The following is a 114,096-nucleotide window of genomic DNA, read 5'->3' as shown; positions in this document are numbered from 1 at the left end:
GTCGCGTGCCGTGAGCCCGGCCGGTCCGTCCGTCTGCTCGTCTGGGCCGTCCACGCCCGAGACGTTACTCCGCACCACTGACGGAGAACATGGCATGGGTGTCCCGTCCCCGTTCGAAGGAGCCGTTCCGCATGAGTGCCGCCCCCGCCTCCCCCTCGTCCCCCACTCCGTCCTCCCCCTCGGCCTCCTCGGCCTCCTCACCCGCGTCCCCCGCGTCCGCCACCGCCCCGGCCTCCCCTTCGCGCACCGCCGCCGAGATCGCCTCGCAGCCGGCGCTGTGGCTGCGCGCGGAGCGGCTGGCACCGGGGCTGGCCGGGCTGCCGGCGCCCGGCGAGCGGGTCGCGGTCACCGGCTGCGGCACGTCGTGGTTCATGGCCCAGGCGTACGCGGCGCTGCGGGAGGGGGCCGGGCTCGGCGAGACGGACGCGCACGCGGCGTCGCAGTTCCCGCGCGGGCGTTCGTACGACCGGGTGATCGCGCTCACCCGGTCCGGTACGACCACCGAGGTGCTGGAGCTGCTGGGCGCGCTGCGCGGCTCGGTGCCGACGACCGCGCTGACCGCCGACCCGTCGACACCGGTGATGACGGCGGCCGACGAGGTCGTGGTGCTGGACTTCGCCGACGAGGAGTCGGTGGTGCAGACCCGGTTCGCCACCACCGCGCTGGTGCTGCTGCGGGCGGCGCTGGCCGCGCGGGGGCCGCTGCCGGGGGTGGGCAGCGTGGCGGACGCGGTGCGCGACTGCGCGGCGGCGCTGGCCCGGCCGCTGCCGCGCGCGGCACTCGACGCCGACCAGTTGACGTTCCTGGGCGGCGGGTGGGCGTACGGGCTGGCGCAGGAGGCGGCGCTGAAGATGCGTGAGGCGGCCTGCTCGTGGACCGAGTCCTATCCCGCGATGGAGTACCGGCACGGGCCGATCGCGATCACCGCGCCGGGTCGGGTGGCCTGGATGTTCGGGCCCGCGCCGGCCGGACTGGCCGAGGACGTCGCCCGGGTCGGCGGCACGTTCCTGGACTCGCAGCTGGACCCGCTGGCCGAACTGGTGCGCGCCCAGCGGGTCGCGGTGGCCCGCGCGGAGGCGGCCGGCTTCGACCCCGACACCCCGCGCAACCTCACCCGCAGCGTCGTCCTGGGCTGACCGGCGGCCCCGCGGGGGGTGTTGCCGGGGCGGCCGACGGGTGAAAGCCCTGCGGAAGCTCACCTGTGGACTAGACCTTTCACGGTAGGTGGCCCCAGACTGGACCGCGTGAGACACGTCATCGCGCTGGATGTCGGCGGCACCGGGATGAAAGCCGCCCTGATGGACCGCCACGGGGTGCCGCTGCACCAGGCGCGGCGGCCGACCGGGCGGGACCGGGGCCCGCAGTCCGTCGTGGCGTCGGTACTGGACTTCGCGGCGGAGCTGCGGGCGTACGGCATACGGGAGTTCGGCGAACCGGCCGCCGCGGCCGGCGTCGCGGTACCCGGCGTGGTGGACGACGCGGCCGGGGTCGCGGTGTACTCCGCCAACCTCGGCTGGCGTGACGTGCCGCTGCGCGCCGCGCTGGCCGAACGCCTGTCGGGCGCCCCGGTGGCGCTCGGCCACGACCTGCGCTGCGGCGGCCTGGCGGAGGGGCGGCTGGGCGCCGGGCGCGGCCGGGACCGGTTCCTGTTCGTGGCCCTGGGCACCGGCATCGCCGCCGCGATCGGACTGGGCGGCCGGATCGAGGCCGGCGCGAACGGCGGGGCCGGCGAGATCGGCCACATCGTGGTGCGCCCGGACGGCCTGCCGTGCCCGTGCGGGCAGCGCGGCTGCCTGGAGACGCTGGCGTCGGCCGCCGCGGTGACCCGGCTGTGGGCGGCGGCCTGCGGCGATCCGGCGGCGACCGCGGCCGACTGCGCGCAGGCCGTCGAACGCGGCGACCCGGCGGCGGTCGCGGTGTGGACCGCGGCGGTCGACGCGCTCGCCGACGGCCTGGTGACCGGGCTGACCTTGCTGGACCCGGGCACGGTGATCGTCGGCGGCGGGCTGGCGGAGGCCGGCGAGACGCTGCTGACGCCGCTGCGCGAAGCGGTCGCCGCCCGGCTGACCTTCCAGCGCGAGCCGGAGATCGTCCCGGCGGCGCTGGGCGACGCGGCGGGCTGCCTGGGCGCGGGCCTGCTGGCGTGGGACCGGCTGGACGCAGTGCACGACGACCTGACCGTGGACGATGACGTGGAGGTGTCCGGCTGATGGCCGCTCACAGCAGCACTCGGCGCGAGGTGTTGGGCGGGGCGCGCGTCGTTTCGCCGTCCGGGATCTTCGACGCCGCCCTCGCGGTGGACGGCGGCCGGATCGCCGCGGCGCGCGACGGGGAGGCGGTGACCGCCGACCTGTCCGGGCACTGGATCGTGCCGGGCTTCGTCGACATGCACGTGCACGGCGGCGGCGGCGCGTCGTTCTCGGCGGGCAGCGCCGAGGAGGCGCTGACGGTGATCGGCACCCACCGCGCGCACGGCACCACCACGATGGCCGCGTCCACCGTCACCGGTGACCTGGAGGACCTGGCCCGGCAGGCGGCGGTGCTGTCGGAACTCGTCGAGCAGGGCGACCTGGCCGGCCTGCACTTCGAGGGCCCGTTCATCTCCCCGCACCGCTGCGGCGCCCACCAGCCGTCGCTGCTGCGCGACCCCGACCCCTCCGACGTGCGCAAACTGCTGGAGGCGGCCCGCGGCAGCGCGCGGATGATGACGCTGGCGCCGGAACTGCCGGGCGGCCTGGACTCGGTGCGCCTGCTGGTGGAGTGCGGCGTGCTGGCCGCGGTCGGGCACACCGACGGCGACTACCGCGCCACCCGGGAGGCGCTGGACGCCGGCGCGACGGTCGCGACGCACCTGTTCAACGCCATGCCGGCCATCGGCCACCGCGCACCCGGCCCGGTGGTGGCGCTGCTGGAGGACGAGCGGGTCACCGTCGAGCTGATCAACGACGGCACCCATCTGGACCCCTCGGTGCTGCAACTGGCGTACCGGTCGGCGGGCGCCGGCCGGGTGGCGTTCATCACCGACGCCATGGGCGCGGCCGGGATGAGCGACGGGCGCTATCCGCTCGGCCCGATGGAGGTCGACGTCCTGGACGGCGTGGCCCGGCTGGTGGAGGGCGGTTCGATCGCCGGCTCGACGCTCACCCTCGACGTCGCCTTCCGGCGCGCGGTCACCGTCGACCGCCTGCCGGTCACCGACGTGGTCCGGGCCATCTCCGCCAACCCGGCCCGGCTGCTCGGCGTCGACGACCGCGTCGGCTCCCTGGAGCCCGGCAAGGACGCGGACCTGGTCGTTCTCGACGAGGCGTTCACCGTGACCGGCGTCATGCGGAAGGGTGAATGGATCGTGCGCCCGCCGCTGGGTTAGTCCAGGATGAAGCCCCGGCCCGGACCGCGAAGAACGCGGCGGTCCGGGCCGCGGCGTTGTCGTGGGCCGGACCGCGGTGGCCGGCGCGGCGGCGGGCGGGCCGCGGTGCGGTCACGCCGGGCGGCCCGGACGGTCGGGGACGACGTCCTTACCGGACCGACCAGTTGGGGTACGCATGCCGCTCGTCAGCACCGGCCGCCTGATCACCGACGCGCAGCGGCGCGGGGTGGGCCTCGCCGCGTTCAACGTCATCACCCTGGAGCACGCCGAGGCGATCGCGGCCGGCGCGGAGGCCGCCGGGCGGCCCGCGGTGCTCCAGTTGAGCGAGAACGCGGTCCGCTTCCGCGCGGGCCGGCCCGGCCCGCTGGCGGCGGCCGTCGCACGGATCGCGCAGGAGTCCTCCGCGCCGCTGTCGCTGCATCTGGACCACGTCGTCAGCGTCGAGCTGCTGCACTCGGCACCCGAACTGGGCGCCTCCTCCGTCATGTTCGACGCCTCGAAGCTGGAGTACGAGGACAACGTGAAGGCCACCGCCGAGGCGGTCCGCTTCGGCCATGACGAAGGGCTGTGGGTGGAGGCCGAGTTGGGCGCGGTCGGCGGCAAGGCGGGCGACGCGCACACGCCGGGGGTGCGTACCGATCCGGCGGAGGCGGCCGCCTACACCGCGGCCACCGGGATCGACGCGCTGGCGGTCGCGGTGGGCAGCACGCACGCGATGACCCGGCGCACCGCGGCCCTGGACCACCGGCTCATCGCCAGGCTGCGGGAGGCGGTGCCGGTGCCGCTGGTGCTGCACGGTTCCTCGGGCGTACCGGACGGGGAGATCCGCCGGGCGGTGGACGCCGGCATGGTGAAGATCAACGTGGGCACCGCCTTGAACACCGCGTTCACCGGCGCGGTGCGCGACCGGCTGGCCGCGCACCCCGAGGGCGTCGACCCGCGCGCGTACCTCGCGCCGGCCCGCACCGCGATGACGCAGACGGTCGCGCACTTCCTCGCCGTGATCGACGTCTCGCCGTGATCGACGTCACCCACTGACCGGGGTCCCGGCGTGATCACGGTCCGCCGTGATCACGGCCCGCCCCGCAAGGGGCGTGCCGGGCGACCGCGTCAGTTGGTCTTGAGCCAGAGGCGGTCGAGGTCGAACGCGCACTGGTTGCCCTGCGCGCAGGAGACCTCGATGGTGTTGGCGCCCTGCTTGACGTTGACCACCGACCAGGTCTGCGTCCACGCGTGGGTGGGGTCGCTCTGGTGGGTGAAGTTGTCCAGGTTTATCGGCCGGGACTGCGCGGTGCCGTTGACCGTCAAGGTGGCGGAGGCGGGCTGGCCGGCGTTGCCGTAGCCGACGTAGAGCCGGTAGGTCCCGGCGGTCGGCACGTTGACGTTCCAGGTGGCCGAGTCGCCGACGTTGGGCATCGTGACGTAGGAGCCGTTGGGGCCCTGCGCGCCCTGGTCGGTGCTGGCGACCGCGGCCTTGCCGCCGAGGGTGAGCGAGGCGCCGAACTGCTTGGGGAGGCTGGCGTTCGGGTCGGCGGCCGAGGCGCTGGGCGCCGCCGAGGCGGTGTCCGTCGGCTGGTCGGACTGGCCGGCGGTCGGCTGCTTGTTCTGGTGGTCCCCGGTGGCGACCGCGATGCCGATGCCGGCCGCGACGACCACGACGACCGCGATGGCGCCGATCATCAGACCGCGGCGGTTGGGCGACCCGCCGGCCGCGCGTCCGGCGGCCCGGCCGCCGCGCGGCGGCTCCGGCGCGCCCTGCGGCTGCTGCTGCGGCGCGCGCTGGCCGGGCGGCTGCTGACCGTACGGCTGCTGCTGGCCGTAGGGCTGTTGCTGCTGCCCCTGCTGGGGGTAGCCGTAGCCGCTCTGCGGGGGCGCGCTGCGGCGTTCGCCGACCCGGCTGACCTGGTGGTACGAGGTACGCGGGACGCCGGGACGTTCCGCCGGAGCGGGCTGGTCGCCCTCTCCTCGGTACAGGTACCCGAAGGGATCGTCCTCCCCGTTCTCGGGCGTGCCGTTATTACCGGCGGTCATCCGCTGTTCACTCCCCACTGGGTCCGGCCACACGGTGACCGGACATGACTGGACCCGGGCGAGCCTACCCCGATCCGGTGAACCCGTGCGTATGACCCGTTCGGGGCCGGGCCGTCCCGGTACTGGTTTCAGCCCGCCCTGCGGTGCTGTTTGCTGCGGCGCTTCTCGTCGTACATCCGCTGGTCCGCCGAGTGCAGGATCTCCTCGACCGTCATGCCGCAGCCCGCCCAGCCGATGCCGAAACTGGCGCCGACCCGCACCGCGCGGCCCTCGACCCGGATCGGCGGGATGATCGCGTTGCGCAGCCGGACCGCGAGCTCCTGGGCGCCGTCGCGGTCGAGGCCGTCGGCGAGGACCACGAACTCGTCGCCGCCGAGCCGGGCCACCGTGTCGCCGTCGCGGACCACGCTGGTCAGCCGGCGGGCGACCTCGATCAGCACCGCGTCGCCGGTGTGGTGGCCGAAGCGGTCGTTGATCGACTTGAAGCCGTCCAGGTCGCAGAAGAGCACCGCGAACCCCTTGCCGGCGCCGGCCTGCGACTCGGGTTCGACGGCGTGCACGTGCGGGTCGTAGGCCGGGGCGGGCGCCGGGAAGTCGTAGCCGAACTCGTCGGTGTCGCCCAGCGTGCCGTCCGGCCGCACCAGGACCGCCTCCGGTCCCGGGTCCGCGCCGAGCGGCTGCGAGCACAGCCGCGAGCCGAGCCGGGAGCGCAGTTCGGCGCTGTTGGGCAGGCCGGTGAGCTGGTCGTGGCTGGCGCGGTGCGCGAGGGCCAGCTCGTGGCGCTTGCGGTCCTCTATGTCCTCGACGTGCGTCAGCAGGAACTTCGGCCCGTCGGAGGTGTCGGCGACCACGGAGTTGCGCAGCGAGACCCACAGGTAGCTGCCGTCGCGGCGGGCCAGCCGCAGTTCGGCCCGGCCGCCGGGCGCCGAGCCGCGCACCAGCGCGGCCCGGTCGTCGGGGTGCACCAGGTCGGCGAACGAGTAGCGGCACAGCACCGAGGCCGGCCGGCCCAGCAGGCGGCACAGCGCGTCGTTGGCCCGCACCAGCTTGGCGTCGTCGCCGCCCATCTCGGCGACCGCCATCCCGCTGGGTGCGTAATCGAAAGCCTGGCGGAAGGATTCCTCACTGGCCCGCAGCGCCTGCTGCTCGCGTTCCAGCCGGACCAGGGCGCGCTGCATGTTGCCGCGCAGCCGCGCGTTGCTGATCGCTATGCCGGCCTGGAAGGAGTACATCGACAGCGCCTCGCGGGCCCACGCGCCCGGGCGGCGGCCGTTGCGCGGCCGGTCCACCGATATGACGCCGACCAGCTCCCGGCCGCCGGAGGGCGCCGCGTACATCGGCGCGAGCAGCCGGTCGTCGGGGTGCCACTCGTCCTCGAACTGCGGCAGCGGACCCTCCGAGCGCCACTGCGGCACGTCGTCCTCGTCCAGCATCCAGCCCTGTTCGAACGGGATGAACCGCAGCGAGCCCCAGCGCTGCGCCATCGACAGCCAGCGCTCCCACGTGGTGCGCGAGCCGACCCGGCCGGCCAGCAGCGCCTCGGCGCCCGGGTCCCCGGCGACGGCGGCCACGATCAGGTCACCGTCGGGACGCACCAGGTTGACGGCGGCCAGCTGGTACCCCAGGCCGTCGACGATGCCGTCCACGACCGCCTGGAGCGTGTCGGCGAGACTGCGCGCGGTGTTGAGGTCCGCCATCACCTGATGCAGCGCCCGGAGTGTGGCGAGGCGTACGTACGGCTCCGACTCGGTGTCCATCTCACCCCCCGGCGAACCCTGGCGGATCAACGCTGGCGTTGTGGTAGTCCTATCGTCCGACTTCCACCGCAACTGAATCACAGCGAGCAGCCCAGCCGGTACACAGGGTCAGCTTTTCCCGCGCCTTGTGACCGAGGTCACACCACATTGCGGCAAGTCGGACACGTCCTGTGGTTTCGTACCGAAAGCTTCTGAACGGCCGGATTAGCAGGGACGTTCCGGGAGCGTACGGCATACGACTGTGCGGACGGCAGCCCGGTCCGGACGTCCGGCGTAGGCCGCGCGGCGCACCGCGGACGGCGGTCGTAGGCAGGACGTAGGTCCCGGGGTGGACACCGCGCCGGACGCGGACCCGTCCACCGGCCGATGCGCCGAGGAGCCGGCGTGGTTAGCGTTGCGAAGCGTGGCATACGACGAAGCCCTCGGGGGCGTTCAGCAGACCTCAGGCCCGGACCGCGCGACGGCGACCGAGGAGGAGTTCCGGGCGGCGATGTCGCGGCTGGCCGGCGGGGTGGCGCTGGTCGCCGCGCACGACCCGGACGAGGGCGCGGCCGGCGAGGACGTCGGCATGACCGCCACCGCCTTCCTGTCGGTCTCCCTGACACCGCCGATGGTGCTGATCAGCGTCCGCACCGGCTCACGGATGGGCGACCTGCTGGAGGGGCAGCCGCTGTGGGCGGTGTCCGTGCTGGCCGAGGGGCAACGCCAGACGGCCGACCGCTTCGCGATGCGCAACCGGATCAGCGACCGCCTGCTGTTCGCCGACCTCCCGCACGAACGCGGCCCGCGCAGCGGCGCGCCCCTGGTCACCGGCGCGCTCGCCAACGTCGAGTGCCGCACCGCCAGCCGCGTCGAGGCCGGCGACCACACGCTGGTGATCGGCCACGTCCTCGCCGCCCACCTCCCCTCCCCCGGCGCCCGCCCGCTGATCCACTTCAAGGGGAGGTACGAGACGCTGGGCTGAGGGGGCGGCTTCGCCGGGGGCGGCTTCGCCGGGACGGGGGGCTTCGGCGGGGGCGGCTTCGCCGGGACGGGGGGCTTCGGCGGGGGCGGCTTCGGCGGTGCGGGGGCGGATTCGCCGGGGGCGGATTCGCCGGGGGCGGATTCGCCGGGGGCGGCTTCGGCGGGACGGGGTGCGGTGGGCTTCGGCGGTGCGGGGTGCGGCGGAGCGGCGGCGCGGCGGTGCGGTGGGCTTCGGCGGTGCGGGGGGGCTTCGGCGGTACGGCTTGCGGCGCTGGGGGCTGCCGGAGCGGGGGCGCGACCGGAGCCGGGGGCTGCCGGAGCAGGAGGGCGGCCGGAGCGGGGGCGCGGCCTGACGGCGCGGGGTGCGGCCGGAGCGGGGGGTGGTTCGGGTCAGTCCCAGTTCTTCGGCGTGCGGGAGCGCTTGGTGTCGGAGCGGGCCCGCTTCTCACGCAAGCGGCGTTCGTTGATGCCGCGGGGGATCTTCGTGGGGCGGCGGGGCTTCGGCGGCGGCGCGGTGGCCTCGGCGATGATGGCGACCAGGCGTTCGGCGGCGGCCTCGCGGTTGCGCCACTGGGAGCGGTGCTCGCTGGAGCGCACGACCACGGCGCCGTCGATCAGGCGGCCGGCCAGCCGTTCCAGGGCGCGGTCCTTCCACACCGCGGGCAGCGCCTCGGTGGCGGCCAGGTCGAACCGCAGCTCGACCTGGGTGTCGCTGGTGTTCACGTTCTGGCCGCCGGGACCGGACGATCGCGAGAAGCGCCACATGAGCTCGGACTCCGGCAGGAAGACCGAGCCGCGGACGACCAGGTTGGCGGACATACCCATCATGGTCCCCCCTTTCCCTCGCCCCTGTCACCGTGATTTGGAACCATGGGTCCCGCCGGTCGCGTTGTGTGTGATGAACACCGACATGACCGGAGAGCGTGACACCGCAAGACACCGAAGGTCAGAGGGGATCAATCACATGCCAGTAAGCCTGTCCAAGGGCGGCAACGTGTCGCTCAGCAAGGAAGCCCCGGGCCTCGCCGCCGTCACCGTCGGTCTCGGCTGGGACGTGCGCACCACGACCGGCACCGACTTCGACCTGGACGCCAGCGCCATCGCCGTCAACACCTCCGGCCAGGTGTACTCCGACGCGCACTTCGTCTTCTTCAACAACAAGTCCACCCCGGACGGCACCATCGTGCACACCGGCGACAACGTCACCGGGGCCGGCGAGGGCGACGACGAGCAGATCAAGGTCAACCTGGCCGGGCTGCCCGCCGACGTCGTCAAGATCGTCTTCCCGGTCTCCATCTACGACGCCGAGAACCGCAACCAGAACTTCGGCCAGGTCCGCAACGCGTTCATCCGCATCGTCAACCAGTCGGGCGGCACCGAGGTCGCGCGGTACGACCTGAGCGAGGACGCCGCCACCGAGACCGCCATGGTCTTCGGCGAGCTGTACCGCAACGGCGCCGAGTGGAAGTTCCGGGCCGTCGGCCAGGGCTACGCCTCCGGCCTGGTCGGCATCGCGCAGGACTTCGGCGTCAACGTCTGAGCCGCGGTACCCCACCGTCCGGGCCGCGGCACCGCGATCCTGCGGGGCTTCGGCGTTCCGGCCCGCTGTGCCACACTCCAGCTGATGGAACCGGCCGCGCGTCAACTGTCGTCAATGCGAGCGTCATACCGGCGCCTCGACGTGCGGCCGGTACGGAGTGCCGTTCGGCGCGCGCCCGGAGGGGGAGCCTTGAGCTCGGAAATCTACTTCAACGACAACTACCGGGACCTGAGCCAGCAGTCAGGCATCAGCGCCGGGTTCCAGTTCGAGTTCTCCTGCCAGCGCTGCCACGACACCTGGCGCTCGCCGTTCGAGGGCTACGCCGGCGCCCGGATGGCCGGCTGGCTCAACCGGGGCGCCAGCGCCGCCTCCGGGCTGCTGGGCCGGCTCGGCGGCGACGTCAGCTCCGCCGCCGACGGCCTGGCGGGCGCCGGCTGGGGCCACGCCCGCGACACCTCGCTGCGCCGGGCGGTCGCCACCGCGCAGAGCCACTTCAGCCGCTGCCCGCGCTGCACCTCGCACGTGTGCGCCCGCTGCTGGAACGCTCAGCAGGGCCTGTGCCTGGTCTGCGCCCCCGACACCGCCGCCGAACTCGCCGCCTCCCGGCAGCGCGGCCTCAACGACGAGGTCTCCGAACGCGGTTACGCGGCCGGCCGGCAGCAGGGCGGCGGGGTCGACGTCCAGACCTCCACCCCGCTCGTCTGCCCCCAGTGCCGCGCCGAGACCCACGGCAGCCGTTTCTGCGGCGGCTGCGGCCACGAACTCGCCCGGCAGAACCACTGCACCGGCTGCGGCGGCACACTGCCCGACGCCGCGGCGTTCTGCCCGGATTGCGGTCACCGCCGCTGAGCACCCCCCGGTCCGGCCGCCCGGCGGCCGGACCGCACGGGTCACCGTCGCGCGGCGGGCGTACGCATCGCGGCGGACGTACACGTCAGGGTGGGCGTACGCGTCGGGGCGGCGTACACGTCACGACGGGCGTACACGTCACGACGGATGGCCGCATCGCGGCGGACGTACACGCCACGACGGGCGTCCACGTCACGGCGTGACGTACACGTCACGACGACCCGCTGCCCGGCCGCCCGCACGCCGGAGCCCTCCTCCCCGGTCCGCGCTTTCCCGCCCCGAGCCGCCTCGCCGCCCCCGCCGCCGCACCGGAGCATCCTCCTGCCCGGGGACGTGCCGCCGGCGACCGGCGAAGGCGTGGCCCTGCCGCCCGGCGGAGGTGTGCCCCGGCGACCGGTGGAGGGGGCCGTCCCGTACCGGCCGCGACGGCGGACGGCGGGGTCGCCTACGATTCCCCGGTGATCGACCTCGGCTACGCGCTGTCCCGCCGCTTTCCCGATCCGCCGCAGACGGACTACCGCACGGCGGACGTGCGCACGCTGCGGCACGATCTGTTCTGCGGTGATGTGTATCTGGCCGAGGGCGAACGGGAGTTGGTGACCGCCTGGGGCTGGGTTCCGGTCCTGGACTTCGCGTGGGCGCTGTGCGACATCGCCGAACTGCTCGACCGCGACCCGATGGGCGGCCGGGCGTCGCGTCCGCAGCACGCCGAGCTGGACTTCACCCAGTCCGCGGACCGGATGCGCTTCGTCCGCCGGTTCGGCTGGGTGGACGTCACGGCGGACTGGGCGCGCGACGAGGCCGTCTCCGTCTCGCACGCCGATCTGCGCCGGGAGGCCCGTGACTTCCTCAACGACGTCGTGGCCGACCTGGTAGACATGCACGACGGTCTGGACGACAACCCGGCCGTGTGGAACCTGATGGCCCGGTTTCCCCGTGTGAACTGACAGGGGGACCGCGCGCTTCCGCATCGCACGCCCTCTCTTCCCCACACCACCGCGGGGCCACCTGCCCCGCCCTTGGCGACTCAGGACGTACATGGAGAACAAGACCGGGCACAGAAGCCGATCCCGGCGCCGTGGCTGCGTCGTGGGTTGTCTGGTCGCCGTCGTCGCGCTGGCCGCCGCCGTCGCGGTGGGTCTGCACCTGTGGCTGGCCTGGCTCAACCGCCCGCCGCCGCTGCCGTCCATCCCCGACGAGTACCTGAGCACCGTCCAGGCCGCCGCCCGCACCTGCCCCCAGGTCAACGTGCCGCTGCTGGCGGCGCAGATCGACGCGGAGAGCCACTGGAACCCGGAGGCCAACTCCGGCCAGGCGCAGGGCATCGCGCAGTTCTACCCGTCGACCTGGTCGGAGTGGGGCAAGGACTACTCGGGCGACGGCACCGCCGACGTGTGGAACCCGCAGGACGCCATCCGCTCCCAGGCCGCCTACATGTGCGCGCTGTTCAAGCAGGTCAAGACGGTCCCCGGCGACCCGACGCAGCTGACCCTGGCCGCCTACAACGCGGGACCGACCGCGGTGATCAACGCCGGCGGCATCCCGCGGATAAGCGAGACCGAGAACTACGTCACCCGCATCGAGGACCTGATACCGGACTACACCAAGACCTACGCCCAGCAGGTGGCCGCCCAGCAGTCGGCCTCCGCGTCCCCGTCACCGAGCTGACGCCCTCGTGACGTCTCCGGCGCGTTCCCCGGCGCGCGGTGCGCTGTTTTCGTGACGTATACGGACCACTTCGTCGTTTTCGTGACGTATACGGGTCTTTCGCCGGCCTCGTGACGCGTGCGGGTCCTCCGCCGCTTCGTGACGTGTACGAGGCCCCGCCGCTTTCGTGACGTATGGCGTGCGCCGGTTCGCGTGACGTATCACCGCTGGATTCCGCGACCGCCGGACGTGGGGCGGGGCGCGGGAGCGGTCACGTGCTGGGGCCGCGCATGTGCGCGCTGATCCAGGCGATGGTGCCGTCGGCCATGCCGCGCGTGTAGCTGCGGGCGTTGTGGCCGCCGCCGGCGACGACCTCCAGGCGGGTGTGCACCGGGCCGTGCCCGTACTGCGCGATGAAGCGGCGGACCTCGGCCAGGTCCGCGGTCTCGGTGCTGCCGGCCTGGAAGCCGAGGTAGACGTCGGGCCCGTGCCGGGCAGCGAGGGCCCGGGCGAGATGGCGCGGGTCGTCGGCGCGCATGGCGGCGGCGTCGCCGTGCCACAGCGGGGAGTCGGGGGCGATGTCCGGGCCGGACGGGATGGCGGCCTTGAAGGCCTCGGGGTGTTTCAGCACGCTCTTGAGGGCGCAGAAGCCGCCGGACGACGACCCCATGAACCCCCAGCCGTCCCGGGTGCGCAGGGTGCGGAACGTGCGGCGCACGAGGCCGGGCACGTCCCGGGTCAGCCAGGTGCCCATCCGCTGCGAGCCGGGGATGTCGCTGCAGTCGTGGTAGCGCTGGTCGGGGTTGATGACCGGCATGACCAGGATGAACGGCAGCGACCTGCCCTGCGCCGTCCAGGCGTGGAAGTCCTCCTGGAGGCGCAGGTCCGCGCCGTACCAGTAGTTGTTCGGCCACCCGAACCCGCCGGGCAGCGCGATCAGCACCGGGAATCCCTTGTCCGCGTTCGCCCGGAGGAAGTACTCGGGCGGCGCCCACACCCAGACCCTGCCGGTGAAGCCGGACGCCGGCCCGTGCAGTCGGGTCACCGCGATCCGCGTCCCGCCGGCCGCGCCGACGGTGCGCTGCACCCGCCAGTCGGCCTGCGGCCCGCTCGGCATGACGGCCAGCCGGGCGCCGCCCGCCGCCGAGCCCCCGGTGCGGGCCGTGCCGGCACCGACGGCCGTGCCGTTGCCCGTGCCCGCGCCGGCGAACGACACCGGGTCGCCCTGGTCCCCGCAACCGGCGAGGGACGCCACGAGGAGCAGCGGCGCCAGCAGGAGCGCCGTACGCAGCCGGGACCGCCGGGTGGGGCCCGCGGGCCGCCGGGACGGCCGCAGGCGCTCTGTGGGGCGCGTGGCAGGGGTCATGGCCGCAGCCCGGCGCGGGCGGCCGAGCGGCCACCCGGGTGTCGTGCCGGGGCCGGGCGCGGCGGGTCGGAGGGATGGTCAGGACCGCCCAGGGTCAATATGTATGACATATCGTCCGACAATAGGCCAGGATGGGACGGACCGCCCATGACCGCCAGCCTCGAACAGCTGCGCCGCTGCACCGCCGCCATTGACCTCGGGGCCTCCAGGACCCGGGTCTACCTCAAGAACGTCGGTCTCGTCGTCGACGAACCCAGCGTGGCGGCGGTCGACTGCCACACCGGTTCGCTCGTCGCGGTCGGCGAGACGGCGGAACGCATGACCGGCCGCACCCCCGAGCACATCCGGGTGATCCGGCCGATCTCCGGCGGCGCGGTGGTCGACATCGACATGGCCCAGCGCATGCTGCGTCACCTGCTGGGCGACCGGCTCAGCCGCGCCTGGCGCCGCAAGCCGATGCTGCGCGCGGCGATGTGCGTACCGAGCGGCAGCGAACCGATGACGCAGCGCGCCGCCATCGAGACGCTGACCGGCCTCGGCGCCCGGCGGGTCGAACTCGTCGACACCCTGATCGCCGCGGCGGTCGGCTGCGGCCTGCCGGTGGAGTACCCCGAGGCCACGATGATCGTGGTGTGCGGCGCGACCACCACCCACGTCGCCGTGTTGTCGCTGGGCGCGATCGTGGCGGCGGACACCGTCCAGGTCGGCGGTGAGGTCATCGACCGGGCCATGCTCCAGCACCTGCGCAACCAGCACGCGTTGCTGCTGCCCGGCCAGTCCGTCCGGTCGCTGCACGGCATGCTGGAGACCTCCGGCGGCGGCGGGCCGGCCACCGTCGAGGTACACGGCATGGACGCCTCCAGCGCCACGGCCCGCTCCATCCGGGTGGAGGCCGCCGGTATGCGGCTGGCCATCGAGCCCACGTTCAACAACGTGCTCGACGGCATCCGCGCGGTACTGCGCCGCTGCCCGCCCGACCTGGTCGCCGACCTGGGCGACCGCGGCATCATGCTGGCCGGCGGCAGCGCCCGGCTCCCCGGCCTGGACACCGTGCTGCGCGAGGGCACCGGCATGCCCGTCACCGTCAGCGAACACCCCGGTTCCTGCTCGGTCCGCGGCCTCGGCGCCATGCTGGAGGGCCGCGCGACGCCGATGGCGCTGGAGTCGGTCAGCTTCGCCGGATGAGCGGCGGCACGGCGGACGGCGGCACCCCGGGCCCGGACGTTCCGCACGACGACGCCGATGCCGCCGCCGACCGCCCGCCGCACGACGCGCGGACCGAGGCCATCCGGCTGCGGGAGCGGATCTACGCCGTCATCACCATGCTCGCCGTCGTGGTCACCCTGACCGAGGACGACCACCTGAGCGCCCCGAGCGCGGCGTGGACCATCGGCGGTACCGCGCTCGGAGTGTGGCTGGCCACCGTCGTCGCCGACCAGCAGGCGCACCGGGTCGTACACCAACGCCTGGCCCGCGGCCGGGACCTGCGCGTCATGCTCTACACGAGCTTCCCGCTGCTGCTCAGCGCGGTGGTACCGCTGAGCTTCACCGTGCTGGCCGGCCTCGGCCTGCTGCACCTGGGCGACGCGCTGACGGCGGCGGTGTTCGTCGAACTGGCCGGTCTGTTCGCCTGGGGCGTGCTGGGCGGTCTGCGGCTGGGCGGCGGGGTGCCGGCCGCGATCCTGGCGGGGGTGGCGGACCTGGTGATCGGCGCGCTGATCGTACTGGTCAAGGTGGCGGCCGGACACTGACACCGGCCGGCGGCGACCGCCGGGGGGCGCTTGGGGCGCCGGGGGGCGCTTGGGGCGCCGGAGGTGCCTGCGGTGCCGGAACGTGCCTGCGGCGGCGGAACGTGCCTGCGGGGCCGGGGCCGGGGCCAGCGTCCGCGGGGCCCGGCCGGTCCGCGCGGTCCCCGGCCCGTTTCCGCGGCGCCGGGACGCGGCGGTCGGCGCCGGAGCCATGCCGCCCCTCCCCGGGAAGCCGCGCGGCGTCCTCCCGGGGCCGGGCGGGGTTTTCCCGGGGTCGGGCGGAGTTTTCCACAGGGGTGGCGCGGGGTTTTCCACAGGTTGAGGGCGTCCGGTGACGAACCGGGCGTTACCTGGGAACCTGATCACAGGACGACGAGTGATCAACGGGACCGGGCGACGCGGCGGGTTCGGCCGAGCGGCGCGGCGGGCCCGGCGAGTTGAGCGAAGAAGGGGAATCCCATGGCGCAGCGCGTACGTGGAGTGGTCGCGGCCGGCAAGGGCGAGCCGGTGCGGATCGAGACCATCGTCATCCCGGACCCGGGTCCGGGCGAGGCGGTGGTCAAGATCCAGGCGTGCGGGGTCTGCCACACCGACCTGCACTACCGCGAGGGCGGCATCAACGACGACTTCCCCTTCCTGCTGGGCCACGAGGCGGCCGGGATCGTCGAGTCGGTCGGCGACGGCGTCACCGAGGTGGCGCCCGGCGACTTCGTGATCCTCAACTGGCGCGCGGTGTGCGGCCAGTGCCGGGCCTGCCGGCGCGGCCGCCCCTGGTACTGCTTCGACACGCACAACGCGAAGCAGCGGATGACCCTGGAGGACGGCACCGAACTGTCGCCCGCCCTGGGCATCGGCGCCTTCGCCGACAAGACCCTGGTCGCGGCCGGCCAGTGCACCAAGGTGGACCCGGCCGCCTCCCCGGCCGCCGCCGGACTGCTGGGCTGCGGCGTGATGGCCGGCCTCGGCGCCGCGGTGAACACCGGCAACGTCTCCCGGGGCGACACCGTGGCGGTCATCGGCTGCGGCGGCGTGGGCAACGCGGCGGTCATGGGCTCCCGGCTGGCCGGCGCGTCCCGGATCATCGCCGTCGACATCGACGACGCCAAGCTCGCCACCGCCCAGCGGCTCGGCGCCACCCACACCGTCAACTCCCGTTCCGGGGACCCGGTCGAGGCGATCCGCGAGCTGACCGGGGGCTTCGGCGCCGACGTCGTCATCGAGGCGGTCGGCCACCCCGAGACCTACCGGCAGGCCTTCTACGCCCGCGACCTGGCCGGCACCGTGGTGCTCGTCGGCGTGCCCACACCGCAGATGCAGCTCGAACTGCCGCTGCTCGACGTCTTCGGTCGCGGCGGTTCGCTGAAGTCCTCCTGGTACGGCGACTGCCTTCCGTCCCGCGACTTCCCCGTACTCGTCGACCTCTACCTCCAGGGCCGGCTCGACCTCGACGCCTTCGTGTCGGAGACCATCGCGCTGGACCAGGTGGAGGAGGCGTTCACCAAGATGCAGAAGGGGGAGGTGCTGCGCTCGGTGGTGATGCTGTAGCTCTCAGCGATGCGAAGCGGGGCGATGGGCGATATCTTCCCTTTATGGGAGATTCATCGGAGGCGTACACCCCGATCATGATCCTCATGCGCGACCTGGAAGGCAGGGTCGTCTACGAGGTGTGGCGCAGCGCGCCCGCGGACGGCAAGACCACGGCCGACGCGCATGTCGACGCCCCGATCCGCAGCAGGACCGAGGCCCGCGACATCGCCCGCGCGGCCGGCTTCCACCTGGTCCAGGACGGCGAGATCTGGGACCACCTCCCGGAGGAGTGAAAGCCTCCCGGGAGGTGGGCAGCCCTCCGGGGGTGAGGTCGTCCCCGAGGGGGCAACGCCGTCTCCGGGGGCAACGCCGTCCCGGGAGGCGAGGTCGTCCCGGGCAACGCCGTCCCCGGAGGCCAGGCGGCGCGGCGGGCTCGGCCGACGGTGGGCCGACCGCATGCGGAGGAACGTCGCGAGGCCGCCTCCGGGGCCCGGCCACGCGCGCGGTGGCTTCGGCGACCGGCGGCCTCGGCACCGATCGCCCCGCGCACTCCCCGCGCTCGGCACCGGCGGCCCGCATACTCCCCGCCCCGTAGCGCCCCCACCGCGTTCGGCACGCTGCCACCCCTCCCCCCGTAACGAGACCCGAATGGCCCAGGCCCCGGCGGCCGGACCCGCAGCCGACCGCTCAACCGCCCGCGCAACCAACCCCGCAGCCAACCCCGCAGCCGTACCGGGAGGCGGGTGTCAGCGGTCGGTGCGACGCTGGTGGCACCAGGGATCTGCGAAGGGACATCGCCATGATCACCACTGACTTCATCCACGGTTCGCCGTGCTGGATGGACCTGGGCGCCCCGGACGTCGAGAACGCGGTCGGCTTCTACGGCGCGGTCATGGAGTGGACGTTCGAGCCGTACGAGGGCGCCGCGAACGGGTACGGCGCGTTCAGCAAGGACGGGCGGACCGTCGGCGGGGTCGGCGAGCTCACCGAGGACGGCGCGCGTTCCGCCTGGACGCTCTACTTCAACACCCCCGACGCCGAGGCGACCGCCGCAGCGGCCCGGCAGCTGGGCGGCACGGTCCGCGCGGCGCCGGCCGACGCCGCCGAGATGGGCCGGCTGGCGCAGCTCAGCGATCCGCAGGGCGGCCGGTTCGCCGTCTGGCAGCCCGGCAAGGACCAGGGCTTCGAGCTCGCCGACGTGCCGGGTTCGCTGTGCTGGACCGAGCTGTACACGACGGACGCGGCCGGCGCGAAGGCGTTCTACGGCGAGCTGTTCGGCTGGACCGGCACCGACATACCGATGCCCGGCGACGAACCCGGCACGTACTCGATCCTCACGCCGGCCGGCGGCGACGACAACCGCATGCACGGCGGCCTGATGGAGCTGCCGCCCGAGGTGCTCTCGCTGACCGGCGGCACCGCCTACTGGCACCCGGTCTTCACCGTGGACGACACCGACGAGACCGTCGCCAGGGTCACCGCCAACGGCGGCAGCATCCAGATGGGCCCCGAGAACGGCCCCGGCGTCGGCCGCCTCGCCGTCTGCCTCGACCCCGACGGAGCGGACTTCGTGGTGCTGAAGCCGGAGGCGTGAGAACGCGGGGCGTCCCCCCTGGCGCGGCGGCCGACGCCATCGGCCCCGGCCGGGCGGCGCGGCACCGCCCCGCCCCCTCGTCGCACCGCCCCGCCCCCTCGTCAGCTCGGAGCGGCCTCCGTGAGCTCGGAGGGGCCCCGCGTCAGCGCGGAGCGGCCTCCGTGAGCCGCAGGCGCCAGGTGTGGCAGGCCATGGGCATCCGGACCGTCCCGTCGGCGATGTCCGCCGTCCGGTGGACCTGCGCGTCGATCAGGCCGGCGAGCTCCCGCTTGCGTTCCTCCGGCTGTGCGATGAACCCGCTGTAGGTGGCGAACATGCCGACCAGTGCGTCGACGGTCAGCGGCGCGGTCCAGGTCAGGACGCGCGACTCCGGCTCGGTGAACGGCACGCCGTCCGGGAGCCACCGCTCGGTGCCCATCCGCCGGATCTGCCGCTCGACCTCGTCGCCGGCGCCCACCAGGTCCCGTACGAAGGAGTCCAGGGCGTCGACCCACGGCACCCGGCGGTCCCGGCGGGTCCACAGGATGGCGAGCGTGCCGCCGGGCTGGAGCACCCGGGCGATCTCGGGGAGCGCGCGGACCGGGTCCATCCAGTGCCACGCGGCCGACACGGTGACGGCGCCGACCCGGGCGCCGGGCAGCGGGATGTTCTCGGCGGTGCCCTCCAGCACCGTGGCCCGGGGGCAGCCGGCGGCGAGCACCTCGCGCATGCGGGCGTCGGGCTCGACGGCCAGCACGTCGTCCACCCGTTCGGCGAGCTGACGGGTCAGCAGGCCGGTGCCGGCGCCCAGGTCCAGCACCGCGGCGCAGTCCGGGGGCAGCAGCCAGTCGAGCACCTGCTCCGACGGGCCCATCCGGAAGCGGTCGTACTCCTCGGCCGCGGTCCCGAAGGACACGGCGCGCGCTGATCGGTTGAGCATGACTCTCCTTTGGCAGCGGGCGCGGAGCCCGGATTCGGCCGGCCGGTCGTGTGCACGGTGTTCGCCGGCCGTCTCCGCCGGCCGTGAGGAGACGGGTGGATCGCATCGGTGGTGGACGGTTGGCTTCGGTGGCGGACGGTTCGGCGGCGGACGGATCGCACCGGTGGCGGGCGCGGCCGGTGGCGGGGCCGTGTCGTACGCCCACGGCCGACGCAGGTGTCGTCGGGGCCGGGCGAGCGGGCCGGCGGTGCGCGATCACGCCGCCCGGCCCGGCACATCGCGGCGTTACCGCAACGCCCCGGCCAGCCGCCAGAACGCCTCAGCGCCCAGCACCGCACCGCAGCCCGCGCCCCGCAGCCGCACCGCACCCGCGCCGGCCGGAACCCGCTCCCCAGACCCGAGCGACCGGCACAGCCCCCAACGTCCGCACGACGCCTGGCGACCCGCGCGACCGGCACAGCCCCGCACGCCCGCACAACGCCGCGCAGCCCCGCACGCCCGCCCGCAGAACGCCCACGTCCCGCGGAGCCGACACGCCCCGCGGGACCCGTCCTACAGGCCGCGCAGCCCGACGAGCACCCGCTCCAGGAGCGTGACGTCCGGCCGTCCTCCGCCCTGGCCCGGTTGCTGGACGTTGACCAGACCGCTTTCGGCGAGGTCACCCACTAAGACGCGGGTGACGCCGAGAGGCACGTTCAGCAGGGCGGAGATCTCGGCCACCGACTTCAGCTCCATGCAGAGCCGGCAGATCGCCCGGTGCTCGGGAGAGAGTCTGATGCCGCTGTCCCAAGCACGCATGTTGGTGCTGACGAGCGCCTCAAGCGCGAAGTCGTGCCGTGCCGTCGTACGTCCGCCGGTGACGGCGTAGGGACGTACGAAGGGCGATGATCTGCCCCTCTGGTCTCCGTTCACGAAAGCCCATCCTTCCCCGTGGGGCCCGGTCGGCAGGCCCTACCCAGTTTCAGCGTGCCAGTGCGCTCTGGAGCTCCGCGCGCAGGGCGGGAGTGAGCACGTCGCCGGTACGTTCGACCAGCAAGGTCATCTCGTACCCGACGAGTTTCATGTCGCAGGTCGGCGAGGCGAGCACGGCAAGCACCGAGCCGTCGCTGATCGACGTCACGAACAGGAAGCCGTGCAGCATGTCCACGACGGTCTGGGTGACCGAGCCGGCCTCGAAGAGGTTGGCCGCGCCCTGCGTCAGGCTCGCCAGCCCGGAGGCCACCGCCGCCAGCTGGTCGCCGCGGTCCTTGGGCACGGCCTCGGACGCCAGGAGCTGGACGCCGTCCGAGGAGACGACCACCGCGTGGGCCACGCCCGGTACTTGCTTCACGAAGTTGGCGACGAGCCAGTTCAGGTTCTGCGCTGCCTTGCTCAGCTCGCTCATGACTGCTTCCTGTGCTGTGGACATCCCAGATGTCCCGGGGTGGAGGAGAGACGACGGTCCGCTCATGGCGTTTCCGGCCCACCCGGTAACGGCCTCGGCCCGTCAAGCCCCGAACCGTCCTTCCCCTGCCTGACGCCCTGGTGAAAACGGGACAGCCGTTCCCTCATCAGGTCCGCCGAACGCGGCTCGACCGGCGGCGGGGCCGGCCGCGACGCGCCCGGGCTCGCGGCCTGGCCGGGGCCGGGGTTGCCGCGCGGCACCCGGACGGGCAGTCCCTGCGGGGTCAGGCCGCCGACCGCCGGCCTGACGACCGGGGTGGACCGCCAGCTGTCCTGGGCCGGGGCCCAGGAGGCGGAGGCACCGCTGTCGGCGGCGGACCGGTCGGGCCACCTGCCGTCGGCGGACTGCGGGTGGCCGGGCAGCGGCGCCACGCCCGTGCCCGGTCCGGCGGCGGGCGACAGGCCGCGGCCCTCGGGCCCGAACCACTCGGTGTTCATCGAGTCGAAGATCGGTGACCGCTCCGAGCCGGACGCGCCGTGGGCCGGATCGGCGAAGGCGTGCCAGCCGGAGTCCTGGGACGGCCCGGACTGCGGCCCGCCGCGACCGGGAGCAGCCGGCGGGGCCACCTCGTCCGGCTGCTCGAACCACGAGAAGTCGCCGTCCGGCTGAGCCTGCGGACCGGCCTCGTCCACGAACCACGGGAAGTCGTCCGCGTCGGGCCCGGTACGGCCGCGCACCGGCAGGTCGTCGGTACGGCCGCGCACCGGCAGGTCGTCGGTACGGCCGCGCACCGGCAGGTCGTCGAACCGCGGGTCGCCCGCGGAGCCCTGGGCGATCTGGCTGAAGGAGGTGTCGAAGGACGGGTCGAAGCGCGCAGCGCCGCCCGGTTCCGGCAGGTAGCCGGTGATGTCGGCCGGCTCGGGCCGGAAACCGGCGGGGTCGAACGGTTCGGCGCGGAAGCCGGCGCTGCCAGCCGGCTCCGGGCGGAAGCCGAGGCTCTCGTTCCGCTGCGGCCGCGCGCCGGGTTCGGGGGCGCCGGACGGTTCCTTGGCGTGCGAGGCGGGCCGGACGGCCTGCTCGAACGCGGTGCCGGAGTCCTCGTCGAGCTCGTTCACCGACCGCAGCAGGTCCGGCGGGATGCGCACGAGCGCGTTGAGCCCGCCGGTCTCCGGGCTGGTCAGCCACACCTGGATGCGGTACTTGACCGCCAGCCGGCCGACCACGAACAGCCCCATGCGGCGGGAGATCGCCACGTCCACCACCGGCGGCTCGGCGAGCCGCTCGTTGATCCGCTCCAGCTCCTCCGAGCGGATGCCGATGCCGGAGTCGGCGATGTCGAGGACGACGTCGCCGGCGGCCAGCGTCCTGGCGCTGACCAGGACCTCGCTCTCGGGGGCCGAGAACGAGGTGGCGTTCTCGATGAGTTCGGCCACCAGGTGGACGACGTCGGTCGCGGCGTGGCCGGACAGCGCCACGTCGGGCAGCTCGTAGAGGGCGACGCGCTCGTACTGCTCGACCTCCGCGGTGGCGGCCCGGACCACGTCGAGCAGCGACACCGGCTGGTTCCACCGGCGCCCCTGCTCCTCACCGGCGAGCACCAGCAGGTTCTCGTTGTTGCGGCGCATGCGGGTCGCGAGGTGGTCGAGCTGGAAGAGGCTGGAGAGCTGGGCGGGGTTCTGCTCGCCGTTCTCCAGCTCGTCGATCAGCTGCAACTGCCGCAGCACCAGGCTCTCACTGCGCCGCGAGAGGTTGGTGAAGATCGTGTTGACGTTGCTGCGCATCATCGCCTGCTCGGTGGCGAGGCGGACCGCTTCGTGGTGGACCCGGTCGAACGCCCGCGCCACCTGGCCGACCTCGTCCTGCGTGTGCAGATCGATCGGCTGGACCCGGACGGACTCCTCGGTGGGCTCCGCGTCGTGCAGCCGGCGCACGACCTCCGGCAGGCGGTGGTCGGCGATGTCCAGTGCGGAACGGCGCAGTTGACGCAGCGGCAGCACCACGGACCGGGCGAGGACCACGGCGGCGAGGTAGGACAGCACGATCACCGCGACGAAGAGGCCGACGTTCTCCCACAGTTGGGTCTCGCCCTGCGACACCAGCAGCGAAGCGCGCTGCCCCATGTCGGCGTTGACCTTCTGCTCGACGGTGCGGACCGCCTGGAGCTTGTCCGTCAGCTGCTGGTACGCGGTGGACCGGCTGACCCCGAGGCTGCTGAGCGGGGTGCCCTCCTGGGCCGCGGCGGAGACGTCCTCGACGGTGCCGTCGGCGGCGCCCACCTGGTCGCCGCTGACGGTGGACTGGTACAGGTTGAGGATCGACGCCGGCGCGTCGTTGGCGATCGAGGTGGCGGCGGTGGCGAACTGCGCCTGCGCCTGCTCGATGTCCTCCTTCTGCTCCAGCGTGAAGCTGCCGGCGCTGAGCACGTCGACGAGGTATCCGCGCTCGCTCGACGTCTGCTGCTCGATCTGCTCGACGGAGGCCAGCGTGCCGACCAGGGTGCCGAGCGTGTGGTCGGGGCTGACCGCGGCGAGCTGGGCGCTGAAGTCCAGCAGGTCGTCGATGACCGTCGTGTACGCGGTGAAGCTGGGCGTACCGGCGCCGAGCCGCAGGTTGGAGGCGCGCAGCGGATCGATGTCGGCGAGCCGGGCCTCGGCGCGCGCGCCGAGCTGCTGGGTGGCGGGCGGCAGGGCGGTGACACTGCCGTGGTACTGGCGCAGCGCGTCGTCGAACTGCGTGACGTCCGCCGTGGTGGTCCGCTCGGCCTTCAGCAGCCGGGCGTCCCCGCCGACGCCCGATCCGTTGAGCGCGACCTCGGTGAGGTCCCGCTCGTCGTCGAGCGCGCTGACCAGGCTGGAGATGCGCTGGGCGATCAGCGTCTGGTCACGGGTGTCGGAGTCGGCCTGCACGGTGCCGACCTCGGACACGACACGGACGCCGACCAGCGGGACGATCGCGACCAGCGGGACCAGGACCAGCAGCAGCATGCGGCTGCGCAGCCGCCAGTTGCCCAGGCGCCGCTTGGCGGACAACCGGGCGGGCAGACCGCCGGCTCCCGCGGTCCGTCCCCGTTCGGTGACACCGCCGGCTCCCGGCGTTCCCGTCACAGCGTGGCCACGCCGCGACGTGCCCCGCGGCCTTCGTCCGTCGACGGATACCCGACTCGGCGGGGTCGCTGGTCTTCCATCCACTAACCCTTAACCCTCATAACGTCGTTTCCGGACGCGACGACGCCTGGTCAATCCGGTTCGCCACAACGAACACCTGGATCCGCCAAACACCGGGTCTTTGGCTTTACGTCTTCCGCGTCCTCGTCGTGACCCGCATTCCAGCACACGATGGCTCACCTGAGCAAAGGGCGCCATTACTGACTTAGCGGAGTGGGTCCTTCCGCCGGGCTGCCGGAGCGCGTCCACACACCCGGGACGCAGTCCTTCATACCCGCATCCCGGCACACCCGGGCATCATTCGTAAAGTCGGACGTCCGCATAGTTCGGAGATACCAGATTCCTTACGGCATGGTAAGTACAGAGCAACGCGTATATTTCCTGCTGAACAAGTTCAGGGCTTTTGGAACGCAAGAAGACGCGTTGTCCGTCCAACTGCCCGGTGAACTGGCGCACGCCGGCCCGGCCCGCTCCCGCCCGGGCGTAACGGGCCGCGATCACGTCGGCCGGCACGGCGTCGTCGTCGAGGATCGACGTGACCAGTCTGTCCCGCCGTCCCCCTTCCTCGGCCCGCCTGGCACCGGGTCTGCCCGTACCGTTCCAGGGCACCACGCGCACGACGGTCTCCCGGCGCGGACCGGTTCCCCGGTGGCCGCCGACCGGGGCCGAGAGGTAGGAGCCGTCGGGCAGCCCGCGCGCGGCCGGTAATTGGGCGTGCTCGCCGAGTTGCCACACCTGGTCGGCGCCCGCCTCGGCCAGGGCGTGCCACAGGTTCGAGGGGATCGTTTCTTCATCGCCCACCACCAGGGTCCCGGCGCCGATGAGACCGGGCGGACACCTGACCAGCAGGCTTTCGGCGCCGTGGTCCGCGCCGGAGGCGATCGCGGAGGCCACGACCACCCGGGTGCGGCAGTCGGTGAGCGAGGTCAGCCAGACGTTCAGGTGGCGGCAGTCCCCGTCGGGCGCGCCGAACGCGACGCGGTTGGCGGGGGTGTCGGGGGCCTCCAGCGCGACGCTTTCGAAGGCGAGCACCCGGCCTGCCGCACGGGCCGTCCCGCCGTCCGCCGGGGACGCCTCCGGTTCGGCGGAGGCGGCCAGGTGGCCGCACAGGGCCTTGAGGGGTTCGACGCCCAGTCGCCGGCGGGCCCGGGTGATGGCGGCGGCGCTGGCCAGGTCGCCGGCCTCCTCGAAGAACTCGGGCAGTCCGCCGGTCAGTTTGGCGAGCACCTCCTCGTAGGAAGAGGTCTCGAAAAGCCACATCGCGAGCGTGAAGTACATCATGACGCGCGCCGGAAGAAGCCTGGAACGCCGTTCTTTTCGCTCGGCCTCGTCCACCAGCCGGTCCATCAGCTCGGGCCGAAACGCCTGCACGAGCATGCGCAGAGCGAGCCGGTCGGGCAGGTGTGTTTCGCACCGTATGCCGCGATAAGGGGCTGCCATCGCGAAAAGTTACCGCACGGAATAGCCGCACCCTATCTTCTTCGCATAATCTCCGCAGCCACGTCATTCACACAGAAGTTCTCCAGGAAAAAACCACAACCCGGCGGCGCACACATGCCTCAATCACGCCAAAGCGGGCCGACCGGACCCACCCCGGTCCACATTGCTTGCCCCATACACGGACATCTCTTGATGAACAGACCTCCGGAACACCGCCGAACCGCCTTCGAAACACGCGCGAATCAACGCCCCGACAGAGCAGGAATACCGGTCAGCCAATGCCATACCTGCCCAGAAAGCCCACTAACCGACCGTCAGGCCGGTTCTTAAGTCAGTGACCCCTCCGGCCGACAAGGTTGTTGCACCGAGTGGAGTTCTGACAGCCTCATTGCGTGACAAGCGAATCCCGGCGTGGGCGCGTCGAAGGACCGGCCCCATCACCGCAGCCGGCGACGCAGCCGCCGTCAATCGTGATGCGTGATGTGAGCAAAAGCTTCAGTACACCCCAGGGCGGCAATCACGATGTGCTGCGCGACATCAATTTCTCCGTCGCGCCCGGTGAGTTCACCGCGGTCGTCGGCCCGACCGGCTGCGGCAAGTCCACAACACTGTCGATGATCTGCGGTACGGACCAGCCCGACAGCGGTGAGGTGCTGATCGGCGGCCGTCCGGTGGACGGCATCGGTGACCAGGTGGGCTTCGTCTTCCAGGCCGACGCGGTATTCCCCTGGAAGACGGTCATCGGGAACATCGCCACCGGTCCGCGCTTCCGCGGCATGCCCCGCAAGGAGGCGCTCGCCGAGGCCGCCGACTGGGTGCGCCGGGTGGGGCTCGCCGGGTTCGAGCGGTACCACCCCCACCAGCTCTCGGGCGGGATGCGCAAGCGGGTGGCGCTCGCCCAGACCATGATCAACCGGCCGCGGGTGCTGCTCATGGACGAGCCGTTCGCCGGCCTGGACGTGCAGACCCGGCAGATCATGTCCGACGAACTGCTGTCCCTGTGGGAGCTGACCCGGCCGTCGGTGGTGTTCATCACCCACGACCTGGAGGAGGCGATCTCGCTCGCCGACCGGGTCGTCGTCATGACCGCCGGACCGGCCACCGTCAAGCAGGAGTTCCGCATCGACCTGCCCCGGCCGAGGAACACCCGCGAGATCCGGCACACCCCGGAGTTCGTCAAGCTGCACGAACGGATATGGGAGGCGCTGCGCGACGAAGTGCAGGTCGCCTACCGGCGCAGCGTCACCGCGGCCTGACCCCGCTACGCGCCGGCGGCGTCGGGCCGTGCGAGGGACCCCGGCCGCCGCGAGAGGCACCACCGCCCGTCCGCAAGACCCGACCGACGTCCGGAAGAGGCACCACCGCATGAACGCGCAAGGCCCCCGATCGAGTACCGGTACGGCGCCGGCGGATCCCGGCCCGGCCGACGGCGTGCCGGACCGCCCGGTCCCGCCGCTGAGCGAGGCGGCCGCGACCCGGGCGGCGACCGCCCGCCGGCAGCGCAACCGGCGCCGCGTGGTGGTCCTCACCGGCCGGGTGCTGGTCCTCGTGGTGTTCGTCGGCCTGTGGCAGCTGCTGTCCTCCACCGGCACCATCGACACGTTCTACTTCGGTGAACCCTCCGGTGTCTGGACGCAGTTGTGGGCCTGGACGGCGCACGGCACGTCCCAGGGCCCGCTGTGGGACCAGGTCTGGGTGACCCTCCAGGAGACCCTGCTCGGGTTCGGGATCGGGGTGACCCTCGGCGTCGTGTGCGGCATCGTGCTCGGCCGGCTCAGCCTGCTGTCGGACGTGTTCGCCCCCTACATCAAGACGCTGAACTCCATACCGCGCATCGTGCTCGGGTCGGTGTTCGCCATCTGGTTCGGCCTCGGCATCGACTCCAAGGTCGCGCTGGCGGTCGTCCTGGTCTTCTTCGGCGTGTTCTTCAACGCCTTCCAGGGCGCCCGCGAGGTGGACCGCAACCTCATCGCCAACGCCCGCATCCTCGGCGCCAGCAACGCCAAGGTGACCTTGCACGTGGTCATCCCGTCCGCGCTCAGCTGGATCACCACCAGCCTGCACATCGCGTTCGGCTTCGCCATCACCGGCGCCATCGTCGGCGAACTGCTCGGGGCCCAGCAGGGTCTCGGGCTGCTGATCTCCCAGGCCCAGGCCAACTTCGACCCCGACGGCGTCTACGCGGGCCTGGTCATCACCGCGGCGTTCGCACTGATCGCCGAAGGGCTGATCACGCTCCTCGAACGGCGCCTGCTGCGCTGGCGGCCCCGCCCGCGCAGTTCGGGCGCCGGTTCCTGATCTCCCATGACGGCATTTCCCATGACGGCACCGCACTCACCAACGCATCCCACGCACCGGGACCGAAGACGGCCCGCGAGGCGTCCACTCCGGAGGAGAAGGCACAGCTCATGTGGCACAAGAAGATCGTTTCCATAGCCGCGACAACGGTCCTGGCCGCGGGGCTGACCGCCTGCTCCGGCGGCAAGTCCGGCGACACGGCGGCCGGGAACGGCTCCTCGCCGACGGTGACCATCGCGCTGTCGAACCAGGCGAACCAGAGTTACCTGCCGCTGATCCTGGCGCAGCGCCTGGGCTTCTTCAAGAAGCAGGGCGTCAACGTCAAGATCGACAACCTCCAGGCGACGGCCCAGGTCACCGACGCCCTGCTCACCGGCGACGCCCAGGCGATGATCGGGTTCTACGACCACAACCTCGACCTGCAGGCCAAGGGCAAGCAGACCGAGTCGGTCATCCAGCTGCTCCAGGCGCCGGGCATGGTCGAGATGGGCCGCACGAACGAGTCGATCAACTCCCCCGCGGACCTGCGCGGCAAGACCATCGGCGTGACCTCGCTCGGCTCCTCGACGTCCTACCTCGGCTCCTACCTCGCCGTGCACAACAACATCCCGATCGACCAGACGCACCTGGTCGCCGTGGCCGCCGGCCCCACCTTCGTCGCGGCCTTCCAGCACAACCGGGTCGACGCCGGCGTCACGACCGAGCCGACCATCTCCACGCTGCTCACCAAGCACCTGGCGAAGATCACCGTCGACATGCGCACCGCCGCCGGCACCAAGGCCGCGCTCGGCGGCCCGTACCCGGGTACCTGCCTGCTCGTCCAGACCGCGTGGGCCAACAGCCACAAGCCCACCGTGCAGAAGATGGTCGACGCGCTCTACGACACCCTGCTGTGGATCGAGTCGCACTCGGCCGCCCAGATCACCGCCCAGGTCCCGGCCGACTTCTACCAGGGCAGCGGCAAGGAGCAGTACACCCAGGCGCTGGCCAACGGGATGGGCATGTACAACCCCACCGGCCAGATGCCCACCGACGCCCCGCAGACCGTGCTGCGCGTCCTGACCGCCGTCGACCCGAACGTCAAGGGCCACAAGATCGACCTGGCGAAGACGTACACCGACGAGTTCGTCCAGCAGGCGTCGCAGGCCAAGCCGACCTCCTGACGAACACCGAACGAGGCGGTGCCCGGGAGGATCACGGCTTCCGGGCACCGGTCCGCTGCCGCGGGGCGGCCGGGAAGCCGGCAGCGGCCGGCGGAGACCCGCGGTGGCTGCGGGCGAGCGGCTGCGGGCGGTGCCTTTGACGCGGCGGTCCCGCACCGGCCCCCGCCGGGCGCCCGATCACGCGCCGGTCGCACGAACGGCCCCCGGGCGGGGGCCGTTTCGGCTGTGCGGCTACGTGGTCGGCGGCGATGCCTCACGTAGGGCGGCCAGCCGTTCCTTGTAGAAGGTGCCCGCGAAATACGCGGCCTCCTCCTGCGAGTCCGCAGCCGCCTCGATCAGGTGGTGCGACAGTGCCTTCAGCTCCGCCGACCAGCCCAGCGCGTGCCGCTGGGCGTCCTGGCCGCACGCCTGCGGCTCCCCCGGCAGGCACAGCGGCAACGGCGCCGGGGCCAGCTTGTTCGCCGCGTGCCGGACGAACCGCGCGATGTCCAGCCACTCGTCCGGTGTCCGCTGCCGCTGCACCGCGCCTCCTATGATCCGGTCCGGTCGGTGGCACCGATCGTAGCGACCGGCCCCGCGACGTCCGCCGCCCTCGGGTCGCACGCCTCGACGGACGGAACGCAGGGCCGCGACGGTGCCACTGGACCGGCTGCGGGCGAGCAGCTCTATGCCTGCCCCCGCACGAGGAGGCGATCGGGCGCCGTGAGCACGTACTCGATCGTGCTGTCCGGGACACGCCGGGCAACTCACCCGGCCGGGCAGCGACCATGTCGGCGGCCCCGCACATCCACCCGAAGGTAAAGATAAGGCAAACCGGCCCGGCGTCCCTGCGCCGGCAACTCCCCTTTCACATGGACCCGTTGGCGCCGCGACTGTTCCACACCTCGGGCTGACGTACCTCGACAACCTGCCCATCGCGCCGCATCCTGCCTCCACCAGGCACTCGATATACCACTTCAGGTGCCGCAAATTGGGAGCAATCGATGCGACGTTTATCGACCCACGGTCGGCACGCGGCACCACGACGCAGCAGAGTGACCAGCCCGATCATCACCGAGACGATCACCGAGGCTGCGTACGGCGTCAGCACCGAGGCGGCAACGGGGTTCATCGCGACCCACGGACTGCCCCCCTGCACTGGCCCCTTATTAGCCGGGCTGCTCCTCGGGGCGGCGAGATGCGCCTGGACCATCGTCGTTCACAGGAGCGACAGACCCGCGCACCAAGCCGGCCCGCAGCCGGGTGAGTACGGGCGACCCAACCGCTCACGTTGCCTGAGGCCGGGCACCCGCCTGCACAAGACCGACTGCCGTGGCGATCTCCGGACTCCGGAGGATGCCGGAAGCCGTCGGGTGAGAAGAAACCGGCGTGCTCCTCGTCCGACTGCTCGATGGGGCAGTCGCTGCTGTCATCCGGCCCCAACGCCACGTTCCAACTGCCGTGAGACACGCGGACGATCGTGAGAACCCGCCGTGGACGACGATGGCGCAGGTCGCGGTCCGGCGGCGAGATGGCCCGGTGTCCTCGCGCCCGAACATCTGAGGGCAAGCCCGGCGCGGAGAGAATCTCGCGCCGTCAGGAACGGGCGGCGGGTCCGGCTGCCGGTGAGTTCGGCGGCGGGTGTGAGCAGGAGTCGGCGGTGTCCGTTTCGCGCGGTCTTGTCATCGGATACCCCTACCGGTGTGATGCGGGTCTTGTCGGGGCCCGCGGCGGTCTCGCGCGGCGCCTTTCGGGGTGCGGGACCACCGCACACCCGCCCCCCGGACGCGACTTCCGGGGGAAGCCCCCGCACCGGCCGGCGGCCGCCCGTTCGCGGGGTTCTGCGGGGGCGCATGACGCCTGCTCAAGGCGGGTAACGGCCGTTAGCCTAGGCGGTAGCGGCGCCGATCGGTGCGCCGGTCCGCAGCGGAAACTCCGCATCGGCGTATAGGAGTTGGCGATGAGCCGTGGCTTCCCCCTGTTCCGGACAACGAGTCCCGTGGCTGAAGCGGAGCGGGCCGCGATTCTCGGCGCGCCAGGGTTCGGACGGTTCTTCACCGACCACATGGCGACGGCCACGTGGACGCCGGCCGACGGATGGCACGACCGCAAGGTCGGACCCCTGGAGCCGTTCTCCATGCACCCGAGCGCCGCCGTGCTCCACTACGCGCAGGAGATCTTCGAGGGGCTGAAGGCGTACCGGCACGCGGACGGGACCGTCTGGCTGTTCCGTCCCGAGGTCAACGCCCGCCGCTTCGCCCGCTCCGCGCGGCGGCTCGCGCTGCCCGAGCTGCCGGAGGAGGACTTCCTCACCAGCGTCGAGGAACTGGTCCGCGCGGACGCCCCCTGGGTGCCGGACTCCGCCAACGAGGGCAGCCTCTACGTGCGGCCGTTCATGTTCGCCTCGGAGGTCTTCCTCGGCGTCCGGCCGGCCGAGCGGGTGGTCTACTCGGTGATCGCCAGCCCGGCGGGACCGTACTTCGCCGGCGGCCTCAGCGGCGTCACGCTGTGGATCAGCAGCGAGTACACTCGCTCCGGCCGGGGCGGCACCGGCGCTGCCAAGTGCGGCGGCAACTACGCCGCGAGCCTGGCCGCGCAGATCGAGGCGAAGCAGCACGGCTGCGACCAGGTGATGTTCCTCGACGACACCGGCGGCGACGGCAGCCTGGAGGAGTCCGGCACGATGAACCTGTGCCTGGTCACCTCGGCCGGCGAACTGGTGACCCCGCAGCTGGGCACGATCCTCGAAGGCGTCACCCGCGACACGATCCTGACGCTCGCCACCGACTTCGGCCTCACCCCGGTGGAACGCTCCATCACCCTCGCCGAACTGCGCGCCGGCGCCGCCGACGGCACGATCACCGAGGCGTTCGCCGCCGGTACCGCCGCCGTGGTCACCCCGATCGTGGGCTTCAAGGGCGAGGGCTACGAGTTCACCATCGGCAGCGGAGCACCCGGCGAGCAGACCACGGCGCTTCGCGAGCGCGTGCTGGACATCCAGTACGGGCGCGCGCAGGACAAGCACGGCTGGCTGCGGCAGGTCGTCTGAACCGGCAGCGGAACGGGCGCGGGAGCGGGAACGGAGCGGGAGCAGGAGCAGGAACGGGCGCGGGGCCGGCCCCGATCGGCACCGCACCGCCCCCATCCGCCCCGCCACCCCCCGTCGGCCCCGCTCGTCACCGCGCCGGATTCCCGAGGCCCGCCGGCAGCACGATCTCGCGCTTGAGGATCTTGCCGGTCGGGCCCTTCGGCAGGGCGTCGGTCAGCCAGACCAGGCGGGGGTACTTGAACGGAGCCACCCGCTCCCGGACGAACGCGCGGATCTCCTCCGGGGCGACCCGCGCGCCGTCGCGCAGTACGACCGCGGCCGCCACCTCCTGGCCGTGCGTGGGGTGCGGGACGCCGACGACGGTGGCCTCGGCGACCGCCGGGTGCTCGTACAGGACGTCCTCCACCTCGCGCGGGTAGACGTTGAAGCCGCCGCGGATGATGACGTCCTTGCTGCGGTCCACGATCCGGAAGTCGCCCCGCGCGTCACGGGTGCCGAGGTCACCGGTGTACAGCCAGCCGGACCTGATGGCCCGCGCGGTCGCCTCCGGCCGGCGCCAGTAGCCCTTCATCACGTTGTGGCCCCGGATCACCACCTCGCCGACCGTGCCGTCGGGGACCTCGGTGCCGGACTCGTCGACCACGCGCATCCGCACGCCCTCGATCGGGACGCCGATGCTGCCGGCGACGCGCTCGCGGTCGATCCGGTTGGCGCAGGCCAGCGGGGAGGACTCGGAGAGCCCGTAGCCCTCCAGCACCACGCAGCCGAAGTCGTCCTCGAACCCGCGCAGCACCTCCGGCGGCAGCGGGGAGCCGCCGCACAGGCAGACCCGCAGCGAGCTCACGTCGTGGCCGGCCCGGTCCGGGTGGGTCAGCATCAGGGTGTACATGGCCGGCACCCCGAGGAAGACGCTGACCCGGTCGCGCCGGATCACCGCCATGGCCCCGGCCGGGTCGAAACGGGCCACCAGGGTGAGGCACGCGCCCGTCGCCACCGCGCAGTTGAGGCCCATCACCTGCCCGAAGGAGTGGAACAGCGGCAGGCCGCCGAAGATCACGTCGTCCTCGCCGATCCCCAGCACCTGGATGCCCGCCCGGACGTTGCCCAGGATGTTGCGGTGGGTCAGTTCCGCGCCCTTCGGCACGCCGGTGGTGCCGGAGGTGTAGAGGATCACCGCGGTGTCCTCGCCGCCGCGCCGGTGCGCCGCCGGCGGCGCGGGGTGCACATCCGGCGCGAACGCGTCCGTGGCGAACGCGTCCGGCCCGACCGTGACGCACGGGGTGCCGACCCGTACGGCGCCGGTCACCGCCTCCTCCGTGCCCTCGTGCCAGCAGATCAGCAGCGCGGCCCCGGCGTCGGACAGGCAGTGCTCGACCTCCCGGGACTTCAGCAGCGGGTTCATCGGCACCACCACCGCGCCCGCCCGCAGGATGCCGTAGTACAGCACCGCGAACGTCGGCACGTTGGGTTGCAGTACGGCCACCCGGTCGCCGGGCACGACGCCGAGGGAGGCCAGCCACCGCGCGGCCCGGGCACTGAGTACGTCGAGGTCGGCGAGGGTCAGCACGTCGTCGTCCATCCGCAGGACGGGCCGCTCCGGACTCCGGGCGACGGAGGCCGCCAGCAGGTCGGGGACGCCGCGCGGTGTGCTCCCGGCGATGTCGGCGATGTCGGCGGACTCGGTGGTGTCGGCGGGCATGAGGGGCTCCTCGGTCAGGTACTGATGGAAGGAGAACCGGCCGGGAGCGAACCGGCGCGGGACAGCAGGACGGCGATGAGCCGTTGCCCGCGGGCCGGTGCCCGTCGACAGGTCGCGCGACGGGTCACCGCCCACCACCCCGCCGCGTCCGAGCGCGTCACAACAGCCCGCGTCAACCCGCGTCAACCACGTCGGCGGAACGTCCGGCACCGGAGGAACGCTCAACCTCCGCGTCCCCCTCGACCTCAGCGGAGCGTCCGGCACCGGGGGAACGCTCAACCTCGGCGGTGAGTCGGAAGACCCACCGGGCGATCACCTCCACCAGGCCGCGGTTGTGCCGGATCCAGCGGAAGTGGTCCAGCGGGCGGCCGTCCGCCCGTTCCACCGTGTAGCTCCAGCGTTCCACCCGGGCCCTGGGCATCTTGTCGCACAGGTGGTCCACGGCTCGTGGTGGTGCCAGCGCGTCGTTGGCGACGTCCACCGCGAGGACCGGAAGCTCGACGTCGGCCAGCGCCTGGTCGTAGTCCGTGCACGCGCCCGGCACGCGGTAGCGGCCGGTGCGCATCTGCCGGGCCCAGTCCCGCATCAGCCGGGCGGACTCGCGGCCGCCGAAGCCGAGCCGTTCGCCGGGCCAGTGGCCGAGCAACGCCGAAGCCAAAATGGAGAACTGACTGTGCGTTAGCCGGTACAGGCCGGCCAACGGGCCGAAGGTGCGGAACCACGCCGAGCCGCTGGCCACCAGGACCGCGCCGGCGAGCCGGGGGCGGAAGACCCCGCAGTGCACCATCCCCAGCTGCCCGCCCAGGCTGTGCCCGAGCAGGAGGAGCGGCGCCGCCGGGAAGGCCGCGGCCACCGCGTCGAGCACCGCCTTGATGTCGTGCTCCACGATCTCGCGGTAGCCGAAGCGGACGCCGCGCCGGGGGACGGGCCGGCTCTCACCGTGGCCGCGCAGGTCGCAGGTCGCCACCGTGAGCCCGGCCGCGTGCAGCGAGCGGACCAGCGGGGTGTAGTGCCGGGCGGCCATGCCCATGGCCGGCAGGACCACCACGACCGGCGCGCCGGCGTCCGGCCGGGCCAGCGCCCGGATCGTGATCCTGGCGCCGTCCGGTGCGCGGATCTCGGCCAGCGGCGGGAACCGCGGGGTCCTCACCATGCCGCCCCGCCCGGCTCCGGCGTCGGCTCCGGCGCCGGCGCCGGCCGCCAGCCGATGACCCCGGCACCCCAGGTGATGCCGGCACCAAAGGCGGCCACGCCGAGCAGTCCCGAGTCGCCGAGCCGGCCCTCCTCGCGGGCGTGGGTCAGCGCCAGCGGGATGGAGGCGGCGGAGGTGTTGGCGACCCGCTGCACGTTGAGGTAGAGCCGCTCGGGCGGCACGCCCAGTTCCTTGCCGACCGCGCGCACGATGCGCGCGTTGGCCTGGTGGGCGACGAACAGGTCGAGGTCCTCGCAGGTCAGCTCGGTGCGGGCGAGCACCTCGCGGGTCGCGGCGGCCATCTTCTCCACCGCGTGGGTGAAGATCTCCCGGCCGTCCATCCGCAGTTTGCGCTCGTCCCGGTCGGCGTGGAGCAGCGGGATCTGCCGCCCGTCGCTGCCGAGCGAGAAGACCGGGCGGGGCGTGCCGGGAACGTCGGCCACCACCACCGCGCCGGCGCCGTCGGCCAGCAGCACCGCGGTGCCGCGGTCCTCGTGGTCGGTGATCCGGGTGAGCGCGTCGGCGCCGCAGACCAGAACCGCCTCGGCGCGGCCGGTCTCGATCAGCGCGGCGGCGTGGTCCAGCCCGTAGACGAACCCGGCGCAGGCCGCGTGCAGGTCGAAGGCCGCGGCCTGCGGCATGCCGAGCCGGGCGGCGACCTCGACCGAGACGCCGGGCGTCACCCGGTCCGGGGTGATGGTGGCGACCACGACGTGCCGGATCCGCTCCCCGGCCACTCCGCTGGACCGCAGCGCCTGCTCGGCCGCGGCCACCACCAGGTCGGCGAGCCGGCCGTCGGGCTCCATGAAGCGGCGCTCCTCGATCCCGGTGCGTTTGACGATCCACTCCGAGGAGGCGCCGATCCGGTCGAAGTGGGCGTTGGGCACGACGCGTTCGGGCAGCGCGGCCCCCACGCCGACGATCGCGGCGCTCACCGGGCCGCCCCCTCGGCGAAGGCCGGTCCTTCGGCGGCGACCGGTCCTTCGGCGGTGGCCGACCCCTTGGCGGTGGCCGCTCCCCCGGCGGCGACCGCTCCCTCGGCGAAGGCCGGCCCCGCGCCCATCCGTACGGAGTGCATGCCGCCGTCGGCGTGCACGATCTCCCCGGTGACGGTCGCGGCCAGGTCGGAGAGCAGGAAGAGCACCGGCCCGGTGAGCACCGCGGGATCGGTGCGGTCCCAGCCGAGCGGTGCCTCGGCCTCCCAGCGGTCGGCGATCCGGCCGAAGGTGCTGATCGCCTGCCCGGCCACGGTCTCCACCGGGCCGGCCGCGACCAGGTTGACCCGGATTCCGGACGGGCCCAGGTACATCGCGAGGTAACGGCAGACCGCGCCGAGGGCCGCCTTGCTGACGCCCATCCAGTCGTAGCCGGCCCAGGCGCCGGAGGCGTCGAAGTCCAGCCCGACCACGCTGCCGCGCCGGCCGTCCGCGCTGAGCAGCGGGGCCAGCGCGGTGGCCAGCGAGTGCAGCGAGACCGCCGCGGTGCGCAGCGCGAACGTGGCGCTGTCCGGCGAGGCGGTCAGGAAGTTGCCGCTGAGCGCCTCCTGCGGTGCGGCGGCGACCGCGTGCAGCACACCGTCGACCGCTCCCCAGCGTTCCGTCAGCTCCCCGGCCAGGCCGACGAAGTCCTCCGGCCTGGTCACGTCCAGCGTCAGCACCTCCGGCGGCCGGGGAAGTCCGCTCGCCGCGGCCTCGGTGATCCGCCGGGCACGTCCGAACCCGGTCAGCAGGACCTCCGCCCCGGCCTCCTGGAGCGCCTTGGCGGTGTGCCAGGCGATCGAGTCGTCGTTGAGCACTCCGGTGATCAGATAACGGCGTCCTTCGAAGCCGAGCATTGCTGTTGACCTTTCGTCACACGGAATTCGTCACGCGGGGTTCGTCGGGCACGGGGTTCGTTACGTACGGGGTTCGTTCGTACGGGGCTCTCGCACGGGGTCGGCGCACGGCGTTCGTTGAGCACGGGGTACGTACGGACGGGGCCGGCGCACGCGGTTCGTTGGCCACGGGGTTGGCGCACGGGGCTCGTTGAGGAGGGGTCGTTACGCAGAAGTCGCCACGCACGGTTCGTCACGCGGGAGAAGCGGCCAGGACGAGCGCGGCGTTGTGCCCGCCGAAGCCGAACGAGGTGGAGAGCCCGACCAGGCGCGGGGCCGGCCGGCCGGGGAGCGTCCCGGGGACGGCGAGCGGTGTGGCGTGCCGGATCAGGTTCAGCCGGCCGAGCCGCTCGTCCGGCTCGCGCAGCCCGACGGTGGGCGGTGCGGTGGCGTGCCGCAGTGCCTGGAGCGTGGCGACGGCCTCCACCGCGCCGGCCGCGCCGAAGAGGTGGCCGATCGCGGACTTGGTGGAGGACAGCGGAATCCCTTCGAGTGCCGGGCCGAGCGCCAACCGCAGCGCGTCGCACTCCAGTTGGTCGTTGAGGACGGTGCCGGTGCCGTGCGCGTTGACGTAGCCGATCTCCCGCGGCGCCACCCCGGCCGCGCGCAGCGCCTGGCCGACGGCGCGGGCGGCGGGCACGCCGGTGGGGTCCGGGGCGGTCAGGTGGTGCGCGTCGGCGCTGGCCCCGTAGCCGAGCACCTCGCCGAGCACGGCGGCCCCGCGCGCCGCCGCGCCGGCCGCCGTCTCCAGCAGCAGGATTCCGGCGCCCTCGCCGATCAGGAACCCGTCCCGGCCCCGGTCGAACGGCACCGAATCACCGGTCGGCGACAGGGCGCCGGCGTTGCGGAACGCGGCTTGGACCAGCTCGGAGGTGGACGCCTCGGCGCCGCCGACCAGCACCGCGTCGGCGGCACCGGCGGCCAGCAGCATCAGCCCGGTGCCGATCGCCTGCGTCCCGCTGCTGCACGCCGAGGCGACGCAGAGGGCCTCGCCCTGGAAGCCGAACCGCAGGGACAGCTGCGAGGCCGCGGCGTTGGCCATCATCGACGAGACCATCAGCGGCGAGACGAACTCCGCGCCCTGCTGCCGGAGTACGTCGCGCTGCGCCTCGAAGCTCTCCGTGCCGCCCAGCGCGCAGCCGACCACGCAGGCGATCCGCTCGGCCGGGTAGGGCAGCGCGCCGGACGTCCAGCCGGCCTGGGCCAGCGCCTCGGCGGCGGCCACCAGGGCGAACCGGGCGAACCGGTCGGTGCGGCGGATCTGCTGGCGGGACAGGTGGTCGGCGGCCCGGAAGTCCTCGCACCGCCCCAGGCCGCCGGCCAGCGCGCTGTCCCCGGCCACCGCGCGCCGGTGCAGCACCCCGGCCCCCACGCCCAGCGGGGTCACCGCGCCCAGGCCCGTGACAACGACCCCGGAGGTCACTCCAGTCCGGCCTTGTGACGGCACAGGGCGAGCACCTCGCCGACGGTGTCCACGTCGTCGAAGTCCTTCGGCTTGACCGGGATGCCGAGCTGCTTCTTGATGGACTGGCTCAGCTCGACCATGTCGAGCGAGTCGATCTCCAGCTCGTCCAGGACGGCGTCCTCGGCGATATCGGAACGCTCCACGCCGAGCTCCACCAGGGCGTCGGTGACGAAGTTCTCGATGGTGGTGAGGTCCAGGGTGTCGGGCATGTCTCTCCTTGTCCGCACGGCGGCGGTCACGCGGGTGTGGGGTCGCGGGGGTGCGGGGTCGTCCGGGGGTCGGGTCGCACGGGGCCGGTCGCACGGGGCCGGTCGCACGGGGGCCGGGTCGCACGGATGCGGTGGCGGCGTCGGTCCCGGCGCGGCGCCGGCTTCGGTCCCGGTGCGGTGCCGGCACCGGTGCGGTCAGGACGTGAGGCTGTCGAGCTTGCTGGCGTGGTAGGGCGCCCAGTGCCACTGCCGCCAGTAGCTCTCGGAGATGTCCAGCCACTGCTCCAGCCGCTGGACGTCGTCCAGGAAGCGGGAGCCGTTCACCACCAGCCAGCTGTAGACGGCCTGGCTGTCCCGGCAGCCGCCGCAGTCGCCGGAGGTGCAGCAGAACTGCACCGTCTCGTAGTCGGCGCCCCAGGCGTTGAAGCCGGGGATGACCGGGTTGCCGTTGGCCAGCCGCTCGGCGTGGTCGGGGTGGTCGACGCTGAGGCTGGGGCAGACGTCGTAGCCGAACGTGCCGCCCCAGTGCGACCGTCCGGTGATCAGCGTCTCGATGAAGTACGGGTGGCTGACCACCGCGTGCGGGTACAGCTCCTTGACCCGCAACGCCTCGTCCAGCACCCGCTGTTCGTTGGCGATCCGGATGGGGTTCTCGGTACCGTGCTCGCTGTAGAAGTTGAAGGTGACGATGTTGCCGTTCTCGGCGATCTTCCGCACGGTGGGCTCGATGTGCTCCACGCCGGCCTCGGCGAGCGCGTAGATGAACAGCACCCGCGGGTCGTCGCGGTAGTGGCCCAGCGCGGTGTCGAGCAGGCCGGAGAAGGTCGAGCCGTTGACCCGGATCGCGCGCAGGTCGTCGTCGAGCACCCCGCCGCCGAAGATGGACACCGCGATGGCGATCTTCTCGAAACCCTGCTTGGGCATCGGGCGCAGGCCGTTGGTGGAGATGGTGACGTGCGGCAGCTGCTCGACGAAGGCCTCGACGCGGCGCGGGACGAGGGTGGGTTCGCCGCCGATCAGGGTCGCCTGGTTGACGCCCTCGTCGGCCAGCCGGCGGGCGAAGGCCCGGATCTTGTCCAGGTCGGACAGTTCCTTGACCGCGGTGTCGAAGCCGCCCTCGAAGTACCAGCAGCCCTTGCAGCGGATGTTGCAGGTGTTGGTGAGGTGCACCTCGCAGGAGCGCACACTGCGCCCCAGCCGGCGCACGCGGTGCAGCCGTTCGGCGAGGTCGGGGCGGCCGGCGAGTAACTCGGCGGTGCGTGCCTTGGCCTCGCGGCGGCTCGGCGGACGCTGTTCGATGGAGACGGGTGTCGCCATGGCATGGGCTCCTTGACTGTCGCGTGTGGACCGGCTGCACGGTCGCTGTGGACCGGCTGCACCGTCGCGTGTGGACCGGCTGCCGCTCCCGGACACCTGCCGGGAGGCGACCGCTACTGCGGGATCCGGAGGCCCAGGTTGGTGATGCGCGGCGTGACCTTCTCGCGCCAGACGTCGCAGGCCTGGCCGTTGGTGGTCTGCCGGAGCCCGAACCGCACGGCCAGCTTGGCGCGCTCCGAGCGCGGGCTGCCGAAGATCCGGATGAAGGTGGGCCAGAGCCGGTCCAGCGCCTGCTGGAGCTGCTCGCGGCCGTCGTCGGTCGCGGCGAGGTTGCGGCACACCCGGGCGCCGTGGGCGATGTGCACCTTCTCGTCCTGGATGATCGTGCGCACCGCGTCCGCCCAGGGCTTGTAACTGCTCTGCGCGAACTCGGAGATCATCACCATCGCGGTCTCCTCGCCGACGTAGGAGAAGATGCCGCGCTCGGCCCAGGTCGTGCAGTTGTGGAACTCCTGCGCCCTGAACAGGTTCCGCTCCGCGAGGGTCTGCGACTCCATGTACGAGGTGTCGACGCCGATCTCGCCGAGCACCCGCTTGCCGATCTTGTAGTGGTCGTACTCCTCGACCGCGCGCTCGGCGCAGACCTGGCGCTCCTCGGCGTCGGGCGCGAGCGGCAGGAAGACGCTGATGTAATCGTCGCCACCGGAGAGTTCACCCTCGGTGTTGACCACCATCCCGCGGATCGCGATCTCCCGGTACTCCTCCGGCATGGCCAGGAATTCCTCGGGGGTCCGGACCACGACCGCCTCGTCGGCCAGAAGGGAAAATCCCATGACAGGGCACCTCGTTTCATAAGGCTCGCGTGAGACGTTGCACAGGGATCGAGCGAGACACTTCGGAAGGTTCGCGTCGGACGTTTCACCAGGCTCGCGTCAGACGTTTCGCCGGACTCGCGTCAGACATTTCGCCGGACTCGCGTCAGACGTTTCCTTGAAGCTCGTGTGGGACGTCGAGACCTCGTCGGCGAGGCCCGCGGAAGCGATGAACTCATAACGCACGGCGTCCGGTACGTCTCGGCAGGCCGGCGGAGAACGGCCGCTCCCCCCGGGCGGCCTTGCGGAGCTTCGATGTGATCCGTAGGGCGTCACGGACTGTAGGCGTAAGACTTCAGGCCGAACAAGGCCCGAATCAGTCACCGCGACCGGCATTCAGCCATCCACCACCACCGGACCTTCACGTTCCGTATACCGCCATCACACCTCCCACGTGCCCGGATATGCGATTCGCCCCCGGTGGGACGAGGCGCCGGATCAGGCCGGAAGTTGGCGCGATCCGGATTGTCGCCCGGATCACCGGCGGCGGGTCGTGCACGGCACGAGTCGGCCGCCGCCGGTCATCGATTGCCCGGCCGCGGAATCCTGTGAATCCGCGGAATCCGTGGACACGCGCCGAATTCCCTATACGCTGACCCCGATCCGAGCGGTCCCTCCTGACCACACTGCTGCGAGGCCAGAAGAGATGTCCACTGAGTCCGGTACGGCGGTCGGCACCGTCGACGTCGTGATGGGCCCGGAGCGGCTCAACGAGTTGATCGACGGCCAGTTCCCCGACTACCCGGCCTGCCGCGTGGTCGAGGTGGACCGGCGGACGCTGACGATGGCGGTGGACGGCAACCGCCTGCGCACCCGCCCGGGCGGCACGATCTCCGGCCCCGAACAGGCCGGCCTGGTCGACCTCGCCGCCTTCCTGCTGATCAACGCCCGCCTCGGCCCCACCCTGATGGCGCTGACCAGCTCGCTCCAGATCAACTTCCTCAACCGCCCCAGGCCCGGCGACCTCCAAGTCCGGGCCAGAACAGCCAAGTTCGGCCGCCGCCTCTGCGTGGTCCTGGCGGAACTCCTCGACGCGGACGACGTGCTGGTCGCCAGCGCGACACTCACCTACGCCATCCCACCGATCCCGGAACCGTCACCACCCCGGGAGTGAGAGCGGCTCCGCCGGGGCGGTGACGGCTGCGGGGCTACTTCTCCGGAACGGCGCGAACGGCTGCGGGGCTGCTTCTCCGGAACGGCTGAACGGCTGCGGATGCACTCCTCCGGAACGGCCCGAACGGCTGTGGAACGGTGCGAACGGTTGCGGTTTCCCGTCCGGCTCCGGGGGGATTGCGACGGCGGGGTCGGGGGATTGTTCGTTCGGGGGCGCGGGGTGGGGCGGGGGTATTGCGGGAGGAATATCGGGACGGCGCCAGGGTCGCGGGGTGGCGGTACGGCGGATTGCGGGGAGGGACGCCGACGGGGGCACGGGATCGTGTTGCGCCGGATTGCGTTGCGCCGGATTGCGGGAGCGATGGTTGCCGGTGCGTCGGATTCCGGTACGGCGATTGCGGCGCCGGGTTGCGATGCGCTGATTACGGCGCGCTGATGTGCGGTGCCGGGTTGCCGGTGCGTTGATCCGGCGGGGCGGGGTCTGGCGTTTCGGAGCCGGATGATGTCGGTACGTTCGGGCGGGGCGGCGGCGCGAAGGTTGCGCGGCTGCGGACCGATTGCCGTGCGGGGCCTGCCGAACGTGCGGCCGGTCGGTCATGCCTCGCCCCGAACGACGGTCCCGGGTGGATTCCTCTCTCCCGGACCGATTCCCCCGGCTGATTCCCAGACCGATTCCCCGCCGACTTCCCCGAGCGCTTTCCCCGATGCCCGTCCTTGAGCGCCGCCCCTGCCCTGTTACGCCTTCCGCCCTGGTACGCAGGAGGCGGGCAGGGGACGGTCGCCGGAATGCTCAGTCCCCAGGTGGTGCGAAGCCGGCGGCCTCGCTGGAGCGGAGGGAAATCCGCGGCCTGCCGGCGTCAGGATGTCGGGCCCACACCGTGGAGGGATTCGTCCGCGGCCGTGATGCTCGTCTCGTACAGGCCGAGCTTCGGGTCGAGCACGCGGTCGGCAGCGCCGAGCCGGAAGATCCGGGTGTAGCGGCTGCTCATGTGCGTGCCGTCGGGGAGCACGTTCATCGTGTTGATCATGGGGTCCGCGTGCCGGGTGTCGCCGCTGGGGTCGAGGTCGAGGTCGGCGTACGCGGTTCGGCCGGCGTACACCGGGGTGGCGGGCGGGCCGCCGAGGCCGTCGGGGACCTCCGGCTCGACGAAGGGGTCGCCGGTCGCGGAGTCCCCGTTGTAGAGGGTGACCCGCGGGTAGTAACTGAGGCCGCAGGAGCGCGTACCGAGGTTGCGCACCTCGATGAGCCGCTGTGTGGCGGTCTCCCCGCGGACCAGGCGGACGGAGAGCTGCGCGCTGGTGCAGGGGTGGTAGTAGGCGTAGGTGTCGCTGGTGGCGTCGCCGCCCTGGCCCCCCTTCGCACCGCCGGACGCGCCGGCGCCGGTCCCGCCGGTTCCCCCGGCCGGTGTCGGGGTCGCGACGGGTACGGAGGCGGTCGCGGGGGACGCGGGGCCGGAGGGGACGGCGGACGGAGCGGCGGACCGGGCGGTGGACGGGCTCGGCGGCGCCGGCCGCTCGCTCCGGGCCGGGGCGGAGGAGGCGAAGGAGGGACGCGCGGACGAGGAGCCCGCCGACGGGGGGCTCGTGCCGGGGCCGCACGCGGTGAGCACGACGGCGCCGGCGAGCAGGGCCGTGGCGGAGGACAGAACGGATTTGACGTGCATGGCGAGGCCTTCGTTCACGATGGAGGACCGGGATGACACCGAGGCTGCGCCTCCTCCCGTTCCGAATGCCACAGTCCAGCGACAGTCCGGGACGCTGGAATGGTGCCGGGCCCGGTGACCTGCGATGGTGTTGAAGGCTGGAACGCCGGGCCGGAACGGGGCTGATGGTGGAATGAGCACGCACGTCGACGAGTTCGCGGAGCGGCTGCGTTTCCTCAAGGAACGGTCGGGGCGCAGCTACGGAACGCTCGCGGCCCGTCTGCACGTCAGCACCTCGACGCTGCACCGCTACTGCAACGGCGCCGCGGTCCCCGCGGAGTACGCCCCGGTGGAGCGGTTCGCGCGGCAGTGCGGGGCGGGCGCGGAGGAGCTGGTGGCGCTCCATCAACTCTGGCTCCTCGCGGAAGCCGCCCGGCGCCTCGGCCCCAACCGCGGCGCGGGGCTTGCCGGTTCGCCGGAGGGGGAGCCTGCGGCCGGCTCACCGGAGGGGGCGCCGGTCCCGGGAGCCCCGGCGGCAACGGGGAGCGACTCACCGGAGGGGGCGTCGGGCGCCGGTGCACCGGAGGGGGCGCCCGCATCGGCCGAGGGCAGCCCGACCGCCGCGTCGCCGGTTTCCACCGGCACCACCCGGACCGCGGGGACCGCCGCGGCGGCCGAGGGCGACCCGACTGCCGCTCTGCCGCCTCCCGTTGACGTACCGCCGACTCCCCCGCGTCAAGCACCCCACCGGTTCCGGCACGGTCGGCCAGTTCTCCGGCTCGGGCGCGGTCGGGCACTCCTCCGGTTCCGGCACGGGCGGGCACTCCTCCGGTTCCGGCGCCGCACCGGCCTCGTGGTCCTGGCGGCGGCCGCCGTGCTCGCCGTCGGGCTGCCGCTGGGGCTGGCGGCGTTCCACGGGGGGCAGCGCCCGCGCGCCCTGTCCGTACCACCGCTCCCGGGAGCGGGGTCGACGGCGCGGCCGTCGCCGTCCGGGGGGTCGCCGGACCGTACGGCCGTCGCGGGGGCCTCGGCGTCCGCGAGCACGCCGCCGGACACGGCCGGCACGGTTGGCCGCACTCCGGTGGCCCCGCCGGTCCCGGACAGCGGGAAGCCACCGCTTCAGGTGACGGTCCTGGCCGACAACTGGGACACGCAGTGCGACCAGTGGTACCTGCTCCAGCAGCCGCCCGGGCGGGTTCCGCCGCTGCCGCCGCCGCAGCAGACGGACGCGTGGGCGGCGGCGCTCGGCGGTGTCCCGGCGCAGGACCTGCGGCTGCAGCTGACCGTGCAGAGCCGGCCCGGCGAACCGGTCGTGCTGCACACCCTCTACGTGACGGTGGTCGGCAGCACCACCGCGCCGGCGGGGAACGGCTACACGCTCTCGGCCGGCTGCGGGGGCGGGCTCGCCCCCGCGTCGTTCGCCGTCGACCTCGACGCGACCGCGCCCCGGGCCCGTTCCGTGTCCGGCTTCGACGGCGGCGACCGCGAACCCGCGGTCGACTTCCCGCTCCAGGTCTCGGCGAACGACGCCGAGGTCCTCGACGTCGACGCGCACACCCTGGACCACGACGTCAGCTGGTACCTGGACCTCGTCTGGAGCAGCGGCACCCGGCAGGGCACCCTGCGGATCGACGACCACGGGCACCCGTTCCGCACGGTCGGCCTGAAGGGCGACCCGTTGTACTACTACACCAGCACCGCCTGGATCCCCATCCCCAAAGCCCCCCAAGGCACGGCCCAGCCGTCGGCGGCGGGATCCGACGGCTCGGGGTGAGGGGGCGCCTCACCGAGTCCGGGGAGCGAGAGTCCGACGGGGTGACGGTCAAGGCCGGTCGACCGTTGACGTCATCGCCCTTGAAGGTTCCGGCGCCATCGGATCTCGCCGTCGTGCCACTCGTCGGTGGGTGCGAGCCCGGCGGCGGTGGCGACGGCGGCGGACGCCCGATGTCCGGGGTGGATGTGGGCGATGACGGTGTGCACCGGCTGCCGGCCGAGCCAGTCCACGAGCCCCCGGGCCGCCTCGGTGGCGATGCCCCGGCCCTGCCACGGCGTCCCCACCACCCAGGCGACCTCGGCGACGAGGCCGTGGCCGGCGGGGCCGACCGTCGCCTGGACCGTACCCGTCAGGCAGGACGTGTCACGGAGCCGGATCACCCAGTTCAGCCAGGAAACGTCCGGATCGGGAGAGCCCGCGGTGAGGCGCCGGTAGCGCGAGCGCAGGGTTCGCGGGGTGTCCGGGGCACCGCCGATGTAGGTGTGCAGCCCCGGATCGGCCAGCACCGCAGCCATCTCGTCAGCGTGCCCGACACGCAGCGGCACCAGGTCGAGCCGCCCGGTGCCGATGACCTGGGCCACGAGGACGCTCACGCCGTGCCCTCCTCGGGAAGTTCGACGAGGTGGCCGCGTCGGAAGCGGTAGCCGGAAGGGGTGAAGGTGAGGACGCTCACGCGGTGACCGCCCCGGGGCGTTCGACGAGGTGGCCGCGTTCGAAGTGGACGCCGCCGCGGGTGAGGGCGACGAGCCGGAACGCGTCGGCGACCCGCCACCGCTGCCGGGCGAACGCGATCGGTTCGACGCCCATCGGTTCGACGCCCATCGGTTCGACGCCTCTCGGTTCGACGCCTCTCGGTTCGACGCCCAGGGGGTACTCCGCTCCGCAGGCCGGCCCGAAGTCGCTGATGGCGGCGGCCGCGTGCTCCTGGCCAGCGGAGCCGGGAACCGTCACCTTCATGGCACCCCTCCGATGAACAGCCGCACCACCAGCACCGCATGGGCCGTCGATGCCCGCAGGGAGTATCCCCCGGAGGCGCATCCGGCGCTCACCCGCGTGTCCACCGGCGACGAAACGTTGCCCAGCCCGTACGGGCCCGACGAGGACGTCAACGCCTCAACCGCAGGACCAACCCCACCAGGAGGCCGGCAGCGAAGCCCACGGCGCCCGTCCCGATCCCGTGCGCCCAGGAGCCCCGCCACGACTGGTGCCAGAGCAAGTGATCCACCAGGGCGACCCAGCAGGACGCCGCAACGCTCACTCCGGCCAGCTGTCCGACCGTTCGCCACCCCGCCATGACCACTTCATCCCCCCGCCCAAACCGCCGCTGAGCGCGCCTGGGCCACAGAGCTCTCCCCGTCCGCCAACCACCGCTCCCGCAACGTCGTCAACGTCGCCGCGTAGGCCCCGCCCAGACCGGCATGGCCGGGGCAGCGCACCGGGTCTGCACCGCACCGGGAGCCGGCCGGTCGACCGTCCGCGAACGGATTCGGTCGCCACGCGGGCAGCTGCGCCGGGCGTCGGGGAGGCGGGCTGGTCGGGGACGGCGGATTTGGCGGCCCGGACGAACGAGCGGCAGTCGTGGGTGACGTACTCGCGAACGGCGCGGGCCAGGATTGCGGCGCCGGTGCCCGATGGTGATGGACGGAGGCGTGGCGATGGCCCGTCCGCACAAGAGGGACCCCTCAGCCGTCGCCGTCGATGCCACCGGTGAAAGCCACACACACCGAGAAGCCCCGAACCGTCGTCCGATCCGGGGCTTCTCCGCTGGGTATGCAAAGAGCCCCCTGTCGGGTTCGACGCCCCCCGCTTCACAAGCTCCCCCAAGGGACGCCCGTGCCAGCCCAGGACCACCGAGTAGGACAGAAGCATGCACATTACGGTCCGCCGACGTGTCGCAACGTCCGAAGACGTTGCCGGTCAGGAATCGCCGTCACACGGACGGATGCAGAGCCGACGGTGGCGGTTGGACAGGGCCAGCCCAGTCCCATCGCCGGATACCGGTAGGAGGAGAAGACACCAAGTCTTCCGTCCGCACGACGCGCTTGGGCGTCGTGTCGCCTGTAAACCGCTTTCTGCGCGTGCGAGCCAGCAGGAATACAGGAGACGGCGTCTCCCCCCTCACGCTCTCGCTCGGCCACTATGCTCGCCCGAGTCCAGCACGCAGAGCGTGTTGTGACCATGACGATGGACGAGTGCGAACAGGCAGAGCAAGCATGGGGAATCCGCGGGAGACCCGCGACATGTTCCCTATGTGCGCGATGTCGCCCAATGGCAAAGTGAGTAAAAACCGCGCTCGGACTCCGTGAAGTCGCAGGTCAGCTCCTGTGGTCCCCGCGCATACGGGGGTGGTCCCCAGGTGATGGACGCCGCCCTGGCGGACGGGCCGTGGTCCCCGCGCATACGGGGGTGGTCCCGGGTACATAGCCCAGTGCCTCGTCGGCCCAGGGTGGTCCCCGCGCATACGGGGGTGGTCCCGTGACCGGGTTGCCGAGGCGGCTCTGTGCGCTGTGGTCCCCGCGCATGCGGGGGTGGTCCCATCCGGTCCACCTCCGCGATGCTGGGGGCCAGGTGGTCCCCGCGCATGCGGGGGTGGTCCCCGTGCTTTCCGCGGAAGCCTCACTGGTGCCGTGTGGTCCCCGCGCATGCGGAGGTGGTCCCGACTCCTTGACGCACCGCTGTACGCCCTGGAAGTGGTCCCCGCGCATGCGGGGGTGGTCCCCTTCGCGTCAGCCCCGCCACGCACCATGCCCGGTGGTCCCCGCGCATGCGGGGGTGGTCCCGTCCCCGACGGCTTCCCCGCCCGGCTCTTGGAGTGGAGTTCGACGACGCGCCTCAGCCACTGGCGCCCCTCGATAAGCAGTTGGCCGCTCGGCATGTACGGGTATTCCGAACAGAGGCGATCGGTCGTAATGCGGAGGGCGTCCAGGGTGGCGTTGTTCACGTCGGACCTGTTCAGGCGGCTGACGATTTCGGGCGTCTCCATGCCGCTTGCAGCGAGAATCTCCTTACCGCTCTTCCTGCGTCCAGGCTCCGGAAACAGTGCGTGAGTGACTGTGCCGAAGGTGGCCGCGATGATCGGCTTCTAGAACTCGCCAGGCACAGAGCCGGACTCCCAGCGCTTCCACTGCCGCACCATGCTTTCATCGGACGGCAGCTCCGCCGGCGCGTGGGCCCGTAGAGCCCTCACCGCGTCCAACTGCGACCAGTCGCGCGCCGGACGCGCCGCTGCTCTTCGCGGCCGGCGTCGCGCCCCGGACGGTCATGGAGATCCTGGGCCACTCGCAGATCGCGGTGACCATGAACATCTACACCCACGTCAGCGACGGCAACCGCCGGGAGGCGATGAGCCACATGGACCGGCTCCTCAAGCGGCGCCGGTAAGCGCGGCTGCCGTCAAGTACTGCCGTCAATGCCCCCACGATCCATGATCGTGGGGGCATTGGTGCTGGTCACACACAGAGCCCCCTGTCGGGTTCGAACCGACGACCCCCGCTTTACAAGAGCGGTGCTCTGGCCAGCTGAGCTAAGGAGGCGTGGCCCGGACCGGGGTGGGACGCGGTCGTGGGCCTTCCGAAGGGTACCAAGCGTCGGCGCGCGCCACCGGCGGGTTTCCCGAGTGCCGCCGGGCCGCCGGGCGGGCCAAACCGCCGGACGCCCCACGCACCCCCGCGGAGCGGTCCTCCGGGCGTCTGAGATGCAAATCTGTGCCCTACCGCATGCTGACAAGCGGAGGCGTGGGGGGTAGCGTCACGGAAAGTTCACTTCGGTGGACCGAACCAGAAACCTCACCGGGGTGCGGATCGCGACGCTCAGGCGGCGCGGGGTGTGCCCGGGGTGGGCCTTTACTCGGATCGTCCGGCACGTTCCTGCCGGTGGAGGGACCACGCACCATGGCTACTGTCACGTTCGACCAGGCGACGCGTATCTACCCCGGAGGGGATCGCCCCGCGGTCGACAAGCTGAACATCGACATCGCGGACGGTGAATTCCTCGTCCTCGTCGGCCCGTCGGGCTGCGGCAAGTCGACCAGCCTGCGCATGCTGGCCGGCCTCGAGGACGTCAACGACGGTGCGATCCGCATCGGCGACCGCGACGTCACGCACCTGCCGCCGAAGGACCGGGACATCGCGATGGTGTTCCAGAACTACGCGCTGTACCCGCACATGACCGTCGCCGACAACATGGGCTTCGCCCTGAAGATCGCCGGCGTCAACAAGGCCGAGATCCGCCAGCGGGTCGAAGAGGCCGCGAAGATCCTCGACCTCACCGAGTACCTGAGCCGCAAGCCGAAGGCGCTCTCCGGCGGTCAGCGTCAGCGTGTCGCGATGGGCCGCGCGATCGTGCGTGAGCCGCAGGTCTTCCTCATGGACGAGCCGCTGTCCAACCTGGACGCCAAGCTGCGTGTCCAGACCCGTACCCAGATCGCGAGCCTCCAGCGCCGTCTGGGCACCACCACGGTCTACGTCACCCACGACCAGGTCGAGGCCATGACCATGGGCGACCGGGTCGCGGTGCTCAAGGACGGTCTGCTCCAGCAGGTCGACTCGCCGCGCAACATGTACGACCGCCCGGCCAACCTCTTCGTCGCCGGCTTCATCGGCTCCCCGGCCATGAACCTGGTCGAGGTCCCGATCACCGACGGCGGCGTCACCTTCGGCAACTCGGTCGTGCCGGTCAACCGCGAGGCGCTCAAGGCCGCCTCCGACAGCGGCGACAAGACCGTCACCGTCGGCGTCCGCCCCGAGCACTTCGAGATCGCCGACGGCGAGGCCAAGTCGGTCTCCAAGGACGCGCCGGCCGGCGTGGCCGTCACCGTCAACGTGGTCGAGGAACTGGGCGCGGACGGTTACGTCTACGGCTCCGCGGAGGTCGCGGGCTCGCAGGTCGACATCGTGGTCCGCGTCGGCGGCCGCTCGGTCCCGCTGAAGGGTGACGTCCTGCACGTCGTCCCGCGCGGTGGCGAGACCCACGTCTTCTCCACCTCCACCGGCGAGCGTCTCAGCGACTGAGGCCCACCCGGCCATCGTGACGTATACGTCACGATGCCTCTATCACGTCACGCGCGCGTCAACGACGTACGCGTCACGCCTCACGCGTGACGTACAGCGGCACAACGGCCGCCCGCCCTCCCCGGCGGGCGGCCGTTCGCGTTGCGGTCCCCACACGGCGGGGCGCGGCCGGGCCTTAGGCAACGGACCGCCGCGGTGGACCGGTTGGCCGTCAACCCAGGCCCCTCGAACCGGCGACATGGCTCCCTCGTAAGGGTGACGAAATGTTGTCAAACCATCACTCCTCGCTACCATCACGGACGTGAACCAGGCAGCCCGCCGTTTCGGCAAGACATTCGCAATGGTCCTCCCGGTCGTCCTCGTCCTGTCCGGGACGCTCGCGGTCGCCCGCGTGCCCTGGTCGGCGGCCCCGACCGAGGCCCAGGTGCTCACCGCCTCCTCCAAGCGCGGTACGGAGCCCTCCAGGGCCCCGCAGGACGTACTGCGCCGCCGGCTCCTCGCGGAGCTCCAGGAGCGCAACCCGTCGGTCGCGCTCACCGACCTCCAGTCGCAGACCGCCCAGCAGCCGACGCTGGCGCGTTACTGCGGCGACATCGCCCGTGCGCTCGGGCGGGCGGCGGTCGCCAAGTACGGCCCGCAGCGCGCCCAGTCGTTCGCGCGGCCGGTGTGCGACACGTCGTTCGCCACCGGGGTCGCCTCGACCGCCGGGACGGCCGACGGCGGCGCGGCGGACTCCAGCGGCACCTATTCCGACGACACCGACGGTCCGGAGACCGGGTTCGGCGGCGGCTCGTCGGCCACCAACTGACGCGGGTCGGTCCGCACCACGTCGATACCCCTGCGGGGTCGGATCACCCGGCTGAGGGTGACGACGTATCGTGCGGACCATGACCACAGGTGACCATCACACCGCCCCCATCACGCAGGCCGTGGTTCTGGCAGGTGGCCAGGGCTCACGGCTGCGGCCGTACACCGACGACCGTCCCAAGCCGATGGTCGAGATCCCCGGAACGGGCATCCCGATCATCGGCCACCAACTCGACTGGCTCGCCGAGGAAGGCGTCACCGACGTCGTCATCTCGTGCGGCCATCTCGCGGACGTGCTCCAGGACTGGCTGGAGTCCACCGACCTGCCGCTGCGCGCGACCACCGTCGTGGAGACCGAACCCCTCGGCCGCGGCGGCGGCCTGAAGTACGCCGCCGCCTCGCTGCCCCGGGCCGACGAGCCCTGGTACGCGACCAACGGTGACATCTGGACGCGCTTCTCACTGCGCGCGATGTCCGCCTTCCACGCCGAACGCGGCGCCTCGGCCACCCTCGCGCTGGCCCGCCCCAACATGCCCTGGGGCGCGGTGGAGACCAACGAGTTCGGCCACGTGCTGGACTTCATCGAGGCGCCGCCCTCCCCGTACCTGATCAACGCGGGCGTCTACGTCTTCGGCCCGGAGTTCACCGCCCTGCTGCCGGACCGCGGCGACCACGAACGCACCACGTTCCCCCAACTCGCCCGCACGCGGCGCCTCGCGGGCTTCCGGCTGCCGCAGGGGTCGTACTGGCGGGCCATCGACACCGCCAAGGACCTCACCGAGGCCGCCCGCGAACTCGCCGGCTGACGCCGGGTCCGCCCTCGCGGCCGGTCGCCCGGCCCCATCCGGCGTCCACCCGCTCGCGGCCGACCCGTACGGCCGCGCGCCGGGCCACCGGACACCCACCCGCCCGTCGGCAACGCCCCAGCGCGCCCGCACAGCCGCGCAACGCCCTCGGGGGCTCCCGACGTACGCCCGACCCTCCGCAGCCCGCACAGGCACCGCACAGCAGCCCCACAGGCCCCTCCGTCGGCGAGGCCCCGCAGGCAACACCGGGCACCCCTGACACCGTCGGCACCACCCCGCCGTCGGAGTCACCGCCCGACGCCGACGCCGGAGCACCGCCGGCACCCGCACCGGAGGGGGCTCCGCTGACCGCCCGCGCACCGAAAGCCCCCGCACCGGCGCCGATCGCACCCGGCGCAGACCGCACCGCCGCCCCCGCACCGCCGAGCCCCGCACCCCGAACACCCGCACCGTCGAACTCCCCTCCCGCAGGCCCCCGCACCGGCGCCCCCAAACACGCACCGCCGAACACCCGCACCGCCGTCCCCGCACCCCGCACCGCCGACCACCCCCACCGCTGAAGCCCCCACCCCACCCCCGCAAACCACCCCACACAACGACCGCGCCCCCTGAGCAACCTCAGGGGGCGCGGCTGTCGTTGCCGGTGAAGCGGTCCGCGTCAGGCGGCCCCACCGGGAGCCCGTGAGCCGGCGGGGCGGTGGTCGTCGCCGCGCATGCCGAGCAGGTAGCCGGAGGACGGCTTGATGCCGAGCAGGCCGCCGAGCGAGCCGGTGGAGCCGGTGGAACCGCTGGAGGACGAACCGCCGGTGGACGGTTCGGGGGCGGGCGGCACGGTGTGTACGGGGGGCGCCTGCGGGCGCGGCGCCTGGACCGTCTGCTGCTGGGTCGGCACCGCCCGCGAACCGGGCAGTCCGCCGGTGTGCCGGACGCCGGGCGCCGCGGACGCCGGCGGGGCGGACGGCTTGGCGGACGAACTCGCGCCGGGCGTCGCGGACTTCGCACCGCGCGGCAGACCGCGGGTGAGGGGGTCCTGCGAGGCGGAGGGACCGGTGCCGGGCGCCTGCGGGTACGGCGAGCCGGGGAGGCTGTTGGTGGGCAGGTCGGTCGGGGCCGCCGGGGACTCCACGTGCGAGGAGGAGGCCCGGACCGCGCTGCCGAACAGCGCGCCGATCACCAGCGCGCCGCCCGCGACGAACGTCGCCACCACCACGCCGCGCCGCACCACGTACCGGCGCAGCTGCCACAGCGGGGCGCGCGGGCCGAGCCGCCGCCACGCCTCGCCGGCCAGCTTGGAGTCGATCGAGTAGACCGGGGCGCCGGCGATGACCAGCGGGCTCCAGGCGGCCAGGTAGATGATGTCGGGCGCGTCGTAGACCGGGGCCGTGCGCCAGCTGACCGTGACCAGCAGCGCCACCGACAGCAGCGCGCCCAGGACCGCGGCGATCCGCTGCCACAGGCCCATGACGGTCAGCACGCCGACCACGACCTGGAGGAACGCGACCGTCAGGCCGGCGCCGACCGGGTGGCTCAGCGCGGCCGACCGCAGCGGTTCGGCGACCGACCAGGGGTGCAGTGCCGCCAGCCAGTGCACCATCGAGCCGCGCTGTCCGCCGTCGAAGTACACCGGGTCGCACAGCTTGCCCAGGCCCGCGTATACGCAGATGAAGCCCAGGAAGACGCGCAGCGGCAGCAGTACCACGCCGAGGTTCATCCGGCGGCCGGGGTACCAGGCGTGCCGCACCGGGTCGCTGCGGCGGCGTTCGCGCCGGACCCGGTCGCTGCCCCGCCCGTAGCCGTCGCGGCCGTCGTCGAACCGGCCGTCGCGGCCCGGGCCGATGTCGTAGGTCCCGTCCTGCGTGTCGTCGAACGGGTCGTACGCGGCGGGGGCCGGCACGTCGGCGGGGACGCCGCGGGCCGGGCGGGGCAGGCTGAACGGTTCGGCCGGCGGGGCGCCGCCGAGGACCGGCGACCGGGGCGCGACCACGGCGGGCCGTACCGGGGGCATGCCGTCGTCGATCTCCTCGGCGAGCAGCTTCTCGGTGACGCGGGGCAGCAGTTGCGTCGCGCCGGCACCGCGCACCGCCTGGAGCAGCTGGGTGGCGCCCGGGTCGCCGGGCCGGCTGTGCCCGGACCACACGACCGGCGCGGCACGGCGCCGCCGGGTGCGGGCCTCGGCGCCGGAGCGTACGGAGGTGGGGAGGACCGGCATCACGGTGACGTCGTCCACGCCGAAGCGCGGCGGGGGCGCGCTCCCGCCGAGCCTCACCCGGAAGCTCGCGTGGTTGACGATGACCTGGGCCGGGTCGCTCAGGACTCGCACGGTGTTCAGTACGTCCTCGTCGAACCCGGGCGTCCGTCCCCCCGATGGGGACCGGGGTGTTCTGGTGTCCACACTCATCTAACCGAGTGACACCCGAATAGGACACTGCCTGGCGGTAGGCGAAATGTCCGAGACCCGTCAAGATCCCCGAAAGGGAGTCTTGACGGGCCCCGGGTCCGTGGCTTACGTACACGTGCGGCGAACGGCGGTCACCAGGCGCAGGTGTACGCAAGCGCACGTATACGTCCGGCACGTGCACGGAGGCGGAGGCGTACGTACACGTGCGGCGGCGCGGCGGGCGGTTCGTACGCCGGCCGTCGCCACGGCCGCACCGGTACGTCAGCCGTTCGCGGGACGCGTACGGCGGCGGGACGCCTCATAGAGCACGATTCCGGCGGCGACACCGGCGTTGAGGGACTCGGCGCCACCCGGCATGGGGATGCGGACCCGCACGTCGCAGGTCTCGCCGACCAGGCGGGACAGGCCCTTGCCCTCGCTGCCGACCACGATGACGACCGGGCCCGACAGGGCTTCGAGGTCGTACAGTTCGCCCTCGCCGTCGGCGGCCAGGCCGACGACGGTCAGGCCCTCCTTCTGGTACGCCTCAAGAGTGCGGGTGAGGTTGGTGGCCCGGGCGACGGAGACGCGGGCGGCAGCGCCGGCCGAGGTCTTCCAGGCGCCGGCCGTCATACCGGCCGCGCGGCGCTCGGGGACGACGACGCCGTGGCCGCCGAACGCCGCGACGGACCGCACGACCGCGCCGAGGTTGCGGGGGTCGGTGACGCCGTCGAGGATCACGACCAGCGGGTCCTCGCCGGCGTCGGCCGCGTCGGCGGTCAGGTCCTCGGGATGCGCGTACTCGTACGGCGGGATCTGCAGGGCCAGGCCCTGGTGGTTGATCCCGTTGGTCATCCGGTCCAGCTCGGGGCGCGGGGCCTCCATCAGCGGGATGCCGCGCTCGGTGGCGAGCTTGATGGCCTCGCGGACCCGGTCGTCGCTGTCGATGTACTGCTGGACGTACACCGCGGTGCTGGGGATCTCGGCGCGCAGCGCCTCGAGCACCGAGTTGCGGCCGACGACGAGTTCGGAGGCGGACTTGCCACCGCGGCCGCCGGCGGCGCGGCGCTGCGGGGCGGCGGCGCGCTTGGACTTGGCGTTGGCGGCCCGCTGCTTGGCGTGGCCCTTGCGAGCCTCGGCGGGCGGGGTCGGGCCCTTGCCCTCCAGGCCGCGGCGGCGCTGTCCGCCACTGCCGACCTGGGGCCCCTTCTTGGACGTGGTGCGGCGGTTACGCCGCTGGCTGTTCCCGGCCATGATGGGGCACCTTCACTTCTCGTCAAGCACTTGCGTCAAGCACTTCTCGTATCAACAGATGAACGCATTGAATGCCGCGATCCGCCGGCCCGGTGAGGGGTCGGCGGTACCCGTCGCGGCGGCCGGTCAGCGCGAGCCGAGCGACCAGCGGGGTCCGGCCGGGGTGTCCTCGATCTCCAGCCCGGACTGGTTGAGCTGGTCGCGCAGCGCGTCGGCGGCCGCGTAGTCCTTGCGGGCCCGGGCCGCCTGGCGCTGTTCCAGCACCATCCTGACCAGCGAGTCGACCACGCCGTGCAGATCGTCGCCACGGGACGGACCGGTCCAGCGCGCGTCGAGCGGGTCGAGACCCAGTACCCCGAGCATCGCACGGACCTCGGCGCAACGTGCCACCGCGGTCTCCTTGTCGTCCGCGGTGAGCGCCGAGTTGCCCTGCCGGACGGTGGTGTGCACGACGGCGAGCGCCTGCGGGACGCCGAGGTCGTCGTCCATCACCTCGGCGAACGCGGGCGGCACCTCACCGGCCGGCGCGACGGGTTCGCCGTTCAGCTCGGTGACCCGCTGCACGAAGCCCTCGATCCGGGCGAACGCGGCCTCGGCCTCGCGCAGGGCCTCCTCGCTGTACTCGATGGTCGACCGGTAGTGCGGGCCGCCCAGGTAGTACCGCAGCACGATCGGCCGCCAGCGCTGGACCATCTCGGAGACCAGCACGGAGTTGCCGAGCGACTTGCTCATCTTCTCGCCGCTCATGGTGACCCACGCGTTGTGCACCCAGTAACGGGCGAACTCGTCGCCGACACCGCGGGCCTGGGCGATCTCGTTCTCGTGGTGCGGGAAGATCAGGTCGATGCCGCCGCCGTGGATGTCGAAGGCGGTGCCGAGGTACTTGTGGGCCATCGCCGAGCACTCCAGGTGCCAGCCGGGACGGCCCGCTCCCCACGGGGTCTGCCAGCTCGGCTCGCCGGGCCGGGCGGACTTCCACAGCGCGAAGTCGCGGGCGTTTCTCTTGCCGGCGTCCGCGTCGCCCTCGGGCTGGCGCAGGTTGTCCAGCTCCTGGTGCGACAGCGCGAGGTAGTCGGGGTAGGAGTGCACGTCGAAGTACACGTTGCCCTCGGCGGCATAGGCGTGGCCGCGGTCGATGAGCTCGCGCATCATCTCGATCATCTCCGGCACGTGGCCGGTGGCCCGCGGTTCCACGGTCGGCGGCAGGCAGCCGAGCGCGGTGTAGGCGGCGTCGAACGCCCGCTCGTTCTCGTAACCGATGGCCCACCACGGGCGGTTCTGCTCCGCCGCCTTCGCGATGATCTTGTCGTCGATGTCGGTGACGTTGCGCAGCAGGGTGACGTCGTAGCCGCGGTAGGTGAACCAGCGGCGCAGGATGTCGAAGTTCAGCCCCGAACGGATGTGGCCGATGTGCGGGGCGGCCTGCACGGTGGCACCGCACAGGTAGATCGAGACGCAGCCCGGCACAAGCGGGGAGAAGTCACGTACCTGGCGCGCACCGGTGTCGTACAGGCGAATAGTCACGGGACCAAGGGTAGTGGGCGCCGCCAGGTGCCCCGTGACGTTTTTCGGCCATGGGAGGCGGATTCTTCCCCCTGGCGTGCCCCAGGTGTGCCGCAGCCGTACCCCGGTAATGACCGGCCACCGGGAGGGCGGTCATTACCGGGTGAACGCGGCGCTCAGAGCAGACCGACGACCTTGCGCGCGGAGATCCGCACGACGACCCGGGCGCCGTCCTCGCGGGAGGACGGGTTGAAGTCGGCGTAGTCCTTGCCGGTGTACTTGTGCGACAGCCGGTCGATCAGCTGGTCGGCGCCTTCGGTGACGAGCGTGGCCGTGCCGCGGATCTCGGCGTAGGTGTACGGGTTGTCGGCCGGGTTGACCATGAGGGAGACCCGGGGATCGCGACGCAGGTTGCGCTCCTTGCGGCGGTCGACGGTGGTGGAGAACAGCACGTCGTCACCGTCGCGGTCCACCCAGACGACGGACAGCTGCGGGCTCCCGTCGGGCTGGATGGTCGCGATCGTCGCGAACACCGGGCCGTCGAGGACGCTCTTCAGTTCGTCGGACAGTACTGCCGCCATGGTGGTTCCCTCCACGTGGACGATGCCTACAACCGGTATCCGTACCCGCGTCGCGGCCGGCGATCCTCCGGTGCGGCGCTACTTCACACCCGCGGTCGCCGGCGCGGGTCCCGGACGCCCGCTCCGGCCCGGCCGACCGGCGTCAGCGGGCGCCTTCAGCGGCTGCCGGGGCCGCCGACCAGACCAACGCGGTGGCGATCGCGGCAACGCCTTCGGCCCGGCCGGTCAGGCCCAGGCCGTCGGTGGTGGTGCCGGAGACCGACACCGGGGCGCCGACGGCCCGCGACAGCACCTGCTGCGCCTCGTCGCGCCGCTTGCCGATCTTGGGCCGGACCCCGATGACCTGGACGGCGACGTTGCCGATGCCGAACCCGGCCGCCCGCACGATCCGGGCCGCCTCCGCCAGCAGCGTGACGCCGGACGCGCCGGCCCACTGCGGGCGGTCGGTGCCGAAGTGCTGGCCGAGGTCGCCGACGCCGGCCGCCGAGAACAGCGCGTCGCACGCGGCGTGCGCGGCGACGTCGGCGTCGGAGTGCCCGGCCAGCCCCGCCCCGGCGTCCGGCCAGTGCAGCCCGGCCACCCACAGCTCCCGGCCCGGCTCGAACGCGTGCACGTCGGTACCGACGCCGACCCGCGGAAGGGGGAACGGCGGCGGAACGGCGGCGGCCGGCGCGGCGGAGGCGGAGGTGGCTTCCGCGGAGGTGGCTTCCGCGGGGGCCGGTTCAGGGGCGCCCCCTGCGGAATCCGCCGGCACCGGGGAAGCGGCGGCCCCGGCGGAATGCACCGGTGCCGGGGAAGCGGCGGGCGACGCGGAATCCGCCGGCACCGGGGAGGTCGCTGGCGGTGTGGTCATCGGATCGTCAGAAGACATCGGAGGCCCTTCGGCGTGCGAGAACGGCTTCGGCGAGGACGAGGTCGAGCGGCCGGGTGACCTTGAAGGCCTCCTCGTGGCCGGGGACGACGACCACCGGGACGCCGAGCCGTTCGACCATGCCGGCGTCGTCGGTGGCGCCCTCGCCCTCGGCGGCGATCTTCTCGTGCGCCTCGGTGAGCACGTCACGCCGGAAGCCCTGCGGGGTCTGCACCGCGCGCAGCCGGGCGCGTTCCGGCGTGCCGACCACCGGTTCGGGTGAACCTGGCGGACCGGGGGTGACTTCCTTGACGGTGTCGGCGAGCGGCAACGCCGGCACGACCGCGGGGGCGCCGGCGCGGACCGCCGCGGCCACCGCCTCGACGGTGTCCACCGGCACCAGCGGGCGGGCGGCGTCGTGCACCAGGACCGTGTCGACCTCGGCGGGCAGCGCGGCGAGCCCCAGGCGTACCGACTCCTGACGGGTCTCCCCGCCCGCGACGACCCTTATCTCCTTGGACTCCGGCAGGCCGTGGCTGTCGAGCAGGGAGCGGACTCCGGCGACGTCGTCCGCCGGGGCGACCACGACGACGAGTCCCACCGCGCGGGCCCGCAGCATCGCCCGGACCGCGTGCACGAGGATCGGGACGCCGCCGAGGCCGCGCAACGCCTTCGGCGCGCCGGGGCCGAGCCGCACACCGCGTCCGGCCGCTGGGATGACCGCGGCGACGACATGTCCCGCGGACTGGGGTGTGGTAGTCAGGTTTGTGTCCTTGGCCGAATTGGGTATCGCCTCAACGTGCCGGGCAGGACACCCCTCAGGCCCCTTCCGTGAAGCCTTGGGGGAACTGCTCGGGCCCGGCACACCGGCTGTGCGATGCGGCGGACGAGCCAACCGTGCCACACGAATGTGTGGTGTCCGCAACAACGTTTCATGTGACAGGTGAACGACGGCGGCACCGCTGGTGACAGGCAGACCGACAGCAGGCGTTCCCCCACCGGTCCAGGCGCCCCGGCGGTGCACCCGGTACACACGAACATGCCGAGGTGCGTACACGCGAACATGCCGAGGTGCCCGGTGTGGGCCGGGCACCTCGGCAATATCGCGTCAGGGCATCCCGCGACGCCGTCCGGCTGCGGACGCGTGCGTGCCGTGCGGGGACCGCGAGGTCCCGGGGTCGGACGGCGGATCGGAGCCGTCCTGAATAGTGCGCGATCACGTAATCGACCAACATCATCAGTTGATCAAACGACCGGTTGACCAAACGATCAATGGATCAGTCGATCAACGACGACGTGATGCGACAACGGTGCGAGAGCGGCGCTCCCCGAGCGCCCGGAGGCGTTCGGTGGGAGCGGGGCAGTCGCGCGGTCAGGAGGCGAGAACCTCGTCGAGCAGCGCCTCGGCCTTGTCCTCGTTGGTGTTCTCGGCGAGAGCCAGCTCACTCACGAGGATCTGGCGGGCCTTGGCGAGCATGCGCTTCTCGCCTGCGGACAGTCCGCGCTCCCGCTCACGACGCCACAGGTCACGTACGACCTCGGCGACCTTGATGACGTCTCCGGAGGCAAGCTTCTCCAGATTCGCCTTGTAACGACGCGACCAGTTCGTCGGCTCCTCGGTGTACGGCGCGCGCAGCACCTCGAAGACCCGGTCCAGCCCTTCTTGACCGACCACGTCGCGCACGCCGACGAACTCCGCATTGTCAGCGGGTACGCGCACCGTCAAGTCGCCTTGGGCGACCTTGAGCACCAAGTAGGTCTTGTCCACGCCTTTGATCTGGCGAGTTTCGATAGCCTCGATCAGCGCGGCCCCGTGATGGGGATAGACCACGGTGTCGCCAACCTTGAACGTCATGTGACAGGTACCCCTTCCGTGGCTATCCAGGGTAACACGGGAACGCCCTCATCTGAATGGCGTTTTCGCAGGTCAGGGCATATCTCGGGGCTTGACAAGTGCAGCCGTATCGTGCTGGAGCCCCGCTTGTCCAGGGGGAATTCGCAGGTCGGAGTGCCTGCGCGGGCGCCGCGAAACCGACCCGCGCGCCGGGGAGCCGGCGGGACGGCGCGGCGTTTCCTCCCGGTTTGCCACGCGGAGACTCGGGAGCTTCCGCTACTCCGTTCGGAGATCCGGGCAACGATCACCGGCGGCCTCCGCCCGTTCCGGCCGACCGGGGCGGACCCGGCGCGGAACCCCCCGCATGAAATCACGAATTACCACTCAGACGAGTGATCGATATTCGGACAGTTTCAGATTATCGGCAGAAGTGATCATCAGCAGTCACCGAGAGACGAGAACGATCGGCGAGTTCACCGGAACTCCCCGAATTGATCTTGCCGATCCCGCTGGGGGTCGCCGCAGGTCTTCACGAAACGCGGTGATCGGACGGTGTCTGAACGCGAGGGGGGTGGGAGGTGGGACGCAGGACGGGAGGGGTGGAGGCGGGAGGCGGAAGCTGATCGCGGAGGGCGAAGCGGTCCGGGACGCGCGGGGCGCGGGAGAGGGGGTGCGGGCGGGCCGGGTGCGAGCGGTCCGGGTGCGGGCGGTCCGGATGCGCGCGGTCACGCGAGAGGCGGAAGCGGAGGAGGGGCGGGCCGGGGCGGTACGCGGGCCGGAGTCCGCGCACCCGGAGGCGCACCCGCAGGCGTACGCGGGCCGGAGTCCGCGCACCCGCCGGCTCACCCGGAGGCGTACGCGGGGCGTCCCGCGCCCGACGGACGGATTCCGCGCCGACCGACGCCGAGGAGCCCAGGAGCCCTCCACAAGCCCGCCAGGGGCCCACGCAGCCGCAGGCACCGCCCGGCAGGCGCGGGCGCGGACGGAAGCCGCCGACCGGCGCAGCCACCGGCACCGGCGCAGCCACGGGTAACCGCACGGGCACCGAAGCAGGCACGGGCGCCGCCATCGGCGGAGCCTCTGCGGACACGGGCACCGATGCCGCCCCCGAACCCCCACAGGCCCGGGTACCGACACCGGCACCGCTGCGGGGACCGGCCGCCGACCACCGTCCCGCCGGAATCGCGCCCACGCCCTGTCACACGCGTGGGCCACATCCGTGGCGGTGCGGTCGTCGCCGGTCCGGTGCCGTACCGGAAGTGGTCCGGCGCGGCACCGACACGCCCGTACCCGGCACGGGACGCCGTATGCGTGCCGGGCTGGACCCGTTCGGGGGAAAGTGCGGGGGAAAGGGGCCCGGGTGGTGCGGGCGGACCGTTACCGCGCAGGTGGCGGCGGGGGTGGGCGAAACGGGCCGGACGGCGGACCGGGCGGGGCGCGGAGCCCGCACGGGTGAGGCGGACCGGCGTTCGCGTCCTTAAGGGGTGGCCCGGTGCGGGGCGGGATCAACGGGTCGGTAACCTAAGCGCGCTGGAAGATCCCTTGTCGTCCTAGGAGATGCCGCCGCCGTGAGCAGCAGCCTTCGACGCGGCGTCATCGCCGCTGTTATCACCCTTTCGATCGCTCCGCTCGCAGCCGCATGCGGTGTCGGCCAGGACCCGCAGTCGCTGGAGGTCAAGCCGGACTCCGTCGCGACCACGGTCGGCGACATCGAGATCCAGAACGCCTTCATCATCACCGAGCCGCAGGGCTCGGGAGCGGCCGTCTTCACCGGGCGGGTGTTCAACAACAGCACCTCCGCCCAACAGCTGACGTCGATCACCGTCCAGGGCTCGGCCGCTCAGGCCAAGCTCACCGGTGCGGACGGCAAGGCCGGTCCGATCACCATCCCGGCGAACGGCTCCGTCGCGCTGGGCGGCAAGGGCAACCCCGTCGCCGAGCTGTCCGGCAGCCAGGGCCTCGACGTCGGCGGATTTCAGAAGGCGGTGCTGGACTTCAGCAGCACCGGCCAGGTCACCGTCGACCCCGCCGTCGTACCGGCCGAGCACTACTTCGCGCCCTACGGCCCGAGCGTCGAGGCGACGCCGTCCACCGCCGCGCTGCCGTCGACCCTGCCGTCCGGTTCGGCGAGCGCCCCGGCCGGCGCCGTCTCCGGTGCCCCGTCGGCCAGCACCACCGCCAAGGCGGGCAAGCCCGGCACGGTGACCGCCAAGCCGAGCAAGGCCGGCGCCAAGCCGGGCAAGGGCGCGCAGTCCGAACTCCCGGTCAGCTCGAAATCCCCCAAGGCCTGACCCTGCGGTGACCGGCCGCTCCGGGGCCCTGGCGGGCTCCGGGCTTCCGGCCATCCCCGTGGCCTGATTCCTCCGTCGGCCCGATCCCTCAGGATCATCACCTTCGGAGGTCATTCTTCGAGGGGTCGCCCTTTCGGAGGTCGTCCCTTCGGGGCAACGCAGCGACAGACGGCCGGTGTGCGGAATTCCCGCGCACCGGCCGTCTGCTTGTCCTACGAGATGTCGTACGAGTGTCATAAGACATGTCTTACGGGCGGGGTCGACGCATTCGCACCCGGACGTACGTATACGTACGTCCGCACACCCGTACCCGGACGGTGAACGAACGTCCGCGGTGGCCCCGCCGGGCCGGGCTCAGGGCTCGAACTTGTACCCCAGGCCGCGGACCGTCACCAGGTAGCGCGGGGCGCCCGGGTCCGGCTCGATCTTGGCGCGCAGCCGCTTGACGTGGACATCGAGCGTCTTGGTGTCGCCCACGTAGTCGGCGCCCCAGACCCGGTCGATGAGCTGCATGCGGGTCAGGACGCGGCCCGCGTTGCGCAGCAGCATCTCCAGCAGGTCGAACTCCTTCAGCGGCAGGTCGACCTTGCCGCCGGAGACGGTGACCACGTGCCGGTCGACGTCCATCCGGACCGGGCCGGCCTCCAGGGCGGCGGTCGTGGTCTCCTCCGGCTCGCCCTGGCGGCGGAGGACGGCACGGATACGGGCCACCAGCTCCCGGGACGAGAACGGCTTGGTCACGTAGTCGTCGGCGCCGATCTCCAGGCCGACGACCTTGTCGATCTCGCTGTCCTTCGCGGTGACCATGATCACCGGCACGTTGGAACGGTTGCGCAGCTGGCGGCACACCTCGGTGCCGGGCAGGCCGGGCAGCATCAGGTCGAGCAGCACCAGGTCGGCGCCGTTGCGCTCGAACTCGTCCAGTCCGTCGGGGCCGGTGGTCGCGACGGCGACCTCGAAGCCCTCCTTGCGGAGCATGTACGACAGCGCGTCGCTGAACGATTCCTCGTCCTCGACGACGAGCACTCGGGTCACGGGAGGACCTCCGGGGCAGGGGGTGGCACGGGAACGACGGCGAGGCCGTCGGGGGACTGGTGACCGGCGTGCGGGTTCGCGGAGGGTTCCGCGAGCGACGCGTGCGCCGGGATCGTTGCGGAGGCGGAGGCGGAGGCAGAGGTGGAGGCGGTTACGGGGGCGGGGACGGCGGTGGCCACCGCAGGCGCCGGGGCCGTTGCCCGAGCCGTTGCCGGGGCGGGGGTGGTTACGGGGGCGGCCGAGGCGGCCGAGGCGAAAGGGGCCGTGGTGGACGTCGGGTCGCCCGAAGCCGTGGCGACCGCCGGACCTGAACCCCCCGCGACCGCGGGACCACCGGAGGCGGAAGCGACCGCACCGGAGGCGGAAGCGACAGTGGAACCACCGGTGGCGGAATCCACCGCGGGACCGTCGGAGGCCGGAGCGACCGGCGAACCGCCGGAGGCCGAAACCGCCGACGGACCACCGGAGGCCGGAGCGACCGGCGAACCGGCGGAGGAGGTCCCGGGCGCGGGCTGCTCCGGGGTGCGGCGGGCCGCTTCCGGGAGGCGGAGGGTGAAGGTGGAGCCCTGGCCCTCCGCGCTCCAGACGGTGACCTCTCCGCCGTGGGAGGCGGCCACGTGCTTGACGATGGACAGGCCCAGGCCGGTGCCGCCGGTGGCGCGGGAGCGGGCCGGGTCGACGCGGTAGAAGCGTTCGAAGATCCGTTCCCGGTCGGTCTGGGAGATGCCGGTGCCCTGGTCCGTGACGGAGATCTCGACGAGATCGCCGCCCGCCTCGCGGACCCGGCGGCCGGCCAGCCCGACCCGGGTGTGGGCGGGACTGTAGTTGACGGCGTTCTCCACCAGGTTGCCGAGCGCCGCGGCGAGCTGGCCGCGGTGTCCCCAGACGAACAGTCCGGGGCACTCCGGCACCACGATGCTGATGTGCTTGGAGTTGGCCGGATGGCGGCAGCGGTCGACCGCCTCGGCGATCAGGTCGTCGACGTCGACCGCCTCGGCGTCCACCAGCGGGTCGTCGTTCTGCACCCGGGACAGGTCGATGATCTCCTGGACCAGGCTGGTCAGCCGGGTCGCCTCGTGCTGCATGCGGCCGGCGAACCGGATGACCGCCTCCGGATCGTCGCTGGCGTCCATCACCGCCTCCGACAGCAGCGACAGCGCGCCGACCGGGGTCTTCAGCTCGTGGCTGACGTTGGCGACGAAGTCCCGGCGCACCGCTTCGATGCGGCGGGCCTCGGTGAGGTCCTCCACCAGCAGCAGCACCAGGCGGGAGCCGAGCGGCGCGACCCGGGCGGAGACCGCGAGCGGTTCGCCGCGCCCGCTGCGGGTCGGCAGGTCCAGCTCGCCCTGCCGTATCTCGCCGTCGCGCCGGGTCTCCCGGGCCATCTGGAGCATCTGCTCCACCGCGAGCCGGCCGCCGCGCACCAGCCCGAGCGCGTACGCGGCCGAGCTGGCCTTGACCACGCGGTCGGCCTCGTCCAGCACGACGGCCGACGAGCGCAGCACCGACAGCACGGTGTCCACGCCGGGCGGCAGCGCACTGTCGTGACCTGCGGCGGTGCCGGTCTCCCGGGTCTGCTCCCGTTCGCTCCAGCGGAACGCGAGCATCGCGACGCCACCGGTGCACGCACCGGCTATCGCGCTGACTGCGGCCACAGCGGCGTTCAGGTCCATGCCGACAGGCTAAGCGGGTCGACCGCCGGGCCCACAGTGCTGCCGACGTGCTCCCGGACACTCGTCGCCAAGAGTTCACCACGGTGTCGCGTGCGGTTCACTCCGGATGACCGGCACCGGACCGCTGGGCACCGCAGGGTGGAACGTGGCGGGACACGGCTGCGCACGCACCGCCCCGCAGGCGGGCGACGGAACGGTTTCCGCCGTCGTAACGGCAGGTGAAGGGCGTCTTGCGTCCCGCCGGGACCGTTGCCCGCCGCCGGACCGGCGTCATGCCGCCATGACGCCAACGACGACCACCACCACCGATGACGGATGACGGATGCGGGCCACGGACCACCGGTCACGGACCTCGTTCCGCCGTCCACCAATGGGACGAAAGCCGGGAGAGGGAAGAGGATGCGCGACGCCTACCACGAGGAGCTGGACTCGATCGGGGACGGCCTGGTCGAGATGGCACGGCTGGTCGGTTCGGCGATCGGGCGGGCCACCACCGCCCTGCTGGACGCGGACCTGAAGATCGCCGAGAGCGTCATCGCCGCCGACGAGCGGGTGGACGCGATCCAGCGCGACCTGGAAAACCGTTCCATCGACCTGCTGGCCCGCCAGCAGCCGGTCGCCACCGACCTGCGGATCGTGGTCACCGGCCTGCGGATGAGCGCCGACCTGGAACGCTCCGGCGACCTGGCCCGGCACGTCGCCAAGCTCGCCCGGCTGCGCTTCCCGCAGTCGGCGGTGCCGGCCGACCTGCACAGCACCGTGCTGGAGATGGGCCAGCTCGCGCAGCGCCTGATGTCGAAGGCGGCCGAGGTGATCATCTCCAAGGACGTCGAGGCCGCGCTCCAGCTGGAGGCCGACGACGACCGCATGGACGAACTGCACCGCACGCTCTTCCAGCGCCTGCTGGACGACCGCTGGAAGCACGGCATCGAGACCGCGGTCGACGTCACCCTCTGCGGCCGGTACTACGAACGCTTCGCGGACCACGCGGTCTCCGTCGCCAAGCGCGTCGTCTACCTCGTGACGGGCGAACACGCCGACGAACGCGGCACGGCGTCCCTGCCGGGACCGATCGCCGGGACGATCGGGGGGTCGGGCGGGGAGACGGACGGGGACGCCTGACGTCTTTGACGGGGGGTGTTTGACGGGGGTGCCTGACGGGGTGCCTGACGGCGGGGGGAGCCGGATGGCGGGGGCCGGGGCGCGGCGAGCGCGGTCGCGGTCACGGTCGCAGTCGCGGTCGCGGTCGCGGTCGCGGTCGCGGGTAAACGCATGCCACGGCGAGCCTGCCGCGGGCGAACGCGGGGCACGGATGGGCGTGTCGTGGGGGCGCGTGTCGTGGGCGGGGGCGCGTTTCGGGGGCGGGCGGTGACGGGGGAACGCGCCGGTTCGACGAGGCGGCGCGGGTGATGCGGGAGTGCGCCGATGCGCCCTTGCCGTGCCGCACCGGGCGGCGTTTCACTGGTGAGGCACTGCGTCGATCCATCCGGTACGGCTCCGGTCCAGGAGGACACGATGACGGACTCCCCCATGACGCCGGCCCGCCGCGAGCGGCCGTCCGCCGAGCACGCCCCGCTTTCGCCGCGCGCCCCGCTTCCGCTGCTCGGCGCCTGCGGCTGCGGTGCGGACTGCGGCTGCGGCTGCCAGTCGGGCGGCGCCTGCCAGTGCGGCGGCAGCTGCTGACGGCCGGGCCCTCGTAGGTCCGCAGCAACCACCTGCCCCCGTCCCGCGCGCCACGCATGCGGAACGGGGGCAGGCGTGTGTCGCGCGACGGGTTTTCTTCCTGCCCCGACCACCAGGCCAACCCCCGTCGGACGGCCTGCGTTGCGCCGGCCGAGGAGCCCTCCGGCCTGCTGGCTGACGTCGGTCGGCGGACGGCCTCGGCGGTGCGGTCGAACGCGCGGCGTCTGCGCGGGCGTTGGTGCCGGCGGGCGAGCGAGCGCTTCACCGGGCAGGGATGTGCCGACCGGAGCGCTCACGTAACCGCTGGAACGCCGGGCGGCGGCACGCGTGGGAGCGTGCACTGTGAGCATTCGCGTGATTACAGTGTGTGCATCCCTGTCGGGCAACGTTCGGGAGCCACGTCGTGAAGAGAGTTTCCCTGGTCCTGGCCGCCGCGGCCATGTCGGTCGTCGCCGCCGCGGGCAGTGCCGCAGCTTCACAGCTCGTCGTCTACGAGGGCGAGGGCTTCTCGGGCCGCAGCGCGGTCATCAGCGCCTGCGGGACCTCCAACCTCCCGTACCACGGCTCGTACAAGTGGTACAGCGACGGCCAGTCCGGACGCATGTACAACCAGCGCGACGCCCAGGGCGTCGCCAACTTCACCCTCGCGCCCGACCGGAACGCCGAGCAGCGCACCTCGGTCGGCTGGCAGAGCATCTTCATCGTCTGCTAGCCGGCACGGCCGTCTCGGCGGGGTGGCCCGTCCTCTCCGGCGCACCTCACCGCGCCGGCGGGCGTGACGTCGCGACACCTCAAGGTCCGACGCCCTCAGCACGGCGCCCCGCACAGCAACATGCCCCCTCCCCACGCCATCCGCGCGGGCAGGGGGCATGGTCGCGTGCGGTGGGCTACTTCTTGCCCTGGTTCTTGACCGCCTCGATCGCGGCGTCGGCCGCGGAGGGGTCGAGGTAGGTGCCGCCGGGGTTGAGGGGGCGGAAGTCGGCGTCGAGTTCGTAGGAGAGGGGGATGCCGGTGGGGATGTTGAGGCCGGCGATGTCGGCGTCGGAGACGCCGTCCAGGTGCTTGACGAGGGCGCGCAGCGAGTTTCCGTGCGCGGTGACCATGACGGTGCGGCCGGTCAGCAGGTCGGGGACGATGGCGTCGTACCAGTACGGCAGCATGCGCTCGACGACGTCCTTGAGGCACTCGGTGCGCGGGAGCAGCTCGCTGGGGATGGTGGCGTAGCGGGCGTCGTCGCTCTGCGAGAACTCGGTGCCGTCCTCCAGCGGGGGCGGCGGGGTGTCGAACGAGCGGCGCCACAGCATGAACTGCTCCTCGCCGAACTCGGCCAGCGTCTGCGCCTTGTCCTTGCCCTGGAGCGCGCCGTAGTGGCGCTCGTTCAGCCGCCAGGAGCGGCTCACCGGAATCCAGTGCCGGTCCGCGACGGACAGCGCGATCTGCGCGGTGCGGATGGCGCGCTTGAGGACGGAGGTGTGCAGGACGTCGGGCAGCAGCCCGGCCTCCTTCAACAGCTCACCGCCGCGCGTCGCCTCCTTCTCGCCCTTGCCGTTGAGGTCGACGTCCACCCAGCCGGTGAACAGGTTCTTCGCGTTCCACTCACTCTCGCCGTGGCGGAGCAGGATCAACTTGTACGGAGCAGCAGCCATGGACGTGAGCCTAATCGACGGCCCCGCCGCGCCCGGAGGCCGTCCCGGAAGCCGTCCTCGGCACCGGACCGGCACCGGACCGCCAGCGCGCCACCGGGCCCACCGACCGGCTCAACGGGCCGTCGCGGCGTTCATTCCGGCTTGCTCAGCAGGTGCGCGAACGCGTCGAGGTTGCGGGTGGACTCCCCCCGGGAGGTACGCCAGTCGTACTCGCGGCGGATCGCGGAGGCGAACCCCAGTTCCAGCAACGTGTTGAAGCTTCCGTCGGCGTTCTCCACGACGGCGCCCAGCAGCCGGTCCACCTCGTCCGCGGCGACGGCGGCCAGCGGCAGGCGCCCGGCGAGGTAGACGTCCCCGAGCGAGTCGATCGCGTAACTCACCCCGTACATACGGGTGTTGCGCTCCAGCAGCCAGCGGTAGAACGCCTCGTGGTTCTCGTCCGGGTGCCGTACGACGAACGCGTTGACGGACAACGTGTGCCGGCCGACGGCGAGCGAACACGTCGTCGACAGCTTCCTGGTTCCCGGCAGGCTCACGACGTACGTCTGCGGATGCCCCTCGGGATGCTCCCAGGTCAGCTCCGCCTCCGTCAGCGCCTGCTCCACCGTCCGGCACGCCTCGCGCTCAGCCTCAACCATGCCGCCGATGGTATGCCGCACCGGCGCGGATGATCACGGCCACCGCCCCGGACACGCACACGCCGACCACCCCTCCGTACGCCGACCACGCCTCCGGCAACCCGCCGTACACGTCAGCCACGCCTCCGGACGTCAACCCCACACCCCCGCCGAGCCGCCTCCGGACGCCAGCCACGCCTACGCGAACCGGCCGTGTACGTCAGCCACGCCCCCGTACGCCACCCCCGCCCCCACAAGCCCCGCGCAGCCGCCCCCTTACGCGCTCGCCGCGAACCGGTGCCGGCGGACCGCCGCGTCGTAGACCTCGGCGGTGGCCTGGGCGGACGCCTCCCAGCCGAACGACTGCGCGTGGCGGACCGCGGCGGCGCCCAGCTCGTCGGTGAGACCGGGGCGGTCGACGAAGCGGCGCAGTACGTCGGCGTAGCGGGCCGGGTCGTGTCCGTCGACCAGGAACCCGGTCCCGCCGTCGCGTACCGCCACCGGGAGTCCGCCGACCGCGGCGGCGACCACCGGCGTGCCGCAGGCCTGCGCCTCCATGGCGACCAGACCGAAGGACTCGCTGTACGACGGCATGACGAGCACACTGGCCGCCCGGTACCAGTCGGCCAGCCCTTCCTGGCCGACCGGCGGCTGGAACCGCACCACGTCGGCGACGCCCAGCCGTGCGGCGAGCTTGTGCAGCCGGTCCGGCCTGGCCAGCCCGGTGCCGCTGGGCCCGCCGACCACCGGCACCACGAGCCGGTCGCGCAGGGACGGATCGCGGGTCAGCAGCACGGCGACCGCGCGCAGCAGGATGTCCGGCGCCTTCAGCGGCTGTATGCGCCCGACGAACAGCGGTATGACCGCGTCCCGGGGCAGGCCGAGCCGGGCGCGCGCCGCGTCCCGCCCGTCGGTGGGGCGGAAGCGGTCGAGGTTGACGCCGGGGTGGACGACGGCGACCTTCTCGCGGGCGGCGGCGTAGTGCCGTATCAGCTCCGCGGCCTCTTCCTCGGTGTTGGCGATCAAGCGGTCGGCCGCGCCGACGATCTGGGTCTCGCCGATCACCCGGGCCGCCGGTTCGGGCGTGTCGCCGCGGGCCAGCGCGGCGTTCTTGACCTTGGCCATGGTGTGCATGGCGTGTACCAGCGGAACGTTCCACCGGTCGGCGGCGAGCCAGCCGACGTGGCCGGACAGCCAGTAGTGCGAGTGCACCAGGTCGTAGTGGCCGGGCCGCTGGGACGCCTCGGCGCGCATGACCCCGTGGGTGAACGCGCACAGCTGGGCAGGCAGGTCCTCCTTGGACAGGCCCTCGTACGGCCCGGCGTCCACGTGCCGCACCAGCACGCCGGGGGCGAGTTCGACCTCGCAGGGCAGGTCGCCGGTGGTGGCCCGGGTGAAGACCTCCACCTCGATGCCGGTGCGCGCGAGCCGTTTGGCCAGCTCGACGATGTAGACGTTCATCCCGCCCGCGTCGCCGGTGCCCGGCTGGTGCAACGGGGACGTGTGGACGCTGAGCATCGCCACCCGCCGCACCCCGCCCCGCCGCGAACGCCGCCCGTACCGGATCACCGTCTGTCTCCTCCCGCGTCGGCCGGCGTCTCGTCCGCCGGCCCTGCCCGCTGTTGCATCGGTCCCGTGCCGTCGTGCCGTACGCGTGCCGTCGCTTCCGCCGTAACGTTCCGCCGTCGTGACGTACTCGTGCCGTTCCGCCGAATCGTTCCGCCGTTGCCGCCGTAACGTTCCGCCGTTCTGCCCCGTCCCTGCCCTCGTGCCCGCCGTACGGCGTGGGATGCCGGCCCCTGCCGTCCCGGTCGTCCCGCCGTCCGTCGCTTGCGCGCGTTCTGATGGGGGCAACCGCCTCGCCCCGAAGGATGTTCCCATGGTCCCCCGAACGGGTGAGGGTGGCCGGAACACGCCGCCGGGCCGGGCGGCGCTAGCGTTGCGCCATGCCATCTCGCCCCGTGGGCACCCCGACCCGCGGGACCACCAACCCCAACCGGCTGCGCCGTATGGATCGGTGGATCGCCGCCACGCTGGCCGGCCGACTGCGCGGCGCGGACGACCCGGTGGCCGTCGACCTCGGCTACGGTGCCGCGCCGTGGACCGCGGTGGAACTGCTGGGGCGGCTGCGTACCGTGCGGCCCGACGCCGAGGTGGTCGGGGTCGAGATCGATCCGGCCCGGGTGGCGGCGGCGGTCCCGTACGAGCGGCCGGGGCTGTCGTTCCGGCACGGCGGCTTCGAGGTGCCGCTGCCGGGCGGCCGGCGCCCGTTGCTGATCCGCGCGGCGAACGTCCTCCGGCAGTACGACGAATCCCAGGTCGCGGCGGTGTGGGCCGGGCTGTGCGGGCGGCTGGCGCCGGGCGGGCTGCTGGTCGAGGGCACCTGCGACGAGATCGGCCGGCGGCACGTATGGGTGACGCTGGGCCCGGCCGGGCCGCAGACGGTCACGTTCGCCGCCCGGCTCGGCTCGCTGGACCGCCCCTCCGACCTGGCCGAACGGCTGCCGAAGGCGCTCATCCACCGCAATGTCCCCGGTGAGCGGGTGCACGCCTTCCTCACCGCCTTCGACCGCGCCTGGGCCACCGCCGCGCCCTTCGCCGCACTCGGCGCCCGCCAGCGCTGGACCCGCGCGGCGGCCGCCCTGTCCGACGCCGGCTGGCCGCTCACCGACGGTCCGCGGCGCTGGCGGCACGGCGAGGTCACCGTCCGCTGGGAGGCGCTGGCGCCGGGCGGGTGAACCGCGCCGCGTACCGATTCGTGGGGAGGGCGGTAGGGCTTCCGCACGCACTCATGCCGTTATGCCAGTTTTCAAGCCGTTCATACGCCGTTTCGCACTCCACCGGCGTCCGTGATGTATGTCATGCGCCGAACGCCCCGCCGCGCCCGGAAACCCCGCTATTACCGGCGCATATGCCAGTGGACGTTTCCCGTGCCACCCTCCCCACCGGGATGCGGTGCCGCTATCGTCACCTGGCAGTGCAGGCGGTTCCCCCACTGCGGCCGCCGCACCCCTCGGGGGAGGGAAGGAAGACAGACGCATGTCCGCTACCGGGCGGTCCACCGACCGGCAGTCCGACCCGCACTCCGACGGGACTCCCCCGTCCGCCGTCGCCCTGCCCCATCAGCGCACCGAGACCCCGGCCGACGACCTGCCGCCGGAGGCCGGCGGGGGCACGGCGGACGTCACCGTGCCGGCGGCGTTCACCCTGCTCGTGGTGGGCGACGACCCGACCGGCGCCCTCGGCACGCCCGACCTGCTGGACGCCGCCGGCAACCGGGTCCGCATCCGCCGGGCCCGCAACCTCACCGAGGCGCAGCGGCTGCTGACCGACGACGTCACCTGCGTCCTGCTCGACCTGCACCTGCCGGCGCCGCACGGCTGCGACCCGGCGACCGCGGCTCTCGACACGCTGCGTGACCTGCTGCGCCTCGCACCTGCCACCGCAGTGCTGGCACTGGCGCACGGCGAGGAGGCGGCCGAACTCGCCGCCGAGTCGGTCCGCGTCGGCGCGCAGGACTACCTCTTCCGCGACGCCCTGGACGCCTCGCTGCTCAACCGGGCCATGCGGTACGCGGTGGAACGCAAACGGGCCGACCTCGCCCACCTCCAGCTCACCGAGACCCGGCTGCTGGCCCAGGAGAACGCCCGGCTGGAACGCGGCCTGCTGCCGACCCCCCTGCTCGACGGCGTCGAGAACCTCGACTTCGCCACGCGCTACCGGCCCGGCCGCAGCCGCGCGCTGCTGGGCGGCGACTTCTACGACGTGATCCGCACCCCGGACGGCACCGTGCACGCCATGATCGGCGACGTGTGCGGCCACGGCCCGGACGAGGCCGCGCTCGGCGTGGAACTGCGCATCGCCTGGCGGGCGCTGATCTTCGCCGGCCTCAGCGGCGACCCGCTGCTGCGCACCCTTCAGCAGGTCCTGGAGTGCGAGCGTCCCGACGACGAGATCTTCGCGACGCTCAGCACGGTGGACATCGCGCCGGACGGGCGGCACGCCGTGCTGTGGCTGGCCGGCCACCCCGCGCCGCTGGTGCTGCGCGGTACCGGTACCGGCGACGTCACCGTGGACATGCTGCCGTACGAACAGGGCGGCCCGGCGCTGGGACTGCTGCCGGAGGCGCGCTGGACGCCGGTGCCGGTCCGGCTGGGCGAGCCCGGCGAGGCGTGGAGCCTGCTGCTCTACACCGACGGTCTCATCGAGGGCCGCACCGGTGAGGGCAACGCCCGGCTGGGCACCGAAGGCATGACCGCGATCGTCGAACGGCACCTGCGTGAGGGCCTCGGCGGCGAGGACCTGCTGGACGCCACGCTCGCCGACGCCCGGCGCCTCAACGGCGGCGAACTCACCGACGACGTCGCCGTCATCCTCCTCGAACACCGCGCCACCCCGACCGCGCACTGACCCGGCCGGCCCGCGCCGGCCGCTCGAGCGGTCACCGGCGGCTCAGCACCCGCCGGACCGCCCGGGCCGCCGTCCACCGTGCCAACGGTCCGACGGCTCAGCGGCCGCCGTTGTAGGGCCCGTACGGGCCGTCGCTGCTGCTGCCGGTACCGCGCCGCCGGACCGCGCCGCCGGTGATCTCGCGCAGCGCCGGGCGGACGTCGACCATGTAGACGATGGTGGCGATCACACCGATGATCGGCAGGAAGCTGAGCAGCGGTATGAAGTAGGCCACGACGGCCGCCACGCCCAGGATGATCATCCAGAACGGCTTGGTCTTCTTGTCGGCCGCCCGGTACGCGTCCGGTCGGCGCACCGCGGCGTCCACGAACGCGAAGACGGCGAACGCGGCCAGGGCGAGCTGCACCCAACCGAGGACGCTGTAGAAGTTCTGCACCAGCAACCCGTTCACCCCTCCACCCTCGTCGTGCCGCGTCGTGAGACGCCGGCGGTCATCCCCTACCCGGTCGGGTCCTTCGTACAACCGGCCGGGCATCCGTACAACGGGCCGGGCACCGGGAGAGTGCCCGACCCGCCGTACGACTTCTCCGTTTCGCCCGTTTGGGTCAACCGAACGGCGAACGGGCTGGAGCCTACTTGCCCTGACCGGCCTTGCGGCCCTGGCCCGGCTTGGCGGCGCCGTTGCGCGCGGCCGGCTTGGCGGCGACGGTCGGGGCCGGCTCGACGACGGGCTCCGGCTCGATGGTGACGGCCAGGTCCTGCACGCCGTCGGCGGCGTCGCCGCGCCAGGTGCGGACCGCGCCGCGGCCGCGGTCGACCAGGCCGTTGTAGGTCTCGCCGGCCAGGACGGCGTACTCGGCGGCGCGGCCGACCTGCTGCATCGCGAACTCCTGGGCGTCGTCACGCAACTTGCGCAGGTCCAGCTCGACCCCGCCGAAGACCTCGGTCAGCCGGGCCTGGACGTCCTTGGCCTGCCGGGTGACACGGTCCTGGACGACCTTGGGGTCGGTGGCGCGGACCTTCTCCAGCCGGCCCGGGGCTTCGTCGCGCAGCTTCTCCAGCAGCGGCTGCACCTCGCGCAGCTTCTCGGCCGCGAGATCGACGGTGCCGGCCGCCGCGTAGAACGGCGTGGTGTCCGTCAGAGCCTTGCGGACGTTGTCGGTGATCGCCATGAGGGTCCTCCGATAAGGCGTGCTGGCGTTATGGATCCCGTACGGGGACGAACGGGGTCGAGCGGTGTACGTGATGATGCGGGGCGTGAGGGGCGTCAAGCCGGTCAGGCGCCCACGACATCGTCGCCTTCGCGACGCTTTATGACGCGTTCATCCTGATTGTGCTGCTTTTCTCTCGCCGGGATGGCCTTCAGCGCGCGGGAACGCGCCACGACGGTCTCCGCGACCGCGTCGGCCACCTTCGCGGCCGCCTTCTTGGCCGCCGCCTTCTTCTGCCCGGCCCGCCCGGCCCCGGGGCCCTGCCCGGCCGGACGCGCCGCCGTCCGCCTCGGCGGCGCCGGGGGCCTCGCCGGCACCGGTACGGCGTCGGCCGCGGCGGCGTTCTCGCGGCGGAACGACTCGTAGATCTGCAGCAGCACCTGCTTCTGCTTCTCGTTGATCGCGGCGTCGGTCAGGATCGCGGTCCGTACCTCGATCCCGTCCCGGTCCCGCTCGTCGAGGATTCCCGCCTGCACGTACAGCGTCTCGGCGGAGATGCGCAGCGCCTTCGCCAACTGCTGAAGGATGTCGGCACTCGGCTTGCGCAGCCCCCGCTCGATCTGGCTGAGATACGGGTTCGACACCCCGGCCGCGTCCGCGAGCTGACGCAACGACAACTGCGCGTTGCGCCGCTGCTCCCGCAAGTACTCGCCGAGGTTTCCGACGTTGAGCGTTCCCATGCCTCGACCGTGCCACGCACTGCTAACTTTTGCAAGCACACTGCTTGCAAGTGTGTCACTCGAACGGCGCCGAGACGCATCTGACCAGCGCGATCGGGGATACGCACACCGCACGATCCGCTGCCCCCGCGGCCACACGACGAGATCCGGGTGCCGCCCGGCGGATCCGCGGCCCGGCGTCCGGCGGCGCGCACGGCTCACGTCGGGCCGGGAAAAACGGCGGTACACGTCACGAAGACCGGGGCGCTGACGCGTGCCCGAGGTCACGTCATACGGCGGCTCACGTCCCGTGGACGTCACGTATAGCGGGCGGCGGCACGTCATGAGAGGCGAACGGTCGGAGGCCGTGCGTGACCCGTCGTTCACGTGGCATCTCCGCCGGTGAACGTGCCGGTAGGGTGGTCAACGCACGGGCCTGCGACCGGCCCGCGGAGCCGAGGAGGTGGGACCCATCAGCGCAGGTGCAAGCTGGGTGCTCACGTCCGGCGGCCATGGAGGCGGCCGGGTGTAGGGGTCGTCCCGCCGGTACACGGCGGACGCACGACCGCGGGAGCGCCTCACGTTTTCCGGGAAGGCTCTCATGTCGGCTACGCCGTCCGTTCTTTCGTTCTCCCTCATCGTCGGCAGGCTCCGGGGCGCCGGGTGCGTCTTCGCCGAGGACGAGGCCGAACTGCTGCTGTCCACCGCGCCCGACCAGGCCGCGCTGGCCGCCATGGTCGTACGGCGCGAACAGGGCGAACCCCTCGAACACGTCCTGGGCTGGGCCGAGTTCGACGGAGCGCGCTACGCGGTGGATCCCGGCGTGTTCGTGCCGCGCCGCCGCACCGAGTTCCTCGTCGGCCGTGCCGCCGCACTGGCCCGGGACATCACGCGGCCCGTCGTGGTCGACCTGTGCTGCGGCTCCGGCGCGATCGGCGCCGCCCTGGCGGCCCGGCTGGACGGCGCCACCCTGCACGCCTGCGACATCGACCCGGCCGCGGTGCGCTGCGCGCGTCGCAACGTGGCCGGCGTCGGCGGCGTCGTCCACCAGGGTGACCTGTACGACGCGTTGCCGCAGTCGCTGCGCGGGCGGATCGACGTCCTGCTGGCCAACGTGCCGTACGTGCCGACCGGGGCGATCGCCCTGCTCCCGCCGGAGGCCCGCGACCACGAACCCCTCGTGGCGCTGGACGGCGGCGCCGACGGGCTCGCCGTCATGCGCCGGGTGACCGCCGCCGCGCGGGACTGGCTGGCCCCCGGCGGACACCTGTTCGTCGAGACGAGCGAACGCCAGGCCCCGCACGCCGTCGACGCCTTCACCCACGACGGCCTCAGCGCCCGCCTCACCGCCTGCGACGAACTGGGCGCCACCGTGGTCCACGGCACCCGTCCGACCGCCTGAGCGACGCTCCTGACCGTCGGGGGCGCCATGGTTCGGGGCCCCCGACGGCAGCCGCGACCAGCCGCGTTCCGCCCGGCCGCGGGCCTGTGCGGGCGGAGACCTGAGCGGGCGCGGGCCTGTGCGGGCGGAGAAGTCCGGGGCTGGTGGGAGGGGCGGGCGGCGCGGGCGCGTTACGTACCGCTTGTCGACGGGCGAGGCCGAGCCGGTGCCGTCCGCAGAGCGTCCCGCCCCCGGCCGCGTACGACGGGATCAGGGCACGGCGTCGCGGCGTACGTCACGTCGCAGCCGTTTTCGCAACCGTCGCCGGTCCCCGTTGACTCTCACCCGGGGTGAAGCACGAGCATCCGTGGGCGGGGGCGGCCGGGAGGTGGCGTGGGAAGAGTGACGATCGGGGAGTTCGCACGGGCGAGCGGGCTGTCGCCGAAGGCGTTGCGCCTGTACGACGATCTCGGACTGCTGCGGCCGGCGTACGTGGATCCCGCCAACGGGTACCGGTTCTACGAGGACGGGCAGCTGGAGCAGGCGCGGCTGGTGGCGTGGTTGCGGCGGCTGGGGATGCCGTTGGCGCGTATTCGTGACGTATGCGCGCTGGAAGGCAACGAAGGGGCCCGCGCGGTGAAGGAGTTCTGGGCACGGGCGGAGAGCGATCACGCGGCGCGGCGCGGGATGGCGGCGTTCCTGACCGACCACCTCCAGGCGGAGCCCGAACGTTCCCGGCCGCCGATGGGACTGCGGTACGCGGGACTGAGCGACCGGGGAAGGTCGCGCGAGACCCACCAGGACGCGGTATACGCGGGCCGCGCGGTACTGGCGGTGGCGGACGGGTTCGGGCCGTACGGAGAGGCGGCCGGAAAGGCCGCCGTGGAGGTGATGGGCCGGGTCGACCTGGCCGGGCTGGCACCGCAGGCCGTTCCGGGCGCGCTGCGTGACGCCGTCGAGGGGGCACGGGCCGCCGTGGTCACGGCCGTCAGGGCGGCCGGCCGCGCGGCGGGCGGGGAGGAGGGTTCCGGGGGCGAACGGGCCGGGTCCGCGGGCGAACGGGCCGGAGAGGGACGGTTCGCAGGCGCCGGGGAGGAACGGGCCGGAGGCGAGGGGGCGGAGGAGGAACGGGCCGGAGAGGACCCGGCCGGAAGTGAACATGCCGGAGGCGAACGGGCCGGGGAGTCGGGAAGCACCCTGACCGCGCTGTGCTGGACTGGGTCGCGGCTGGCGCTGCTGCACGTCGGCGACGGCCGGGCGTACCTCCTGCGCGGCGGACGGCTTTCGCGCCTCACCGAGGACCACACGCTGGTGGGGTTCATGGTCGAGGACGGCCGCCTCACCCCGGAGGAGGCCGCCGCGCATCCGCAACGGGCTTTGCTGCTGAGGGCGTTGGCGGACGACGGGCCGCTGCCGTCGTCCGCCGATACCCGGCTGCGACACGTGCGGCCCGGTGACCGGTACCTGGTGTGTACCGACGGACTCTCGGCCGTCGCGGCGGAGGAGGACATCCAGCGGGTCCTTGCCGCAGCCGCCGGACCACGGCACGCGGTACGCGAACTCGTGCGCCTCGCCCACACCTTCGGCGCGCCGGACAACATCGCCTGTGCGGTGGCCGACGTCGTCGTGGAACGGAATTCGGCCGGACCGGGCGCGGGGCGTACCGGCTGACGGATGCACCGCCGCCGGGCGGAGTGACCGGGACGAAGCGGACGCCGACCGAGCCGAAAAGCCGTTCATCATCCGATCCCAGGCGATCCATTATCCGACCCGAGGCCGTCCATTATGCGACCCGAGGCCGTTCATCATCCGATCTGAAGAGGAGCGCGCATGTCCCGGGCCTTCCGGCACCTCTACGTCACCCGGCACGGCGAGGCGTCCCGCGCGGGAGTGCTGACCGCGAACGGCGAGCGCCAGGCGATCCTTCTGGGTGAACGGCTGCGGGGCGTCCCGCTGGCCGCGGTCCACCACGGACCGCTCCCCCGGGCCCGCCGAACCGCGGAACTGATCATCGGAGCACTCGGCGACCGGTTCACCGGCACGGTCCACGAGTCCGCCGAGGCGGGCGACTACGTGCCGTACGTCCCCCGGCCCGGCGAGCTGCCCGCCGACTCGGTGGAGACGCTGACCCGCTTCGTCAGCCTGACCTCCACCGAGGAACGCGAGCGGGGGCCGGCGCTGGCCCGGGCCGCGCTGCGCGGGTTCACCGGTCCGGTGGACGGGGATCAGCCGCGCCACGAGCTCCTCGTCACCCACAACTTCCTCATCGGCTGGCTGGTCCGCGCCGCCCTCGACGCGCCCGACTGGCGGTGGCTCGGGGTGAACCACTGCAACGCCGCGTTGACGGTGATCCGGTACGCGCCGGGCACCCCGGCCTCGGTCATGATCTTCAACGACATGGCCCATTTGCCCCCTGACCTGCGGTGGACCGGATTCCCACCGGAGCTTCGCCCTGAGCCGGACGGCTTCGCGGGCCCCACGCCGGTCTCCGACTGATGTCAGTGGGCCGACCTACGGTGCGGTTATGACGTCCACCACGGCGAAGGTCACGGGGGGCGCGGCAGGCCGGGAGCCACTGCCGCGCCCCTACACGGCGTGGCTGGCGGCGTTGCTGGGCTCAGTGCTGAGGGGCCCGGGTTTCCCGTGGGCGCTGAGGGTGTTGGGGGTGCTGGGCGGCGCGGTTTGGCGGGCGCCGGGGAGAGAGGGTCTGACGGCGGTCGGCCGCCGACGCCGGAGGATCGGTAAGGCGGCGGTGAGGAGCTGCCGGCGCTGTCGGCGCTGCGCACGAAACGGCTTGGCGGCCGGCATCTCACCGGATGCGTGCGCTGCCGTAGCGGCCGGAGATTACATATCGGGCCCCGGTGCTGCGGTGGCCGGTTGCGGGACCGGGCAGGCCGGGACGCGGATGGGAACGGGGACGGCGATGGGGACGGGAAGGGGAACGGGAACGGGCGGAGTCAAGGCAGGTCGGGAACGGCCGGGTCAGGTACGGGCAGTCGGGAACCTACGGAGAGGAGTCATATGGAGGGCATCATCAAGGCCGCCTAGCGCGGCGCGATGCGATGCGACGCGGCGGGGACGGTGCGGCTGCTGAGGACGAGGCCGTACCCGGACGCGGGGCGAAGGCTGCCCTGCGACGGGAACGTCCTGGGCACCGGTGCGAAGGCTCGACGTCTGCGCGGTGGTAGGCGCCAGCCACCGCGCTGACCGAAGCACCGCACGGGCGCTCACGCCCCGGCGCCCGAGGCAAGGCACCGCCCTGCCCGCAAACCACCGCGCCCCAAAGCACCACACCGCCAGCGCACCACACCACACCCGACCGCGCCGGCGCCGCGCCCAACCGCGCCGCGTTCCACCGCCCCCACCGTCCGAGCCCCTCAGCCCCCCAGCCCCATCGCCCCGCCGACCGCCGCGCCGCTCAAGTCACCGCACCGTGCGCACGCGACACCGCACCGCCCAAGTCACCGCACCGCCAACCACCACCCCACCTCTTGCCCCTGCCCCGCCCTTGCCTGCCTCCTCCCCGCACCCCCGACACACCGCACCGCCCGCAACCTCCCGGACGGTCGGCATCCCCCGGTGCGAAAAACGTCGGCATCCCCCCGGAGCGAAAAGCGCTGGCGTCTCCCGGAGGGAGAGGGGCCGGCGGGCCCCGGAGGGGAAAAGGGCGGGTGGGGTTGGTCCGGTGTGGGTCTGGATCGTGTCCGTGTGCACCAAAATCTTGCCCAATTCCGGATGGGGTGGACCGGGAAGGCCCAGTCCGACCTGCGGATATCGGCTTGGGACGGTGAATCGGGCTGTGGCAGGGGCCCGGTCGCGTTGGTAGCTTCGCCCGCATGGACGTGCGGATGGTCGACGCCGGTGAAGTCCGGTTGGCCTGCCGGGTGTCGGGGAACCCCGACGGGGCCGCGGTGGTGCTGCTGCACGGGCTCGGCAAGAGCGGAGCCGACTGGGACGCGGTGGCCGGCGAGCTCGGCCGCCATCGCCGGGTGTACGCGCCCGACCTGCGGGGTCATGGCGACAGCGACCGGCCGGGGAGGTACTCGTTCGAGCTGATGCGCGACGATCTCGGCGCGATGCTGAAGGCGCTGGAGCTGGAACGGGTCTCGCTGGTCGGGCACTCGATGGGCGGGGTGGTGGCGTACCTGTACGCGTCCGAGCATCCCGAACGGGTGGAGCGGCTGGTGCTGGAGGACGTTCCGCCGCCGGTGGCCCGGGAGCGGGCGGTGCCGGAGCGGCCGGACGGGGTGCCGGGCTTCGACTGGGACGTGGTGGCGCCGCTGCACGCGCAACTGGCCGACCCGGCGGAGGACTGGCAGGCGGGGCTGGACGCGATCACCGCACCGGCGTTGCTGCTGGGCGGCGGTCTGCGCAGCCACGTTCCGCAGGACCAGATAGCCGCGATGGCGCGCCGGCTCAGTCGCGGGTGCCTGGTGACGATCCCCTGCGGTCATGAGATACACGCCGCCAGACCGATGGAGTTCGCGGCCACGCTCGACGGGTTCCTGCCCGGCGGCGCGCCGGGCCCGGCAACGGGCGGCCACGGCGTCTGACGTTCGGACCGCGCGGTCGTCGGGCGACGTCAACTCGGTACCGTATGCAGCCCGTTGCGGCCCATCGCTCCAACTTGCCCCGATGGCACGTCCGATGACTCCGGTCACCTCAACCGGCGCTGGCCACAATGCCGTTGAATGCGTCAGCCCCAACCGGCTTGCAGGCTTGCGCCGTTGCCCACGGTCGTCTCAACCAGCCTTCGCCCAGAGCCCGTTGACCGCGCCCGTTCCAACCCGTGTTCACCTGAAGCCCGTTGACCACGCCCATCCCAACCCGTCTCCGCCCGAAGCCCGTTGACTCCCTCCGCCTCAACCGCCGTCCGCCCGAGACCCGTTGACCGCGCCGGCCCCAACAGCCCTCCGTCAAAGAAACGTTGCCCCCGCGACTCCCCTACCGGCTACCGACTACCGACTACCGGCGGAACGCCTCGACGTTGTCCGTCACCCAGCGTTCGAAGGTGCGGGCGGGGCGGCCGGTGACGTTCTTGACGGCGTCGGAGACCACTCCGGTGCGGGCGGGGTCGGCGTTGGACCAGTCGAGGATCGCGTCGGCGACGGGTTCCGGGACGCCGTTGGCGGTCATGGCGGCCAGTGCCTCGGGGCGGGTGAGTTCGACGTACCGCAGGTGGCGGCCGATGGCGTGGCCGATGATGTCGAGCATCTGCGGCGGTGTCAGCGCCTCGGGGCCGGTGACGTGGTGGACGGCGCCGTCGTGCGTGCCGGTGTCGTCGAGCAGGGCTGCGGCGGCGACCGCGGCGAGGTCGTCCTGGTGCACGGGGGCCGACACGGAGGTGGCGTTGGGGCCGCGGACCGCTCCTGAGGCGTGGATCTGCCCGGCCCAGTCGAGGGTGTTGGTGGCGAACATCCCGCCGCGCACGAAGGTCCACCGCATCCCGGAGGCGACGACGGCCTGCTCGACGACGGAGTGCATGTGGGCGATGGCGTTGTCCGCGTCCTCGGCGGTGCCGGTGACGCCGGCCGACGACAGCAGCACCGCGCGCGGGACGCCGGCCGCCGCGGCGGCCTCGACCAGCCGGACGCAGGTCGGGGCGCCGCCGGCCGCCAGGTTGACGAAGAGGGCGTCGGCGCCGTCGAACAGCGGCCCGGGGTCGTCGGCGGCCAGGTCGGCGCGGTAGGTGCCGGCGGCGGCCGGCAGCCCGGCCTTGTCCGGATCGCGGGTCACGGCCCGTACCGGTGCGCCCTGGGCGAGGAGCTGGTCGACGAGTGCGCGGCCCACATGTCCGCTGGCTCCGGTGACGACGATCACGGGCGATGCCTTTCTCACGGTGCGTCAGATGACGCGCCCACCCCCGCCACGGGTCAGAACGTGTCCGGGCACCAGGGCCGGCGCGAGGTACGCAGCAGGAGGTCGGCGCGGGCGGCGGCGCCGGGGCGCAGTTCGGTCACCCTGCCCAGGGCGGCCAGCCGCACCGCCGACTCGTCTCCGAGGTAGAGGGTGCCCAACTCGGCGATGTCCATGGCCAGATCGGCGTCCTCGGTGGTGGCGGTGGCCGTGCTGCCGCCGGGTTCCGGTGAGGCGTCGAGCCGGAACGTGCCGTCCGCGTACCCGGCGGGGTCGCGCAGCCGCAGCACCAGCGAGCCGGTCGTGTTGTAGGTGCGGGCCGCCAGCGTGGTGGGCACGTCGAGCACGCGCAGCCACATGTAGTCGGTCTGGGAGTCGACGGTGGCGGCGCGCGGGTCGCCGAGCAGCAGCGGCAGCACGTCGTCGCAGGCGCGCAGCCCGGTCCGCAGCCGCCACAGCCAGTCCATGGACAGCGCGTACCGCCACAGCGCGGTCTCGGCCTGCGGGGTGGCGAAGTCGCCCCGGTCGACGGTGAGGGTGTTGTCGGGCATCTTGCCCGCCCACGCGCTGTCGTCGACCGTGTAGGTCAGCAGCCCGTCGACCCGGCCGGAGGCGTCGCGGTAGACGGCGAAGAACGGCTCGCGCCAGGTCCCGCCCGGGTCGGGCAGGTCGCCGGTGAACGAGCGCCACCAGGTCTCGGTACGGGCGTTGGCACCGGGGGTCGCGCGCCGCACGCGGTCGAACAGCTCCGGTCCGACCGCGCGGACCTCCGCCGGGGTGACCAGGTCGATCCGGCTGCCGTCGGCCGGCCGCGGAGCCGGCGTCCTGGCGCGGGCGATGTCCACCGACCACTGGGTGGTGCCGGCGGCCGGGCCGAAGCCGTAGCGCCCGTAGATCCGGTATTCGGCGGCGATCAGGATGGCGACCGGCTCGCCGCGGCCGACGGCGGCGGCGAGTTCGATGTCCATCATCCGGGTGAGCAGGCCGCGCCGCCGGTGCGTCGCGGTGACGGTCACCCCCGTCACCCCGCTGGCGGGCAGCGTGGCGCCGCCCGGCACGGTCATCTCGCGCGGGATCGAGCGGAACGTGCCGACGATCCGGCGGCCGTCGAAGGCGGCGAGAGTGCGTTCCGGTTCGATCAGCATGTTCCGTGCCGCGTCGAGCGCCTGCTCGTCGGTGTACGGGCCCGAGCGGAGGAAGCCGCGGTTCACTCCCGCGACGAACTCGGGGGCCTCGGCAGCGGTGATGTAACGGATCTCGGCTTCGGAACTCATCGGCATGGCGGCAGGCTAGGCGCCCGGGCGCCCCCGGGCACCACATTTTCCCCGCCCCGGCCACGTCCGAACCGGCCGGCCCCACCACGGTTCCGCCACGGCCCCGCCGACCACGCTCCGGGGGTGAAGCCTCCGACCCACCGCCGAAGGCTCCGGCCAGCCACTGAAGGCTCCCGCCAGCCACTGAAGACCTCACCGCCGAAGGCCCCCTCCGCCCACCGCCGAAGACCCTCACCGCCGAACGCCGAAGGCCCTCACCGCCGAAGACCCTCACCGCCGAACGCCCTCACCGCCGAAGGCCCCCTCCGCCGAAGACCCCCTCCGCCGAACGCGAGAACCGCGTGTCAGAACGCCGCGCGGACCTCGCCGACCTTCACGCCGGCGCCGAGCAGCGGGGAGTCGCCGATCTTCCGCAGGACGCGGTCGTCGAGGCCGAGGCGTTCCAGGGCGCGGGCCAGTACCGGGCCGACCGCGCGGGTGGCGCCGTCCTCGATCTTGAACGCCAGCGCCCGCCCGTCCGGCAGCGCGACCGCCTGCACGGCCTCCGCGCCGACCTTGGACAGCACGCCGGGCAGCTCCCGCATGAGCCAGGTGTCGTGGCGGCGGGTGCCGGCCACGTACTCGGGGTGGGCGCGCATCGCGTCGGCGACCTTGCGGGCGGTGCTGCCCTGCGGCGCCAGCACGTAGGAGCGGAAGGCGCCGGCCAGCGCGGTCAGGCTCAGCGACATCAGCGGCGCGCCGCAGCCGTCGGTGCCGAGGTGGGCGACCGGCTCGCCGCCCATCTCGGTGACGACGTCCAGCACGAGCCGCTGGAGCGGGTGGCCGGGGTCGAGGTAGCTGTCCAGCGGCCAGCCGTTGGCGGTGCAGACGGCGAGCATCGCGGCGTGCTTGCCGGAGCAGTTCATCAGCACCGGCTGCGGACCGCCGCCGGCCCGCAGCCAGGCGTCGGCCGCCTCGCGGTCCAGCGGCAGGTCGGGCGGGGTGCGCAGCGCGGACTCCGGAACGCCGGAGTCGGCGAGGATCTGCCGGACGCCGGCCAGGTGGAACGTTTCGCCGGAGTGGCTGGCCGCGGCCAGCGCGAGCAGCGGGCCCTCCAGGGCGAGGCCGGCCCGCAGCATGGCGTCGGCCTGCATCGGCTTGTTGCTGGAGCGCGGGAAGAGCTGGGAGGTCACGTCGCCGAGCGAGAACTCCACGGTGCCGTCCGCGCCGAGGATGACCAGCGCGCCGCGATGCCGTCCCTCGGTGAAGCCGGACCTGACGACCTCGGCGAGCACCGGCGGCGCGGTGGCGGGGTCGGCGGCGGGTATGGGCGCGGCGGTGGAGGTCATCATCGGCCTTCCGGGGTCGGGTGGTGCGCCGGGGGTGGCGCGACGGGCCCCCGCGGTCGCCGGGTCGCTGAAGCGGTGCCGCCGCCGGCCCCGCCGGGCGGCCGGCGGCCCGGGTTCCCGGGCGCCGCGCCCGGTCAGCCGCCGGACAGCAGGTCGTCGATGTGCGCTTCACCCTCACGGTACCTGCGGGTGATCTCGCCGCTGCACCCGTCCACCGTGGCCTGGAGCGCCCGCCTGCGCCGCGAGACCTCCTGCTCGTGGCGGACCAACAGGGCCATGGCGGACCGCAGTTCGCCGTCGGTACGGGCTCCGAGGTCGGACAGTTCGACGTCGCCGAGCATCTCGTCGGCCAGTTCTCGGTACTTCTCGCTGGTCGGAGTGCCCAACGTCACATGCCGGGCGGAGGAGCGGAACTGCGGCGGGCCGTCGGTGAGGATCTCCGGCAGCCGGTCGAGCACCGGGCTCTCCGGGGCGCTGCGGGTGGCGAGTTCGGCGCGCAGGATGTCGATCCGGCCCTGGAGCAACCGCCGCAGGTAGGACAGTTCGGCCTCCTCCTGCTGGGCCTCGCGGCGCCAGACCCGCAGGTCGGGCAGGGCGGCGGCGGCCAGGGTCTCGTCCGGGGCACCGTCGAGGGCGGCCGCGTGCGGGGCGCGCGGCCGCGGCGTGCGGGGATTGACTGCGTCGGCCTGCAACATGGGGCCTTCCTCGGTCCGGGCTGGGTCAGCCGCTACGGTCGCCGGCTTGCGGTTCGGCGGGTCGGGGCCCGGGGCGGGCCGTGGGCGGGGGCGGGGCCGGGCGGATGCGGCGGCACCGGGCGACTTCCTCGCAACAGATCGTGCCACTGCCCGGGGACACCGCGCAGCGACTCTGCACCCGAACGGCCCCGGCTCTCTTGAGTTCGGCTTCCCCTACCGGGCGCACGCGCGGGGGCGCGCGGCGGCCGGATTCACCCCTGCGGGTGGTGTCCGCCGCGGGCCGGGCGGGCATGGCGCACCGGGCACAATGGTGGCCATGCGAGCCGTAGCCCAGCGGGTGACCGAAGCAGCCGTGACCGTCGGCGGCGAGACCGTCGGCAGGATCACCGGACCGGGACTGTGCGTCCTGGTCGGCGTCACCCACGACGACACCTCCGCCAAGGCCGGGCTGCTGGCACGGAAACTGTGGTCGCTGCGCATCCTGCCGGACGAGCGGTCCTGCTCCGACATCGACGCGCCCCTGCTGGTCATCAGCCAGTTCACGCTGTACGGCGACCCGCGCAAGGGCCGCCGTCCCACCTGGAACGCGGCGGCGCCGGGCGACGTCGCCGAACCGCTGGTCGACGAGGTGGTCGCCCGGCTGCGGGACCTCGGCGCACACGTGGAGACCGGCCGGTTCGGCGCCGACATGAAGGTCTCGCTGGTCAACGACGGTCCGTTCACCGTCATCGTGGAGGTCTGACCCCGCGCACGCCGGCCCCGCACGCCTCGCCGCACGCCTCACGCCGACGCTTCACGTCAACGCCGCACGCCTCACGCCGCCCGCGTGGCGACGCCGCACGCCTGACGCCACCCCGCACGCCGCACGCCGACGCCTCACCCCACCCCGTAAGCCCCACGCCGCACCGCAGGCCACCCCCTCACGCCTCGACGACGACCTCCTGGTTGGCCGGGACCGTGCCGGCCAGCAGGAGGGCGTCGGAGGGGGTGTTGCGCTTGATGACGGCCAGCGCGATCGGGCCCAGCTCGAAGTGCCGGGCGGAGGAGGTCACGGTGCCGGCCGGGCGGCTGTCCGGGCCGTCGCCGGCGAGCCGGACCGGGGTGCCGTGGCCGGGCAGCGAGACGTCGGAGCCGTCGAGGTGCAGGAAGACCAGGCGGCGCGGCGGCCGGCCCAGGTTGCGCACCCGGGCGACGGTCTCCTGGCCGCGGTAGCAGCCCTTGTCCAGGTGGACGGCCGACTCCAGCCAGCCCAGTTCGTGCGGAATGGTGCGGTGGTCGGTCTCCAGGCCGAACCGGGGCCGGTGCGCCTCGATCCGCAGCGCCTCCAGCGCCAGCACGCCGATCGGCCGGCCCGCGGCGGCGAAGACGTCCGCCAGCCGTTCCCGGGGCAGGAAGACGTCCCGGCCGGCCGCGGTCTCGCGCACCGTGGAGCCGGCCGGCACCTCGGCGATCGAACCGGCCGGCAGGTGGACGACGGCGTGCGTGCCGGTGGCGTCGGCGACCTCGACCCGGTAGTAGAACTTCATGCTCTCCAGGTAGGCCAGCAGCCCGCCCTGGGTGCCCGGCTCGACGTGGATCCAGGTGGTGGTGCCGTCGTCGACCAGGTAGAGGGCGTGCTCGATGTGACCGTGGGCCGACAGCACGAGCGCCTCGGTGGCCCGGCCGGGCGGCAGGTCGCTGACGTGCTGGGTGAGCAGCAGGTGCAGCCAGCTGAGCCGGTCGGAGCCGGTGACGGTGATGACGCCGCGGTGCGACAGGTCGACCACCCCGTCGCCGGCCGCCAGGGCACGTTGCTCGCGGAACAGGTCACCGTAGTGGGCGGCGACGCCCTCGTCGGGGGCTTCGGCGGCCACCGCGCCGGGCAGCGAGAGCAGGGGACTCTTCGTCATGGCCCAAGCCTACGACCCGGATTCCCCCGGCGGGCCGGGCGTGCCGTCGCCGGCTTCGCGGGCGCAGTCGGCGCAGCGGCCGTAGATCGCGAAGTGCCGCACGTCGGTCTCGAACCCGAAGTCGGCGCGCAGCCGGTCGGCGAACGGGCCGGCCACCGTCACGTCGGCCTCCAGCACCTTGTCGCAGTCCCGGCAGACCAGGTGGATGTGGTGGTGGCGGTCGGCGAGGTGGTAGGTGGGCGAGCCGTGCCCGAGGTGGGCGTGGCTGACCAGGCCGAGTTCCTCCAGCAGCTCCAGCGTCCGGTAGACGGTGGAGACGTTGACCCCGCTGGCGGTGCGGCGCACCTCGCCCAGGATGGCGTCCGGGGTGGCGTGCCCCAGCGTCTCCACAGCCTCCAGCACCAGCTGTCGCTGCGGCGTCAGCCGGTAACCGCGCTCACGCAGGTCCTTCTGCCACTCGGTGGTCACCACGGGTCAAGTGTAGGGAACGCGGCCGCCCCGCCGTCGCGGAAGCGGCGGGGCGATCACCGTCGCGCGGGCGGCGGGGCGGGGAGGCCGGGGTCCGGGCCCGGAAGCGGCGGGACGGGGTCCGGGGGCGGGCGTCCGGAGCGCCGAGGGGCCGGGTGCCGGTCTACTTGAAAAAGGCGATTCCGTCGTCCGGGAGGTCCGTGAGGTCCTTGGCCCACTCGCTCGGGTCGACGACCTTCTTCAGGTGGGCCGACATGTACGGGCGCAGTTCGACCTCGGGCGTCGACTTCTCGCCGACCCACATCAGGTCGCTCTTGACGTAGCCGTACAGCCGCTTGCCGCCGGAGTACGGCTCCGCCGAGCCGAGCCGGGCCACCGCGTCGGTGACCAGGTCGATCTGCGGCTTGCCCGCGGCCAGCTGGCCGTACCAGATCTCGATGACGCCGCCGTCGCGGGCCATCGCGATCTCGATCTTGCGGTCGCCGTCGATCCGCCAGTAGCCGCTCTCGGTCTCCAGGGGCGCCGTCTTCTTGCCGTCGGCGTCCAGGACCCAGGAGTGCGAGGCGTACTCCAGGAACGGGCGGCCGTCGTGGGTGAAGGTGACCTCCTGGCCGAAGTTGCACTTCTCGGCGCCGGGGAAGTCGAACACGCCGGCGCCCTGCCAGTTGCCCAGCAGGAAGGCGATCGGGAGCAGGTCCGGGTGGAGGTCGGAGGGGATCTCGATCATGAGGTCAGCGCTGGCCCTGGAAGAGCTTCTTCACGGACAGCCCGGTGAAGGCCAGGACCGCGATGGCGACCAGCACCAGCAGGGTGGTGAAAAAATCCTCAAGCACGTCGGTGCTCCTCAGCGGACGGTAGGCGATGGACCTCGGACCAGCACCGAGTCTAGTGCGCCGCCCGGCCGGGCGGGCAGTCGGGCCCGGGCCGCGTGGGGCCCGCCGCACCGGCCCGCGATCCGCCGGCCGGCGCCGGAACGCGGCGGGGGCGGTGCCCCGCGCGGCGTACGCTGACCGCGTGACGAAGCGGCTGGTGATCAAGGTGACGGCGGGGGCCGACGCGCCCGAGCGGTGTTCGCAGGCGTTCACGGTGGCCGCGGTCGCCGTGGCCAGCGGGGTCGAGGTGTCGTTGTGGCTGACCGGTGAGAGCGCGTGGTTCGCGCTGCCGGGGCGGGCGGCGCAGTTCGACCTGCCGCACTCCGCGCCGCTCGCCGACCTCATCGACGCGATCCTGGCCGGCGGCACCCTCACCCTGTGCACCCAGTGCGCCGCCCGGCGCGAGATCACCGGCGACGACGTGCTGCCGGGGGTCCGCATCGCCGGCGCGCAGGTCTTCGTCCAGGAGGCGATGGCCGACGGCGCCCAGGCGCTGGTGTACTGACGACCGCTCCGGCGAGGCGCGAAGGGACGGCGTCCAGGAGGCGGCGTGCGGCGGACGGCGTTGCGGTGAGAGCGGACGGCCTCCCGGCGGCGCCCGACGGGCCGTCACCGGCAACGGCCGCGCTGCCGGTCGGCGAACGGCCCGCGCCGGCCTTCAGGAACCCGAACCCGAATCGTCGCCCGGACGGTAGGGGTGGTCGCGGTAGCGTTCCTCGGCCCGGCGGCGCTCATCGGCGCGCAGCTCATCGGCCCGGCGGCGCTCCTCGGAGCGGCGTTTCTCCGCCCGGTCCAGGGCGCTGCGCTCGTCGTGGCGCCAGGAGTCGTCCTTGGGCTCGTCGTCGAGCCAGGCGTCGTGCGGCTCGTCCCACCAGTAGTCGTCCGGGCCGCGGCGGTTGGCGACGATGGCGGCCACCGGCGGGATGACCATCGCCACGACGCACATGCCGACGGCGGCCGGCACGGACCAGATCCGTACGACCCCCCAGGCCAGGACGAACAACGTCACGCAGACGATCATCATGGCGATGTACCGGTGCTTGCGCCGCGTGTACATGTCGTCAACGGTACGACTCCGCGACGCCTACGGCGAGGGCCGCGCCCCGAGCGGTGGGGTGCGGCCCTGTCCGGCTGACCGTACGGGCCCGTGCGCGGCCCGTACGCCGTGCGTCACACCGCGATCGCGACGTCCGCCGCCGAGCCGCGCTGGGCGACGACGGTGCGGTCGACCGTGCTGCCGGGCACCAGCGCGCGCAGCGTCCAGGTGCCGGGAGCGGCGAAGAACCGGAACTGGCCGGTCGCCGAGGTGGGGACCTCGGCGGTGAACTCGCCGCCGCCGTCGAGCAGCCGCACGTAGCCGGAGACCGGCTCACCGTCGCGGGTCAGGGAACCCTGGATGATCGTTTCGCTCGCCACGTCGACGCCCGCGAGTTCGGGGCCGCCGGCCTTCGCTCCACACATGTTTCTTCCTTAAGCCTTGAAGGTCGGGGGCCGAGCCCCGCGGGTCGGTGCCCGGGACCGTGCCGCGCGGCACGGTCCCGGCCGGTGACGCGAGGGGTACGCGTCAGTTGGCGCCCAGCTCGATCGGCACGCCGACCAGCGAGCCGTACTCGGTCCAGGAACCGTCGTAGTTCTTGACGTTCTGCTGGCCCAGCAGCTCGTGCAGCACGAACCAGGTGTGGGCGCTGCGCTCACCGATGCGGCAGTAGGCGACGGTGTCCTTCGACAGGTCGACGCCGGCCGTCTCGTAGATCTCCTTCAGCTCGTCGTCGGAGCGGAAGGTGCCGTCGTCGTTGGCCGACTTCGACCACGGGATGTTGCGCGCGGTCGGGATGTGGCCGGGCCGCTGCGACTGCTCCTGCGGCAGGTGGGCCGGGGCGAGCAGCTTGCCGCTGAACTCGTCGGGGGAGCGCACGTCGACCAGGTTGAGCGAGCCGATCGCCTTGACGGCGTCGTCGCGGAAGGCACGGATCGAGGTGTCCTGGGCCTGCGCGGTGTACTGGGTCTCGGCGCGCGTGGGCACCGCCTCGACCAGGTCGCGCGAGTCCAGCTCCCACTTCTTGCGGCCGCCGTCGAGCAGGCGGACGTCGCGGTGGCCGTAGAGCTTGAAGTACCAGTACGCGTAGGCCGCGAACCAGTTGTTGTTGCCGCCGTAGAGCACGACCGTGTCGTCGTTGGCGATGCCCTTGCCCGACAGCAGCTTCTCGAAGCCGGCCTGGTCGACGAAGTCGCGGCGGACCGGGTCCTGCAGGTCGCGCTTCCAGTCGATGCGGACGGCGTTCGTGATGTGGTTCTTCTCGTACGCCGACGTGTCCTCGTCGACCTCGACGATGACGACCTTCGGGTCGTCGATGTGGGCCTGGACCCAGTCGGCATCGACCAGTACGTCGCTGCGGCTCATGTGGTGTCTCTCCTCCGGGGCAGTTTCGGCGAGTGGAGCGGGCACGCGGTCACACGCACGGGCAGGGCGCGGTGGCGCGCTGTGCCGGAAAGAAGGAGGGGCGGCGGCCGGTCGCGGGACGCGCCCCGGCCGGACGGGCCGGGAGCCTCGCGGACCCGGGGAACCCCGGAACCCCTTGGAGAACGTGGACGGCGCGACGGGCGCGCGGTCCTGCGGGGGCCGGGAAGCCGCTCCTTCAGGACGTGCGACAGAGCATGGCGGCCACGCGGCACAGATCGACTGCCCGCCGCTTCGTGAGATCCGCCTGTCGCTTCATGTACCCGATCGTAAGGAAGCATCGGCCCGGGTGTCACCGGTGTGTCAGGATTTGAGACACGACTGCCCGAATGGCGGACGGCCCGATCACCGGCGCTGGTGGGAGGGGCGCGGGGCGGGCGCTGTCCGGTCACAACGGCCGCAGCGGTGGACACCGACGTCTCACCCTCCGGACGCGACCGCCCTGACCTGCGAAAACCCCCGGAACGCGGCGGTGGAACGCGGCGAACGGCCCGGCGGAGAACCCGGCCCGCCGGCCGCCGCGGCCACCGCAGGCCGCCCGCGCGATCCCGGAGGCCGCCCGCCGCGATCCGTGGAGCTGCCCGCCGCACACTCCGGAGGCTGCCGCCGAAGACCCCCCGGGAAGCACTCGCCGCGGACCCCGGGAAACCGTCTCCGGATCAGTTGTTGAGGCTCACGTGGTGCCCGGTCAGGGTGAACACCATGCCGGCCGACGTGGTCCGGACCGACGCGAGGGTGATGCCGGACGGCAGGCCGTACAGCGTGCTGGTGAAGTCGGCCTTGCTGGCGATCAGGTCGTCGAGGTAGGGGATGCCGGTCTTCGGGATGCTGCCCGCCTTCAGCCGGACGGCGTCGCCGCCGGTGACGCTGACCCCGGCGGTGACGCTGCGCTTCAGCGCCGAGATCCCCGGCACGGCGAAGGTGACCTTGACCTGGGCCTGCCCGGACGCGTTCGTCCCGCCGTAGCCCACGGTCGCGCCGACCGGTGCGGCGGCCGACAGGTCGGCGTAGCTGACCAGCGCGGAGCCGGTGGCGGTGTCGGCGACGAAGTTCTGGAAGTCGCCGGACAGCCGCACGTCGTGCAGGTCGGCGGACAGGTGGCTGATCCGCAGCCGGGTGGAACCGCCCGCGGTGCGCTGGGCGGCCTCCAGGCCGTCGGCGGTCACCGTGACCTCGTTCAGCCGCCGGCCGAGCACCTGGGTCAGGAACGGGAAGCCCTTGATGTCCACCGACGGCGCGGCGGACAGCCCCTGCGACGTCTTGATCTGCTGGGCGGCGCGATGCTCCGCGTAGGAGACCGCGATCCGGTCGGCGGCCACGAACAGCCCGGCCAGCACGACCACCAGCACCACGAGTACCCGGACCCAGCGCAGCCGCATGCCGTCCCCCGTCTCCCTGTCGCGTTCCCTGTGGTCTTCCCCGCCCGCGGGCGGGCTCCCGCCGCGGTCCCCGGCCGCGTCCCGGTCGGCACCGCGGGCGACGGCCGGACGCCGGGAGCCTATCCGCTCGCGGCGCGGGCATCCGGACGTCCACCGAACTCCCCCGCGGCCGGACCGCCGCCGGGGCCGCCCCGGGCTACTTCGCCAGCAGCCAGGCCGTCGTCCACACCACCGGCGCGGCCACGGCCAGCGGCAGGGCGACACCGGCGGTGAAGTGCACGAACCGGGACGGCCAGTCGTAGCTGGCGACCCGCAGGCCGATCAGCGCGCACAGTCCGGCCGCCGCCGCGACCACCGTCCAGGACACCGGCCAGCCCGCCAGGTGGACCGTGCCGTAGCCGGCCGCCGCAGCCGCCAGCAGCGACACCACCACCGACACCGGGCCGGGCAGCCGCACCGAGCGCACCAGCGTGGCCACCGCGACCGCGACCGCGCCGACGACGACCGGGTGGCCGCCCTGCGCCAGCAGGCCGGCCGCCAGCACCGCCAGCAGCGTCGAGGCCGAGGTCGCCGTCAGGGACGACAGCCGCTCGTCGGGACTGCCGTGGTGCCGCATCTGCTGCACCACGATCAACGGGATCCACACCCCGAGGGTGCCCATGATCACGCCGGGACCGCGGTCGGCCGGCGCGATCAGCAGCGCCACGTCGGCCACCACACCGGCCAGGAAGGCCAGCGCGATGCCCTGCCGGGCCGGCCACATGCCGTTCAGCCGGAACCAGCCGGCCGCCGTCACCGCCTGGAGCAGCACCGCGGCCACCGCCAGCGCCGGCCGGCCCAGCAGCGCGCCGCCCGCGGTCAGCGCGGACAGCGCCACCGTCAGCAGCGCGGGCTGGAGCCCCGGCGGGATGATCGGCGAACCGGTGCGGTGCGCGGAGACCGGCGCGGCCCCCTGCCCCGCCGGACCGGGTGCCCCCGCCGACGGCACGGGCTGTTCCCCGGCCGGCGGCAGCGGCTGCCCGTACGCCTGCGCGCCGTAAGCCTGCGGGGGGCGCCCGTCGTACGCCGGCGGCCGGGCGCCGTGGCCCTGCGGATGCCCGTCGTACGCCTGCGCCTGCGGCCGGCCCTCGTACGTCTGCTGCGTGCCGTACGCCTGCGGCCGGGCCCCGTAGGACTGCTGGCCCTCGTACGCCTGCTGCTGGGCGCCGTACGCCTGCTGCTGACCGTCGTAGGTGTGCGGCTGGGCGCCGGGGGCCTGCGGCGGCTGCTCGGGGGGCCGGGTGCCGTGCGGGCGGCCGCCGGGGTACGGCTGCTGCGGGGTCGGTGTCGTCATGCGGTGGGGCTCACCCTCCGGCGAACGGCGGGAGCACCTCGACGGTGCCGCCTTCGGCCAACGTTACGGTCGCGTGGTCACGGGTGCCGACGGGTTCGCCGTCGACCAGGAAGGAGCAGACGCCCAGCACCTGGGCGAACCGCGGCCGGTCGGCGTGCCGCTCGCGGGCCGCCGTCAGCGCGCCGGCCAGCGTCCGCGCGCGGTACGGCTCCTGCGCGGTGCCGGCCTCCGCCCTGGCCGCCGCCCAGTAGCGGATCAGCCCGCCGGGCTCCTCCGCCGTTCCGCCGGCCGTCATGGCGGCTCCCTCCACGAGATCTGGGTCCTTCGGTTGCTCGGCGCGCGGACCCGTCAGGACCGCCGCGCGGTCCATGATGACCCCTCCGGCGGCCGGGACGGCAACGCGCCCGGTCCGGCCGGTGCGGCGGTGCGGGCCCGCACCCAGTCGCCGACCCGGCGCAGCAGCTCGGGGGCGGCGGCGTTCTCCGCGTGGCCGAAGCCGCGTTCCACCCACAGGTCGGCCGCGCCGGGGGCGGCCGCGCGGGCCAGCGACAGCGGGTGGTCCAGCGGGAAGTACGGGTCCTGGTCGCCGTGCACGATCAGCAGCGGCACCGGTGCGATGAACGGCACCGACTGCACCGGCGACGGCGGCACCGGGTCCCAGTCGCGGCCGACGATCCGCGTGCGCAGCCCGTAGCGCGACACCAGGCGCCCGGCCGGCCGGGTCACCGCCCAGTTCAGCCGGCGCATGGCGGCGGTGCCGCGGTAGTACCAGCGGGCCGGCGCGCTCACCGACACCACCGCGTCCACCGGTTCGACGACCCCGTCGCGCCCGGCCGCGTGCCGCAGCACCACGGAACCGCCCATGGAGAAGCCGACGGTCGCCACCGTGCGGTACCCCAGCCGGCGCGCCCAGCCGACCGCGGCGTCCAGGTCCAGCACCTCCAGGTCGCCGACGGTCGAACGCCCGCCGGAGGTGCCGTGGCCGCGGAAGGAGAACGTCACCACGCCGCCGTACGTCCGGAACTCGCCCACCGCGCGGCGGACCGCGGGGCGTTCCAGCGCGCCGCTGAAGCCGTGCGCGACCACCAGGCACAGGTCGGGACCGGCGCTCCCCGCAGGGTCCGCGGCGTCGTGCGCGGCGGCGATCCGCACCCCGTCCGTCGTCAGCAAGGTGTGGCGAAACGATCTCTTTCGGGTGGTGTTCCGGCCACCGCGCGTGATCGAGGAAACAGTCGGTGATCCGGGCGAGCCCTGCCAGCCAGCGTCCATGTCGGCTATTCTTCTAGGTCAAGAGGACTCGGGCACTGTCGCCCCCGGGTCCTTTCGTGCTTTCCGGGCCGGAAACCTGTCATGGACGGGCACGAACCGATCAGGAACCGGAGCCGGGAGACCGAAGTACCACCGAGCACCACCGAGTACGCACGAGCACCACCGAGTACGAAGCGTGACTGCCTCGCCGGGACCGAGGAGGACTTTCGCGGATGAGCGAACGCACGAGCCAGGGGTCGCCGCACCTGACGACCGGAGCCAACCCGAGTATCGGCACGACCCACCGGAGCCGGCGGACGACGGAGCCCGCCGCGACCCATACGCCCACGACTGACGGGAGCGGCCGGTGAGTTCTCTTCTCCTGCTGACCAACGCCCTGCAACCCTCCACCGAAGTCCTGCCCGCGCTCGGCCTGCTGCTGCACAGCGTGCGGGTGGCGCCGGCCGAGGGCCCGGCACTGGTCGACACCCCCGGCGCCGACGTCATCCTCATCGACGGCCGCCGCGACCTGCCGCAGATCCGCAGCCTGTGCCAGCTGCTGCGCTCCACCGGCCCCGGCTGCCCGCTGGTGCTCGTGGTCACCGAGGGCGGCCTGGCGGCGGTCACCGCCGACTGGGGCATCGACGACGTCCTGCTCGACACGGCGGGGCCGGCCGAGGTCGAGGCCCGGCTGCGGCTGGCCACCGGCCGCCAGCAGATCGGCGGCGAGGACAGCCCGCTGGAGATCCGCAACGGCGACCTGTCGGTCGACGAGGCCACCTACAGCGCCAAGCTCAAGGGCCGGGTGCTGGACCTGACCTTCAAGGAGTTCGAGCTGCTGAAGTACCTGGCGCAGCACCCGGGCCGGGTCTTCACCCGCGCCCAGCTGCTCCAGGAGGTCTGGGGCTACGACTACTTCGGCGGCACCCGCACCGTGGACGTCCACGTGCGGCGGCTGCGCGCCAAGCTCGGCCCCGAGCACGAGTCGCTGATCGGCACCGTGCGCAACGTCGGCTACCGCTTCGTCACCCCGGAGAAGCCGGAGAAGTCCGACAAGCGCGCCGAGTCCTCGGGCCGGCGGGCGGAGAGCACGGACCGGCGCTCGGAGAAGAAGGACGGTGAGGACCGCGGCGAGGACCCCGGACCGGCCCGCCCCGGGACCGCCCCGGCCGGTGCGCGCACCGGCGGTGAGACGGCCGGCGGCAGCGGCGGTGCACACGCGTAGACTGCCCGCGTGCCCAAGGTGACGCGCGACGACGTGGCGAGACTGGCCGGGACCTCGACCGCGGTTGTCAGTTACGTCATCAACAACGGTCCGCGGCCGGTCGCCCCGGCCACCCGTGAGCGCGTGCTCGCGGCCATCAAGCAGCTCGGCTACCGCCCGGACCGGGTGGCCCAGGCGATGGCCAGCCGCCGCACCGACCTCATAGGCCTGGTGGTGCCCGACGCGCGGCAGCCGTTCTTCGCGGAGATGGCGCACGCGGTCGAACAGGCGGCGGTCGAGCGCGGCAAGATGGTGCTGGTCGGCAACTCCGACTACCTCGACAGCCGTGAGGTGCACTACCTGCGGGCGTTCCTGGGCATGCGGGTCTCCGGGCTGATCCTCATCAGCCAGGGGCCCAGCGAGCACGCGGCCACCGAGATCGACGCCTGGGACGCCCGCGTGGTGCTGCTGCACCGGCGCCCCGAGGCGATCGACGACGTCGCGGTGGTCACCGACGACATCGGCGGCGCCATGCTGGCCACCCGCCACCTGCTGGAGCACGGCCACGCCTACGTCGCCTGCCTCGGCGGCACCGAGAAGACCCCGGTGCTCGGCGACCCGGTCACCGACCACGTCGAGGGCTGGCGCCGCGCGATGCGGGAGGCCGGCCTCAGCCTGGAGGGCCGGCTCTTCCAGGCCCCCTACAACCGGTACGACGCCTACCTGGTCGCGCTGGAACTGCTGAGCCGCCCGGACCGGCCCACCGCGATGGTCTGCGCGACCGACGACCAGGCCATCGGCCTGCTGCGGGCGGCCCGTGAGCTGCGCATCGACGTGCCCGGCGAGCTGGCCGTCGCCGGTTTCGACGACGTGAAGGAGGCGGGGCTGACCGACCCGCCGCTCACCACGATCGCCTCCGACCGGCAGGCGATGGCCCGCGCCGCGGTCGACCTCGTCCTCGACGAAGGCGTCCGCGAACCCGGCGTCGCCCCCGAGCGCCTGCGGCAGTTCCCCTCCCGCCTGGTCATCCGCCGCTCCTGCGGCTGCGGCTGACGCCCGGGTCACGCTCCACGGGTCACGCCGTCCAGCCCGACACCGCGCGCCTTGTTGTACGGCGGCAGGTCGCGCAGCGCCGGGACGCGCAACGCCTCGATCCGGCCCCAGCGGGCGGTGGCGGCGCCCAGCGAACGCGGCCCGGGGCCGGCGGCGCAGCACCGGGTCCGCCAGGTCAGCACGGACTCGGCGCGGCGGGCGACGGCGGTGGCGGTCATCCGTCCATGATGGCTGCGGTGGCGGTCGTCCGTTCATGACGACGGCGGTGACGGTCGTCCGTTCACGACGTCCGCGGCGGCCGAACGGCGTTGCGGTACAGCGCGGGTGACCGGCGGCGGTCCGGCCGGGGGTGCCAACGGCCGCCCGGTGGCCTTTATTTCGGGCATACAGGCTTCTGTCGGGCTTCTCAGCGGACGCTCAGACAGCTCTCATCATCGCGGCGCAGAGTCGGAGACATGACAGACAGCTTCCACTCCAGCAGCGGATCGACTCAGCCCGACGCCGCCGGTGGCGCTGCTTACCCGCCGCCGCCGTCCTACGAACCCTTCGCCCCGCCGCGGCCCCGCCGGCGGATCGGCCGGTCGGTGGCCCTGGTGGCCGCTGTCGCACTCGTCTCCGGCCTGGTCGGCGGGGGTGCGGCGGCGCTCATCGGCAACGCCCGGGACTCCTCCGCCACCGCCGGCGCCGCGGTCACCGGCACCACGACGGCGTCGCTGACCCCGAACGGCGTGGCGGCCGTCGCCAAGGCGGTCTCGCCGTCGATCGTGGAGATCACCGCCGACAACAGCGAGGGCGAGGCCATCGGCTCCGGCGTCGTCCTCAGCTCCGACGGGACCATCCTCACCAACAACCACGTCGTCTCCGGCTCCGACACCATCAAGATCACGCTGTCCACCGGCAAGACGTACACCGCCGACGTCGTCACCACCGACCCGTCGAAGGACCTGGCCGTCATCAAGGCGGAGAAGGCCTCGGGCCTGAAGAAGGCGACGCTGGGCAACTCGGCGCAGGTCGCGGTCGGCGACCCGGTGGTGGCCATAGGCTCCCCCGAGGGCCTGGCCGGCACCGTCACCAGCGGCGTGGTCTCCGCGCTGAACCGCAGCGTCACGGTGCCGAAGGAGGAGGGCTCCTCCGGCTCCGGCTCCGGCAGCAACGACCAGGGCGCCAGCGACACCAACGGCGAGAGCAACCCGTTCGGCGGCGGCTCCGGCGACCCGTTCGGCGGCCTGGGCGGCCTCAGCGGCGGCGGGGACAACGGAGGCGGCAGCGACAACGGGGGCGGCGGCCTCAGCGGCGGCGGCAACGGCCTCAGCGGCGGCGGGCAGGACGGCGGCGGGAGCAGCGGCAACGGCGGCGGGAGCCAGGGCGGCGGCAACGGCGACCAGTGGCCGTTCGAGTTCGGCGGCGGCCAGTACAACGGCCAGGTCGGCGGCCAGACCACCACCTACAAGGCCCTGCAGACCGACGCCTCGCTCAACCCCGGCAACTCCGGCGGCGCGCTGATCAACCTTTCCGGTCAGATCATCGGCATCAACTCGGCGATGTACGCGCCCAGTTCGAGTGACGCCTCGTCCGGCGACTCCAGCTCGGGAAGCGTCGGCCTCGGCTTCGCCATCCCGATCGACACCGTCAAGACCTTCCTGACCAGCAACCACGTCTCCTTCACCAGCTGATCCACCAGCTGATCCACCGGCTGATCACCGGCTGATCCACCGGCCGGTCCAACCGGCTTTCACCGGCCGGTTCACCGGCTGACGAACCCACCCCGGCCGGTCCCGTTCCGTGCGACGCTGAACGGGACCGGCCGACCCCTGCCCCCGACACCGAGGTGGACCACCGATGAGCCCCGCAGACAGCGGTGACCAGCCCTCCCGTGTGCTGGTCGTGGACGACGAGCCCGCGGTCCGCGAGGCCATCCGCCGCAGCCTGGCCTTCGAGGGGTACGCCACCGAGCTGGCCGCCGACGGGCTGGCCGCGCTGGAGCAGGTGGAGGCGACCGCGCCGGACGTCATCGTGCTCGACGTGCTGATGCCCCGGATGGACGGCCTGACCACCGCCCGGCGGCTGCGCTCCACCGGGGTCACCACGCCCATCCTGATGCTCACCGCCCGCGACACGGTCGGCGACCGGGTCACCGGGCTGGACGCCGGCGCCGACGACTACCTGGTCAAGCCGTTCGAGCTGGACGAACTGCTGGCCCGGCTGCGCGCCCTGCTGCGCCGCAGCTCCTACGCGGCGCAGTCCGGCGCGGGCGGCGGGCCCGGCGCCGAGAACGCGCTGGTCTTCGGCGACCTGCGGATGGACCCGGCCACCCGCGAGGTCACCCGGGCCGGGCTGCCGGTGGAGCTGACCCGTACCGAGTACACCCTGCTGGAGCTGTTCCTGGCCCACCCCCGGCAGGTCCTCACCCGCGAGCAGATCCTGAAGTCCGTGTGGGGCTTCGACTTCGAGCCGAGCTCCAACTCCCTCGACGTCTACGTGATGTACCTGCGCCGCAAGACCGAGGCCGCCGGGCTGCCGCGGCTGGTGCACACCGTGCGGGGCGTCGGCTACGTCCTGCGGTCCGCCGAGGGCAGGCCGTGACTCGCGGCTGGCGGGCGTTCCGGCACCGCTGGAGCTTCCGGGCCCAGCCGCTGCGGTCCCGGCTGGCGGTGCTGGTGGCCGTCGCGGTCGCGGTCGCGGTCGCCGCGGTCGCGCTGTCGGCGTGGCTGATCACCCGGCAGACGCTCACCGACCGGCTCGACGACTCCCTGAGCGCCTCCAACCGCGGGGTGGTCGCCTACGTCAACAGCCGGCTCAGCGTGCAGGGCTGCCTGCCCCAGGAGCCAGCCGGCGGCGACCCGCGCAACCCGTACGTGCCGGGGCAGAGCCCGTCGATCCAGATCATCGACCAGGAGGGCGCCCGCTGCTGGATCGCCGGCAACACCTTCCCGGCCGACAGCGGCGACAAGGCCGTGGCCGCCGGCAAGCGGGTGGAGACCTACCACGACGCCATCGACTCCACCGGCCGTGCGGTGCGCGTCTACACCCGCTTCGAGCCGCTCAACGGCCAGGCGGTGGCGATCTCGGTGGCCGAACCGCTGTCGCAGGTCACCGATCCGCTGGAGCGCCTCGCGCTGATCCTGGCCGTGGTGGCCGGCATCGGGGTGCTGGGCGCCACCACGTCCGGCCTGCTGGTGGCCGGTGCCGGACTGCGCCCGGTGGACCGGCTGACCGACGCGGTCGAGCACATCGCCCGCACCGAGGACCTGGCGGTGCGCATCCCGGTGGAGGGGGAGGACGAGATCGCCCGGCTGTCGGCGTCGTTCAACTCGATGACCGCCCGGCTGGCCTCCTCCCGCGACCGCCAGCAGCAGCTGATCGCCGACGCCGGGCACGAACTGCGCACGCCGCTGACCTCGTTGCGCACCAACGTCGAACTGCTGGCCCGCAGCGAGCAGACCGGGCGCCCGATCCCGCCCGACGACCGCCGGGCGCTGATGGAGTCGGTCAAGGCGCAGATGACCGAACTGGCCTCCCTGATCGGCGACTTGCAGGAGCTGTCGCGGCCGGACGCGCTGCCCGGCACCGAGCAGGTGCGGTTCGTCGCCGTCCACGAGGCCGCCGGACAGGCCATCAACCGCGCCCGGTTGCGCGGTCCCGGCCTCAACATCTCCGCCGACCTGACCCCTTGGTACGTGCGGGCCGAACCGGCGGCGCTGGAACGGGCGTTGGTCAACCTGCTGGACAACGCGGTGAAGTTCAGCCCGGCCGGCGGCACCGTCGAGGTGCGGCTGCGGCACGGCGACCTGACCGTCCGCGACCACGGCCCCGGCATCCCGGAGGACGAACTCCCGCACGTCTTCGAGCGGTTCTGGCGCTCGCCGTCCGCCCGGTCGCTGCCCGGGTCCGGACTGGGCCTGGCCATCGTGGCGTTCACCGTCCAGCGCAGCGGCGGCACCGTCGACCTGCGCCCGGCCCCCGGCGGCGGCACGCTCGCCACCGTCCGACTGCCCGGCGCGTCCGCCCTGCCGCCGGGCCTGGACCCCGACGACTGATCCCGACGACCGGCCCCGACGACTGATCCCGACGACCGATCCGGTCGACCGGCCCCGGCCAGTGCCCCGGACCGGTGACCCCGGCCGGCGGCCCCCGGCACGCGAGGCCGCCGCCGGGTGGCCGGTGCCGGGTGGCCGGTGCCGGCCGCACCGTGCGGGTACCGCCCGCCGGCGGGCGGTACCCGGCATAAACTGCCGTCCATGACCGACCCGACGCGCGACGCCACCGGACGACGGATCGAGACCGCCGAGGAGGTGCCGCCCGGCACCGTGACCGACGTGCTCGCGCTGCTGGAACGCGCCGCCGCCGCCGACGGGCAGGCCGCCGTCTCCGAGCAGGGCCGGCTCAACCTGCGGGCCGGCCGCCGCGACGGCGTGCGGCACGTCCTGGTCCACGGCGGCAAGGACGGCGAACAGCTCATCGCCTACGGCCAGTTGGAGGACTCCGACCCGGTCGAGGCGCCCACCGCGGAACTCGTCGTCGACCCCGGGTGCCGCAGCCGCGGCCACGGCCGGGCGCTGGCCCGCGCCCTGCTGGAGGTCTCCGGCAGCCGGCTGCGCGCCTGGGCGCACGGCGGCCACCCCGCCGCCCGACACCTGGCCACCCGGCTGGGTCTGGCGCTCTTCCGCGAGCTGCGGCAGATGCGCCGCCCGCTGCCCGGCGACGGCCTGCCCGAGCCGGTCGTGCCGCCCGGCGTCACCATCCGCACCTTCCGCCCCGGCCAGGACGACGGCGCGTGGCTGGCGGTCAACGCCGCCGCCTTCGCGCACCACCCGGAACAGGGCTCGCTCACCCAGCGCGACCTCGACGACCGGATGGCCGAGGTCTGGTTCGACCCGGCCGGCTTCTTCCTCGCCGAACGCGACGGACGGCTGGCCGGCTTCCACTGGACCAAGGTCCACCAGGCCGACCGGCTCGGCGAGGTCTACGTCGTCGGCGTGCACCCCGACGAGCAGGGCTCCGGCCTCGGCAAGGCGCTGACCGCCATCGGCCTGCGCCACCTGGCCGGCGACCGCGGCCTGCCCACCGCCATGCTCTACGTCGACGCCGACAACACCCCGGCCGTCTCGGTCTACGAACGCCTGGGGTTCACCACCCACGAGGTCGACCTGATGTACCGCACCGAGGGCTGACCGGCACCGCGCGTCACCCGTTCGGCCCTGTGCGCGGCGGCCCGCGCGGCGCCCGGCACCACCGCGGGACGCCCGGCGCTCCCCTGGGCGCCATGTCCCCGTTACCGGCGGTTCAACGAGCCTTGCGAGCATCGGCCCATGCCAGCCGCCCGCCGCACCGCCGTGCTCCCGACCCGCCGCCGCTCCGGCCGAAGCGGGAGAATGGGAGTCCGTACCGTACCGGTGACAAGGGTGGCGAGCTGATGTCGGCGACGAACGCGACGAACCCCTCGCCCCGGGCCGACGGGCCCGCGGCGCTGGAGACGCTGGGCGGCGTGCGCCCCGATGCCGGGCTGGACGGCGACAGCGACATCCCGCGCGCCGACGGCGCCTGGCCGACCACCGACCCGGACGGCGGGGAACTGCCGCCCGACCGGTTCCTGGACCGCGAACGCAGCTGGCTGGCGTTCAACGAACGCGTCCTGGAACTGGCCGAGGACCCGGCGACCCCGCTGCTGGAACGCACCAACTTCCTGGCGATCTTCGCCGGCAACCTCGACGAGTTCTTCATGGTCCGGGTGGCCGGCCTCAAGCGGCGCATCGCCACCGGCGTCGCCACCCGCTCCGCCTCCGGCCTCCAGCCGCGCGAGGTGCTGGAGCTGATCTGGAACCGCTCGCGGGAGCTGATGGCCCGGCACGCCGCCTGCTTCCGCTACGACATCGCCCCCGAACTGGCCGGCCAGGGCATCGACATCATCCGCTGGCACGAACTGGCCGAGCAGGAGCAGGCCAAGCTGTTCAACCTCTTCCGCCAGCAGATCTTCCCGGTCCTGACCCCGCTCGCCGTCGACCCGGCGCACCCGTTCCCCTACATATCGGGGCTGTCGCTCAACCTCGCCGTCGTGGTGCGCAACCCCGCCAGCGGCCACCAGCACTTCGCCCGGGTCAAGGTGCCGCCGCTGCTGGCCCGTTTCCTGGAGGCCGGCCCGCAGCGCTACGTCCCGCTGGAGGACGTCATCGCCGCGCACCTGGAGGAGTTGTTCCCCGGCATGGAGGTGCTGGCCCACCACATGTTCCGGGTCACCCGCAACGAGGACCTGGAGGTCGAGGAGGACGACGCGGAGAACCTGCTCCAGGCGCTGGAGAAGGAACTCATGCGCCGCCGGTTCGGCCCGCCGGTCCGCCTGGAGGTCGAGGAGTCCATCGACCCCTACGTACTCGACCTGCTGGTGCGGGAGTTGAAGGTCTCCGACGCGGAGGTCTACCCGCTGCCCGGGCCGCTGGACCTCACCGGCCTGTACGGCGTCGCGTCGCTGGACCGGCCGGAGCTGAAGTACCCCAAGTTCATCGCCGGCACCCACCACGACCTCGCCGAGGTCGAGTCCGCCACCGCGCCCGACGTGTTCGCCGCGCTGCGCGAACGCGACGTGCTGCTGCACCACCCCTACGACTCGTTCTCCACCTCGGTGCAGGCCTTCCTGGAGCAGGCCGCCGCCGACCCGGACGTGCTGGCCATCAAGCAGACGCTGTACCGCACCTCGGGCGACTCGCCGATCGTCGACGCGCTGATCGACGCCGCCGAGGCCGGCAAGCAGGTCCTGGTGCTGGTGGAGATCAAGGCCCGGTTCGACGAGCAGGCCAACATCAAGTGGGCCCGCAAGCTGGAGGAGGCCGGCTGCCACGTCGTCTACGGCCTGGTCGGCCTCAAGACGCACAGCAAGCTGTCGCTGGTGGTCCGCCAGGAGGGCGAGACGCTGCGCCGCTACAGCCACGTGGGCACCGGCAACTACCACCCCAAGACCGCCCGGCTCTACGAGGACCTCGGCCTGCTCACCGCCGACCCGCAGGTGGGCGCCGACCTGTCCGACCTGTTCAACCGGCTGTCGGGCTACTCGCGCCGCGAGTCCTACCGCCGCCTGCTGGTCGCCCCCCGGCAGCTGCGCGACGGCCTGGTCACCCGGGTCCGCCAGGAGATCGCCCACCACCGGGCCGGCCGGCCCGCGTTCGTCCGGATCAAGGTCAACTCCATCGTCGACGAGACCGTCATCGACGCGCTCTACCGCGCCTCGCGGGCCGGCGTGCCGGTCGACGTGTGGGTGCGCGGCATCTGCGCCCTGCGCCCCGGCGTCCCCGGGCTGTCGGACAACATCCGGGTCCGCTCGGTCCTCGGCCGCTTCCTGGAGCACTCCCGGGTGTTCGTCTTCGGCAACGGCGGCGAGCCCGAAGTCTGGTTCGGCAGCGCCGACATGATGCACCGCAACCTCGACCGGCGCATCGAGGCCCTGGTCCGGGTCGTCGACCCCGGCCACCGCACGGCGCTCAACAGGCTGCTGGAGACCGGCGTTTCGGACTCCACCTCGTCCTGGCACCTCGGCCCCGACGGCGGCTGGACCCGGCACAGCGCCGACGCCGACGGCCGCCCGCTGCGCAACATCCAGGAGACGCTGATCGACGCGCGGAGGCGACGACGTGCCCCCTCGACCCCCTGACGCCCCGCGGGCCACGGCCGGCGCGCCGGCCGCCCGGCCCCCCGCCCCGCGCGCCGGCGACCCGGCGGGACCGCCCCGGCCGCTGCCGGAGGGCGTCACCGCCGGTGAGGTCATCGCCGGCCACCTGGCCGCCCTGGCGGTGCGCTTCCTGCGCGCGGTCCGCGACCGGCAGGCCGACGAGGCCGCGGCGGCCGCCGCGCTGCGGGCCTCCGGCGGCCGGATCGCCGCCGCGCTGCACACCTGGGAACCGCTGCTCGACCCCGGCTGGGCCCGCGAACTGCGCCCGGAACTGGGCTGGTTGTGCGAGGAGGTCACCCGCGAGTACCGGTACGCGGCGCGGCTGGCCCGGCTCACCGGCGCGCTGCACCGGCTGGCGGCCGGCCGCGCCGCGCCCGCCGGCCCCAGCGCGGCCGGTGCCGCCCGGGCCGGCGCGCTGCTGGAACGCCGGCTGACCCAGGGACGCTCGCGCGCCCGGTCCGCCGCCCTCCAGGCGTACGGCTCGGGCCGCTTCCACGCCGTCGCCGACGCCGTCGCCCTGCTGGCCTCCGACACCCCGCTGGCCGGCCGCGCCACCGGACCGGCCGGCCAGCTCCTGCCGCCGCTGGCCGCGGGCGCCTGCCGCGCGCTCGCCGACGCGGTCGCCGCCCTGCCGCTCGGCGTGGCGGGCAGCCCGTACAACACGCAGGCGCTGCACGGCACGCTGGCCGACCCCGCCGCCCCGGCCGGCGGCACCGGCAACGGCAGCACCGGCTCCGGCGGCACCGGCACCCACGGCTCCGGCGACGAGGGCGAGGGCGACGGGGAGGACCCCCGCGACACGCCCTGGCACCGGGTGCGGGTGCTGGCCCGCGGCTGCCGGTACGCGCTGGAGGTGCCCGGCGCGGGCCCGCCGCCGCCCGGGATGCCGCAGGCGGCCGGGCTGTACGGCGCCGGCCGCGCCCTGGACCGGCACCGGGACGCCGCCGAGGCCGCCGAGGCCGCGGCCGGCGCCGCCCGCACCCCGCGCATCACCCCGGCGACCGCCTACGCCCTCGGGGTGCTGCACGCCGACCAGCGCACCGAGGCGGAGGCCGCCCGGTACGCCTTCAGCACCCTGTGGCGGCCCACCGCGCCGGCCACCGCACCGTCAGGAGGACCGACGACGTGACCGGGCCCGTTCCGTCCAAGCCGCTGATCCGGGCGGCCGGCGCCGTGCTGTGGCGCCCGGCGGCCGCGAGCCGCGACACCGGGGTGGAGATCGCGCTGGTCCACCGGCCGCGCTACGACGACTGGTCGCACCCGAAGGGCAAGCTCAAGCGCGGCGAGCCGGACGCCGACGCGGCGCTGCGCGAGGTCAGGGAGGAGACCGGGATGGACTGCGTGCTCGGCCGCCCGCTGCCCGACATCCGCTACCGGGTCGGCGACCGGTGGAAGCTCGTGCGGTACTGGGCGGCGCGGGCCACCGGCGGCGAGTTCACGGTCAACGACGAGGTCGACCGGCTGCTGTGGCTGGACCCGGCCGACGCCCGGGCCGCCCTCACCCACCCGTACGACCGCCCCCTGGTCGACGCGGCGCTGGCCAGCCTCAGCGACCTCACCGGCTCCACGGGTTTCACCGGCTCCACGGGCCCCGCCTGACCTTTGGCCTGCGCCGTCCGGACCGTGCCGGCGCCGCCCGGCTCCCGGCCCGCGCCGCCGCCCGTCCCGCGGCGCCGGCCGCCCGGCTCTCGGTCCGCACCGTCCGCCCCGCGGCGCCGGCCCGGCTGATCTCCGGCCCGCACCGCCCGGTCGCACGCCGCCGCGCCGCCCCCGGGCCCCGGCGCCGCAGCACGGCCGCACCGGGCCGCACCGGTCGACCGGCCGCACCGCCACGGCGCCCGCCCCGGCCACCGCCCCCGCCCCCGCCCCGGGGCCGTACGCCAGGCCGACGGTCGAGGTTCACCCTCTGTTCATCCTCCCCCGTCGGCGGCTTCACCTGGTCTGCCTAGTTTCGGTGTTACCCGGTGGTTCACCCCGCCGGACGGACACCAGCACGACCACACCTTGCTACGCCGGGCGCCGGCGGGCTTCAGGAAGGAACACTCGAAGGTGAAGCTTCAGCGGAAGAGCGGGCTGCGTGCCCTGGCCGTCGGCGCGGCGGCTGTTTCCGGCGCCCTGGTCCTGACGGCCTGCGGCTCGGACAACAACAGCACCACGGCCGCCCCGTCCGGCGGCTCGTCCAGCACCGCCGCGGCGAGCGGCATCACGTGCGGCCCGAAGGCCAACCTGCTCGCCTCCGGTTCCACCGCCCAGCAGAACGCGGTCAACGTCTGGGTCAAGAACTACATGCAGGCCTGCTCCGGCAGCGAGATCAACTACAAGGGCACCGGTTCCGGCGCGGGCGTCACCGACTTCCTGAACGGCACCACCGCGTTCGCCGGCTCCGACTCGGCGCTGAAGCCCGCCGAGATCACCCAGTCCAAGAAGGTCTGCGCCGGCGGCCAGGGCATCGACCTGCCGATGGCCCCGGGCCCGATCGCCATCGGCTACAACGTGCCCGGTGTGAGCAACCTGGTGCTGGACGCCGACACGCTGGCGAAGATCTTCAATGGCAGGATCACGCACTGGAACGACCCGGCGATCGCCAAGCTCAACCCGTCGGCGAAGCTGCCGTCCACCCCGATCCAGACCTTCCACCGGTCGGACGCGTCGGGCACCACGGACAACTTCACCAAGTACCTGATCGGCGCGGCCGGCACCGACTGGCCCTACAGCGGCGGCAAGGCGTGGCAGGCCAAGGGCGGCCAGTCGGCGACCGGTTCGGCCGGCGTCGCCGCCCAGGTCAAGCAGACCGCGGGCTCCATCGGCTACTTCGAGCTGTCCTACGCCACCTCGCAGTCCATCTCCACCGCGCAGCTGAACACCGGTGCCGCGCAGCCGGTCACCGTCAGCTCCGACAGCGCGTCGAAGGACGTGGCCGCCGCGCAGGTCGTGGGCACCGGCGGCGACCTGGCGCTGAAGCTCGACTACGCCACCAAGGCGGACGGCGCCTGGCCGATCACCCTGGTGACCTACGAGATCGTCTGCGACAAGGGCAACAAGGCGGCCACCCTGCCGGCCACCAAGGCGTTCCTGAACTACATCGCGGGCACCCAGGGCCAGGGCGCCCTGACCGCGCTGGGCTACGCGCCGCTGCCGGACGCCATCGCCACCAAGGTCCGCGCCGCGATCTCCTCGCTCTCCTGACCCGCGCCCCCGGGCCGCCGCACCGCGCTCCCAGCGGTGCGGCGGCCCGGGGGCACTTCCGGTGCACCGCCAAGAGGGCCGCTGGGCCCCGCACCAGACCGGAGCCTGACTCATGGACACCATCGACGACATCACCGGGGCGCCACCCCCGGCCGCCGCGCCGCCCGCCGAATCCGCACCGCCGGCGGTGACCCGCGTCGGCGACCGGGTCTTCCTGGGGCTCTCGCGCGGCTCGGGCATCACCCTGCTGGTGATCATGGCCGCCATCGCGGTCTTCCTCACCGTGCGGGCGGTCACCGCGATCTCCGGCGACCACGGGAACTTCCTCACCACCTTCCAGTGGAACGCCGACGCCACCCCGCCGGTCTTCGGCATCGGGGTGCTGCTGTACGGCACGGCCGTCAGCTCGGTCATCGCCATGGTCCTGGCGGTTCCGGTGGCCATCGGCATCGCGCTGTTCATCTCGCACTACGCCCCGCGCCGGATCGCCGCGCCGCTGGCGTACCTGGTCGACCTGCTCGCCGCGGTGCCCAGCATCGTCTACGGCCTGTGGGGCGCGCTGTTCCTGGTGCCGCACCTGCAGGGCCTGAACCTGTGGATGGACCACTACCTGGGCTGGACGGTCGTGCTGAAGCAGACGTACCAGGGCACCGCGTCCCGGTCGCTGTTCAGCGTCGGCATCCTGCTGGCGATCATGGTCCTGCCGGTCATCACCAACGTCAGCCGCGAGGTCTTCCGGCAGGTGCCGCGGGCGCACGAGGAGGCCGCGCTGGCGCTGGGGGCGACCCGCTGGGAGGTCGTGCGGATGGCCGTGCTGCCGTTCGCGCGCTCCGGCATCATCAGCGCCTCGATGCTGGGGCTGGGCCGCGCGCTGGGCGAGACGATGGCGGTCGCCACCGTGCTGTCGAACTCCTCGACCATCACCTCGCACATCGTGGACCCCGGCGGCGGCACGTTCGCGCAGAACATCGCGGTGTACTTCGGCGAGGCGACCCCCTTCGGCCGCGACGCGCTCATCGCCTCGGGCCTGGTGCTGTTCGTCATCACGCTGATCGTCAACGGCGCCGCCCGCCTGATCATTGCCCGGCGCAAGGAGTACACGGCATGAGCCAGTCCGTGACGTCGCAGTCGGCCGCGAAGCCCTCGCAGTTCGGCCGCCGGCGGCTGCCGCGCTGGACGCCGGCCGTGATCGCGCTGGTGGCCGTGCTGGTCGGTACCGGCGTCGGCGTGGGCGCCGGCCTGTCCAGCCACATCCAGTGGGGCCTGATCGCCCTGCTGCTGTTCGTCGTGGTCAACTACGCGGTGACCGCGGCCGTCGAGGGCCCCCGGCAGGCCAAGGACCGGGTGGTCACCAGCCTGGTGTGGGCGTGCTTCATCATCGCCGTCGTCCCGCTGTACTCCCTGGTGGAGAGCACCATCGCCAAGGGCGTGAAGGTGCTCGACGGCAACTTCCTGACCCACTCGATGGACGGCGTGATCACCACCGGCCCGGGCGGCGGCGTCTACCACGCGCTGGTCGGCACGGTCGAACAGGTCGCGCTGGCCTCGCTGATGGCGGTGCCGATCGGCCTGCTGACCGCCGTCTACCTGGTGGAGTACGGCCGCGGCCGGCTGGCGAAGGCCGTCACGTTCTTCGTCGACGTCATGACCGGCGTCCCGTCGATCGTGGCCGGCCTGTTCGTGCTGTCGTTCTGGATCCTGATCCTCGGCTTCGGCTACTCCGGCTTCGCCGGGTCGCTGGCGCTGGCGATCCTGATGATCCCGGTCGTGGTGCGTTCGACCGAGGAGATGCTGAAGCTGGTGCCCAACGAGCTGCGCGAGGCGTCGCTGGCGCTGGGCGTACCGAAGTGGCGCACGATCATCAAGGTCGTGCTGCCCACCTCGATCGGCGGCATCACCACCGGCGTGATGCTGGCCGTCGCCCGCATCACCGGCGAGACCGCGCCGGTCCTGCTGCTGGTGTTCGGCAACCAGCTGATCAACTTCAACCCGTTCTCCGGGGCGCAGTCCTCGCTGCCGTACTACGTCTACGAGCAGTACGCGGCGGGCAACCCCGCCTCCTACGACCGGGCCTGGGCCGCCGCCCTGGTGTTGATCGCCTTCGTCATGATCCTCAACCTGGTGGCCCGCGGCATAGCCCGCTGGAAGGCCCCCACATCGTCCGGCCGCTGAGCCGCAGAGAGAAGTTGATATCCGTGGCCAAGCGCATCGACGTCAGCGGCCTTTCCGCCTACTACGGCGCCCACCTGGCCATCGAGGACATCTCGATGACCGTCGAACCCCGTTCCGTGACCGCCTTCATCGGGCCGTCCGGCTGCGGCAAGTCCACCTTCCTGCGCACCTTGAACCGCATGCACGAGGTCGTCCCCGGCGGCCGGGTCGAGGGCAAGGTGCTGCTGGACGACGAGAACCTCTACGGCGCCGGCGTCGACCCGGTCACCGTGCGCCGCACCGTCGGCATGGTCTTCCAGCGCCCGAACCCGTTCCCCACCATGTCCATCTACGACAACGTGGCGGCCGGCCTGCGGCTCAACGGGGTCGCGAAGCGCAAGGCCGAACTGGACGCGCTGGTGGAGAAGTCGCTGAAGGGCGCCAACCTGTGGAACGAGGTCAAGGACCGGCTCGGCAAGCCCGGCGCCGGCCTGTCCGGCGGCCAGCAGCAGCGGCTGTGCATCGCCCGGGCCATCGCGGTCGAACCGCAGGTGCTGCTGATGGACGAGCCGTGCTCCGCGCTCGACCCGATCTCCACCCTGGCCGTGGAGGACCTGATCGGTGAGCTGAAGGAGCGGTTCACCATCGTCATCGTCACCCACAACATGCAGCAGGCGGCCCGGGTGTCGGACCGCACCGCGTTCTTCAACCTGGCGGCGGTCGGCAAGCCCGGCAAGCTGGTGGAGATCGACGAGACCCAGCGGATCTTCTCCAACCCCTCGGTCCAGGCCACCGAGGACTACATCTCCGGCCGCTTCGGCTGAGCCGGTCCCGAGCCGCCTGACGGTGCTGCATGGCGGTGCCACCGTCATGGCGAAGGGCCCGCCCCCTGCTCCAGGGGGGCGGGCCCGTCTGCGTCACGTCGCGGTGCGGCCGGGGCGGGACGCGGTCGGCGGCGGAGTGGCCGCCGGGGTGGCGCGGGGTGCCAGCGGGACACGGTCACCGGCGGGGTGGCCGGCGGCGTGGTGCGGGGTGCCGGCGGGGCCGGGCGGCGGGTGGCCGCCGGGGTGGCGCGGGTCAGAAGACCAGCTGGACGATCTCGTAGATCGCGGCGGCGACCAGCGCGGCGGCCGGCATGGTGATGAACCAGCCCATGACGATGTTCTTCGCCACGCCCCAGCGCACCGCCTTCAGCCGCTTGGTCGCGCCCACGCCCATGATGGCCGAGGTCATCACGTGGGTGGTCGAGATCGGCGCCTTGAACAGGTACGAGGTGATGTACAGGATCGAGGAGGTGGTCATCTCGGCGGCGAACGCCTGCGGCGGGTCGAGCTGGATGATCTTGCGGCCCATGGTGCGCATGATCCGCCAGCCGCCGGCGTACGTACCGAACGACATCATCAGCGCGCAGACGAACTTGACCCAGATCGGGACCCCGCCCCCGGTGTCGACGCCCGCGGCGACCAGCGCCAGGACCACGACGCCCATCGCCTTCTGCGCGTCCTGAAGGCCGTGGCCGAGCGCCATGCTCGCCGCCGACAGGGTCTGCGCCATCCGGAAGCCGCGCTTGGCCCGGTGCGGGTTGGCCCGGCGGAACGCCCACAGCAGCGCGACCATCGCCAGGTAGCCCACGCACAGGCCGACCACCGGGGAGACCACCATCGGGATGACGACCTTGTCCACCACCCCGTTCCAGTGCACGGTGCTGGAGCCGGCCAGCGCGGCGCCGACCAGGCCGCCGATCAGGGCGTGGCTGGAGGAGGACGGCAGGCCGAAGTACCAGGTGATGAGGTTCCACACGATGGCCCCGCCGAGGCCGGAGAAGATGATCGCCAGACCCGCGTTGCCGTCGGGCGTGTCGATGATGCCCTTGCTGATGGTCTGGGCGACGCCGCTGCCCAGGAAGGCGCCGGCGATGTTCATCACCGCGGCCATCGACAGCGCGGCCTTCGGGGTCAGCGCCCGGGTCGAGACGGCGGTGGCGATGGCGTTCGCGGAGTCGTGGAAGCCGTTGGTGTAGGTGAAGCCGAGCGCCACGGCGACGGTGACGACCAGTGCGAAGGTTTCCACCTCGGTCAGGACTCCTTGACCGCGATGGTCTCCACGGTGTTCGCCACGTGCTCGAAGGCGTCGGCGGCCTCTTCCAGCACGTCGACGATCTGCTTGAGCTTCAGCACGTCCATGGCCTCGTACTTGCCGTTGAACAGGTGTGCCAGCAGCTTGCGGTGGATCTGGTCCGCCTGGTTCTCCAGCCGGTTGACCTCGATCCAGTACTCGGTCAGGTTGCGCATGGTGCGCAGGTTCGGCATCGCCTCGGCGGTCAGCTCCGCCGCCCGGGCCAGCACCTCGATCTGCTGCTCCACCCCCTTGGGCAGCTCCTGGACCTGGTAGAGGACGACCAGGTCGACGGCCTCCTCCATGTAGTCCATGACGTCGTCCAGCGACCCGGCGAGCCGGTAGATGTCCTCCCGGTCGAACGGGGTGATGAACGAGGAGTTCAGCTGGGTGAAGATCGCGTGCGTCGCGTCGTCGCCCGCGTGCTCGGCGGCGCGCATGCGGTCGGCGATCTCGGAACGCGCGGAGGCATCCGCCCCGAGCAGCTCCAGCAGGAGTTTCGAGCCGGTGACGATGTTGTCCGCGGAGGCGGAGAACATGTCGTAGAAACTCGTCTCCCGGGGGGTCAGACGAAGGCGCACTGGGAGTCCTCCGGGTGCATGGGGGTGGGTATGCCTGCGGGACCGGTCCCGATGATGCTAGGCGCATCACCGCGCCGGGGTAACCGGCGGCACCCAGTGTCGCCCATGATGCCGATTACGCCATACAGGTGGGGGGTCGAACCCGGGAGCGATTCGGTAACATATACCCACAGGGGGTATAAGGGTCCCGAGTGGGCGCGGGGGAACGCGGAGGAACCATGACGGCCGAACAGCAGGACCACAGCACCGGCGCCGGATCTCCACCCGGGCCGCACGGTTACAGCCCGCACAAGGCCGACCACCTCAAGCGGCTGCGCCGGGTCGAGGGCCAGGTCAGGGGCCTTCAGCGGATGGTCGAGGAGGACGTCTACTGCATCGACGTCCTCACCCAGGTCTCCGCCGCCACCAAGGCGCTCCAGTCCTTCGCCCTCCAGCTGCTGGAGGAACACCTGCGGCACTGCGTGGCCGACGCGGCCCGCCAGGGCGGCCCCGAGGCCGACGCCAAGGTCTCCGAAGCCACCGCCGCGATAGCCCGCCTGCTGCGCACCTGAACGGGGCGGGGCCGGTTCCGCCAACGGGTGCGGGTGCCACCGGCGGGGGTGCGGCTCCGCCGAGGGGCGCGGGCGGGGGCGTTACGGGCCGCGACGTCGGCCGACCCCCGGCAGGCGGCGTGCCGTACAGCCGACGGCGTGCGCGCCGACCGACGCACCGGCCACCTCGGCCCCGCGCACCGCACCACACCCACCGCGGACCACGCATCACCCCACCCCACCCCACCCC

Annotated in this window: 100 protein-coding genes, 1 tRNA gene, 7 pseudogenes and 1 CRISPR repeat array (1 of these 109 only partly in view); of the genes and pseudogenes, 51 read left to right on the top strand and 57 right to left on the bottom strand. The window is 73.1% G+C overall.

Annotated features, from left to right (window positions below; translation table 11 throughout):
- A protein-coding gene (locus tag POF43_RS13530; protein ID WP_271325076.1) for a DUF3263 domain-containing protein crosses the window boundary here: on the bottom strand, positions 1-54 show its 5' end (the start). The gene continues 204 nt to the left of window position 1, outside the view; the window shows 54 of its 258 coding nt (coding positions 1-54); the start codon lies at positions 52-54; its stop codon lies beyond the left edge, outside the window.
- Between the two features lie 77 nt (positions 55-131).
- On the opposite strand from POF43_RS13530, the gene POF43_RS13525 reads away from it, so the two are divergent.
- The 4 genes from POF43_RS13525 (at position 132) to POF43_RS13510 (ending at position 4,388) form a co-directional block, all read left to right on the top strand.
- Positions 132-1,136, top strand: a complete 1,005-nt coding sequence (locus POF43_RS13525) for an SIS domain-containing protein (RefSeq protein ID WP_282704566.1) — start codon at positions 132-134, stop codon at positions 1,134-1,136.
- Between the two features lie 108 nt (positions 1,137-1,244).
- Positions 1,245-2,210, top strand: coding sequence for an ROK family protein (locus tag POF43_RS13520; RefSeq protein WP_271316232.1), 966 nt, complete (start codon positions 1,245-1,247; stop codon positions 2,208-2,210).
- Positions 2,210-3,367 carry an N-acetylglucosamine-6-phosphate deacetylase gene (nagA, locus tag POF43_RS13515; protein ID WP_271324394.1) on the top strand — a complete coding sequence of 386 codons (1,158 nt, stop codon included), beginning with the start codon at positions 2,210-2,212 and terminating at the stop codon, positions 3,365-3,367. The genes POF43_RS13520 and nagA overlap by 1 nt, the downstream gene beginning before the upstream one ends.
- A gap of 175 nt (positions 3,368-3,542) precedes the next feature.
- Positions 3,543-4,388, top strand: a complete 846-nt coding sequence (locus POF43_RS13510) for a class II fructose-bisphosphate aldolase (protein WP_271324393.1) — start codon at positions 3,543-3,545, stop codon at positions 4,386-4,388.
- An 89-nt stretch (positions 4,389-4,477) separates the two neighbouring features.
- Here POF43_RS13510 and POF43_RS13505 read toward each other — a convergent pair whose 3' ends face one another.
- The 3 genes and pseudogenes from POF43_RS13505 to POF43_RS13500 form a co-directional block, all read right to left on the bottom strand.
- Complete coding sequence (locus POF43_RS13505; protein ID WP_271316235.1) at positions 4,478-5,398, bottom strand: CBM35 domain-containing protein; 921 nt, start codon at positions 5,396-5,398, stop codon at positions 4,478-4,480.
- A gap of 128 nt (positions 5,399-5,526) precedes the next feature.
- Positions 5,527-5,976 (bottom strand): annotated as a pseudogene (locus POF43_RS35140) (GGDEF domain-containing protein); the annotation flags it as partial.
- A 95-nt stretch (positions 5,977-6,071) separates the two neighbouring features.
- Positions 6,072-7,155: pseudogene (locus POF43_RS13500) on the bottom strand (PAS domain S-box protein); the annotation flags it as partial.
- Positions 7,156-7,645: 490 nt separating this feature from the next.
- Between POF43_RS13500 and POF43_RS13495 the strand changes: the two are divergent.
- Positions 7,646-8,119 carry a flavin reductase family protein gene (locus tag POF43_RS13495; RefSeq protein WP_282704567.1) on the top strand — a complete coding sequence of 158 codons (474 nt, stop codon included), beginning with the start codon at positions 7,646-7,648 and terminating at the stop codon, positions 8,117-8,119.
- A gap of 389 nt (positions 8,120-8,508) precedes the next feature.
- Here POF43_RS13495 and arfB read toward each other — a convergent pair whose 3' ends face one another.
- A complete protein-coding gene (gene arfB, locus POF43_RS13490) occupies positions 8,509-8,946 on the bottom strand; it encodes an alternative ribosome rescue aminoacyl-tRNA hydrolase ArfB (RefSeq protein ID WP_271325726.1) in 438 nt (145 codons plus the stop codon).
- Positions 8,947-9,082: 136 nt separating this feature from the next.
- Between arfB and POF43_RS13485 the strand changes: the two genes are divergently transcribed.
- From POF43_RS13485 to POF43_RS13470, 4 genes are all read left to right on the top strand, one after another.
- Positions 9,083-9,658 carry a TerD family protein gene (locus tag POF43_RS13485; protein ID WP_271325727.1) on the top strand — a complete coding sequence of 192 codons (576 nt, stop codon included), beginning with the start codon at positions 9,083-9,085 and terminating at the stop codon, positions 9,656-9,658.
- 189 nt (positions 9,659-9,847) lie between these two features.
- A complete protein-coding gene (locus POF43_RS13480) occupies positions 9,848-10,507 on the top strand; it encodes a double zinc ribbon domain-containing protein (protein ID WP_271325728.1) in 660 nt (219 codons plus the stop codon).
- A 458-nt stretch (positions 10,508-10,965) separates the two neighbouring features.
- Entirely contained in the window at positions 10,966-11,454 is a 489-nt protein-coding gene (locus POF43_RS13475) for a hypothetical protein (RefSeq protein ID WP_271316605.1), read from the top strand.
- Positions 11,455-11,545: 91 nt separating this feature from the next.
- On the top strand, positions 11,546-12,175 hold the full coding sequence (locus tag POF43_RS13470; RefSeq protein WP_271316606.1) for a lytic transglycosylase domain-containing protein: 630 nt from the start codon (positions 11,546-11,548) through the stop codon (positions 12,173-12,175).
- Positions 12,176-12,425: 250 nt separating this feature from the next.
- Here the strand turns inward: POF43_RS13470 and POF43_RS13465 are convergent, their stop codons facing one another.
- On the bottom strand, positions 12,426-13,520 hold the full coding sequence (locus POF43_RS13465) for an alpha/beta hydrolase (protein ID WP_271325201.1): 1,095 nt from the start codon (positions 13,518-13,520) through the stop codon (positions 12,426-12,428).
- 147 nt (positions 13,521-13,667) lie between these two features.
- Between POF43_RS13465 and POF43_RS13460 the strand changes: the two genes are divergently transcribed.
- The 5 genes from POF43_RS13460 (at position 13,668) to POF43_RS13440 (ending at position 18,389) form a co-directional block, all read left to right on the top strand.
- Entirely contained in the window at positions 13,668-14,705 is a 1,038-nt protein-coding gene (locus POF43_RS13460; RefSeq protein WP_271316608.1) for a rod shape-determining protein, read from the top strand.
- Positions 14,702-15,271, top strand: coding sequence for a hypothetical protein (locus POF43_RS13455; protein ID WP_271316609.1), 570 nt, complete (start codon positions 14,702-14,704; stop codon positions 15,269-15,271). The genes POF43_RS13460 and POF43_RS13455 overlap by 4 nt, the downstream gene beginning before the upstream one ends.
- 456 nt (positions 15,272-15,727) lie before the next feature.
- Positions 15,728-16,813, top strand: a complete 1,086-nt coding sequence (locus tag POF43_RS13450; RefSeq protein ID WP_271318614.1) for an S-(hydroxymethyl)mycothiol dehydrogenase — start codon at positions 15,728-15,730, stop codon at positions 16,811-16,813.
- A gap of 44 nt (positions 16,814-16,857) precedes the next feature.
- Positions 16,858-17,088: a hypothetical protein gene (locus POF43_RS13445; protein WP_271318615.1), complete on the top strand. Its 231-nt coding sequence runs from the start codon at positions 16,858-16,860 to the stop codon at positions 17,086-17,088.
- Positions 17,089-17,594: 506 nt separating this feature from the next.
- Positions 17,595-18,389, top strand: a complete 795-nt coding sequence (locus tag POF43_RS13440) for a VOC family protein (protein WP_271323280.1) — start codon at positions 17,595-17,597, stop codon at positions 18,387-18,389.
- Positions 18,390-18,531: 142 nt separating this feature from the next.
- Here POF43_RS13440 and POF43_RS13435 read toward each other — a convergent pair whose 3' ends face one another.
- The 5 genes from POF43_RS13435 to POF43_RS13415 all read right to left on the bottom strand — a co-directional run bounded on the left by POF43_RS13435 (position 18,532) and on the right by POF43_RS13415 (position 25,296).
- The gene (locus POF43_RS13435; RefSeq protein ID WP_271314889.1) at positions 18,532-19,308 is read right to left on the bottom strand and encodes a class I SAM-dependent methyltransferase; all 777 of its coding nucleotides are present in this window, start codon (positions 19,306-19,308) and stop codon (positions 18,532-18,534) included.
- A 552-nt stretch (positions 19,309-19,860) separates the two neighbouring features.
- A complete protein-coding gene (locus POF43_RS13430; protein ID WP_271314890.1) occupies positions 19,861-20,220 on the bottom strand; it encodes a DUF742 domain-containing protein in 360 nt (119 codons plus the stop codon).
- Between the two features lie 49 nt (positions 20,221-20,269).
- Positions 20,270-20,692, bottom strand: a complete 423-nt coding sequence (locus POF43_RS13425) for a roadblock/LC7 domain-containing protein (protein ID WP_271314891.1) — start codon at positions 20,690-20,692, stop codon at positions 20,270-20,272.
- Between the two features lie 62 nt (positions 20,693-20,754).
- Positions 20,755-23,721, bottom strand: a complete 2,967-nt coding sequence (locus POF43_RS13420; protein WP_271323279.1) for a sensor histidine kinase — start codon at positions 23,719-23,721, stop codon at positions 20,755-20,757.
- Positions 23,722-24,153: 432 nt separating this feature from the next.
- Positions 24,154-25,296: a transposase domain-containing protein gene (locus POF43_RS13415; RefSeq protein ID WP_271323278.1), complete on the bottom strand. Its 1,143-nt coding sequence runs from the start codon at positions 25,294-25,296 to the stop codon at positions 24,154-24,156.
- A gap of 473 nt (positions 25,297-25,769) precedes the next feature.
- Here POF43_RS13415 and POF43_RS13410 point away from each other — a divergent pair, with 473 nt between their 5' ends.
- From POF43_RS13410 to POF43_RS13400, 3 genes are all read left to right on the top strand, one after another.
- The gene (locus POF43_RS13410; protein ID WP_271314894.1) at positions 25,770-26,552 is read left to right on the top strand and encodes an ABC transporter ATP-binding protein; all 783 of its coding nucleotides are present in this window, start codon (positions 25,770-25,772) and stop codon (positions 26,550-26,552) included.
- A gap of 109 nt (positions 26,553-26,661) precedes the next feature.
- Positions 26,662-27,594, top strand: coding sequence for an ABC transporter permease (locus tag POF43_RS13405; RefSeq protein WP_271314895.1), 933 nt, complete (start codon positions 26,662-26,664; stop codon positions 27,592-27,594).
- Positions 27,595-27,704: 110 nt separating this feature from the next.
- Entirely contained in the window at positions 27,705-28,757 is a 1,053-nt protein-coding gene (locus POF43_RS13400; RefSeq protein WP_271314896.1) for an ABC transporter substrate-binding protein, read from the top strand.
- 231 nt (positions 28,758-28,988) lie between these two features.
- Here POF43_RS13400 and POF43_RS13395 read toward each other — a convergent pair whose 3' ends face one another.
- Complete coding sequence (locus tag POF43_RS13395; RefSeq protein WP_271323277.1) at positions 28,989-29,279, bottom strand: hypothetical protein; 291 nt, start codon at positions 29,277-29,279, stop codon at positions 28,989-28,991.
- Between the two features lie 1,417 nt (positions 29,280-30,696).
- On the opposite strand from POF43_RS13395, the gene POF43_RS13390 reads away from it, so the two are divergent.
- Positions 30,697-31,785, top strand: a complete 1,089-nt coding sequence (locus tag POF43_RS13390) for a branched-chain amino acid aminotransferase (RefSeq protein WP_271323276.1) — start codon at positions 30,697-30,699, stop codon at positions 31,783-31,785.
- 127 nt (positions 31,786-31,912) lie between these two features.
- Here the strand turns inward: POF43_RS13390 and POF43_RS13385 are convergent, their stop codons facing one another.
- From POF43_RS13385 to POF43_RS13350, 8 genes and pseudogenes are all read right to left on the bottom strand, one after another.
- Positions 31,913-33,484 carry a long-chain-fatty-acid--CoA ligase gene (locus tag POF43_RS13385; protein ID WP_271324759.1) on the bottom strand — a complete coding sequence of 524 codons (1,572 nt, stop codon included), beginning with the start codon at positions 33,482-33,484 and terminating at the stop codon, positions 31,913-31,915.
- Between the two features lie 172 nt (positions 33,485-33,656).
- Entirely contained in the window at positions 33,657-34,637 is a 981-nt protein-coding gene (locus POF43_RS13380) for an alpha/beta hydrolase family protein (protein ID WP_271324758.1), read from the bottom strand.
- Positions 34,631-35,611, bottom strand: coding sequence for a 3-oxoacyl-ACP synthase III family protein (locus POF43_RS13375; RefSeq protein WP_271324757.1), 981 nt, complete (start codon positions 35,609-35,611; stop codon positions 34,631-34,633). Before POF43_RS13375 ends, POF43_RS13380 begins: the two co-directional genes overlap by 7 nt.
- A gap of 131 nt (positions 35,612-35,742) precedes the next feature.
- Positions 35,743-36,510, bottom strand: a pseudogene (fabI, locus tag POF43_RS13370) (enoyl-ACP reductase FabI); the annotation flags it as partial.
- 232 nt (positions 36,511-36,742) lie between these two features.
- The gene (locus tag POF43_RS13365) at positions 36,743-37,972 is read right to left on the bottom strand and encodes a beta-ketoacyl-[acyl-carrier-protein] synthase family protein (RefSeq protein WP_271324755.1); all 1,230 of its coding nucleotides are present in this window, start codon (positions 37,970-37,972) and stop codon (positions 36,743-36,745) included.
- Positions 37,969-38,223: an acyl carrier protein gene (locus POF43_RS13360; RefSeq protein WP_271324754.1), complete on the bottom strand. Its 255-nt coding sequence runs from the start codon at positions 38,221-38,223 to the stop codon at positions 37,969-37,971. The genes POF43_RS13365 and POF43_RS13360 overlap by 4 nt, the downstream gene beginning before the upstream one ends.
- Before the next feature lie 195 nt (positions 38,224-38,418).
- Positions 38,419-39,540: a radical SAM protein gene (locus POF43_RS13355; protein WP_271317954.1), complete on the bottom strand. Its 1,122-nt coding sequence runs from the start codon at positions 39,538-39,540 to the stop codon at positions 38,419-38,421.
- Positions 39,541-39,653: 113 nt separating this feature from the next.
- Positions 39,654-40,373: a Phenylacetic acid catabolic protein gene (locus POF43_RS13350; RefSeq protein ID WP_271317953.1), complete on the bottom strand. Its 720-nt coding sequence runs from the start codon at positions 40,371-40,373 to the stop codon at positions 39,654-39,656.
- Positions 40,374-41,058: 685 nt separating this feature from the next.
- On the opposite strand from POF43_RS13350, the gene POF43_RS13345 reads away from it, so the two are divergent.
- The gene (locus POF43_RS13345; protein ID WP_271317952.1) at positions 41,059-41,526 is read left to right on the top strand and encodes a PaaI family thioesterase; all 468 of its coding nucleotides are present in this window, start codon (positions 41,059-41,061) and stop codon (positions 41,524-41,526) included.
- Positions 41,527-42,382: 856 nt separating this feature from the next.
- On the opposite strand, the gene POF43_RS13340 is transcribed toward POF43_RS13345, so the two are convergent.
- A complete protein-coding gene (locus POF43_RS13340; RefSeq protein ID WP_282704565.1) occupies positions 42,383-43,189 on the bottom strand; it encodes a DUF4232 domain-containing protein in 807 nt (268 codons plus the stop codon).
- A 124-nt stretch (positions 43,190-43,313) separates the two neighbouring features.
- Here POF43_RS13340 and POF43_RS13335 point away from each other — a divergent pair.
- Positions 43,314-43,556, top strand: a pseudogene (locus POF43_RS13335) (helix-turn-helix domain-containing protein); the annotation flags it as partial.
- A gap of 735 nt (positions 43,557-44,291) precedes the next feature.
- Positions 44,292-44,942, top strand: coding sequence for a hypothetical protein (locus POF43_RS13330; RefSeq protein WP_271323912.1), 651 nt, complete (start codon positions 44,292-44,294; stop codon positions 44,940-44,942).
- 71 nt (positions 44,943-45,013) lie between these two features.
- Here POF43_RS13330 and POF43_RS13325 read toward each other — a convergent pair whose 3' ends face one another.
- Both POF43_RS13325 and POF43_RS13320 read right to left on the bottom strand, forming a co-directional pair.
- Complete coding sequence (locus tag POF43_RS13325) at positions 45,014-45,535, bottom strand: GNAT family N-acetyltransferase (protein WP_271323910.1); 522 nt, start codon at positions 45,533-45,535, stop codon at positions 45,014-45,016.
- A 76-nt stretch (positions 45,536-45,611) separates the two neighbouring features.
- Entirely contained in the window at positions 45,612-45,899 is a 288-nt protein-coding gene (locus POF43_RS13320; RefSeq protein WP_271323911.1) for a hypothetical protein, read from the bottom strand.
- A gap of 1,367 nt (positions 45,900-47,266) precedes the next feature.
- Positions 47,267-47,722: direct repeats of the CRISPR family, unit length 29 nt; unit sequence GTGGTCCCCGCGCATGCGGGGGTGGTCCC.
- 439 nt (positions 47,723-48,161) lie between these two features.
- Here POF43_RS13320 and POF43_RS13315 point away from each other — a divergent pair.
- Positions 48,162-48,323, top strand: a pseudogene (locus tag POF43_RS13315) (site-specific integrase); the annotation flags it as partial.
- 78 nt (positions 48,324-48,401) lie between these two features.
- Here POF43_RS13315 and POF43_RS13310 read toward each other — a convergent pair.
- A tRNA-Thr gene (locus POF43_RS13310) sits at positions 48,402-48,475 on the bottom strand.
- A 357-nt stretch (positions 48,476-48,832) separates the two neighbouring features.
- On the opposite strand from POF43_RS13310, the gene POF43_RS13305 reads away from it, so the two are divergent.
- From POF43_RS13305 to POF43_RS13295, 3 genes and pseudogenes are all read left to right on the top strand, one after another.
- Positions 48,833-49,951 (top strand): ABC transporter ATP-binding protein, encoded by a 1,119-nt coding sequence (locus POF43_RS13305; RefSeq protein WP_271315047.1) that lies wholly within the window; start codon positions 48,833-48,835, stop codon positions 49,949-49,951.
- Between the two features lie 301 nt (positions 49,952-50,252).
- Positions 50,253-50,648: pseudogene (locus POF43_RS13300) on the top strand (hypothetical protein); the annotation flags it as partial.
- A gap of 190 nt (positions 50,649-50,838) precedes the next feature.
- Positions 50,839-51,564, top strand: a complete 726-nt coding sequence (locus tag POF43_RS13295) for a nucleotidyltransferase family protein (RefSeq protein WP_271315048.1) — start codon at positions 50,839-50,841, stop codon at positions 51,562-51,564.
- A gap of 658 nt (positions 51,565-52,222) precedes the next feature.
- Here the strand turns inward: POF43_RS13295 and POF43_RS13290 are convergent.
- The 7 genes from POF43_RS13290 to POF43_RS13260 all read right to left on the bottom strand — a co-directional run bounded on the left by POF43_RS13290 (position 52,223) and on the right by POF43_RS13260 (position 59,984).
- The gene (locus POF43_RS13290; protein WP_271324264.1) at positions 52,223-53,962 is read right to left on the bottom strand and encodes a DoxX family protein; all 1,740 of its coding nucleotides are present in this window, start codon (positions 53,960-53,962) and stop codon (positions 52,223-52,225) included.
- A gap of 261 nt (positions 53,963-54,223) precedes the next feature.
- Entirely contained in the window at positions 54,224-55,195 is a 972-nt protein-coding gene (gene rlmB / locus POF43_RS13285) for a 23S rRNA (guanosine(2251)-2'-O)-methyltransferase RlmB (RefSeq protein WP_271324265.1), read from the bottom strand.
- Positions 55,196-55,321: 126 nt separating this feature from the next.
- A complete protein-coding gene (cysS, locus tag POF43_RS13280) occupies positions 55,322-56,719 on the bottom strand; it encodes a cysteine--tRNA ligase (protein WP_271316105.1) in 1,398 nt (465 codons plus the stop codon).
- Positions 56,720-56,874: 155 nt separating this feature from the next.
- Positions 56,875-57,279, bottom strand: a complete 405-nt coding sequence (locus POF43_RS13275; RefSeq protein ID WP_271316104.1) for a PPOX class F420-dependent oxidoreductase — start codon at positions 57,277-57,279, stop codon at positions 56,875-56,877.
- A gap of 142 nt (positions 57,280-57,421) precedes the next feature.
- Entirely contained in the window at positions 57,422-57,892 is a 471-nt protein-coding gene (gene ispF, locus POF43_RS13270; protein ID WP_372515991.1) for a 2-C-methyl-D-erythritol 2,4-cyclodiphosphate synthase, read from the bottom strand.
- A gap of 247 nt (positions 57,893-58,139) precedes the next feature.
- Positions 58,140-58,892 (bottom strand): 2-C-methyl-D-erythritol 4-phosphate cytidylyltransferase, encoded by a 753-nt coding sequence (gene ispD / locus POF43_RS13265; protein WP_271316108.1) that lies wholly within the window; start codon positions 58,890-58,892, stop codon positions 58,140-58,142.
- Between the two features lie 609 nt (positions 58,893-59,501).
- The gene (locus POF43_RS13260; RefSeq protein ID WP_014143233.1) at positions 59,502-59,984 is read right to left on the bottom strand and encodes a CarD family transcriptional regulator; all 483 of its coding nucleotides are present in this window, start codon (positions 59,982-59,984) and stop codon (positions 59,502-59,504) included.
- Positions 59,985-61,531: 1,547 nt separating this feature from the next.
- Between POF43_RS13260 and POF43_RS13255 the strand changes: the two genes are divergently transcribed.
- The gene (locus POF43_RS13255) at positions 61,532-62,254 is read left to right on the top strand and encodes a copper chaperone PCu(A)C domain-containing protein (protein WP_271325797.1); all 723 of its coding nucleotides are present in this window, start codon (positions 61,532-61,534) and stop codon (positions 62,252-62,254) included.
- 354 nt (positions 62,255-62,608) lie between these two features.
- Here POF43_RS13255 and phoP read toward each other — a convergent pair whose 3' ends face one another.
- A complete protein-coding gene (phoP, locus tag POF43_RS13250; RefSeq protein WP_500692301.1) occupies positions 62,609-63,280 on the bottom strand; it encodes a two-component system response regulator PhoP in 672 nt (223 codons plus the stop codon).
- Positions 63,281-63,285: 5 nt separating this feature from the next.
- Positions 63,286-64,962, bottom strand: coding sequence for a sensor histidine kinase (locus POF43_RS13245; RefSeq protein WP_372515990.1), 1,677 nt, complete (start codon positions 64,960-64,962; stop codon positions 63,286-63,288).
- Positions 64,963-65,361: 399 nt separating this feature from the next.
- Between POF43_RS13245 and phoU the strand changes: the two genes are divergently transcribed.
- From phoU to POF43_RS13230, 3 genes are all read left to right on the top strand, one after another.
- A complete protein-coding gene (gene phoU / locus POF43_RS13240) occupies positions 65,362-66,084 on the top strand; it encodes a phosphate signaling complex protein PhoU (protein ID WP_282698605.1) in 723 nt (240 codons plus the stop codon).
- Positions 66,085-66,477: 393 nt separating this feature from the next.
- Complete coding sequence (locus tag POF43_RS13235) at positions 66,478-66,645, top strand: hypothetical protein (RefSeq protein WP_271316224.1); 168 nt, start codon at positions 66,478-66,480, stop codon at positions 66,643-66,645.
- Between the two features lie 403 nt (positions 66,646-67,048).
- Complete coding sequence (locus POF43_RS13230) at positions 67,049-67,357, top strand: MiAMP1 family antimicrobial peptide (protein WP_271316223.1); 309 nt, start codon at positions 67,049-67,051, stop codon at positions 67,355-67,357.
- Positions 67,358-67,532: 175 nt separating this feature from the next.
- Here the strand turns inward: POF43_RS13230 and POF43_RS13225 are convergent, their stop codons facing one another.
- The 3 genes from POF43_RS13225 to mshA form a co-directional block, all read right to left on the bottom strand.
- Positions 67,533-68,291 carry a phosphoglyceromutase gene (locus POF43_RS13225; RefSeq protein ID WP_271317795.1) on the bottom strand — a complete coding sequence of 253 codons (759 nt, stop codon included), beginning with the start codon at positions 68,289-68,291 and terminating at the stop codon, positions 67,533-67,535.
- Positions 68,292-68,422: 131 nt separating this feature from the next.
- Positions 68,423-68,929 carry a type III secretion system chaperone family protein gene (locus POF43_RS13220; protein WP_271317794.1) on the bottom strand — a complete coding sequence of 169 codons (507 nt, stop codon included), beginning with the start codon at positions 68,927-68,929 and terminating at the stop codon, positions 68,423-68,425.
- A 255-nt stretch (positions 68,930-69,184) separates the two neighbouring features.
- Positions 69,185-70,477: a D-inositol-3-phosphate glycosyltransferase gene (gene mshA / locus POF43_RS13215; protein ID WP_308217739.1), complete on the bottom strand. Its 1,293-nt coding sequence runs from the start codon at positions 70,475-70,477 to the stop codon at positions 69,185-69,187.
- A gap of 377 nt (positions 70,478-70,854) precedes the next feature.
- Between mshA and POF43_RS13210 the strand changes: the two genes are divergently transcribed.
- Both POF43_RS13210 and POF43_RS13205 read left to right on the top strand, forming a co-directional pair.
- Positions 70,855-71,646 (top strand): class I SAM-dependent methyltransferase, encoded by a 792-nt coding sequence (locus POF43_RS13210; RefSeq protein ID WP_271324270.1) that lies wholly within the window; start codon positions 70,855-70,857, stop codon positions 71,644-71,646.
- A gap of 301 nt (positions 71,647-71,947) precedes the next feature.
- Positions 71,948-73,318: a PP2C family protein-serine/threonine phosphatase gene (locus POF43_RS13205; protein WP_271315937.1), complete on the top strand. Its 1,371-nt coding sequence runs from the start codon at positions 71,948-71,950 to the stop codon at positions 73,316-73,318.
- Between the two features lie 97 nt (positions 73,319-73,415).
- Here the strand turns inward: POF43_RS13205 and POF43_RS13200 are convergent, their stop codons facing one another.
- The 3 genes from POF43_RS13200 to POF43_RS13190 all read right to left on the bottom strand — a co-directional run bounded on the left by POF43_RS13200 (position 73,416) and on the right by POF43_RS13190 (position 75,209).
- Positions 73,416-73,760, bottom strand: coding sequence for a DUF2516 family protein (locus POF43_RS13200; protein ID WP_271315943.1), 345 nt, complete (start codon positions 73,758-73,760; stop codon positions 73,416-73,418).
- 190 nt (positions 73,761-73,950) lie between these two features.
- Complete coding sequence (locus POF43_RS13195) at positions 73,951-74,490, bottom strand: hypothetical protein (protein WP_271315938.1); 540 nt, start codon at positions 74,488-74,490, stop codon at positions 73,951-73,953.
- 104 nt (positions 74,491-74,594) lie between these two features.
- Complete coding sequence (locus tag POF43_RS13190; RefSeq protein ID WP_271324271.1) at positions 74,595-75,209, bottom strand: helix-turn-helix domain-containing protein; 615 nt, start codon at positions 75,207-75,209, stop codon at positions 74,595-74,597.
- 580 nt (positions 75,210-75,789) lie between these two features.
- On the opposite strand from POF43_RS13190, the gene POF43_RS13185 reads away from it, so the two are divergent.
- The 4 genes from POF43_RS13185 (at position 75,790) to POF43_RS13170 (ending at position 81,122) form a co-directional block, all read left to right on the top strand.
- Positions 75,790-76,590, top strand: a complete 801-nt coding sequence (locus tag POF43_RS13185; protein ID WP_271324272.1) for a putative protein N(5)-glutamine methyltransferase — start codon at positions 75,790-75,792, stop codon at positions 76,588-76,590.
- Positions 76,591-76,962: 372 nt separating this feature from the next.
- Positions 76,963-78,240, top strand: a complete 1,278-nt coding sequence (locus POF43_RS13180) for a MerR family transcriptional regulator (RefSeq protein WP_282704564.1) — start codon at positions 76,963-76,965, stop codon at positions 78,238-78,240.
- Positions 78,241-78,399: 159 nt separating this feature from the next.
- Positions 78,400-79,065 (top strand): histidine phosphatase family protein, encoded by a 666-nt coding sequence (locus tag POF43_RS13175; RefSeq protein WP_271325705.1) that lies wholly within the window; start codon positions 78,400-78,402, stop codon positions 79,063-79,065.
- A 1,340-nt stretch (positions 79,066-80,405) separates the two neighbouring features.
- Complete coding sequence (locus POF43_RS13170; RefSeq protein WP_271325414.1) at positions 80,406-81,122, top strand: alpha/beta fold hydrolase; 717 nt, start codon at positions 80,406-80,408, stop codon at positions 81,120-81,122.
- 412 nt (positions 81,123-81,534) lie between these two features.
- On the opposite strand, the gene POF43_RS13165 is transcribed toward POF43_RS13170, so the two are convergent.
- From POF43_RS13165 to POF43_RS13150, 4 genes are all read right to left on the bottom strand, one after another.
- On the bottom strand, positions 81,535-82,389 hold the full coding sequence (locus POF43_RS13165; RefSeq protein ID WP_271325415.1) for an NAD(P)H-binding protein: 855 nt from the start codon (positions 82,387-82,389) through the stop codon (positions 81,535-81,537).
- A 53-nt stretch (positions 82,390-82,442) separates the two neighbouring features.
- Complete coding sequence (locus POF43_RS13160) at positions 82,443-83,699, bottom strand: GNAT family N-acetyltransferase (protein ID WP_308217738.1); 1,257 nt, start codon at positions 83,697-83,699, stop codon at positions 82,443-82,445.
- A gap of 344 nt (positions 83,700-84,043) precedes the next feature.
- Entirely contained in the window at positions 84,044-85,027 is a 984-nt protein-coding gene (locus POF43_RS13155) for an asparaginase (RefSeq protein ID WP_271325811.1), read from the bottom strand.
- Between the two features lie 134 nt (positions 85,028-85,161).
- Positions 85,162-85,722, bottom strand: coding sequence for an RsiG family protein (locus tag POF43_RS13150; RefSeq protein WP_271325810.1), 561 nt, complete (start codon positions 85,720-85,722; stop codon positions 85,162-85,164).
- A gap of 316 nt (positions 85,723-86,038) precedes the next feature.
- On the opposite strand from POF43_RS13150, the gene dtd reads away from it, so the two are divergent.
- Entirely contained in the window at positions 86,039-86,464 is a 426-nt protein-coding gene (dtd, locus tag POF43_RS13145) for a D-aminoacyl-tRNA deacylase (protein WP_271326098.1), read from the top strand.
- Positions 86,465-86,642: 178 nt separating this feature from the next.
- Here the strand turns inward: dtd and ygfZ are convergent, their stop codons facing one another.
- The 3 genes from ygfZ to POF43_RS13130 form a co-directional block, all read right to left on the bottom strand.
- On the bottom strand, positions 86,643-87,611 hold the full coding sequence (ygfZ, locus tag POF43_RS13140) for a CAF17-like 4Fe-4S cluster assembly/insertion protein YgfZ (RefSeq protein ID WP_271316296.1): 969 nt from the start codon (positions 87,609-87,611) through the stop codon (positions 86,643-86,645).
- 9 nt (positions 87,612-87,620) lie between these two features.
- Positions 87,621-88,082, bottom strand: coding sequence for a Fur family transcriptional regulator (locus tag POF43_RS13135; protein ID WP_271316297.1), 462 nt, complete (start codon positions 88,080-88,082; stop codon positions 87,621-87,623).
- Positions 88,083-88,242: 160 nt separating this feature from the next.
- The gene (locus POF43_RS13130) at positions 88,243-88,806 is read right to left on the bottom strand and encodes a heme-binding beta-barrel domain-containing protein (RefSeq protein WP_271322936.1); all 564 of its coding nucleotides are present in this window, start codon (positions 88,804-88,806) and stop codon (positions 88,243-88,245) included.
- Positions 88,807-89,093: 287 nt separating this feature from the next.
- Here POF43_RS13130 and POF43_RS13125 point away from each other — a divergent pair, with 287 nt between their 5' ends.
- A complete protein-coding gene (locus tag POF43_RS13125) occupies positions 89,094-89,456 on the top strand; it encodes a DsrE family protein (RefSeq protein WP_271322935.1) in 363 nt (120 codons plus the stop codon).
- A 312-nt stretch (positions 89,457-89,768) separates the two neighbouring features.
- Here the strand turns inward: POF43_RS13125 and POF43_RS13120 are convergent.
- The 8 genes and pseudogenes from POF43_RS13120 to POF43_RS13090 form a co-directional block, all read right to left on the bottom strand.
- Positions 89,769-90,008: pseudogene (locus POF43_RS13120) on the bottom strand (DUF3099 domain-containing protein); the annotation flags it as partial.
- A 113-nt stretch (positions 90,009-90,121) separates the two neighbouring features.
- Positions 90,122-90,412: a DUF1416 domain-containing protein gene (locus POF43_RS13115; RefSeq protein WP_271313942.1), complete on the bottom strand. Its 291-nt coding sequence runs from the start codon at positions 90,410-90,412 to the stop codon at positions 90,122-90,124.
- A 103-nt stretch (positions 90,413-90,515) separates the two neighbouring features.
- The gene (locus POF43_RS13110) at positions 90,516-91,352 is read right to left on the bottom strand and encodes a sulfurtransferase (RefSeq protein ID WP_271313941.1); all 837 of its coding nucleotides are present in this window, start codon (positions 91,350-91,352) and stop codon (positions 90,516-90,518) included.
- A 235-nt stretch (positions 91,353-91,587) separates the two neighbouring features.
- On the bottom strand, positions 91,588-91,668 hold the full coding sequence (locus tag POF43_RS35135) for a putative leader peptide (protein WP_350240574.1): 81 nt from the start codon (positions 91,666-91,668) through the stop codon (positions 91,588-91,590).
- A 400-nt stretch (positions 91,669-92,068) separates the two neighbouring features.
- Positions 92,069-92,788 (bottom strand): LmeA family phospholipid-binding protein, encoded by a 720-nt coding sequence (locus POF43_RS13105; RefSeq protein ID WP_271322934.1) that lies wholly within the window; start codon positions 92,786-92,788, stop codon positions 92,069-92,071.
- Between the two features lie 196 nt (positions 92,789-92,984).
- Positions 92,985-94,121: a hypothetical protein gene (locus POF43_RS13100; RefSeq protein ID WP_271322933.1), complete on the bottom strand. Its 1,137-nt coding sequence runs from the start codon at positions 94,119-94,121 to the stop codon at positions 92,985-92,987.
- 10 nt (positions 94,122-94,131) lie between these two features.
- Positions 94,132-94,416, bottom strand: a complete 285-nt coding sequence (locus POF43_RS13095) for a MoaD/ThiS family protein (protein WP_271322932.1) — start codon at positions 94,414-94,416, stop codon at positions 94,132-94,134.
- Between the two features lie 53 nt (positions 94,417-94,469).
- Positions 94,470-95,390 carry an alpha/beta hydrolase gene (locus POF43_RS13090; RefSeq protein ID WP_271322931.1) on the bottom strand — a complete coding sequence of 307 codons (921 nt, stop codon included), beginning with the start codon at positions 95,388-95,390 and terminating at the stop codon, positions 94,470-94,472.
- Positions 95,391-95,736: 346 nt separating this feature from the next.
- On the opposite strand from POF43_RS13090, the gene POF43_RS13085 reads away from it, so the two are divergent.
- Together POF43_RS13085 and POF43_RS13080 are read left to right on the top strand one after the other, a co-directional pair.
- A complete protein-coding gene (locus tag POF43_RS13085) occupies positions 95,737-96,594 on the top strand; it encodes a response regulator transcription factor (RefSeq protein ID WP_271313936.1) in 858 nt (285 codons plus the stop codon).
- A gap of 9 nt (positions 96,595-96,603) precedes the next feature.
- Entirely contained in the window at positions 96,604-97,626 is a 1,023-nt protein-coding gene (locus POF43_RS13080) for a LacI family DNA-binding transcriptional regulator (protein ID WP_271322930.1), read from the top strand.
- 8 nt (positions 97,627-97,634) lie between these two features.
- Here the strand turns inward: POF43_RS13080 and POF43_RS13075 are convergent, their stop codons facing one another.
- On the bottom strand, positions 97,635-97,844 hold the full coding sequence (locus POF43_RS13075; protein ID WP_271313934.1) for a hypothetical protein: 210 nt from the start codon (positions 97,842-97,844) through the stop codon (positions 97,635-97,637).
- 237 nt (positions 97,845-98,081) lie between these two features.
- Between POF43_RS13075 and POF43_RS13070 the strand changes: the two genes are divergently transcribed.
- The 11 genes from POF43_RS13070 (at position 98,082) to pstB (ending at position 111,444) form a co-directional block, all read left to right on the top strand.
- Positions 98,082-99,299, top strand: a complete 1,218-nt coding sequence (locus tag POF43_RS13070) for a S1C family serine protease (RefSeq protein WP_271322929.1) — start codon at positions 98,082-98,084, stop codon at positions 99,297-99,299.
- 166 nt (positions 99,300-99,465) lie between these two features.
- Positions 99,466-100,209 carry a response regulator transcription factor gene (locus tag POF43_RS13065; protein ID WP_271313932.1) on the top strand — a complete coding sequence of 248 codons (744 nt, stop codon included), beginning with the start codon at positions 99,466-99,468 and terminating at the stop codon, positions 100,207-100,209.
- A complete protein-coding gene (locus POF43_RS13060; RefSeq protein WP_271313931.1) occupies positions 100,206-101,663 on the top strand; it encodes a sensor histidine kinase in 1,458 nt (485 codons plus the stop codon). Before POF43_RS13065 ends, POF43_RS13060 begins: the two co-directional genes overlap by 4 nt.
- 201 nt (positions 101,664-101,864) lie before the next feature.
- Positions 101,865-102,797: a mycothiol synthase gene (gene mshD / locus POF43_RS13055; protein ID WP_271322928.1), complete on the top strand. Its 933-nt coding sequence runs from the start codon at positions 101,865-101,867 to the stop codon at positions 102,795-102,797.
- A 242-nt stretch (positions 102,798-103,039) separates the two neighbouring features.
- Positions 103,040-105,265 (top strand): RNA degradosome polyphosphate kinase, encoded by a 2,226-nt coding sequence (locus POF43_RS13050; RefSeq protein WP_271322927.1) that lies wholly within the window; start codon positions 103,040-103,042, stop codon positions 105,263-105,265.
- On the top strand, positions 105,246-106,412 hold the full coding sequence (locus POF43_RS13045) for a CHAD domain-containing protein (protein ID WP_372515986.1): 1,167 nt from the start codon (positions 105,246-105,248) through the stop codon (positions 106,410-106,412). Before POF43_RS13050 ends, POF43_RS13045 begins: the two co-directional genes overlap by 20 nt.
- Positions 106,409-106,882 (top strand): NUDIX hydrolase, encoded by a 474-nt coding sequence (locus POF43_RS13040; RefSeq protein ID WP_271315846.1) that lies wholly within the window; start codon positions 106,409-106,411, stop codon positions 106,880-106,882. The genes POF43_RS13045 and POF43_RS13040 overlap by 4 nt, the downstream gene beginning before the upstream one ends.
- A gap of 450 nt (positions 106,883-107,332) precedes the next feature.
- Positions 107,333-108,469: a phosphate ABC transporter substrate-binding protein PstS gene (gene pstS, locus POF43_RS13035; RefSeq protein WP_271324671.1), complete on the top strand. Its 1,137-nt coding sequence runs from the start codon at positions 107,333-107,335 to the stop codon at positions 108,467-108,469.
- Between the two features lie 112 nt (positions 108,470-108,581).
- On the top strand, positions 108,582-109,577 hold the full coding sequence (gene pstC, locus POF43_RS13030) for a phosphate ABC transporter permease subunit PstC (RefSeq protein ID WP_271315848.1): 996 nt from the start codon (positions 108,582-108,584) through the stop codon (positions 109,575-109,577).
- Positions 109,574-110,641 carry a phosphate ABC transporter permease PstA gene (gene pstA, locus POF43_RS13025; RefSeq protein WP_271324670.1) on the top strand — a complete coding sequence of 356 codons (1,068 nt, stop codon included), beginning with the start codon at positions 109,574-109,576 and terminating at the stop codon, positions 110,639-110,641. Before pstC ends, pstA begins: the two co-directional genes overlap by 4 nt.
- Positions 110,642-110,664: 23 nt before the next feature.
- Complete coding sequence (gene pstB, locus POF43_RS13020) at positions 110,665-111,444, top strand: phosphate ABC transporter ATP-binding protein PstB (protein ID WP_271315850.1); 780 nt, start codon at positions 110,665-110,667, stop codon at positions 111,442-111,444.
- 253 nt (positions 111,445-111,697) lie between these two features.
- On the opposite strand, the gene POF43_RS13015 is transcribed toward pstB, so the two are convergent.
- Positions 111,698-112,690, bottom strand: coding sequence for an inorganic phosphate transporter (locus POF43_RS13015; RefSeq protein WP_271315851.1), 993 nt, complete (start codon positions 112,688-112,690; stop codon positions 111,698-111,700).
- Between the two features lie 5 nt (positions 112,691-112,695).
- Positions 112,696-113,316 carry a DUF47 domain-containing protein gene (locus POF43_RS13010; protein ID WP_271315852.1) on the bottom strand — a complete coding sequence of 207 codons (621 nt, stop codon included), beginning with the start codon at positions 113,314-113,316 and terminating at the stop codon, positions 112,696-112,698.
- 218 nt (positions 113,317-113,534) lie between these two features.
- On the opposite strand from POF43_RS13010, the gene POF43_RS13005 reads away from it, so the two are divergent.
- Positions 113,535-113,867 carry a metal-sensitive transcriptional regulator gene (locus tag POF43_RS13005; RefSeq protein ID WP_271315853.1) on the top strand — a complete coding sequence of 111 codons (333 nt, stop codon included), beginning with the start codon at positions 113,535-113,537 and terminating at the stop codon, positions 113,865-113,867.
- Positions 113,868-114,096: the final 229 nt, after the last annotated feature.

It is taken from the genome of Streptantibioticus silvisoli (assembly GCF_027947535.2).
Taxonomy (GTDB): Bacteria; Actinomycetota; Actinomycetes; order Streptomycetales; family Streptomycetaceae; genus Streptantibioticus_C; species Streptantibioticus_C silvisoli.
The sequence above is the reverse complement of the archived record's forward strand: the minus strand, read 5'-3'. Positions and strand labels throughout refer to the sequence as shown.

Coding starts and splice junctions, on each gene's coding strand:
- POF43_RS13190 (WP_271324271.1), bottom strand. CDS start 75,209: ATGGGAACGCTCAACGTCGGAAACCTCGGCGAGTACTTGCGGGAGCAG.
- POF43_RS13050 (WP_271322927.1), top strand. CDS start 103,040: ATGTCGGCGACGAACGCGACGAACCCCTCGCCCCGGGCCGACGGGCCC.
- POF43_RS13260 (WP_014143233.1), bottom strand. CDS start 59,984: ATGACGTTCAAGGTTGGCGACACCGTGGTCTATCCCCATCACGGGGCC.
- pstA (WP_271324670.1), top strand. CDS start 109,574: ATGAGCCAGTCCGTGACGTCGCAGTCGGCCGCGAAGCCCTCGCAGTTC.
- POF43_RS13220 (WP_271317794.1), bottom strand. CDS start 68,929: ATGGTTGAGGCTGAGCGCGAGGCGTGCCGGACGGTGGAGCAGGCGCTG.
- POF43_RS13425 (WP_271314891.1), bottom strand. CDS start 20,692: ATGAGCGAGCTGAGCAAGGCAGCGCAGAACCTGAACTGGCTCGTCGCC.
- POF43_RS13410 (WP_271314894.1), top strand. CDS start 25,770: ATGCGTGATGTGAGCAAAAGCTTCAGTACACCCCAGGGCGGCAATCAC.
- rlmB (WP_271324265.1), bottom strand. CDS start 55,195: ATGGCCGGGAACAGCCAGCGGCGTAACCGCCGCACCACGTCCAAGAAG.
- POF43_RS13345 (WP_271317952.1), top strand. CDS start 41,059: ATGTCCACTGAGTCCGGTACGGCGGTCGGCACCGTCGACGTCGTGATG.
- POF43_RS13095 (WP_271322932.1), bottom strand. CDS start 94,416: ATGACGGCCGGCGGAACGGCGGAGGAGCCCGGCGGGCTGATCCGCTAC.
- POF43_RS13150 (WP_271325810.1), bottom strand. CDS start 85,722: ATGTTGCAGGCCGACGCAGTCAATCCCCGCACGCCGCGGCCGCGCGCC.
- POF43_RS13065 (WP_271313932.1), top strand. CDS start 99,466: ATGAGCCCCGCAGACAGCGGTGACCAGCCCTCCCGTGTGCTGGTCGTG.
- POF43_RS13160 (WP_308217738.1), bottom strand. CDS start 83,699: ATGAGTTCCGAAGCCGAGATCCGTTACATCACCGCTGCCGAGGCCCCC.
- POF43_RS13400 (WP_271314896.1), top strand. CDS start 27,705: ATGTGGCACAAGAAGATCGTTTCCATAGCCGCGACAACGGTCCTGGCC.
- POF43_RS13210 (WP_271324270.1), top strand. CDS start 70,855: ATGCCATCTCGCCCCGTGGGCACCCCGACCCGCGGGACCACCAACCCC.
- POF43_RS13275 (WP_271316104.1), bottom strand. CDS start 57,279: ATGGCGGCAGTACTGTCCGACGAACTGAAGAGCGTCCTCGACGGCCCG.
- POF43_RS35135 (WP_350240574.1), bottom strand. CDS start 91,668: ATGAAGCGACAGGCGGATCTCACGAAGCGGCGGGCAGTCGATCTGTGC.
- POF43_RS13460 (WP_271316608.1), top strand. CDS start 13,668: ATGACCGCCAGCCTCGAACAGCTGCGCCGCTGCACCGCCGCCATTGAC.
- POF43_RS13350 (WP_271317953.1), bottom strand. CDS start 40,373: ATGGGATTTTCCCTTCTGGCCGACGAGGCGGTCGTGGTCCGGACCCCC.
- POF43_RS13205 (WP_271315937.1), top strand. CDS start 71,948: ATGTCCGCTACCGGGCGGTCCACCGACCGGCAGTCCGACCCGCACTCC.
- dtd (WP_271326098.1), top strand. CDS start 86,039: ATGCGAGCCGTAGCCCAGCGGGTGACCGAAGCAGCCGTGACCGTCGGC.
- POF43_RS13290 (WP_271324264.1), bottom strand. CDS start 53,962: ATGAGTGTGGACACCAGAACACCCCGGTCCCCATCGGGGGGACGGACG.
- POF43_RS13390 (WP_271323276.1), top strand. CDS start 30,697: ATGAGCCGTGGCTTCCCCCTGTTCCGGACAACGAGTCCCGTGGCTGAA.
- POF43_RS13455 (WP_271316609.1), top strand. CDS start 14,702: ATGAGCGGCGGCACGGCGGACGGCGGCACCCCGGGCCCGGACGTTCCG.
- POF43_RS13470 (WP_271316606.1), top strand. CDS start 11,546: ATGGAGAACAAGACCGGGCACAGAAGCCGATCCCGGCGCCGTGGCTGC.
- POF43_RS13195 (WP_271315938.1), bottom strand. CDS start 74,490: ATGGCGATCACCGACAACGTCCGCAAGGCTCTGACGGACACCACGCCG.
- POF43_RS13360 (WP_271324754.1), bottom strand. CDS start 38,223: ATGCCCGACACCCTGGACCTCACCACCATCGAGAACTTCGTCACCGAC.
- POF43_RS13435 (WP_271314889.1), bottom strand. CDS start 19,308: ATGCTCAACCGATCAGCGCGCGCCGTGTCCTTCGGGACCGCGGCCGAG.
- POF43_RS13415 (WP_271323278.1), bottom strand. CDS start 25,296: ATGGCAGCCCCTTATCGCGGCATACGGTGCGAAACACACCTGCCCGAC.
- phoU (WP_282698605.1), top strand. CDS start 65,362: ATGCGCGACGCCTACCACGAGGAGCTGGACTCGATCGGGGACGGCCTG.
- POF43_RS13245 (WP_372515990.1), bottom strand. CDS start 64,962: ATGGACCTGAACGCCGCTGTGGCCGCAGTCAGCGCGATAGCCGGTGCG.
- POF43_RS13170 (WP_271325414.1), top strand. CDS start 80,406: ATGGACGTGCGGATGGTCGACGCCGGTGAAGTCCGGTTGGCCTGCCGG.
- POF43_RS13185 (WP_271324272.1), top strand. CDS start 75,790: ATGTCGGCTACGCCGTCCGTTCTTTCGTTCTCCCTCATCGTCGGCAGG.
- POF43_RS13465 (WP_271325201.1), bottom strand. CDS start 13,520: ATGACCCCTGCCACGCGCCCCACAGAGCGCCTGCGGCCGTCCCGGCGG.
- POF43_RS13320 (WP_271323911.1), bottom strand. CDS start 45,899: ATGAAGGTGACGGTTCCCGGCTCCGCTGGCCAGGAGCACGCGGCCGCC.
- POF43_RS13525 (WP_282704566.1), top strand. CDS start 132: ATGAGTGCCGCCCCCGCCTCCCCCTCGTCCCCCACTCCGTCCTCCCCC.
- POF43_RS13445 (WP_271318615.1), top strand. CDS start 16,858: ATGGGAGATTCATCGGAGGCGTACACCCCGATCATGATCCTCATGCGC.
- POF43_RS13305 (WP_271315047.1), top strand. CDS start 48,833: ATGGCTACTGTCACGTTCGACCAGGCGACGCGTATCTACCCCGGAGGG.
- POF43_RS13505 (WP_271316235.1), bottom strand. CDS start 5,398: ATGACCGCCGGTAATAACGGCACGCCCGAGAACGGGGAGGACGATCCC.
- POF43_RS13510 (WP_271324393.1), top strand. CDS start 3,543: ATGCCGCTCGTCAGCACCGGCCGCCTGATCACCGACGCGCAGCGGCGC.
- ygfZ (WP_271316296.1), bottom strand. CDS start 87,611: ATGACGAAGAGTCCCCTGCTCTCGCTGCCCGGCGCGGTGGCCGCCGAA.
- arfB (WP_271325726.1), bottom strand. CDS start 8,946: ATGATGGGTATGTCCGCCAACCTGGTCGTCCGCGGCTCGGTCTTCCTG.
- POF43_RS13495 (WP_282704567.1), top strand. CDS start 7,646: ATGTCGCGGCTGGCCGGCGGGGTGGCGCTGGTCGCCGCGCACGACCCG.
- POF43_RS13130 (WP_271322936.1), bottom strand. CDS start 88,806: ATGATCGAGATCCCCTCCGACCTCCACCCGGACCTGCTCCCGATCGCC.
- POF43_RS13440 (WP_271323280.1), top strand. CDS start 17,595: ATGATCACCACTGACTTCATCCACGGTTCGCCGTGCTGGATGGACCTG.
- POF43_RS13380 (WP_271324758.1), bottom strand. CDS start 34,637: ATGGTGAGGACCCCGCGGTTCCCGCCGCTGGCCGAGATCCGCGCACCG.
- POF43_RS13295 (WP_271315048.1), top strand. CDS start 50,839: ATGACCACAGGTGACCATCACACCGCCCCCATCACGCAGGCCGTGGTT.
- POF43_RS13405 (WP_271314895.1), top strand. CDS start 26,662: ATGAACGCGCAAGGCCCCCGATCGAGTACCGGTACGGCGCCGGCGGAT.
- POF43_RS13115 (WP_271313942.1), bottom strand. CDS start 90,412: ATGTGTGGAGCGAAGGCCGGCGGCCCCGAACTCGCGGGCGTCGACGTG.
- POF43_RS13355 (WP_271317954.1), bottom strand. CDS start 39,540: ATGGCGACACCCGTCTCCATCGAACAGCGTCCGCCGAGCCGCCGCGAG.
- POF43_RS13155 (WP_271325811.1), bottom strand. CDS start 85,027: ATGACCTCCACCGCCGCGCCCATACCCGCCGCCGACCCCGCCACCGCG.
- POF43_RS13225 (WP_271317795.1), bottom strand. CDS start 68,291: ATGGCTGCTGCTCCGTACAAGTTGATCCTGCTCCGCCACGGCGAGAGT.
- POF43_RS13175 (WP_271325705.1), top strand. CDS start 78,400: ATGTCCCGGGCCTTCCGGCACCTCTACGTCACCCGGCACGGCGAGGCG.
- nagA (WP_271324394.1), top strand. CDS start 2,210: ATGGCCGCTCACAGCAGCACTCGGCGCGAGGTGTTGGGCGGGGCGCGC.
- POF43_RS13005 (WP_271315853.1), top strand. CDS start 113,535: ATGACGGCCGAACAGCAGGACCACAGCACCGGCGCCGGATCTCCACCC.
- POF43_RS13100 (WP_271322933.1), bottom strand. CDS start 94,121: ATGACGACACCGACCCCGCAGCAGCCGTACCCCGGCGGCCGCCCGCAC.
- POF43_RS13090 (WP_271322931.1), bottom strand. CDS start 95,390: ATGGACGCTGGCTGGCAGGGCTCGCCCGGATCACCGACTGTTTCCTCG.
- POF43_RS13075 (WP_271313934.1), bottom strand. CDS start 97,844: ATGACCGCCACCGCCGTCGCCCGCCGCGCCGAGTCCGTGCTGACCTGG.
- POF43_RS13340 (WP_282704565.1), bottom strand. CDS start 43,189: ATGCACGTCAAATCCGTTCTGTCCTCCGCCACGGCCCTGCTCGCCGGC.
- POF43_RS13070 (WP_271322929.1), top strand. CDS start 98,082: ATGACAGACAGCTTCCACTCCAGCAGCGGATCGACTCAGCCCGACGCC.
- POF43_RS13110 (WP_271313941.1), bottom strand. CDS start 91,352: ATGAGCCGCAGCGACGTACTGGTCGATGCCGACTGGGTCCAGGCCCAC.
- POF43_RS13385 (WP_271324759.1), bottom strand. CDS start 33,484: ATGCCCGCCGACACCACCGAGTCCGCCGACATCGCCGACATCGCCGGG.
- POF43_RS13235 (WP_271316224.1), top strand. CDS start 66,478: ATGACGGACTCCCCCATGACGCCGGCCCGCCGCGAGCGGCCGTCCGCC.
- mshD (WP_271322928.1), top strand. CDS start 101,865: ATGACCGACCCGACGCGCGACGCCACCGGACGACGGATCGAGACCGCC.
- POF43_RS13450 (WP_271318614.1), top strand. CDS start 15,728: ATGGCGCAGCGCGTACGTGGAGTGGTCGCGGCCGGCAAGGGCGAGCCG.
- pstC (WP_271315848.1), top strand. CDS start 108,582: ATGGACACCATCGACGACATCACCGGGGCGCCACCCCCGGCCGCCGCG.
- POF43_RS13485 (WP_271325727.1), top strand. CDS start 9,083: ATGCCAGTAAGCCTGTCCAAGGGCGGCAACGTGTCGCTCAGCAAGGAA.
- POF43_RS13105 (WP_271322934.1), bottom strand. CDS start 92,788: ATGCGGCTGCGCTGGGTCCGGGTACTCGTGGTGCTGGTGGTCGTGCTG.